Origin of the sequence: Neomicrococcus aestuarii, from assembly GCF_014201135.1 — a bacterium.
In the GTDB taxonomy this organism is placed as follows: Bacteria; Actinomycetota; Actinomycetes; order Actinomycetales; family Micrococcaceae; genus Neomicrococcus; species Neomicrococcus aestuarii.
In genome coordinates this window covers 1,384,112-1,496,493 of sequence record NZ_JACHDR010000001.1, presented here as the reverse complement: position 1 = coordinate 1,496,493, position 112,382 = coordinate 1,384,112, and the positions used below count along the sequence as shown (strand labels likewise).

The window sequence follows — 112,382 nt, the reverse complement described above, 5'->3', positions numbered from 1 at the left end:
CAAGCTTGGCGTAAGCATCCTTGTTGGCCTTGGTGATTTCAGCGGACTTCGCGTCGTAGGCCTCGGAGGCCTTCTGTGCGGTTGCTGCGTCGCTGACTTCAGCGTTCATGCCTTCCAGCGTGACGGCTTCAAGCTGCTGGAGTGCTTTGCTGTTGGAATCGATAACAGCATCAAGAGTGGAAGCCAAGGTCTCGCGCTCAGCGGCGGACTGGCTTGAAACGTTTGCCGGAAGTGCATCGGCGGTCGCGACCTTGATAGAGGCGGCGTTAGAAGAGGAGTTTGTTCCCGAAGAAGCAACCGTAGAGCTGGCAGTCGATGATGCGAAGGTTGCATCGGCGGCTTGAGCGGCCGGAGCAGCTGCGCCGGCAAGGACGGTGCTTCCCAATAGAAGGGAGCAAGCGAGGGTGCTAAAGGTCTGATGGGCCCGCATAGGCTTTCCTGACTCTGGGTGACATTGACGCGGTGAATCATCACGCCCATGCGGGTGCTGATTGGGGGCAATTGAGACGGGGACGTCTCGCTTGCGTGTTAATCATCAGAATCTTTCGGGCTAGGGATCGCCTGAAAGATCACGAAATGATCACCGTTTGATAAAGATTAGGTATCGACCTGGTCGTTGGCAATACCGATGCTTGCTCACAGGAAGCCAGTGGATAGTCAAAACTTCCACTTATCCCCATCCCAGCTCGTGCAAAAGATCGTCGTCAATCCCGAAATGATGGGCAATTTCGTGAACGATCGTGATGGCAACTTCGCGCTCCACCTGTTCGACGGATTCACAGATTTCTAGGATCGACCCTTGGTACAAAAAGATGCGATCGGGTAACGCTCCAGCATCGGAGTCCCACGTCCTCTCCGTCAGCGGCGTTCCCTCATATAAGCCCAAAACGAGCCCGCCATCCTGAGGCGAGCCAGCGTCGTCGTACTCATGAATCTCGGGAGAGTAGCGATCCTCAATGAATATGGCAACGTTTTCCAATTTCTTCATCACGGACCGCGGCATGCGGGCGAGGGCTCGCTCAACGCATTCCTGGAACTCGTCATCACTCATGGGGAACGGCATTTAGTGAGCCTATCGGCTTGTTGAAAGGGCGCCGCAGCAGCAGGTGACCTAGATCTCGCACGTGAGGGCATATCTCAGTTTTGCGTTGGCCGAAAAGTGCCCTATAGTTGATACGGTCAACTTCTGGAAAGACGAGAAATCGCTTTCGAGAAAATGTCCTTGCCCCCATCGTCTAGCGGCCTAGGACACCGCCCTTTCACGGCGGCGGCACGGGTTCGAATCCCGTTGGGGGTACGCAAGAACTGATTTTGCTAAAGGTAATTCCTCTGGTAAAGTTTTGGTCTTGTGAGCGAGTAAAAATCGTTCAAATGGCCCTGTAGCGCAGTTGGTTAGCGCGCCGCCCTGTCACGGCGGAGGTCGCGGGTTCAAGTCCCGTCAGGGTCGCTCTTTCTTCCAGAGCGATGGAAGACAGTACAAATGGCCGGGTAACCGGCCATTTGGCTCTGTAGCTCAGTTGGTAGAGCGTTCGACTGAAAATCGAAAGGTCACCGGATCGACGCCGGTCGGAGCCACTGAACCCCCGCGTAGCTTCTACATCGCGGGGGTTCAACTTTTAACTTCTCCGGGTAGATTCCCCATTTCTCTTTCTCACTTCTGCGGTTATCCCCGCCCAGCTCTATACCCCCATGGGGTAACGGTGCTAATCTGGAGTGGAGAGTTGGGAGGTGTGCGCCATGGCGGAAATGTCTAAAGTCTTGCTGACGGTCCTCCTGTTGCTCGCCCATTTCTTAGGCGCGGGTGCGGTTGAGCATGCCGCTGAGGGGCATTTGATTCCCCAATACGACGACGCCGCTGCCGCAACTTCGCATTCGCACCATTCCGCTGCCAGTGCATCTGCGAGTACAACCGCGAGCACTTCTGCCTCCGACGGACATAGTTGCTTATCCACCAGCTGTCCCATGCAACCCGTTGCCGACGCGTGGGTTGGATTCTCGGGATCTGTGAAAGAACCATGGTCGCCTAGCGCTGTGGTGCCCGAAACGGACTCGAAACCAACCTGGCGATTTTGTCAGCCCGTGGAGTGGAGTCCAGTTGAGGCCGCTGCGCTGCCGCCGGATCTGAAGAAACTCCGTATTAGTCGCACGTGAGTCCCGCGCGCGGGCGCCGCATGACTTTCATGCCGTGGTCCCGTCATATTGCCGAGCTCACACATGACTACACAGATAGGTCAAACTTCCATGAAAAACACCCAGAAGCGCCTTGGCGCGCTTGCACTTATTGCCGTCTCCGGTTCGCTGGTGTTGAGCGCTTGTTCCACCTCTACCAACCAGAGCATGAATCACTCCTCTTCGGGCCACATGATGGGTTCGAGCTCCAGCAGTTCCGCGTCCGGTGCCTCTTCGAGCACCGCCGACTTCAATATGGACGATGTCATGTTCACTCAGATGATGATTCCGCACCATCAGCAGGCCGTGGAAATGAGCGAGATCGTCCTTGCCAAGAGCGGTTTGAGCGATGAGATGACCACTTTGCTGAACAACATCAAGAACGCTCAAGGCCCAGAGATCGAAAAGATGGAGGGGTGGCTCGAGGACTGGGGCCAGCCGTCCATGATGTCTAGCCAGAGCGGCCACAACATGAACATGGACGGAATGGTGTCGGACGCCGGCATTCAGGAGCTCAAGGACGCGAACACGCAGGATGCTTCGAAGCTCCTCTTGGAGCAGATGATCGGTCACCATGAGGGCGCTATTGAGATGGCTGAGGATGAGGTTTCCGGTGGCCAGAACAAGGACGTCATTGCGTTAGCGCAGGACATCATCACCAGTCAGAAGGCTGAAATCACGCAGATGAAGAAGATGCTCGCGGCGATGAGTTAAAGAGATGCGTTAAAGAAAAGTGGTTCCTCGATGGCAAAGTTTCATAGCGCCATCGAGGAACCACTTTTCAGTTCAGGCCTTTGTTACTGCTCCAACCAAACGGCTGAATCCGCAGCAAGCTGACCCTCAAACACGGCCTCGTCGTGGGAGGCGAAGAGCACCGAAAGGCCCTCGGGCAGATCCACTGGAGTGCTCGAGGTGTTGGCCAGGAGCGTCACGGTTCCGTTCGTAAACGCGAGGATGCCATGCTCGGGCGCATTGAACTCAGCCCAGGCAAGCTCGCCGGTGCCCAGCCCACGCTCGCGTCGCGCGGCAAGCAGCGCACGGTACAGCTCAAACGTGGAGCCTTCCACGCCGACTTGGCGATCTGCTGCATAGTTGCGGTAGCTCTCCGGTTGCGGCAACCACGGTGAGTACGACGACGCAGCATCAGCAGGTGCCTCACTTGCGGTCGCTGCCACATCAAATCCGAAACCGGGTTGGGTGGAATCCCATGGCATCGGGATACGGCAGCCGTCGCGGCCGCGCTCTTCACCGTTGGTGCGGAAGAACGACGGATCCTGACGGAATTCGTGGGGGAGCGTAGTGTGCTCGGGCAAAGATAGCTCGTCGCCCTGGTACACGTACGAGGATCCCGGCAGTGCCAGCATGATCATCGCGGCGGCGCGACCACGGAGCCAACCCAGACGCTCGTCAGGCTGCTCGTCCTCTGCCGCAATACCCTTGGGGTACGTGGTTGGGTCGCTCAGGCCGAAGCGTGAAGAGTGGCGCACGGTGTCGTGGTTGGAGAGCACCCAGGTGGCTGGTGCCTGAACAACGGCGGCTTCGCGCAGAGTCTCATCCACGTTGGCGAAGATGCGCTGGGCATCCCACCCGGCGAGCAAGAAGCCGAAGTTGAACGCTTGCTGCATTTCATCGCTACGGACGTAGCGGAAGATGCGGGACATGGGCTCTACCCACGCCTCGGCTACCATCATGCGATCGCCATCGTACTTCGCGAGGACTTCATTCCACTCGCGGTAGACCTGGTGCACGCCCTCTTGATCGAAGTAAGGGGAGCCGGTCATCATGTTGCCGCTCGTGTCTACGGATTCGCCGGACACGAGGTCGGTGATTTCTTCGTCGACGAGTTCAAAGTGGCGGGACTCGGCGGTGCCGGAGTCAGGCGCAACGTTAGCTGCGGCGTCGTCGTGCTCCTCGCCGGCAACCATGGAAACCTTGTCGCGGTAATCCGGCAGCTCCGGGTGCTTAATGAGGCCGTGGGCAACGTCCACACGGAAACCATCCACGCCACGATCCAGCCAGAACTCCAGCACGGATTCCATCTCGGCGCGGACCTCTGTGTTGTCCCAGTTCAGATCCGGCTGGGTGGTGTCGAAGAGATGCAGGTACCACTGACCCGGCTTACCCGCATTGGGTCCGGCAACTTCGGTGACGCGAGTCCATGCGTCGCCGCCAAAAACGGACTGCCAGTCATTTGGTGCTTCGTCACCGTTTTCGCCCTTGCCATCGCGGAAAATGTAACGCTCTCGGGCGACCGATCCCGGCTCAGAGGCCAACGCTTCCTGGAACCACACGTGCTGGTCTGAGGTGTGGTTGGGTACAAGATCAACGATGACCTTGAGGCCTGCCTCGTGAGCGGTGGCAAGCATGGTGTCGAAGTCGGCCAAAGTACCGAAGCGCTCATCCACGTTGCGGTAGTCGGCTACATCGTAGCCAGCATCATTTTGTGGCGACGTATAAAAAGGAGAAAGCCAGACGGCGTCCACGCCCAAGTTCTTGAGGTACGGAATTCGGGAGCGCACGCCATTGAGATCGCCCATGCCGTCACCGTTGGAATCGGCGAAAGAGCGGGGATACACCTGATAAATGACCGCATCTTTCCACCAAGTGTGCGTTGACGTGCTGTTTTCCGTTGGGCTCACAAGAACTCCCTGATGATGAGGCGGTAAGAACAGGCGCCATGTCCCGCGGCAAACGCCGCAGAGATGGACCTTCAGACAAGTCTAACCATGAGGTGTAAACGTTTCCACTCGTACGGGCGTTCCACCGTTGGGGAAGCGTTATCGTTGTTTCATGTCCTCGGTGGCGGTGCCGTAGAACCACTCAATGTGAGACCGAAGTAGCCGCGCGGCGTCTTCCAATTGGTTGGACTCAAATGCGTCGAGAATCCCGTGGTGTTGATGGCGGAGTTCGGTGGCGAGGGGCAACCAGGCTTCGTCGGTCGTGATGGAATTAGCCACGTAATCGCGAACTGACACACGTACGGATTCCATCATGGCTTCCAACACAGCATTCCCGGAGAGCGATGTCAGCAGCACGTGGAATTGCGTGTCGAGTTCGTGGAAAACGTTTCTATCCAGTTTGGGGTCGTCCATTCTCGCCAACAGCTCATGAGCTTGAGCTAGCTTCGCGAGAGTTTCTGGACTGTCATCGATGACCGCTTCAAGTGCGGCACCGGTTTCCAAAATGATGCGGGTGCGGACAATCTCCTTTACGGCTAGTCCCCGTGAAGCCACATGCAGGCGGAGGGCGGCGGCCAGGCCCGCCACGGGCTCCGAAATGATGATGGTCCCAGAATTGGGGCCCGAACCCGTGGATGAACGGACCAGTCCCAGGACACCAAGAATGCGGATGGCATCCCGCACGGATGCTCGGGACAAATTGAACTCGGCCGCCATGGAGCGTTCGCTCGGGAGACGGTCGCCAATGCTTAGTTCGCCTGACCGAAGCTTTTGCTCAATCACCTCTAGAACCACTTCGTAGGCAAAGGATGAGCTCTCGCTTGATGATTCTCCCATTTGATTATTCTTTCACGCAGAGAGTGCCGGACCGAAGCCAAAGCAGGCCACGGTCCGGCACTCTACGACGCAGAAACTGCTCCGAGGACAAGCTTACGGAGTCGGAATCATCCACCCGAGGATCGGGGTGGACTGCAAGAAGACCAAGATGCACAGGACCAACAACATGCCGATGCTCCAGCCCACCACCTTGCGAAGAATCACGGCTTCCTTGCCATCGAGCTGAACAGCGGTTGCTGCAATAGCGAGGTTCTGTGGGCTGATGAGCTTACCCACCACGCCACCTGATGTGTTTCCGGCAACCAACAAGTTCGGATCAATGCCGGCATTCATGCCAGCGGTCTGCTGAAGTTTGGCAAACAGGGCGTTAGAGGAGGTGTCGGAACCGGTAACGGCCGTGCCCAACCAGCCGAGGATCGGCGAGAGGAACGCGAAGAAGGCGCCGGCGCCGGCAAGCCACGTACCAATGCTGACGGTCTGGCCGGAAAGGTTCATCACGTAGGCGAGTGCCAAAACCGAGACGATGGTGAGTCCGGCCCACCGCATGCGGTATAGGGTGCGGCCGATTTCTGCGAAAGCGTCGCCTACATTGAGAGCGTAGCGGCCCCCGCCGTTGTACTTCGAGTACACGAGCGCCACGATGATTCCGGTGATCAGCAACAAGGTGCCCGGGTTAGAGAGCCACTGGAATTTATACACCGTAGAAGAGACGGCATTTCCGGCCGCGTCCACGATGGAACCGTGCAGCAATGGCCACTGCACCAGAACATCGGTGGCAGAGAGAGCCTTTGGAATGTTCACGCCGAGCGTCCACAGCTTGGCGACACCAAAGATCACAATGACCAAGAAATACGGGAACAAAGCCAACCAGGTGCGCATGGGGGTGAGATGGTTTTCGTCGGACGAATGGGATGCGCCGGTGCCGGAAGCGCCCGAAGAACCGGAAACACCAGAGCCCACCTTCTGGGATTCAAGAGAAGAGGTGTGGGTGCAAATACGCGCACGCGCTTCGTCGCGGTTCTTGGGAGTCCAGAAGCGCAGCAACACCACGGCGGCACCGATGCCAACGAGGGCGGCCACGACGTCCGTGAGTTCGTAAGAGAAGTAGTTGGAGCACAAGAACTGCGCAACGCCGAAGGATGCACCAATGACCAAGGCGGCTGGCCAGCAGTCTTTAATGCCCTTCTTACCGTCGAGAAGGAACAGCAGGATCAACGGCACAATGAACGCCAAAAGAGGTGATTGACGGCCCACAATGGCACCAATGTGATCGGCCTGCAGGCCGGTGAGGGCTCCCGCCGTCGTAATGGGAATTGCCACGGCACCAAACGCAACGGGGGCTGTGTTGGAAATCAGCACAACGACTGCAGCGCGAAGCGGCGGAATACCCAGTGCCAACAGCATGGTGGCGGTAATCGCAACCGGGGCGCCGAAGCCGGCGAGGGCTTCCAAGAGGCCGCCGAAGCAGAAGGCAATCAGGATGGACTGAATGCGGACGTCGCCTTTGCCGATGACGTCAAAGACGCGGCGCAAGTCCTCGAAACGGCCGCTCAGAACGGTGACTTGGTAGAGCCAGACTGCCATGACCACAATCCAGAACACGGGAAACGCGCCGAACACGCCACCCATCACGCCAGACATGACGGCCATTTGCGCAGGCATATGGAACGCGAAGATTGCTACGGCAATGGCCACGACAAGCGAAATCAGGCCAGCGACGTGGGCTCGCGTCTTGACGACGGCGAGCAGCACAAAAAATGTGAGAAGCGGAATGACTGCAACGAGCGCCGAAATGAAGACGCTGCCTGCGACGGGATCCGTCACGGGGGTGAATGTTTCCATGTGAGGTCTTTCAAGCGATGATCGGGGGATATGGTCTGACCACAATGGTCTGACCACAAATATACCGCCTTTTTCGGAAAAGTGTGAGCCTTTTCACAAAATCGGCCCCAGACTAGAGAAGCTAGACGTATGACGGTGATCACTCTAGTATGGTCAGACCACATAAAAATGCCGGGATCCCTCAGATCTAGGCAGTGTCAGAAGAGGTCAACATGCGGATAGCACTGTTCAGCACGTGCATCGTGGATGCTATGTATCCAGCCACCGCGCGCGCCACGGTAGAGATTCTTGAGCGCCTAGGCCACACGGTCATCTTCCCGACCGGGCAAGCGTGCTGCGGTCAAATGCACGTCAACTCCGGCTACTTCAAAGATGCGCTCCCGGTAGTGCGCAATCACGTTGCGGCTTTTTCGCACGGTGATTACGACGTCGCCGTCGCGCCTTCCGGCTCTTGTGTTGCGTCAGTCAAACATCAGCACCCGATGCTGGCTCACCGCTGTGGTGACGCAGGGCTCGCGGCGGACGCCGAGGAAGTGGGCGCCAAAACCTACGAACTGTCTCAGCTGTTGACCGATGTTCTGGACGTCACGAACGCCGCCGAGCAGCTCGGTTCCTACTTCCCGCACAAGGTGACGTATCACCCGTCTTGTCACGGCATGCGTCTCTTGCGCTTGGGTGACCGGCAGAGAAACTTGCTGGAAAGCGTTGACGGACTTGAGTTTGCGCCGCTTCCTGAAGCTGATCAGTGCTGCGGCTTTGGTGGTACGTTTTCGATCAAGAATTCCGACGTTTCAACCGCCATGCTCGAAGACAAGGCGGATTCGATTGAGGCTTCCGGTGCCAGCCTGTGCGCCGGCGGCGACGCTTCGTGTCTCATGCATATCGGTGGCGGCCTCTCGCGCCGTGGCTCTCAAGCACGCACCGTGCATCTCGCGGAAATTCTCGCAAGCACCCGCGACAACCCGCTAGTGATTCCCGAAGCGCAAGGCGGCGTCGTCGTACTTAATGGAGGAACTCGATGAGCATCAACCTAGGAATTCCAGCCGTGCGTACTCGCGGCGAAGGCAACTTATTCGCCCATGAAAAGTTTCCGACCGCAGCGAAGCGCGAACTAAAGAACCAGCAACTGCGCGCGAACCTGCGCCATGCCACCCACACCATTCGCGACAAGCGCATCAACGTCGTCTCCGAGTTGCCGGACTGGGAGGACCTACGTGAATCCGGTTCGCGGATCAAGGAAAACGTGATGGCGCGTTTGCCGGAGCTACTTGAGCAGTTCGAGGCCGCGTTTACCGCGCGCGGCGGTGTGATCCACTGGGCGAACGACGCGACTGAGGCGAACGCGATTGTGACTTCGTTGATTCGTGCGACCGGTGAGACGGAAGTGGTCAAGGTGAAATCCATGGCTACACAGGAGATCGGGCTGAACGAACACCTTGAAAGCCTGGGCATCAACGCGATTGAAACCGATCTCGCCGAGCTCATTGTGCAACTGGGGCATGATCGGCCCAGCCATATTCTGGTGCCCGCAATTCACAAAAACCGCACGCAGATTCGTGATATTTTCCGTGCGGAAATTCCTAACGCCTCCCCTGACCTGACGGATAATCCAAAAGAACTCGCGGCGACGGCGCGTGCTTACTTGCGCGAGAAGTTCCTGAATGCGAAGGTGGCGATTTCGGGAGCGAACTTTGGAATTGCCGAGACGGGGACCTTGGGCGTGGTGGAATCTGAGGGCAACGGGCGCATGTGCCTGACGCTACCGGAAACGCTGATTACCGTGATGGGAATCGAGAAGATTCTGCCTCGCTGGGAGGACCTGGGTGTCTTTATGCAGCTGTTGCCACGGTCCTCGACCGGCGAGCGAATGAACCCGTACTCGTCTTTGTGGACGGGTAAGAACGGCCAAGATGGTCCGCAGAATATTCATTTGGTGATGCTGGATAATGGTCGAACACGTGCTTTGGCGGATAAGAACGGCCGCTCCGCGCTGCATTGCATTCGCTGTAGCGCGTGCATGAACGTGTGTCCGGTGTATGAGCGGACTGGTGGTCACGCGTACGGTTCCACGTATCCGGGACCGATCGGTGCAATCCTCTCGCCATTGCTCACGGGCATCACGGCGGAGGAGAATTCTTCACTGCCGTACGCTTCGTCCTTGTGCGGTGCGTGCTTTGATGCATGCCCGGTGAAGATCAACATTCCGGAGATCCTGATTGATCTGCGCGCTCAAGATGTTGAAGCGCAACATTCGGTACGGAAGGCGCCTACCGAGATGGATGTTTTGATGAAGGGTGCCTCGTGGGCGCTATCTTCCGGAACGCGCCTCAAGTTCTTGGAGAAGGGTTTGCCGGCGGGACGTTTGCTGGCGGGCAAGGACCAGAGGATTTCGTGGCTGCCGGGCATCGCGGGCGGCTGGACGAGTAGCCGCGACATTCCAGCGCCGCCACAATCCTCGTTTCGGGATCAGTGGGCGCAGCGCGAAAAGTTCCAAAAGTCGCAGGGGCCTCAGCTATTTCAGCAGTCTCAAGCGTCTCCAAAGCCAACCGGAAAGCAAGGGGAGTGACAATCGTGGGTGCAAAAGAAGACATCTTGAGTCGCGTGCGGGTGGCCTTGCAAGGCGATGCGCCAGTTACTGATATTCCGCGAGATTACCGCCAGTCCGGAACCATGAACCAGGAGCAACTCATTGACCATCTCACTGACCGCTTAGTGGACTATAAAGCAGAAGTGAAAGTTGTTCTGGCAACCGATCTTCAGGGGGCCATCGCGGAGTTTTTGGCCAATGCCCGTTCTGTGGTGGTGCCGCATGGTTTGGACGCTCAGTGGATTGCTGGGGTTGCTGACGCGGACGTCGTGACGGATTCCTCAGAGGCTCCAGTTCCGGTTGACCAGTTGAATGCAACGGATGCGGTGCTGACTTCGAGTGCGGTCTCCGTGGCGGAATCTGGGACCATCATTTTGGACGGAACGCCCACCCAGGGCCGGCGCGCCATCAGCCTAGTCCCCGATCAGCACGTGTGCGTGGTGCCAGCATCCACCATCGTGGAAATCCTGCCGGAAGCCTTGCCGCGCCTTCAACCAAGCCACCCGCAGACCTGGATTTCGGGGCCGAGCGCCACGAGCGATATTGAGCTGGAGCGTGTTGAAGGCGTGCACGGACCGCGGCGATTGAGCGTGATTATTGTGGAGGACGCTTAGTTACATTCAGCCCTTAGTTACTGCGCGAAATTCCGCGTACGCTAAGCCACCGGCTCATATACCGCCGGTACGCGAGCGTGGCCGTGGTGACGTCCTTGTCCTCGATGGCTCCTAGCCAATCGCGCAGGTCGCGGGACGAATCATCCGGCCATACGTACTGCGCGAGCTTGCCGTAATCCACTTCAACAATCGAGTCCTTGGAGAACCGGCCAAGCCACCGGGACAAATCCGTCAGGTCGTCAAAGAGGTCCACTTGCGGTGCGTGAAGGGCCATGGATGCGGCCGTGTACGTGAGCCGCGCGAGGGCCTGACTCATCGGAACCAACACGCGGGCGCCGGTGATGTCGCCGTTGAGGCCGTGCTGGGGATCGTGCGTGGCTTCAACCACGGTCACGTCTTCGGCTGGATCAATGAGCCAAAACCAGGTGGTGGGAATGCCCCAGGTGGACTGCTGCGAGTACAACCCTTCGCCGAACGCGGCGGAATCTTGCTCAGCCTCTTCCGCCGGAGTTTCTGCGCCCAACGTCTCATCCGTGATTGGGGCGGACGCCGAGTGTTCCCGCAAGAAATCGTCCAAGCTTCGGCCAAAGTAGTCCGCCGCACGCATCGAGAAACTCTCGCGTGCAGGCACCGGAATGATGGCCTCGCGCACGGATGGCCGCATCTCATCGTCAAAATACGCGCACGCCAAAGCCACGCGCTCCGTCAACTGCGAAGGACAGTAGTAGGACGTGAAGCCGCCTTCTTCCGTGGGGTAACTGACGGCACGGTACGGGCTGTCCAGTTTCTTCGGAAACGGATCCACGTCCGGTTGAATCGACCGTTGCATGGCCTCTTCGCGCTCCGCCGCATCAATCTGCTGATTGGTGAGATCCGGGCGCGCCAGAATTTTGGCTTGCTCGCCCGCGGGAAATGCTTCGAGGCGCTCGTAAATCCGCAAGCTCGCCACAGGAACAGCGAACTCGTGGCGGAAGGACGGTTTGGGCTCGATTATTCGCTCAATTCCACGATGACCGGGGCGTGGTCAGAAGCGCCCTTGCCTTTTCGTTCTTCGCGGTCAATCTCGGCGTGCGTCACGGATGCTGCCAGCCCGGGGGAGCCCAGCACAAAGTCGATGCGCATGCCTTCCTTCTTCGGGAAGCGCAGCTGCTTATAGTCCCAGTACGTGTAAACGCCGGGGCCAGGAGTAAACGGCCGCACCACATCTTTGAAACCGGCGTCGTCAATGAAAGCGTAAAACGCATCGCGCTCTGGCTTGCTGACGTGGGTCAATCCTTCGGAAAGGAAGTACTCAATGTCCCACACGTCGTCATCCTGCGGGGCAATGTTGAAGTCGCCCATAAGCGCAATCTTCGCGGCAGGATCCTCAGCTACCCAGGACTTCGCGTGGTTCTTCAACGTATCCAGCCACTGCAGCTTGTAGGGCATGTGCTCGTCATCGAGCGCGCGGCCGTTGGGCACGTACAAGCTCCAGATGCGCACTCCGCCGCAGGTGGCACCAATCGCACGGGCTTCCTGGATGGGATCCACGCCGCCCTTGCCGAACACTGGCTGATCAGCGAACGTGCGCTCGACGTCATCGAGGCCCACGCGGGAGGCGATGGCCACACCGTTCCACTGGCTTAGGCCGAAGTGGGCGACCTCGTAGTCCATGCGCTCGAAGAGATCCCATGGGAAATTCTCGTCTTTGCACTTGGTTTCCTGAATCGCCAAGACGTCCACATTAGAGCGCTCCAACCACGCCTCAACGCGGTCAGCGCGGGCGCGCAACGAATTCACATTCCAGGTAGCAATCTTCACCTGTCTAACCTATCAAGACGGGTGAGCCGATCTGGTCCGAATGTGGTTTGTTCGCGCCCAGCGCGTACTGACGAGGAACTATTCTTTCCACCACGAGTCAAAGATCGTGACCGGAGTGGTGCGCTTGTGGCGCGAACGCAGGTACTTCGTCTCGATCGCATCGGCGGCGGTCTCCGGAATCTCGCGACCTTCGAGGTAATCGTCGATGTGGTCGTACGTGATGCCGAGTTCGTCTTCATCCGTGCGGCCGGGCTTGGTGTCCAGAAGATCCGCGGTAGGGACCTTCTTCCACACAGGCTCGGGGGCGCCGAGGTGCTCGAGCAGTTGACGGTTTTGGCGTTTGTTCAGGCCGAAGAGCGGGAGGATGTCGGCTCCGCCGTCGCCGAACTTGGTGAAGAATCCGGTGACGGATTCGGCGCCGTGGTCGGTTCCTAGCACCAAGAGGTTGCGTTCGCCGGCGAGCGCGTACTGCGCCACCATGCGCAAGCGCGCCTTGATGTTGCCCTTGTTGAAGTCCGTGATTTCGCGGCCCGTGGTGGCGCTGAATTCTTCCATCATGGCGTCCGTGCCGGGCTTGATGTTGAACGTCCATTCGGTTTTAGCGGCGACGAAGTCCATGGCGGCTTGCGCATCGGCTTCGTCCTGCTGGATGCCGTGGGGGAGGCGGACGGCTACGAAGTCGGATTCGACACCGCGCTTCGCGAGTTCCTCGACGGCCATTTGGGCGAGGCGTCCTGCGAGCGTGGAGTCCACGCCGCCGGAAATTCCCAGCACAAATCCGTTGGTGTGGGTCGCTTGCGCGTAGTCCGCGAGGAACGCGACGCGGCGGGCTACTTCAGTTGCTGGATCGATGGAGGGCTGCACGCCCATTTCGGCGATGATTTTCGCTTGCAATTCACGCATGCTCTTAGCCTAGCGCCGGTTGGTTTCAGATAGATGACGACGACGCAGCTTGGGTCAGGCTCTTGACCTTGCGCTCGACAGGTGCTTTAGTTAGTTACATGAGTAATGAACCAATGAAGGAAGGTGATGCGCAATGACGGAATCCGCACCGATCTTCATTCAGCTCAGCCGCTCGATTGAAGAAGGCATTCTGGACGGGCTCTATCCGGAAGAGACCCAAGTGCCCTCAACCAACGAGTTCGCCAGTTTTATGCGCATCAATCCCGCGACGGCGGGCAAAGCACTTAACCGACTAGTCGACCAAGGAATTCTGTACAAGAAACGAGGCATCGGCATGTTTGTAGCTACCGGCGCTCGCCAGCAGCTCGTCCAAGAACGCCGCGACGCCTTCACCGCGGCCTACATAGAACCACTCGTCTCCGAAGCGCAGCGCTTAGGCATCCCGGCAGATCAATTGCAATCCATGATCGCCGCCACAGCATCCACCACCCTTGAAGGAGCGACCTCATGACCTCCCCAAGTACTACACCTGAGACCCCCGCCATCACCTTGCGCGGACTCACCAAGAACTTCGGCAAAACCAAGGTCCTGCGAGGCCTTGATGTTGAAATCCAGCCCGGCACCATCGTGGGACTCTTTGGCCGCAACGGCGTGGGCAAAACCACCTTGATGAGCATCTTGAGTAATCAAGAGCGTCCCACCAGCGGCGAAGCTCTCATCTTCGGCGAACCCGTGTGGGAGAACCCAGAGGCGCTGAGCCAGATCTGCTTTATTCGTGAGAACCAGAAGTACCCGGATGAATCCGCGCTCAAGCACGTACTGCGGGCTGCAGCGAACTTCTACCCGAATTGGGACAACGAGCTCGCAGACCACATCAAGGGACGCTTCCGTCTTCCAGAAGGCACCCAAATCAAGAAGTACTCACGCGGCCAGCTCTCCGCGCTGGGCATTCTCATTGGTCTGGCATCCCGTGCGCCTGTCACGTTCTTGGATGAGCCGTACTTGGGCCTAGATCCCACGGCGCGTGACATGTTCTACGACCTCCTCATCGAGGACGTAGGGGAGAGCCCGCGAACAATCGTCTTCTCAACGCACGTCATCGACGAAGCCGCCAACCTCTTCGAGCGCGTGATCGTGCTGGACGAGGGCGAGATCGTGCTGGATATGAGAGTTGAAGAAGCTACCGAGTCTGCCTATAACATCGCAGGTCCGGCGCTCGCAGTCGATGAGCTGACGCGCGGCCTCAAGGTCTTGAAAGTAAGGATGCTCGGCGGTCTCAAGTCCGCCACGGTATCCGGGCAAGTAACGGCCGATCTCGCCGAAGCGGCAAGCGCCGCGCGGCTTGAAATTAGTCCCGTATCGCTACAGGACCTCGTTTCCGCGCTGGGCCACCGCGAGGACACGTCCTCTCTGGAACCTCGCGGCAACTCAACTGATTCGAATCCCAACCGTCAGGTGAAGGAGCTTTCCCGATGAGTACTTCAACACTTTCGCTCACCGCAGCCACCCCATCCACGAGCGAGCGCATCCTTCGCGTGGTGAAGCTCCAGCTTGTTGATAAGAAGCAACAGATTCTGGTCCCTGTGTTAATCACTGCGGCGGGAATCGTGATTTCGGTGATTGTTGGCGAGCTCATCAAATTGGCCGGCGCCCCGGCGGGCGCCGTGACTGAAGGCATGCGAAACAATCAGGCCGCGCTGTGGATCCTGTGCGGTTACTTCATTTCGCTTGGCGCCCTCATGTACTCGCGTTCGCTCCCGTTTGCGGTAGCCCTTGGCTCTACGCGGCGCGAGTATTGGCTGGGCACCACCCTCACACTTCTGGTGGCAAGCGTGGGCCTCGCAGTGGCGTCCACTCTTCTCCTGGGCCTCGAAAAGCTCACGAATGGTTGGTTCACCGGAACGCGGATGTATGACACCTACATCATGGGCGATGGCAACTACGGCTACGCGTTCCTCATGGGGTTCGTGATCAGCGCGCTGTCTTTGCTGGCCGGTAACTTTTTTGCCGCAATTTACTTGCGGTGGAAGTCGGCGGGAGTGACGTACTCGATCATCCTCATTGTCCTTGCCCTCCTGGGCGTGATCGCCGCGGATATAGGTCTACAGATCAACGTTTTCGGCTGGTTGGATGAGAACATTTACCTCCACGCCAGCTACGTGAGCGTGGTTCTGATGGTGCTCCTGAGCGCGGGCACGTGGTTAGTGGTGCGCAACGCTCCTATCGGGCGCTAAAGCGAGCTGCGTCGTCGTACTTCTCAGAAATTACGACGACGCAGCTCGCGTTTACTGCGCGGGTGCGGCTTGGCCTTCTCGGTAGCCGAGGTTGCCCGCCATAGTGCGCAAGGTCGCTACGGTGGTTTCGAAATCTGCCGGGGCTACGTTTTCGCTTGCGGAGGTGCGGATGCCTTCGACGATCTCGGTGAGACGTTCAAGACTCAACGCGCCGCGTTCCGTCAGCGTAAACGTGTGCCCCTCTTCGAGGACCCACCCGGATTCAACAAGTTCGGCAAGGTGCTCGGACGGGGTCCGTGGCTCGCCATCGGGCACGGGATCGCCGAAGAACGGCGACAACGCTTCGGTGAGTTCGCCTCCGGACGCGGTGCCGTTACGCAAATGATTCAGCAGCATCCACTGACGGCGCGTGACGCCGTGCTCTTCGAGGGCGTCTTGAAAGCGCTCGGTGATCAGTGAATCTACGAGTTTGACCCAGTATCCAATCGGTTGTTCGCTCATAGTGTCAGCCTAGTCACTATGAGCCCGCTTGTGGGGTGGTTTGGGTTTACTTCTCGAGGCCGAGTTCTTCGCTCGAGAACGCGTAGATGTAAGGGACGCCGGCTTCTTCTTCGATGCGTTCCTTGGCGCCGGTGTTGCGGTCAACGATGACGACGACGGCCTGAATCTCGCCGCCAGCCTTGCGAACACCCTCAACTGCGGTGAGCGCGGAACCGCCCGTGGTGGAAGTATCTTCGACGATCACAACCTTGCGGCCCTCAACGCTCGGGCCTTCTACCTGACGGCCCATGCCGTAGGACTTCTGCTGCTTGCGGACTACGAACGCGTCGATCTCGCGGTCAGCCTCGCGGCCGGCGTGCATGATGGCGGTGCCCACGGGGTCGGCGCCCATCGTGAGGCCACCGACGTTCGTGAACTCGATGCCCTTTTCATCGAGCAAGTGCAAGAGCACGCGGCCCACCAAGATGGAAGCCTCGTGGTGCAGGGTGATGCGGCGGAGGTCAACGTAGTAGTCGGCCTCATTGCCCGAGGACAAAATGACCTTGCCGTGGACAACGGCGAGTTCTTTAACGAGTTCCAGCAAGCGGGCGCGGTCTTCAGCGAAAGTCATGACTCCGAGTTTAGTGGGTGTGCGGCCGGGCCTCGTGGTTTGCGCAGAAGGAGGACAATAGATGTCATGATGCGCACCATGTTCAGTTCCAAGATCCACCGAGCCACGGTTACGCACGCCGATTTGCACTACGTAGGATCCGTGACGGTTGACCTCGATCTCCTCGACGCCGCCGACATCCTGCCGGGCGAGCTGGTGTCCATTGTGGACGTCACCAACGGCTCCCGTCTGGAGACCTACACAATCGCCGGCGAACGTGGCTCCGGTGTTATCGGCATCAACGGTGCTGCCGCCCACCTCGTGAACGTGGGAGACCTCGTCATTCTGATCGCCTACCAGAGCATGACAACCGAGGAAGCACGCGCCTTCGAACCGAAGGTGGTTCACGTGGATGAGCGGAACCGGATCATCGAACTGGGCTCCGATCCTGCTGAGGCCCTGGCCGAAGGACTTTCGCGTCCGCCGTACGCCGTTCACTGAAATCTCACACCACACAAAAATCTTCTCCATAGCCCAGTCAAAGGAACGCGCGCGATTCTTGATCTATAGCCGGTGAAACTCACCGGTAAAGAAGGAGAGATATGAAAGCGCGAAAGATTGCTTTGGGTGCAGCCGGCTTGGCGACCGTCGCGGCAGCAGTAACCGGCGGAGTGGGAGCAAGCATGGCGTACGCCGATGCGAGCGAATCCTCGTCCGGGTCCTCCGCTAGCTCATCCGCCACGGCTGAATCAGACAAGGCCGAGGCCGGTAAGGGCCGCGGACAGCACACGCACACCGAGGTCACCGGCGACGAAGCCACCAAGGTCACGGACGCTGTGAAGGCGCAGGATGCTGACTTCGTGGCCGAGAAGGTCCTCAAGGATGAAGACGGTTCCTACGATGTGATCGGTACCAGCGGCGAAGACGACGTGAAGTATGACGTCAGCTCCGACTTGGCCACTGTTACAAAGAGCGAACGAGGCCCCGGCGGCGGTCGTCATGGCGGCGGCCCAGGCTTCGATCACGAAGAAGTCACCGGCGATGACGCCACCAAGGTTTCCGAGGCCGTCACCGCCAAGGATTCCGCGGTCACCGTAGAGAAGGTCTTCAAGAACGACGACGGATCCTACGTAGTTGCCGGAACCAAGGACTCCGAGCGCATTATGTTCAAGGTCAGCTCAGACCTCGGCACCGTGGAAGAACTCGAACGTCCTGAAAAGGGCGAGCGACCTGATGGCGAACGGCCAGAAGGCGGTCATGGTCCAGACGACTCGAGCGACTCAGATGATTCCAGCGACTCAACAGATTCCAGCGAAGATGAGTCTTCGGAATCTGCTGAATCCTCAGGATCTTCAGAACCCACGACGAGCTCCTAAGACTCCACGTTGCCCCGGGAATGGACTGAGTGTTCCTGGGGCAACGCGGTATTTAAGAGAAAATTAGAGCCACTTGTTGTGCTTGAAAATGGCCCACAAACCAAAACTCAAAACAAACATCAAGCTCAGCGCAAGCGGGTAACCGGCCACCCATTGAAGCTCCGGCATGTGGTTAAAGTTCATGCCGTAAATACTGCCAATCAGGGACGGTGCAAAGAGGATTGCAGCCCATGAAGAGATCTTCTTCATCTGCTCGTTCTGTTCCACTCCCGCCTCGGCGGAACTCTGCGAAGACAGCGTCGAGGAGAGTGACAAAGCGTTGGTCAGCAATGACTTCATCTGCACCACGCGCTCATTGATGCGCATGATGTGGTCGTGGACGTCGCGGTAATGGCGGTCCAACTCAATAATTCGCTCATGCTCACGGGTCTCTGCCTCTGAAACCGGGCCAGACGTCGTCGTACTGCGCAAAAAATCCCTTTCCCGGAACTCAAGGAACGGATTTGAATCGCTCGCTTCGCCAGTAATCCTGCGACGCAACAGCGAGACCACGCGCTCAAGCGGGGCAGTAGCACGCTGGAACTCCACGACCTCACGGAATAGCTCGTAAATACGACGCGAGACATGGGCATTGCCCGTGAAAAGCTCCGCTTCAATCTCTTCGATGTCTTTCTCGAGGCCATCGGCGACAGGTTCGTACTCGTCCACCACTTGGTCAAGAATCGCGTACAAGATCGCGGGCGGACCCATGGTCAGCAGGTCTACCTCCTCCTCCATGCGATGCCGCACGGGGGAAAGCTCCGGAACCTCTGCCTGACGCACCGTGATCACAAAATCCGGTCCGACGTAGACGTGCAGCTCGCCGAATTCGACCTTTTCCACATCATCGAGGTAGCGGGCCGGCCGCAACACCACGAACGTGTGTTCGCCGTACTGGTCCATCTTTGCGCGCTGATGAGACTCGAGAGTGTCCTCCACAGCGAGCTCGTGAAGGTCGAATTCCTCGGCTACTTCGTGAATCTCATCGGGGGTGGGACGGTAGAGCCCCATCCAGCACACGCCATCTTCGGCGTGCATAATCTCAAGCGTCTGCCGGAAATCATCCGGCGTGGGAATGCGCTTTCCCTGAACGTAAATCGCGTGGTCAACAATGGGCATAAGCACATCTTGTCACGCGTTCCGGAGGCACGCTCGGGGCACGGCGTGGGAGAATTGATAATTGTGAATTCAGTTGAGAACGCTCCCGAGCCAGAATCGCACGAGCCGCAGGAACCTCAGGAACCGCAGCACGAAGTGGGCGTGGGGCCGTGGGAGGGCGAGTGGCCGACCGGAGATCGCTGGGATCCGGAGCTTCTCGAAAATGGCGACCGCCGCAACGTTCTGGACCAGTACCGCTACTGGAAGCACGACGCGATCGTCGCCGAACTCGATTCTCGCCGCCACGAATTCCACATTGCCATCGAGAACTGGCAGCACGATCTCAACATCGGCACCGTGGTCCGCACCGCCAACGCGTTCCTCGCGAAAGAGGTCCACATCATTGGCCGCCGCCGCTGGAATCGTCGTGGCGCCATGGTCACGGACAAGTACCAGCACATCCGCCATCACCCCACCGTCGATGATTTCGTTGCGTGGGCGCAGGCCGAGGGGTACACGATCATTGGCATCGATATTTTCCCGGATTCCGTGCCGCTTGAGACCTTTGATTTGCCGAAGCGTTGCGTTCTGGTCTTCGGGCAAGAAGGTCCGGGGTTGAGTGCTGAGGTGCACGACGCCGCAGCCGCCACTTTGTCGATCGAACAATTCGGTTCAACGCGGTCTATGAACGCTGCGTCTGCCGCCGCCATCGCGATGCACGCGTGGATCCGCCGGCATGTTTTCAACCAGCACGTTTCTTAAGGCCTGAAACGCCACTGTGCAGTGACTAGTTGTTTCGCTCTTCCCATGGGCCGTAGCGTCGTTCGTAGTCGGCCAGGATTTCCGCTGCAATTCGGCGTTCCAAGGTCACTTGTGGGCTCGTCTCGACTTGCACTCCAGTAATCGTCTGCTGTGGTTCATCAGCGACCTTGGAGTTTCTACGGTTGAGCGCGCGCCAAAATTTGAATCGGCCCGACTTGCGTGCGGTTGCGGTCTTTCGATGAGAAATCGTGGACATAGCGTTCCTTTATGTTGACTCCATTATCCATTCGGCAACGCTTCCCGGCTAGCCTTCAACCGTAGAAGCAACTTCCTTGGAAACGATGACCAAAATTCGTTTCTCGAGGGTCCAGCCCGCACGATTCCACCATTCATCTCGGACCGCATTCGTTCGGCGGCCTCTCGAGACGTGCCCCGACGAGTGCTCGCCGTTTAAAGGGTGTGGGTGTTCAAGCCTCCCGCGGCAACCCGCCACGCGCGATCAACCCATGCATCAAACATCGCATGCGCGCCTGCGACATCAGGGCCGTAGTGCCCGAAGACCTCGGCCGAAACTCCGCCCATGATCAGGTTCCAGGCAGCGAGAACGTTCATGATCAGCTCGGGGGAGACGTCCTGTAAGAAGTCAAAGTAGTCCGTGAACAGACCTTCCACCGCGGCGGTATCCAAAAGATCGGTGGATTCCATGTACTTGCCGGATTTATGAAGCTGCTGGTCAATGAAGGCCTGCATGTCTGCGCCGAGCCGTGCGAGCAAGAGGAAGACGCGCGTTCCCGCCTCCAGCGTTCGGGTAGGTGACGCCTTGAACCCTGGAACCGGTGTGCCATAGATCAGCCCGAACTCGTGAGGCTTGGCCAGCGCCCACTTGCGAAGTGAGGTGGCGAGCGCGCGAAAACGTCCTTCGAAATCGGATCGATCTACGCGGGCTTCAGCTTTCGTAACGTCCGTTGAGAGGGACGTAAAGGACTCGACGATGAGCCGCGTGAGCAACTCGTCTCGGTTCTCGATGTAGCGGTAGAGCGCGCTCGGAGTCATCTCGAGTTCCTTGGCGATCGACCGCAAAGACAACGCCGGCGCACCCACTTGCGTTAGGTGACGCTTCGCGATGGCGAGGATCTCAGACTCGATCGCCGCGCGGTTCCGCTCGCGAATTCCCTGCGCCGTTTTGGGTGCGCGGGAGCGCTTTTCTGCGCGAGTTCCACCGTCTGAATCCATGCGAACAAGCATCTCAAAACAGATCACCATTCACAACCGTGACACCCGTTGACAATGCAGCATATAGAGTGAACACTGTTCTCGAATCTAAACATAGTTCTCGGCGAGTAGGAAACGCAGAAAACCCGCCACTTAGGAGCCCACCGTGTCCCGAATTCTGATCCTCGGAGCGGGCGGAATTGCCCGCGAAACTGCAGCCGAACTGCTCTCTCGCAACCACGACGTCACCGTAGGCTCTCGTTCCGGGAAGTGGCGCGGCGGCGTCGTACTGGATGAAGCAAGCCAAGAAATCATCCCCGAGCGGTACCAGCTACTGAAGAACGCCGAGCACCGGGTGCTTGATGCTTCGCATGCGGGACAGCTCACCGAAGCCAGCGCCGGATTCGACGCGATCGTCAACGCGATGAACCCCGCGAACTACGGCGAGTGGGCGAAGACCTGGCCACCCATCAACAAGACGGTCCTCGCTGCGGCGTCCCACCACGGCCTCAAGCTGGTCATCACCGGCAACCTCTACGGTTACGGCAAGGTGTCCGCGCCCATGACCGAGTCCACGCCGCTTCGGCCCAATGGCACCAAGGGCGCGGTCCGCGTGCAGATGTGGGAGGACGCGCTGGCGGAGCATCGGGCGGGGAATCTTCGGGTGGCGGAGGTGCGTTCCTCCGATTACCTTGGCGTCGACATCGCAGACCAAAGCTACCTCGGCAGTTTCCTGATCAAGCCGGTGTCGCACGGTAAAACCGCATGGCTGCCGGTGGGCCGCAAGAACGCGCCGCACACCTGGACGTCAGTTCGCGACGCGGGGCGGCTGATAGCTCGGATTGCGGAGCTGGAGCACGACGACGCAGCGTGGGGACACCCTTGGCATACGCCGAGCGCGCCTGCGGTGAGTTTCCAACTGGTCGCTGAGCAGGTGGCTCAGATGACGGGCCATGTGGCGCGCGTGCGCGAAGTGCCTGCCCGTGCTATTAGGGCGGCATCGCTTTTCGTGCCGATCTTGCGCGAACTCAAGGAGACGAAGCACCAGTTTGAAGAGCCGTTCGTGATGGACGATTCCGCAGCGCGGGAGTACTTCGGGATGAGCGAGACGCCGTGGAAGGAAACGTTGCGGGAGGTCGTGGGGAGTTTGGGGTAATGCGGCTGGTGGCCAGCGCGGAATCGTAGTGATTGTTGCAGACGTGCGGGAAAGAGCCGGCTGATCATCGCGTCACTCGTAGCCATAGTTGCGCGCCGAAGTGTCTGGCGAAGTTGACGGGCGACCGAGTGTAGCGATTGTTGCGTTTCACGCGGATCGCGCCACTGAAATCGTAGCTATAGTTGCGGGTTCTTTGGCTGGAAAACCCGCTCGTTTGCCTACATGTAGCTGGAGTTGTGTGATCGTAGTCTCTGAACGTACGATCACACAACAATCCCTACGATGCACCGTGGGTGGGGTTGCGCCAGCCCTCGCTACACCCGCACTAGGTGTGGCCCAAGATCGGCGACGGATCCGGCGCCCATGAGCTGCATGGTCACTTCCATTTCCTTGGCCAACAGCTCAATCGTTCGGGAAACACCTTCGCGTCCGCCGGCCATGAGTCCGTACAAGTATGCCCGGCCGATCAGCGCAAAGTCAGCGCCCAAGCACAACGCCGCGACGATGTCCGCGCCGGACATGATGCCCGAATCCAGGATGATCTCCACAGAAGAACCTGCCTCGGCGCGGACCTCCGGAAGAGCTCGCAGAGACACAGGCGCGCGATCCAACTGTCGACCGCCGTGGTTGGACACCACCAGCCCGTCAGCTCCAACATCCAGTGCACGGCGCGTATCTTCGGCCGTCAGGATGCCTTTCACAAACAGCTTTCCAGGCCACACGGAGCGGACCCATTCGAGGTCTGACATGGACAGCGTGGGGTCAAACATCGAGTTGATGATGGATGGCAAGTCCGCGCTGGACCCGGACAAGGACGCGAAGGTCAGCGGGTCTGTGGTGAGGAAGTTGAACCACCACTCGGGCCGGTAAGACGCATCCACCACGGTCTTCAGCGTGAGCTTCGGCGGGATGGTCATGCCGTTGCGGGTGTCGCGCAGGCGCTGCCCTGTGCGACAGGCGTATCCACGGTGACCAGCAAGGTGTCGAAGCCGGAGTCGGTTGCCCGCTTCAGCAAGTCCAGTGACCGCTCGCGGTCCTTCCACAAGTACAGCTGGAACCAACGTCGTCCACCTGGTGCGGCCTCGGCCACTTGCTCGGGCGAACGCGTGCCCATCGTGGACAGGGTGAACGGAATCCCGGCGTCGCGAGCGGCTACCGATCCGCCGTCTTCACCCTCCGAGTGCATGAATCGCGTGAACCCAGTGGGCGCAATGCCGAACGGAAGTGCAGAGTGTCCGCCAGCGATCGTCGTCGTAAGGTCCACGGAACCCGTGCCATGCAGGATGCGCGGCAGGATTTCTACCGCGTCGAAAGCGGCGCGCGTGCGGGCCACGGTGATTTCGCGCTGGGCGGCGCCGTCGACGTAATCGAAGGCTGGCTTGGGGGTTCGACGCTTCGCGATCGTGCGCAGATCCCACACGTCGGCGGCCTTCGCAAGCCTGGCTTCGCGGCTGAACGAGGGGCGCTCAAACTGCATGAGCGGGCGCAGTTCGCTGACTTTGGGGAAACGGCGGTTCACGTGGACTCCTTGCATCGGGTTCAATTCCTAGATTACGACGACGCAGCTACAGTCCCGCTGTGATCCTTGAGTCGGTTGCCCGCAAGCGCAAGATCTGCGAAGGATCCGTGGGTGCCGAATCCGCGGTGAGGACTGGCGCGGTGGAGAGCGGCAAGGACAGCACCTCTGCGGCCTCGCTTCCGGCGAGGTCAAACACAGTTTCGGCCGGAATTCCTGCGTGTACCAGGACAGCAAGTTCTTCGAGCAGGCTGTACCCGGGGCAACTCGTCAAGAGCGGGCTACGGCTCGCAGGCAACAACCGCAGCCCCGCGTCAACGGCGTGCGCGGCAGCGGCAAGCATCTTTTGCCAGCCCACCTCGGCTTCGGCCAGTTGCTGAGACTTGGGCTGCTCGATCCCGGCGAACTTCGAGAGCGAACGGCGTCCACTCAGGTAACCGCCCGCCCGGCGCATATCGGCGACGTGTCGGACGTGCGGGAGGATCGCTTCGATCCGGTCCAGGTGCGCGGCCGTGAGCGCTTCCTTGATGAACACGCTGCGGCGAAGCGCCAGAAACTCACTGGTCAGAGCCACATTGTGTTCGGCGAGCCAGGCAACGCGGGCCGCAATCGCCCGTTCGTCGGCTCGCGCCCACGCTTGCAATACCTCGACCGGCGTCAGATTGGACGTGGACATCGAAGGACCCGAAGCGCCAAGCCGGGCAACCGCGAGCCACGGAAACGAATCCACAACGTGCAGCCCGGCAGACACCGCCACATCAACGGCGGTGGCCCCGCGAGCGGAGATTCGCGCGTTCGGATGCCGCTTCCGCGCTTGCCCCGCCCAATAAGCGAGGCAAGCCGCGGACTCGGTCTTGAACATGAGCGTGGGCGCGTCGGGGTCGAACGCGGTCGCAATTCCCAGTGCAGCATCGAGGGCGGTTTCACTGAGTACGACGTCGCCGTCCCCCAGTGGGGTGCCTTCCACCAGTACCAGCCCGGTGTGGTGGACGTGGGTTCCGTGGGGCTCGGGACCGGGTCGCGATGAGGGGCCGGGTGTTTGCTCCGACGAACCCCGACTGAGTTCGCGTTGCCGCAGGTTCGCGGTCACGGAACTGCCGACGTCTCGGACGCCGACCACCCCGAACTCGGCCCACAGTTCGGCGAGCGCGCGTTGGGCTAGATCCGGTGCGTCGAGCGAGGATTCGCGGTAGCCGGTGACGGTGACGGAGGCGTCGATCAGCCCGTGGCTGACCCAGGGAGCATTAGGTGGAGACGGCATCGGAGGGCTTCTTTCGTGCGGACTTTCGTGAAGATGACGGCGCCCTAAATTGGCGAGCAACCAACCATTGGTATCCCCAGTGGGCGAGGATAACGGGGATCATGCCTCCTACAATTGCTGCGGCTCCGAACGATAAGCCCAGTAACAGTTTCCCGAGGATCGCTGGCCAACCAAACGCCAGGTGAGAGACCGCGTAGGTTCCGGCTTGCAGTGCGAAGGCGGGCCAAAACAAGGCGGTCCCGATAGAGGCCACCAGCACGGTTCCGCGGTAGAAAAACTCTTCCGCGCTTCCGGTCCAGACGGACAGCGCTCCGAAAAGCAGCGGTTTTTTCGCCACATCGCCGACTTCTTGCAGGCTCTCCGCGGCAGTCGGAGCTTCAAACCCTAAGAAAGACAGCCCGGCGGATTCGGCTGCGCGCCGTTTGCGCGCCACGCTCCACCGCTTGAGTCGGCCCTCCAGAGTGAAGGCGACAACCGCCGAGATCAGCGCGATCACCAACCCGGTGGCCACGTTTCCGAAACCGCCAAAGAGCCCTGCACCGAACACCAGCTTGTCCGCGAGCATACCCGGCGACGCGTACGACGGCCATAAATACGCCAACAAATACGCGCCCAAAGCCAAACACGCGGCGCCTAGGATGACGGGCATGATCACCACGCTGTGACGCCGCAACGGCGGATACACCATGAGCGCAATACCGGACGCGCCCATGGTCATCAGCACCGCGACGCACGCGAAGATCAGCTCGTTCATCGTTGACGCGCCAACAGTGGGGTAGCCACTTCACCCATCCCCATTAACAGCGAAACGTAAGTGTCTGCGCCGTCGTACCCTAAAAGTGAGTTGATCGCTTCGTCGAAGAATCCGGCAACCGCGCACGCCCCCACCTGTGAGGCCCACGCGGACAGGTAGAGGGACTGGACCGCGGCGCCCATATCAATGTGCCCAATGCGGTACCCGCGGGTGTGATATTTCCACTCGCTCTTCTCCGCACGGCCCGCGATCGCGAGCACGATTGGCGCATACAGCAGCCACTCGGATTCGAACGTGACCTCTTGCAGCCCCAGCCGCAGATCACCCACAATTTTCGGGACCAATTGGTGCCCCACCTGGTCATAGACGTAGTACCCGGGGGCCACGCCTTCCACTTTTTGTACGACGATGCCTACCTCGAACGCGCTCAGCCCACCCATGGAGGGGTAGGGGAAGAGGGGGAGGTCGCGGACGCCGTAGCCGTCCTCGGTATCCACTTTGCCCAGCGCGGTGCCGAGGACGGTTCCGAGAGTTTGAAGGCTCATGGGCTGCGGTGCGAACGAGCGTTGCGATCGGCGCGAGGTGAAGATTTCGTCCAGGTCAGCGTCGCGTTCGCGGTCCGGCGCAGGCAACGCGATGGCGGCCTCGTCCGTGGCGGGGCGAATGTACTTCATGAGGTTCACGGGCAACTGCATGCTCGAGTTTTCCGCTGTGAAGAACTCGTTGACGGAGCGCACAAACACGCGGTGCAGGATCTGTCGGAGGTTGGGGTCTTCGTGGTTCGCGGCGAGGTCCTCGATGGAGGACGCAAACTCGTCGAGCGCGCGGCGGGCCTCCGGGCCCAAGTCCTCGAGCTTGGCGGCGACAGCAGGGTCAATCCCGGGCGCCTTGAGTTTGAGGTCAACGTCAACGCTCATGAGTGGGCTCCTTCAGGGCTCGTGGGGGCGGGGTTTTGCGTGGGCTGCGGAGCGACGCGGACGATGGCGCACAGGGCGCGGCTCACGCCGTCGCACGCCAGCTCCTGATTGAGCGGGGTATCCAGAAATTGGTCCACCACAATGGCACGACGACGCTCGCTCAAGGACGCACGAATCATTCCGGAGGCCGCCATGCCGGCGGCCTGGTGGGCGGCCCGGGAGGTGCGCTGCCCGTGGACGAAGCTCAAGCGGGCGAACGCGCCAACGAGGAACACCACGGATTCGAGATTCTCCGGGGATGCATCCCACGGGAGCGCATTGGCGAGCCGTTCTTGCGCGGTCTCGGTGAGGAGACCTTCGAAGATCAAGCCGGGACGACCGGCGACTTGGCGCCAGAGAGCGCCGTCGATCACCACGAGGGCGTCGATGCCAAAAAGCGCGCCCACCGTGACCGGATCCTGCCAGCACGCTGACATGACGGACTCTAAGTTGTCCGTGTCATGCCACGTGCGCGCCCAGCGGGTCTTGGCTTCTTTGACGCGGTCGAAACCTTCGGCCGCGGTGGTCATGAAGTATTCGCGGATCCACTGCGCTTCGTCGGCGCTCGGAAGACGCTTCAGGAGGGCAGGCGTCAGGATCGAATCCAGCTGATAGCGCTCCGACGCGTCACCGCGGATGTCGCTGAGCCGGCTGGTGGCCGCGAGGATGGTGTCCTGATCAAGCTCGGTCACCGTGGTGGGTGGGACAAGGGTCTGTTCGAGCATTCGGTAAATGTGCTCTTGATGCAAAGTAGTGCGCGCGCGCATGAGAGTGCCTCTCGAGAAAAGGGATGCGGCTAAAGAGAAGGAGTGCGGCTTAAAGAGCTAGTCGTGGACTCTAGACGAAGGGGTGGCGGAGGTCCGGACGGTTCTCCATGCAGGCGGGGCAGCGCGCGATGCGGCTGAGCTGTTGCTTGATGACTTCCAGTCGGTCTGTGTCCAAGCGAATGAACTCGCCCTCCAAGTAGCTGCCTTCGCGCAGCGCATCCTGGACTACGGACAAGGTGAGGTATCCGGCCACGAGCTGCGCCAAGAACAGCGGCATCTTGTGTTCGGGGGCTTGTCCTTCTTCAGGCTGGAACTTGGAGTACATGTGGTCCACGCGCAAGGAACGGCCGGACTCGTCGAGGACGTCGTAGTCGTGGAAGCAGCCGGTGTGCTCGGGGTCGTAGAGCGGTCCAACAATTGCTTCCGGTCCGTCCACGTAGGCGGCGTGCCAGCGAGTCTTGGTGGTCAACGCGTACTCGTTGACGTCAAAGAAGAAGCCCAAGTTCGGGGTGTCCGCTACCGCGATGATGAAATCTGGGTCATCCGAAATCTCACTCACGGAGCTCAAGGACGTGAACTGAACCGAAGGAAGCGCGTCCTGAAGAGAGCGGGCTACCTCTTGCGCCAGCACGCCTTCGCCGATGATCGCGTAGGTGCCGGTCACCTCTTCAACGGGGCGGCCGAGACCAGCTACCAAGAAGGCGTAGCGCAGTTGCGATTGCGGGACCAAGACGCCGTTCTCGGCGAGTTCGCGAGCCAAGATCTGTTCGTGCTCGGTGCTGAGGGACTCAACGGCGTACGGCTCGTGGAAGAGTTCCACGAGGTTGCCGAGCACGCCGTTTGCTTCGGGATCAGTGAAGCGTTGGGTGCTGCGGCCGCGGGAGCCGTGGCGAACAATCACTTCATCGTTGGACGCGCGAATGACCTTCAACGCGGGGTTCAGGACCAGGCCTTCGCCAAGGTCAGGGGAGTGCTCAACGTGGGGTTCAACGGTCAAAGTCATGAGAAGTTTTCCTTTACGTCACGAGTAGCGGGGTTGGTTGAAGTGAGTAACTGTCTAGATCTGAGAAGTCGCGGGAGCCTGTGACTGATCGAAAGAGCGTCGTTGGATCGCAGCGGCACCGGCGGCAATCATGAGCGCCACACTGGTGACCAGCGCGACCGTGGACCACGCGGTGTACTGCTGAACTAGCAAAGAGGACACTGCGCTCCAACCGGTGACGATGCCCAACACCAGGCTGGATAAGTGGCCCACCAGCATGTTCCTGCCACTCATGAACAAAGAAGAAAGCAAGAATGCGAGTGCAAAGAGGAACGTGGGCAACGGCAGCGGCGGGATCTGTGCGTTCCAGTTCATGAGCCCGGCCCCGAAGGACATGCCCATCATGAACGTCTTAGCAACAAGAAGGATGCAGGTAGCGATCGCCCAGGTTTTGTTGGGTTGTTTCATGAAAAGTAGTTCCTCTCTTTACGGGTATGGCAGTGGCTCAGTGGTGAGCTCTTCGTAGGTGAGCCGTTCGTTGCTCAGGCCCAACCGCTGCGGAAGCTCGTAGTAGCGGTAGTGGCCCAGCATCATGAGGTTCGGTGGGAACGCGGGCACCATCTCCGGGATGAAGACCTTCTTGAGCTTCACGTTGTTGAAGTTGCTCGGCGTGAAGTCAAAAGCGATCGGTGTCAGCTCCGCCGTCCGGCAGATCTCCAGAATGGATTCCAACTCGGAGACATCGTCCGTCGGTTTGCTGTTCGGTAGTTCGGAGAGCTTGACCACGGGCTGATCGGTCGCTCGCAGGTACCAGTCCAAGGTCTTCTGGTTTTCCGCGTACCCGTAGAACGGGACCACCTGAATGAAGTTGGTGAAGTCGCTCGCGGTGGCGTCTCGGTTGATGCCGAAGAGCCGTTTGAAGCCCTGAACCACGCGCCAGGACGGCGCGATTTCTGGGGTGCGCACCATGCGTTCGGACTGAATGAGCTCGGCGATCGCACTGCGGACCGCGGACTCCGCGTCCATGCCCACGCCACCGCCGGCGAGGTAGCCGTTCTCGTCGAGGCTGTCCTCGACGGAGATCGCGGTGACCACCACAACCCCCGGGATATCCGTGCGGTGCGCGTAAAAGTCCACGTTGATGCCGGCGCGCTCGGCGCTTTCCATCCACCGCCGGATGGCAGGGTCCTTGAACTCGCGATCTATCTCCACCCGCTGGGGCAGCACCTTGGTAAACCAACTCAAGTTGGCGGCGTCGCGCTCAATAATCTCCAAAATTCCGTGCGAGAGCGCACGCTCATCATTCAGGTGCGTCGCGAGACCGCCGGAGGAGGAAACACCGATGCGCGCTTCGCCGTGCTCGCGGAAGTAGAAGAGGTGCACCAGCTGTGCAGGCACCCAATATTCTTCGCCCGTGAGCAAGTTGGTGCCCGGGATCCAGTGCATCTTGCTCTCGGCGTTCCAGGCCTCGCACAAGAACCCGTCGATTTCGAGCTGCTGCTCGGCGAACATCGGGTATTGCTCGGGTCCCACGTACTTGCGTCCCATCGCCTCGAGTTCCGTGGCGGAGCCAAACCATTGCGCCGAGAGGTTGTCTTGCGTAATGCAAGAGAAGGAGCCGAGCATGCGCTCAATCGCCTCACCCAAAGACGAGAGCACCGAATCCGCGATGGTCAGGCCCTTGCCGCCACCGTAAATGTCCCGGTCCAAACCGGTGTCCAATCCGGGCAGTCCGATCATCCGACGGAACACGTGGTCCAAGGACATGGGCGTCGCAGAACCCTGGTAACCGTCCACGCCGATGCCTGGGCGTAGCGAAGTCATGACGGTACGGATCTCACCGAACGGGCTGTAGACCTTGAGCATTTCTTGCATCGAGTCGTACTCGGCTCGGGTGGATTTCACCGGAAGCCACGGGACGGACTGGTTGTAGAAGGTGGTTTTGAGGTGGGGCGTGGTGGTTGTCATGAGGCTTTATTCCAATTCTTGAGACCGATCACCAGCAAGAGTGCGGAGACCGCTAGGGTGACAAGGATTTTCCAGACGGATTCCGACGGGAGACCGTGGCCTACGTACACGCTGACCATGGCGTCGAACCAGATTTTGAGCGGATTGAATTCGAGGGCTGTTTTGATGACTTCCGGCAGGCCGTCAATCGGTGCCGCGGCTCCGGAGCCGAAGAACATCACGAAGAAGACGCCGGCGGTGATGGCTTGGATAGCGCGGGGCGAGAACGGCAGGGTGCCGAGGAAGAGACCCCAGGGGCACAGCATGGCGATAAAGCCGAAGAAGAGAATTAAGAACGACGGCGAAATCACTTCGGAGCGCAACCCGAAGGTCACAGCCACGAGTGCCACGATCAACGCCGTAGCGGCGATGACAAGGGCCAAGGTAGAGATCACAAGGGCCGCACCGAACACCCATCCCGGTAGAGGCATGGCACGGTACCGCTTATCCACATCCTTGCTGCGCAGCTCGGCCACATAAATCGGGAGACCCATCAGCAGCAGGTTGGCGCCCACCGTTCCGGCGAGCGACGGGAACATCGCGTCAATGAAGCGGACGCCGTCCCCAATGTCCTCGTTGGCAAACGGGACGCCGATGAAGATGAAAATGACGATCGGGAAGACCAGCGAGAAGAAGATCGCCACGGGCTCCCTTAAGAGGAGCAAGATTTCTTGCGTGGTCCACGTGGTGAGCATGTTCCACGAGCTTCCGGCCCGCGGCAGTTTGCGTTCGGTGGTGGGTGGCACAGTCTGTTGCATGGTCTAGATCTCCCTCCACGAGGTAACAGCGAAAACGTCCTCTAAGCGGATGCGGCCGGAACGAATTTCCGGTCCGGAATCCACCTGAACCAGCTCTTGGCGCAAGCGCTCGAGTCCGTCGGAGGTACCGATCACCAGACTGGTGATACCGGTGCGTCCGTGCTCGAATCCTGATTCTTCAATGACGCGGATCTGCGCGGGGCTGGCATCGTTGATGCGCAATCGCCAGTCGCCGCCCGCGGAGGAAAGGACCTCGTGAGGGGTGCCATGGAGGAGGATGCGTCCCTTGCCCATCACATAGAGCTGGTCGGCAAAGGCTTCTGCTTCTTCCAGGTCATGAGTGGATGCCAGGATTCCGCATCCTGCCCGTGCCCTGGTCCTCAAGAATTCCCACAGCTCCGCCCGGCCTTCTGGATCAACACCGGACGTTGGCTCGTCGAGAAGCAAGAAGCGCGGGCGACCTACACACGCGGCGGCAATGTCTACACGACGCTTGAGTCCGCCAGAAAGCTTGTCCACGGCCTTGTTCCAATGCGCTTGCAAGCCCAGGCTGCCGGCGAGCTCCCAAATGTCGTCCGGTTCCTCGAAGAGAGAGGCGACACTGCCCAGAACCTCTTTGACCTTGATGCGTCCGGGTAATCCGGACTGTTGAAGCTGAACACCCGTGACGATACGGTGCTTGCCAGAGGGAACCACCTCTTCGCCGAGGATGCGGGCCTTACCGCTCGTTGGTCGGCGCAGTCCCACCAAGATTTCCATGCTGGTGGTTTTGCCGGAGCCGTTTGGGCCCACCAGCATGGTGGTGCGTCCGTCGAGGACATCTAGCGAGACACCGTTAACTACGGTGGCGCTGCCGTACGTTTTCACGACGTTGGAGAGTTGGGCGAGGGCGGCCGATGGCGTTTTTGCGCCGTCGTGCAGGAAGGAAGAATCACTGGCCGGGTGATCCGTGAAGGAAGAAGATTGTGCAGGGCGAGAGGTCATGAGGTCTCTTTCAACAGTTGACGCCGCTAACCAGTACTTGACTCGCGAGAGCTAGCAACGCCAACCTTGTTCACTGATGAATCTGACTAGAAATTGAAGATATTTACCCAGCACCAGCAGCAGCACGTGCAGCACCAGCCACCGGGTGCCACAGCAGCTTCGGCAGAGAAGTGCTTCTCTTCAGCCATTGCAATCTTGACCACGGTAAATCCCCCCTCTCAGTTTTCGATGTTCGAATTCGTGAGCCGAACCCGCCGATCATGAGAGCGAACCTCATAGCCCCAAAATGACTAGCTATGAACTACGTCCGCGCTGGTTACGCTACCAACGCGCCGCGGCCAAATAAACGGTTTTTATAAAAGATAGTCCGAAAGTCGCACAGGGTTAGACGAACGTCTAAACGGGGATATCCATCGCGCCTGATGGGTGGCATCTGAAGGGAGTGGATTGTTGAGCCACCTACTTCGCTTCCAGCAATAGATCCTTCTGTGGACTAATTTTCGCCGGAGCAACCACATATCCACACCCCGCCCGCGCTCGATGAAAAGGCGACAAAATACTCGTGTACGTATCTGTGGGCCGTGTCAGAAACGTACCGTTTTTTGGTACGTATTTGGCAGGAGGCAATGCATGACATATCGGCAAGAATTGCGTGAAATGGCGGCCGTTAGTCACGGCGTGGTGACACTTGCAGAGGCTGAAGATGCCGGCATTCCGGCGGTTGAACTGCGCAAACTTGCAGCCCGCGGAGCCTTACGAGCATTTGGGAACGGCGTCTACACGCACCGCGATATCCAGGCTACGTCGTTCACGAAACCCATGATTGCCGTTGCCCTCGCGGGGCGAGATGCGTTCTTGCACCGCGAATCGGTCTTCAAGCTCTTGGAACTACTGCCCGTTGATGTCCCTAAAATTCAAGTTGGCACGAGTCGCCGCGTGCGCAGAGCGCTGCCCGCGTGGATGGAGCTGGAATATCGCACCGATCTGATGGACGACGAGGATGACGTCGACAACATCAATGACAACCTGATCTTCTACCGCGGTGTTCGCTCAACAACCGTGGGGCGAGCGCTCGCAGACGTGCGAAGGGACATGTCAACACTTCAACGGCTAGAGGTGGCTGAACTCGCCATTCGAAATGGATACGTCACCTCGCAGTATTCCGCTAATGGGCCGCTGCTTTAGGTGGCGCGTATCCGCGAAGCAATATATGCGCAATCGCGTATGTCTTGACGTAGCATTGAGACATTGAAGTTCGTCTATGTCTTTAGAGTTGTCTCAGTCTTGGAGTGCGTGGTCATGAAGAATAGCTACCCCGTCGTCGTCATTGGGGCTGGACCCATCGGTCTTGCCGCGGCCGCGCACTTATTGGAACGAAATCTGGACGTTCGCGTGCTCGAGGCTGGCGCCAGCGCAGGCGCGGCCATGCAGGCGTGGGGCCACATCAAGCTCTTCTCCACGTGGCGCTACAACATTGACGCGGCATCGCGCCGACTTTTGGAAACCACCACTGATACTTACACCGCCACGTGGGAGGCTCCCCGCGAGACGAAGCTGCCCGCCGGTGCCGACATGGTCAACGAGTACCTCGCGCCGCTCTCCGAGCATCCCGAACTGGCGCCTCGCATCTCTTACGGTCACCGCGTCACGAACGTGACCCGCGTCCGCGAAGACGGTGGGGGAGTCGATAAGACCCGAACCGGCGGCCGCAAGGAATCCCTGTTCCTCGTGCGCACGCAAACGGAAACCGGAGTTGAGGACATTCTCGCTCGCGCCGTGATCGACGCCTCCGGTACCTGGAATTCTCCGAATCCCGTGGGTCGATCGGGGATTGAGGCAATCGGTGAAGCTGCGGCTCGCGACGCCGGATTCATCACGACGCCGCTGCCGGATCCGTTGGGTGCCGACTTCGACGGGTTCGCGGGTAAGACTGTTTTGGTATTGGGTGCCGGGCACTCGGCTGCGAACACGCTCATCAGTCTGGGCAAGCTACGCCAGAAGCACCCGGAAACTACTATTTACTGGGGCTTGCGCGGAGTCGCGAATCCAGTCCGGCTGTATGGCGGCGGTGCTCTTGACGAGCTCCCCGCACGTGGCCAACTGGGAACGTCACTGCGGAAGTTCGTCGAAAATGGTGACATCGCCATTCTCGAGAACGTATCCGTCACTGCACTTGAGGCTGACGACCGCTTGACGGTCAAGCTCGCCGATGAGCGCACCCTCGACGTCGACCTATTGGTTCCAGCCACCGGCTTCCGGCCCGACCTGCGCATGCTCTCAGAGCTACGCCTGGACATGGACCTCATGGTGGAAGCTCCGCGCGAGCTTGGCCCGCTGATCGACCCCGAGTTCCACAGCTGCGGAACCGTGAAAGCTCACGGCGAGCGAGCGCTTTCCCATCCGGAAACCGACTTCTACATTGTGGGTATGAAGAGCTACGGCCGCGCACCAACGTTCCTCATGGCCACCGGCTACGAGCAGGTCCGATCCATTGTGGCCGCACTCGCAGGCGACCGCGCTGCTGCCGATTCCGTCGAGCTCGAGCTGCCGGCAACAGGCGTGTGCTCGTCAGATCTTGGTGGATCGTGCGATGCCCCGGCCCCCGCGGCCTCTGCCGATGCGGGCGCCTCCGCTGACTCTTGCTGCTCGGCCCCTGAGCCTGCCAGCGAAACTGCAGCTGCGTCGTCGTCCTGCTGCAGTACTCCCGCCCCGCAACCGGTGACGATCGGCTTCGGCCCGCGGGGCTAAGGACCTTTAGCCACACCGAATCTTCGTGAGGCCTCGTCTCTGGAAGCGCTGACGCCCTTCCGGAGACGAGGCCTCAGTTCTTTTCAAAGAATCTTTTCCGCATCTTTTCGCGGATGAAATTCCGGCTACTACTGCCTCCACGGGCTTCGACGTGCGCATTTGCTTCATGGCGGATTGCCATTCACGTGCCCGCAATAGACCGATGGTCTAGATATGTAGAGTCCCAACTGTCGCGACCGATGTCGGGGGAGGGGCTGTGGATACCAAGTTGCAACAATTTTTATAGTAAAAACATACAATTTTTCTAGTGGATCTGGGGTTTGTTTAGCCCACCTCCAGGGCCAACTGGGCCCGACCTCGCCTCAGGTACCTAGGAAATCAACATGCAACAGGCTCAAAGTCCTGCACAACCCCTGACCATTTCACGCCCCACCGTGGGCCGACGTCCAATGATTGGCGCTGGCCTCGCGTGGACGGCAGCGACCATTCTCGCTGCCGGTCCGGCACCCGCATTTGCGGCATCCTCGACGAATCTTGCTGGTCAGTACGTCACTCTGGCTGACACGCAATCGGCCAACACCGACCAGGGAGATACCAACGCGACGACGTGGCCCCACGGCCTCATCACGGACGAAAATCCCGAGTTGAAGCAGGTCGAGTTCCAGCTGGGAATGCAGATGATGATCTTCAACGAGGCCATTCACAACCAGGTCACCTTTGACACGTATAAGAACTGGGTCAGCGGACCCATCACCGTACGTCTGACCTTTGACAACACCGTGTACAAGCTTTTGGACAACCAGTCCACGTGGATTGACTTGCCAGACAACGGCGGATCCGCCTGGACGTGGACCAGCACCTCAACGATCGGCACATGGACCACGTTGACGTTCACGCACAGCCAGATCGCCTACAACGGCAACACACTTGGAGTGGCAACCCAAACGGGCGTGTTCGAGATTCTCTTCGAACTCTTGCGGAATCCCGGCGTTCAGCAGCCGCCAACAATTCAGCCCGCCAATGGCCGCACCGTCACGAATTCCATGCAAATCAACGTGAGCTCTTCATTGCAGGACGTCACGATTCCTTACGTGCAGGAAAACAGTAGCCAGCTGTACTGAGCTAACTTGTTCAGAGCCGCTCCGAACTAAGCACACTCATTGCGGCGGGGCCATGATCGGATATTGATCCGGCCCCGCTTCTTTTGTAGTCAGTGGTCACTTCTTGGTCCGGCTGTCGGTGGATATTTTTTAGTACGACGACGCAGCTTACGTTGGTACTCTAAGGCCATGCGCGTACTGGTCGCCGGTGGGGGAATCGGTGGTTTTGTGCTAGCTCGTTTCGGGTTGCCGCACCTCGCCGGGGTGGCAGCCTTTACGCGCGCCGCCGGCGAAGTGAGCCGGGGGAGCGGCCGATGATTCGGGCGAAGGCGCGGTTGAACGCGGCTTCGGATTGGTAGCCGAGCTCGGCAGCGAGCCTGGCCACGGTCACGTCTTCTTCGAGCAACCGAGAATGCGCGACGTTCATGCGCCAGCGAGTCAGGTAGGCGATCGGCGCTTCACCCACGAGCTCGGTGAAGCGGGAGCTGAACGAAGATCGGGACATGGTCGCTAGCTGCGCCAAACGCTCGAGATTCCACTCGTCGCCTGGATTCTCATGGATTGCTTCGAGCACCCGCCCAACGCGCTCATCGTGAAGGGCGCGGAGCCAGCCGGAGGCTGCGTCGTCGTGCGAGGAAGTGAGCCACGCGCGGATCGCTTGCACCACCAGAATGTCCGCAAGGCGCGTCGCGACAGCTTCGCCGCCGGGTTGCAGGTGGGAGAGCTCACCGGCCATCAGGCGCAACGTATCCCGGATGGTCGACGACGCAGTAAAGGTATCCCCGCCAATAAACAGGACCGCCGGCAGGGTGCGCATGAGCTCGCGGGCCGCGGGATCATCGAACGTCACCACGCCACAGATCAGCTGCGAAGCCCGACCCGAACCGCCGTGCTGCAGCACCGAATAATGCTTGCTCAAATACTTTTGCGGAAGCAGATCCACCCGAGGGCCACTCCGAGCATCGGGGGCGCTCAGCAGGTCATGCCCCAAACCGTGCGGCACCAGCGCGAGGTCTCCCGCGCGCAGCTCGAGCGGCTCAGCGCCCGGCACACGCAGCCAGCATGAACCCGCCGTCACCACATGGAAACTCACCGAGTTCGAGATAGCCGGCATCTCCAACGCCCACGGTTCACCAAGCTCCGCGTGACAGTAAAACGTACTGCGCATCCGCAACGTGTGCAGCACTCGGGCCAGCCGATCCTGCCCTTCGCCGCGTGGTATTCGATCCATGCAGCCATCGTCCCACGGAGACAGCCTAAGAGACCGGAAAAGCTGGACGATCGAGCAAGAACTTCGCACTTTCACACATGGTTCTGCCGCATAGACGCCCGTAACGTCAGAAGCACAGTCACACCGGAAGGACACATCATGTACGTCATCGCAGGAGCAACGGGTCGAGTTGGATCGGCCACGGCAAAGAATTTGTTGGACGCGGGAGCCGAGGTTCGCGTGCTGGTTCGCCGCCCGCAGGACGCTGGAACGTGGGAGGCGCAGGGAGCGCAAGCAAGCGTCGTCGTACTGGAAGACCGGGCCGCGCTGGGGGAGGCGCTCGCCGGAAGTACCGGGTTTTTCGCGCTGTTGCCGTTTGACTTGGGCGCCGATGACCCGGAGGCGCACGCCGACGCGTTGATCGCCTCCATCGCCGAGGCCGTCGCGGATCAGCGCGTGCCGCATGTGGTGGTGCTGTCCTCTGGCGGCGCCGATCTGGCCGAGGGAACCGGGCCCATTGACGGGTTGTATCGGTTGGAGCAGGCGCTTCTTGCCACGGGTGCGAAGGTGACGGCGCTGCGTTCGGGGCACTTCCAGGAGAAGGTCGCCGACGTGATCGACGTTGCCCGCCAGGAGGGCGTGTATCCGGTGTTCGCGGCTTCTGCCGACCAGCCGATTCCGATGGTTGCCACGCAGGATCTGGGCGCGGTCGCAGCCCAAGCGCTGTTGTCACCGCCGGCCAGCAGTGAAGCGGTGGACATCGTGGGGCCTTCGTATTCCGAGCGGGAGGTTGCGAAGATTCTGGGCGATGCCTTGGGGCGCGAGTTGCACGTCGCGACGCTCCCCGAAGAGGCGTGGGCGGATGCGCTCCAGGACGCCGGGTTCCGACCGCACGTTGCCGCGAGTCTCGCGGAGTTGTACCGGGCGGATGAGCGCGGGCTGCTCTTGCCGCGCGGAGACCGTAGCGTCCGAGTGAGCACGCCACTTGAGACGACTATCGGCAAGATGCTGGGGTCCTGATTTTGTCCATGTTTGACCTCATTTTGGTAGTCGCGATCGTCACCAACGGACTGCTCGCTGGGCTGTTCTTCGCCTTCACGTGCGCCATCAGCCCAGCGTTCCGCCGCGTCGACGACGCCACCTACGTCTCAGCGTTCCGTGCCATCAACGCGGCGATCTTGAACGGGTGGTTCCTGACGGTCTTCTTCGTGGCGCCGCTATCGTCGCTTGTCAGTAGCGTTTTTGTTCTCTGGAAGGACGGATCTGCATCTGTGATCCTGGTACTTGCGGGAGCGGTCTGTTCGGCACTGACGTTCGGCATCACGGCGGCCGCGAACGTGCCGCTCAATCGCCTCCTCGAGCAATCGCCCACCGGCACTATTGCGCAACAGACGAATGCGCGGCGTGATTTCGAGGACCGCTGGAACCGGTGGAATCTCGCACGCACGCTCACCAGTAGTGGGACGCTCGCGTTCCTCGCCGCGGCGCTTGCGGGGTAGCGGTTTGTTCGCGGCGTGCGCGTGCCGCTGGCGCGGATTCCAGTACGAGGACGCCGCAGCTTGCGTTGGGTGCCTCAGGACAGGACTTCAGTTCATCCTCAGGTTTAGTTTTCGCGGAGTGGCTCATCGACGACACCATCAGGAGGTGCGATAAGGAGTGGTCGCTCAAGGTCGGCAACGCTAACGCCAAGTTCTTCGAGAAGTTCATCAAGGTACACGCGACCCTGACCTTCAAAGAGTGAGCCGATAGCTTGCTTGGTGGGTGGAAGATCCAGAAGTTGATGCGGTGGCGGCAGCTGATCCCCGAATAGCACGAGCGCTTCCTCGGGAGGTAGGCCATTCATCTCAACCTGCCGCGAGTGCCAGAGGACTCCACATAACTTTTGAGGCGATGCGTGAATTTCCTTGGCCACCGTGCGGGTGCAGGGGTAGTGCTCTGCGGAACTGGAAGCGATGGATTCGCGCGAGAGCTTCAAGAGGCTTAGCTGATTATCACGAAGATCCGCGACTCTACAGCTCTGTTGAAGGTCGAGGTGGACGTGAAGCATACCTACGAATGAGGCTTCGTCTGCCTCGCGAGGGCCAGTTGGGCCCAAGTTCCGCAGGACTGTCTCTAGGAGTGCGGCACCGGGTGAGCTTGCCAAGTAGAGGGAAGGTACTCGCTCGCCATCGGACTTCGAGTCAAAGGGTGAGAACCGTGCGTTGCCTAAGCCAGGGTTAAACTCAGTGCGCCCAAAGCGGGAATCGTAGATTCGATGCCATTGAGTTCCTTCGTCGAGGGTCGCCACCGGCAACGTACCTGCCTGCGCATGCGCAACTAGGTCGCTGATGGCTACAGGGCAGTTGTCAGGATCGACGCAGTCCAGGTCCTCAGGCGGGAATGCCGGACTCATGCGCCGATGGGGAATTTACGGTCAGCAATGTAGGTACTGACAGCCTTCTGGATACGACGCTTGTTCGCCCGGGCGACTTCGGCGGGAATTTGATCGCTGAGCAGTCCGGTGGGACGGGTAGACCAAGCCCACAGTGTCCACGGATCAACACCGGCTTCGAGGAGAGGCTTGGTGACCAAAGTGCTGACGGCGTCATCAAGCTTCCCTTCCTCAGTGAGTTGAAACTTTGGAATAAGAACCTTGTTGTCATATTCAACCGTGAATAGCAACGATGCTTTGCGTTGCCTGGATACCCAAGTTCGAGCCGAGCTCTCCGTAATACGCCGAATTTGTGCAAGGCTCTCGAAGGTTTCAAATCCTTCCTCTTCCAGAAGGCGAAGGCGGACTCCTGCGCTACGGGCTGCTTGCTTTTGAGTGGCATCAGAGATGAGCTTCACGTTTGAGAGGAGGGCAGCCTCCACTTGTGCTCGATGGTGCGTCCGCATGGCCGGGCGGAGGTCTCGGAGGGAAGCAAGATAGTCAATTGCTCGCTGGATTTCATCCGCGCCCAAACCCCTGCTGTCCACGACTTCTAGTGCTTGGGTGGGTTCGTTATTTCTTTCGCGAGCAGGCTTCTTACGGTCTGCAGAGACTGACTTAGTGGACACTTTGACACGAGTGGTGCCGGCCTGAGGTGCTTCCGAACTAGTCTTCAAAGATTTACCCGCGACTGTCTTAGTAGCGGCGGCTGATGCCAACCGGCGACCAAGTTTCTGTCCACGCATGATGGGCCTCCTGTATGTGACACGAGTGTAGCATTTGTATCCGAGTGTGCATCAGTAGCTACATGTGCCCCATCTATGGAACTACTAAGGAAGCAGGAGCGGCTCAGGTGCGGGCCAAGGGTTCCGCTGTCCCTCAGCGGGACGGCCCGGAGTGATCCCGTCATGCGTATGCGGTTGGTGCGGATTCCAGTACGACGACGCCGCAGCTTGCGTTGGGTGCCTCGGCTGCAAAAATCTTTCGCGCACCGTAGCTATTCGACGAGCAGACAGAAAGGGTGCCCAGCGGGGTCGGCCATCACGATGAGCGGCTCGTCGTGATCCCCCGATCTGTCGAGGATGATGCGGGCACCCAACGCTTCGGCGCGGGCGCGGTGTCGTTCGAGCGCTTCAACCGACGGGACTCGAAAGTCCATATGCATCTGTAGAGGCACTTCTTCAGAGGGCCATGTTGGTGGCCGGGTGTCGACCTTCTTTTGAATCGCGAGAACCCGTTGGCCAGATTCGGTGACAAGCACTAACCAATCAGCGATGTCTTCGTCTGGCTGCGCGGGCGGTTCGTCTCCCTCGCGGTAGCGCAGGCCGAGCAGCTCCTTGTAGAACTCCGCAAGACCGCGACAGTCGCGCGCGTCGATCGCGGTGTTTTGCAACTCTGGGAAGTCATTCATTGCGGGCAACCTTTACTCATTAGCTACTGCCTTCGCGAGGTACGCGAGGGTAACGAGGTCGAAAGCCGGCTCTCTCTTTTGCATTGCGCGAACCAGCTGAGTTCCCTGCTTCCTCATTTCTTGCGCTACGAATGGCCAGTTCGTCCGTCAAGGCTCATTAGTCAATCTACTTATTCTAATTTTCGGTGGTCATGGACTGATCTCACCCGGGCCCCGAAAAATTCAGCAGCAAACCCTAGGGCCCCGGTTCCCGCGCGGATTTCACTACGACGACGCCGCAGCTTGCGTTGGGTGCCTCCCGTCCGGGCTAGGGTGAATTTGTGGCTGAGTTTCTTCGATTTCAAAGTGCGGTGCCGAATAAGAGGGGCCGGTTTCCCGGTGTTTTTGCTATGGCTAACGGCCTGCGTAGCGAAGGTCTCCTGAGCGCCGACGAACTGCGGTGGCTCCAGGAGTCGAATGCCGCGGCCAATGCCGCGTACACGGATCCATCCACCGTGACGCCCGATTGCTATGACTCAAGCCTGAATCCCGGCGCACGTTCTTGGTTCAAATCGGACGCGTCGGAACTTCTGCAAATGACGGCCGGATACTTGCAGCTGCTTGATCGCCACGGCATTCAGTGGATGGAACTTCGCACCCGCACGCCTGGCCGAATTATCTATGAGGACACCGTGCAAGTGGTCGCGGTGCCGTATACCTATCCGGAGCATTGGCCATTTGGCGGTAAAAGGCCAGATGCTTCCTGACAAGGGCGTTAAGCGTTTGCAGAGGCTTGCGTCCGTTCTCACAGACCACATCCGCTATCGCCATAGCTACCGAGGCGTAGTGTTAAGTCGTAAGGATGCCCACGTGGTCATCCCCCGGAATTCGATGAGCTCCAGGTGACGTAACGTCCCAAGTTTCGAAGCCCCTCGGGTCCGAGAGATCTGCACGTGAACGCAATAATGCAGAGCATCTCGACGTGAGGAATTTGAATGAAGACTAGAGCAGCCGTTGCCGTTGCCCCCGGAACCGATCTGGAAATCCGCGAAGTTGAACTTGATGAGCCACGCAACAACGAGCTTCGCGTGAAGATTGTTGCTTCCGGTGTTTGCCACACGGATGCCATCATCCGCGACCAGTGGTACCCAGTGCCGTTGCCAGTAGTTTTGGGTCACGAAGGTGCTGGCATCGTTGAAGCCGTTGGCGCTGACGTTGACGGCTACGCCGTGGGCGACAAGGTTGTTATCGGCCCAGCTTTCTGTGGCGAGTGCGAGCAGTGCCTTGCAGGTCACCCTATGTACTGCGTGAACTTCTACGACCGTAACTTCGGCGTTCAGCGCCCCGATGGTTCGAAGGCTTTCTCTGACGAGTCCGGCCCAATCGGTTCGCACTTCTTTGGTCAGTCTTCCTTCGCTGAGCACACCAACGTCGTTGCTCACGGTGTTGTGAAGGTTCCTGACAGCGTGCCTTTGGACATTCTTGGCCCACTGGGTTGCGGCATCATGACCGGCTCCGGTGCTGTGTTGAACGTGTTGCAGCCTAAGCCAGGTTCTTCCGTTGCCGTATTCGGTACCGGTGCTGTTGGTATGGCCGGCATGCTTGCCGCGAAGGCATCGGGTGCTACCACCATCATCATGGTGGACATCGTTCCTGAGCGTCTTGAATTCGCTAAGACCCTTGGCGCTACCCACACCGTGAACTCCAAAGAGGTGGACCCAGTAGCGGCCATCAAGGAAATCACGGGCGGCGGCGTGAACTACGCGCTGGACACCACGGGTGTTCCTCCGGTGTTCGCTCAGATGATCAACTCCTTGGCCACCCGCGGCCACGGCGCCCTCGTTGGCGCTGCGAAGCTTGGTACGGAAGCTCCGTTCGACATCGGAACGTTGTTGCTTTCGGGCATCAAGGTCAGCATGGTCATTGAAGGTGACTCGGTTCCGAAGGAATACATCCCACGATTGATCAGCCTTCACGAGCAAGGCCTGTTCCCGTTCGACAAGCTGATCAAGAAGTACAAGTTCGAGGACATCAATCAGGCCTTCGCCGACTCCGCCGACGGATCCACGTTGAAGCCGATCATCGTTTTCTAATCTGACGGTCAACTTCTCGTAGGCCCAAAGCGACCCCGGAGCTCGATGCTTCCGGGGTCGCTTTCTGTTTAGTTATTGGTGCTGGGATTCTTAGTACGACGACGTAGCTTGCGTTGGGTGCCTCACCGTGCGAAGCGCGAGGGAGCGGCAGGAGCCACCCGAACTCATGGTGCGACAGCGACCAGAACGGGAGTGTCTTGGCCATCCCAGGTTGCAGTCAGGAAACCTTGTGCAGTCGGGCTAGTTACTGGTTCGAGAACGCGGTTGATTGACAGCTTTAGCTCGCCGGTGTGAATGGAAGTGACACCCTCGACGGTGTCGATTTCCAGTTGCGTGATGTCGGGGATGCTGGCCTCTGTTGTTCCCGTGTGTTCAAGATGTACCGACTCGGGGAGTGGCACAAGCTTTCCGTTTTCCTCGACTGCTTGCTTCACCTGCGGGTATCCGGCGAGAAGCGCTTTCGCCAACTCCGCTACATAGACGGGGTCGCCGACGGCGTCGTATACCCATCTCTTTCCGAGCACTGAGTGGTCCATGGTGGTGATGAGGAGAGCTTCGGCGCCCTCAAGTGGTGCCCCGCGATAGGTCAGCGGAACCTGATAAATGGCGTTCTCACCAGCAACGATGATGGTTTCGATTCCCACTTTGCCGTCAGGATCATCGAATCGGAACGAGCCAACGCTCTTGAGATAGATTGGCTCGGTTTCTTTGAACCACGGCTGGTTGGGCAACCAGCCGCTGATGAGTTCCATTTTGGTGGGCTTCAAGGTAGCTCTATAAAGGAGTGCCATGTGTCACAGCCTATGGGATCTTCTGGACACCAACCGCGAGTTGGAGCCCAGTTTTGAGACAGATTCGTTGAATTGCTTCCCTAGGATTAGTTCAGCCCGACGTCTCTTCTTAGGCTCACCACAACGGGTCCTGCCGCGAATGCGATTACTAGCAGGGCAAGCACTCCGTAGGAGAACGGACCGTAAGACGATTCGCCGACGAGAACTGGCAGAATTCGAAAGATCACCACGAGAAACGCGAGAAGTCCGATGAGACCGATTGCTGGAGCAATTTTCGTTTTGACTCTCTGCTGCTCGATCGTTATTCGTTCACACGGTTGGCGTAAATGTGCTGGTCGTTCTATGTTTCTTGGAGTATCACCTGTACTGGGATGTTTCTTAGTGACAATTAGATCGGACACTCGTGGCGAAGCCTCTCGTTTTTTCTGACATCCGTAATCGTGCCGGCTCTTTTGTTGCCCAGTGGCGGGACGCTGAAGGGTACGAGCGTGGAGAAGCGCAAAGCTTTGTGCGGGATCTGCTGGGAGTATTCGGCATTACTAATAGCACGGCGGCCGTTTATGAGAAGCGGGCTCAACGCGCTTCAACCGGTCAAGGTGGCTATATTGATGCGTTGATTTCAGGCACGGCTCTTATCGAGATGAAAAGCACTGGCCGCGATCTCGTGGCCGCTGAAGCTCAGGCGCTGGACTACATCGAGTCATTGACCGTGAATGAGCGGCCGGACTATGTCATCACGAGTGACTTTAAAAAGTTCCGGCTTTTGAGTCTGGTCGTCGAGCCGGGCGAAGAAGACACGATCGAGTTCCCGCTCGAGGCTCTGCCTGATCACGTCGAAGACCTGATGTTCCTTGCTGGCTATCGGCAAGCAAAATTCGGGTCTAAGGAACAAGAACAGGCTTCGATCAAGGCAGCTAACTTGATGGCTCGTTTGTATGAGCATCTTGAATCTACCGGGTATGACGATCACCAGGCCTCGGTGTTTCTCATTCGCACGCTGTTCTGCCTGTATGCGGATGATGCCGGCTTGTGGGAACGAGACCTCTTTTCGAGGTATTTGGAAGAGCGAACCAGTGAAGATGGCAGCGACCTCGGTTCACAACTAACCACCCTGTATCAGGCACTCAACAAGCCTGAAGACAAGCGTTACGCACAAAACGATGACCTCATTCAAGCGTTTCCTTATGTCAACGGCAGCGTCTTCGGAGAACCAACAGACATCCCCTATTTCGACAGGGGAGCACGCGAGCTCCTCATCCAGGCCGCGTACTTCAATTGGTCGAGTATCAGCCCTGCCATTTTCGGCTCACTCTTCCAAGCCGTCAAGGATAAAAAGGCGCGACGCGAGCTCGGCGAGCACTACACCACCGAAACGAACATCCTTAAGCTCATTCGGCCGCTGTTCTTGGACGAGCTCGAGGAACGATTCACCAAGGCCTACGCCAAGAAGAACGAACTCGAGAAACTACTCCAACACCTCGGCACGCTGAACTTCTTGGACCCGGCGTGTGGTTGTGGAAACTTCCTGATCATCGCGTATCGCGAACTTAGAGCGCTTGAGCTCAGGATTCACAACCGGCTTCAAGAGCTGGACCCGGCACGCACGCAGCTTTCCCTGATGGCTGAGTCCTTGGTACACGTGAAGCTCTCACAGTTCCATGGCATCGAGATCGAGGAATGGCCTGCCACTATCGCGCGCACCGCCATGTTCCTGGTGGAACACCAAGCTAACCAAGCAGTGAACCTCACCTTGGGCTACGCGGTCCCCATGCTCCCACTAGAAGACTCCGCCCAAATAACCGTCGGCAACGCCCTGCGGACGGACTGGAGCGAACTGGTGCCCGCCTCAGAATCCACCTACATCCTAGGTAACCCCCCGTTCATTGGCCATCAAGCAAAGGCGCAAAGCCAGCGTGATGACTTGAAAGTCGTATGGGGCGATTTACATGATGGAACCCTGGATTACGTAACTGCATGGTTTAAGAAATCCAGCGACTTCTTTCAAGGCATTCCGGGCGGGCGTTTTGCTTTTGTCTCGACGAATTCGATCGCTCAGGGCCAAGGCGTCTTACCGCTCTTTAAGCCTCTATTTGATGCAGGATGGCGTATTCGGTTTGCGCACCAAACCTTTGCCTGGGCATCAGAGGCGCCGGGAGCGGCCGCGGTCCACTGCGTAATTACTGGATACGACAAGAACGAGAAAACTGAGCCAGTTCTATATTCGTACACTCACATCAAGGGACAGCCTCAGGAGAGAACTGCAAAGAGCATCAACGCATATCTCATCGACGGACCCAACGTCTTAATTGGGAGAAAGACGAAACCGGTCAGTGACCAGATCCCAACCGTTCATTTCGGAACTATGCCCGCAGACGGCGGCAACCTAGTCGTCGAGTTTGATGATTACTCGGAGATTGCAAGTGATCCCATAGCTGCAAAGTATCTGCGCCCCTTCAAGCAGAGTCGAGAACTAGTTAGAGGACTTTCAAGGTGGTGTTTGTGGATGGCTGACAGCGATTTCGATCCGGCTGACATCAACAAGTCATCAATTCTGAAAGAGCGAGTAGATAAATGCCGTGTTTGGCGGACTGAACAGCCAACGGGCGGCGATGCATACAAACTGCGGCACACGCCGCACTTATTTCGTGGGAATCAAAACAGGCCGCTAAGTCCTTACGTTGCTATTCCCCGAGTCGTTTCCGAAACGCGAAGATTCTACACAGTTCAGCTCCTGCCTGAAACAGTAATTGCGGGAGACGCCTTGTTCACAGCCATGGACCCGGACGGATTCTTGTTTAGCGTAATTTCTAGTTCGTCCTTCATGACATGGCAAAGAGCTGTTGGAGGGTTTTTAAAGTCAGATATCAGGTTCTCAAATACGGTGGTTTGGAATAACCTTCCGTTGCCTGAAGTTGATTCACATCTCCGAGAACAGATCATCGAAGCTGGTCGTGACGTTAGAGCTGCACGTGATCTTTACCCAGAGAGATCACTTGCAGATCACTACAACCCTCTAGCTATGAGCCCGGAACTTCTTAAGGCCCACGCCGCACTAGACCGTGTCGTCGACAAGGCCTTTGGTGCAAAACGTGCACTCCAAACGAATGAGCAACGCTTGGCATTGCTTTTCGAACGATACATCGAAATGGGCTAGTGACTACATAGAAGCCTCGCAATCGCAATCGCAACCTCAACTGAGGGGGGCGCCTCAATACAACGAATTTCGAGAACCGAGTGGCGACGTTGTACGGGAAGGAAATAGTCACCCGCTGACTGACGGGACCGTAGAGCGTTTGGAAACCGAGGTTGAAGCATCGCCGAAGATTCACACCAACGCATTTACGGGCAGAAAGTGCCTATGTCCCGCTTTGGGATCAATATTCGAGGCCGCTCACGGCGGTTGAAACTCAATTACCGTACGACGGCGGAAAACCTCGACTACGCGATGTCCTTGCTGTCCGGAATCGAGTACTCGGACCTAGAAGATGCCCCAGAAACTGCTTCCGGGTACCGGTCTGTGCGTTCCGGCCCCGTGCCTTCGGTGCTGGCCGTTGCCGATGCGTCCGCTGAGGTAGAAGCTGTGGTTTCCCGCGTTCGCTCGTGGCTTTCCGCTGGTGTTTCTCCTGAAGCCATTGCCGTGCTGGTGCGTTCTGAACGATCCGTGAACCGGGCCGTAGATGGATTCTTGGGCGCCGGCATTTCGGCATCCTCCGCCTCCGGCGGAAGCGTAGCCGGCAAGGGCAAAGTCACCGTCATGACCATGCACTCCTCCAAGGGAATGGAGTTCCAGTGCGTGGTGGTCATGGGCGCTGGCGCCACCGAGATCCCCGCAATGTGGACCATCAACGGGCTGCCCGAAGCCGAGCGCTTCGACGCGCTGCTGCGCGAGCGGTCCCTGCTCTATGTTGCGGCGACCCGCGCCCGCGACGAGCTGGTCATCACCTCGGCCGGGGAGCCGAGCGAGTTGATTCGGCGGTAGACGAAGCACTGTAACTGACTGAGATATGTCCGTGGTAAGTAATAAAACGGGAATATTTCGTTTTCTCTTGTCACCTATTTACGTGGGTGGCCGTGACAAGTTATGTTCTTCGTAGTCTTTATTGTGCGGTCATAGAACCGCATTGTTCGAATGCTAGTTGTATCCCCGCGCGTTGACGCTTGTTTGAAATGCTCTTGCTATTTCCGTGCCTCTAGCGTGAATAATCTTTGTTGCGCCAGATCCTGAAGTCTCTATTGGTTTCAAATGCAACACTTCACCCAAATTCGCCTCAACAAGGAGCAGAAATGAGCACCACACCTCCAGCTCAGTACCAAACGAATGGTCTTGCCATCGCGGCCCTCGTACTAGCTATCATCGTTCCCGTAGTGGGTCTTGTGCTGGGCTATGTTGCTCGCGGGCAAATCCAGCGAGATGGCTCGCAGGGTGCTGGACTTGCGCAAGCGGCAATCGTTATCGGCTGGGTCTTTGTGGCCATTTGGGCTGTTAGTTTTCTCTTGCTCATGATGACGGTGGTTGGTGCAAGCGCTTAATTGATAGTGGAGCCCTGCTTGCTGATCCTAAAGAGCGCAACTGGAGCGGCGTCGTCGTAATTCTGGCCATCCCAGAAACTTTCACTCGTAACGAGGCAAAATAGCCTCATGGCGAATGAATCGTTTTTGGGTCCGGTAGACCAGATCAACCTTGATGCGCTCTTCAGCGACGAAGAGAAGGCGCTCGCGCTACGTGTTCTCTCGTTCGTGGATGAGACCATTCGGCCGAACATCGCCGAGTGGTATGACAACGCCGTGTTCCCCACCGAGATCATCCCGGAAATGGGCAACCTCGGACTTTTGGGTATGCACTTGAAGGGGTATGGCTGCGCTGGGCGTTCCGCAGTGGAGTACGGGCTAGCCGCTCAGGAGCTGGAAGCTGGCGATTCCGGGTTGCGCACGTTCGTGAGTGTGCAGGGTTCGCTCGCGATGTCCGCGATCTATAAGCACGGGTCCGAAGAGCAGAAGCAAGAGTGGCTCCCGGAGATGGCGGCCGGCCGTGCCGTGGGATGTTTCGGCCTGACCGAGCCCACCGCCGGTTCCGACCCGGCGTCCATGACCACGGTGGCGCGTCAGGACGCGTCCGGGGACTGGATCTTGAACGGCAAAAAGCGGTGGATTGGTCTTGCGACGCTCGCGAAGGTCGCGATCATTTGGGCGCAGACCGGCGAGCACGGCGACGGCCGCGGAGTGCGCGGTTTCGTGGTGCCTACGGATACTCCAGGTTTTGAGGCCGTGGCCATCTCGCAGAAGATGTCCATGCGCGCCTCAGTGCAGTGTGAAATCACTTTGACCGACGTACGTTTGCCAGCCACCGCGATCCTTCCCGCCGACAGCGCCATTGGCCTCAAGGGTCCGTTCCAGTGCTTGAATGAAGCCCGATACGGCATCATTTGGGGCGTCATGGGCGCCGCGCGCGATTCCTTCAACGAAGTGCTCCGCTACGCGGGGGAGCGCCAGCAGTTCGGCAACCCACTGGGCGCCTACCAAATCACCCAGGTCAAGCTCGCTGACATGGCCGTGGCGATCAGCAAGGGCTACTTGGTGGCGCACCAGATCGGACGCCAGAAGGACACGGTTGGCACGACGCCGCCGATGATCTCGGTCGGCAAGCTCGATAACTGCCGAGTGGCAATCAACGTGGCCCGCGAGGCGCGCGAGATGCTCGGCGGCAACGGAATCACGCTGGATTACTCCCCGCTGCGGCACGCGAACAACCTCGAATCCGTGCGCACCTACGAGGGCACTGACGAGGTTCACCAGCTCACGATCGGCCGCGCGCTCACGGGAATTAGTGCTTTCGCTGCTACCGAATAAGCCGTACCTGATCGCGTATGTCTGCGCTTGCGTTTCCGGGCGAGATCAGGTTGATGGCTGAAGTCGGTCCGTGGGTAGCTGAAGCTCAATAGACTTCGTGAGATCCAATGCTTTCGCTACCGTTTCACTGTCTAGAGCGAGAGCCACGACCACCGACTCTCGGGTGACCTCCTGGATCCTAACTCGTGTGGTGGAGCCGTCTTCGTTGGTAAGGATCCACTCTTCGGCAAGGTTCTTGAGCCCGGCCGCGTTGAGAAGCTCTTCCGCTTCATCAAGTTCCATGGGCTCGCCGGTTGGCTGTTGCAGCAGATTGAACGGGACAAAGAGGCCATCATCGTTGAGCTCGATGTATCCGACGTGTTCGTTATCTTCTGGTCGACGGTGTTCAAATCTCGAAGCCATGTTTCTTGTCCTCCGTTGGTGGTGGAAAGTCAGGTTCTTCCAACCTAGCGCGATGGTCGCGGGTTATCTTGTACCTTCGGGCTCCACCTCGAATGTGTGAGGCCAGCTCACGACAACCACCCGCCTGATGCGAGAACGTTTCTCTACAGAAATCCGCGAAGAAGTTGCAGCGTTTTGGCCGCACAGTTGGGTGGCGGGTTGGGGCAGGCCCACTGCCGGGGAGTACCGAAGCGTAAGGACCAGCTCAGCCGACCACTAGAATTCCTACGTCAGATCTTGCTGCTCAGAGGAGTTTTCCATGCCATCATGGCTCGTTACCGCGCTCTGGGTTCTTGCGGCACTTCTGATCATCTGGCTTCTACTGATCGCTGTCTTGTGGTGGCAGCAAAAGAAGCTGGGAAACTCGGTGGATTGGCGCGACATGATGCGACTTCTCCCGGATGTACTCCGGCTGATCAAACGCCTTGCTTCGGACAAAGCTGTTCCCCGAGGCGCACGATGGATGCTCTACGGTTTGCTCGGCTACCTGCTTCTTCCCATCGACCTGGTGCCAGACTTCATTCCGGTTCTGGGCTACGCGGATGACGCCATCGCCGTGATTCTGGTGTCGCGTTTCGCGCTCAAGCACGCCGGTATGGAAGCAATTGAAAAGCACTGGCCAGGAACAGACGCGGGACTAAAGAGCGTGATGTCTTCGGTCTTGCCGCGCACTCCGCGGCAGTGACCTGCGGAACCCAAGCTGCGTCGTCGTACTAAAAATCCGGAACGAATCCGCGCAACGAACCTCTATGTTTACTGAGTGTTCCCTTCCGGGGGTCGCGTTATTAACAGCGGGGGAGTAGGTTCAGGGGTACACCGTGGATACGCCCATCCACCTCGAACGAGGTTTGATTGGAGAAGGACTATGCCTACAAAGAAGTCGGCGACCGCAGCTAAGACTGCGAACGGAAAAACCAAAGCAGGAAAAACCGCTCAGAAAAACGCAGAATCAGGGTTTGTTGCCCCGGTTGAACTACGCGACTCGTTGCAACTGGTGCTCGTAAACCTGCTGGATCTGCAGCTGGTCGGTAAGCAGCTGCACTGGAATGTGGTGGGGCCGAACTTCCGGGATCTGCACCAGAATCTTGATGAGATCGTGGCGATTGCGCGTCGGGGGTCTGACGAGATCGCCGAACGCATGCGCGCGCTGCACGCCACCCCAGATGGTTTGGCCGCAACCATCGCGAAGGACACCCGCCTTGCGCAGCCGGTTACCGGTGAGATTCTTACGACGACGGCGGTGGATGACACCGTGAAAGCCATGCAAGCTGTGGTTGATGTGATGCGAGAAGTGCACGACGCCGTGGACGAAGCCGATCCTACGAGTGCCGACATTTTGCACGAGTACATTGCTGCCTTCGAACAGCAGATCTGGTTCATCAGCGCGGAGACGCGAACCCCGTAAACGCGTTCCTGTAAGCGCTTTCAACGGAACGGGCTTAGTTGTGGGAGCCTTCGTTCCTCATTGTGATACGAGTCCCTCTGGAGTGCGCACCGGGTGGATGTCTCTAGGGAAAATGGGTCACACTATCTTCAAAGTTAATGTCGTTATTTTCAGTCAATACACGATATGATGTGTAAAAGTAGCGACATTAGGAGCAAGAATGATTGAGGCTCAGAAGCTCGGCGCTAGCTTGCAAGATTGGCGCATCCTCTTGGGGCTGACACAAGAGTTGGTGGCGCAACGGGCTGGAATTTCGCGGAGCACGCTCATAAAGCTCGAACAGGGTGCAGGCGCAAAGCTGGAAACTTTCCTAACTGTGGCAAAGGTTCTGGGGATCGCCGACCGTGTGCAGGAAGCTGTAGAGCCCCTCAACACTGATTTGGGTCGCGCTCGTTCCCGGCTCCTTGGCCGTCAACGAGTCTCCAAGGCTGGCTAGTGGGAAAACGGAACCGCGTTAGCGTTCGGACCATCGATGTATTGGTGGGCGAGAACGTTGCGGGCATTTTATCCATAGAGTCGGAGGCGCTCTCACCGCTCGAACACCTGGTCTTTTCCTACGCAGACTCGTGGTTGGCACATGAGGACTCTTTTGCCATCTCGCCGGAGCTTCCCCTTGAACGAGGTCCTCAGAGGCCAACAATGGGCCGCGAGATGTTCGGATCATTCATGGACGCCGCTCCGGACGCGTGGGGTCAGCGCCTTCTCTTTGAAGAAGCGAGACTACTTGCCAAAGAATCAGGCACGCCGATGCCAAGAAGTTCACAGGTGGCCAGACTGCTTATGGTCAACGACCAGACTAGACAAGGGGCCCTTCGGTTCCGGGAAGACGGCCAGTTTCTTTCGACATCAAATAGGTGGGCCGGCGTTCGAGATCTTCACGAGTTAGCGGCGCAAGCCCGCGCTTACGAAGAATCGGGATACATCGATGAGGTCAATAGTCTCTTGATAGGGGCAGGTTCCTCGCCGGGTGGGGCTCAGCCGAAGGCCTGGGTTCGTGATGACAACGGGACCATGCATCTCGCAAAGTTTCCGAAGTCATCCGACTCACATAACGTCCAACTGTGGGAAATGGTGGCGATTCGCCTGCAAGAGAGGGCCGGAATTCGCGTTCAGCCGTCGAAACTTGTGAGGCTGGATGAGCACCACCAGATCTTCCTCACGCAAAGGTTCGACCGGGCGGACAAAGAGCGTCGTATCCCTTACATGAGTGTCCGGACGGCGCTTCAGTTAGCGGATCATGAGCATCGGAGCTACGTGACTCTTGCACGCGAAATAGCGATGATTTCATCCGATCCCGTGGCCGACGCAAATGAGGTCTTCAATCGCGCGGCATTTGGTGCGCTGGTCAACAACATTGACGACCATATGCGTAATCATGGTCTACTACGGCATGGCAAGGGCTGGAGGTTGTCTCCGTCGTTCGATGTGAATCCCATGCGCTCAGGAGCCTCAAACACTCCTCTTGTGCCAGAAGGTGACACTGTTGACCGGAACGTTCTTGAGCTGCTGGAGCATCTCGATTCATTTAGGCTTACCAGGCCAGAGGCAATCGACCGCTTGCAAAGTATCAACAAGGCTGTCTCCCATTGGGCCAGCGAGGCGGCGAACCTCGGGGCTGAGTCGGACGAGATTGAGCCGATGAAACGCGCTTTCGAAGGGCCGAGTCGAGGTCGGATAGAAGGCTTGGACGATGGTCTGGGAGCGAGGGTCATAGATCTACGGAGCGGTCCCAAGAGCTAGTTCAGCGCAGGACTCATGTTGTGCGATTTCCACGCCGCAAACGCCACCCAAACTCCCACCACTCCAATGATCGCGAGAAGCAGCGCCACATTCGTGAGACCCAACGCCGCACCCACGACGCCCGCGAGCGGGTACGTCACGAGGTAGCACGCGTGGGAAAGCGAGAACTGGGCGGCGAAGATGGCGGGTCGGTTTTGTTCGGTGGAGTTGCGTCGCAGGATCCGGGACGACGGCGTCAGCACCAAGGACGTCGCCGCACCGGTCAAAAGCCAGAGTGCCAGCAGTGCAAACCACTGAACGTCCCCGGATAACAGGCCAGCGCCCATCACGCCGGCGGACGCCAGAAGCAACACTGGCAACGCCACGGCGCCGGACGTCATTACGGGCCGGTCAGGCAGACGGTCCAACAAGCGCGGCACCAGTAGCGCCACAATCATCGAACCTGCCCCGTAAGCTCCCAGAAGCAACGCCACATCCGACTGCGTCCGCGCCAGATCGCCCTTGACCAGCACCACGGTATTGACGATCACCATCGCGGTTGTCGTCGCCACCACCAGGTTCAACCCCATAAGCGCTCGCAGTTCGGGGGCCCGCCAGAACGCCCGCACGCCAGAGGTGAGCCGGTCGAAGAACCGGGAAGCCGCAGGCGCAGCGATCGTCGGAAAACGCGTCAGCAACACCAAAATCGCCGAACCAATAAAGCCGAACACCGTGCCCACAAACAGGTTGTGATAGCTCATGACGGTCAGCAATATCGCGGCCAACATGGGGCTGACGAGGGACTCGAGGTCATACGCAAGCCGGGACAGCGAAAGCGCTCGCGTGTACTGGGCTTCGTCCGGCAACACCGAAGGAATGACCGCCTGAAACGCGGGAGTGAAGGTCGCGGAGGCGGACTGCAGGACAAAAATCAACACGTAAATCTGCCACGCCTCGGTGACAAACGGCAGCCCCAACGCAATCAACGCCCGGACAACATCGGCCCCAATGAGCACGCGTTTGCGCGGCACATGCGCGAGCCACGCGCTGACCAGCGGCGCCACGGCAACGTAGGCCACCATCTTCACGGTCATCGCGACGCCCATGATCAGGCCTGCGTCGCCTCCGGCGATGTCGAAGGCCAGAAGTCCCAGCGCAATGGTGAGCAAACCGGTGCCGAGCAGCGCCACAATCTGGGCGCTAAACAGCTTGGCGTAGGACGGGTTCTTCAAAACAGCGAGCATCAACGCACTTTCAGGGCGGGTTCAGCACTGGAGGCACAGTGGGTTCACCGGTTACCGCGGTTCCGTGACTAGCGTACGTCGCAACAAATTCGTCCCAAAAATACAGCACGACGACGCCGCTACGGTCCCAGCGGAAGCCGTGCAGCGCCGTCGTTCTAGAGAAAGAAATTAGCCCTTCGGAACGATGTCCGCGTAGAGCGCCTCAACCCGCGTGCGGATGTCGTCGCGCACCAAGCGCATTCGCTCCATGCCTTCGATGCCGCGCAGGGAAGGCTCGTCAGTTTCCCAGATCTCGAAGCGCTTGCCCTCGGGTGCCTCGAGTTTGGCCTCGGTGCCCAGGATGATCACCGCGTCCACCTCGTCCAAGACCTCGGGTGTCACGGGCTTCGGGAACTCGCCCTCCACGCCGATGCCGAGCTCGTTCAAGGACTCGACCGACTGTGCGTTCAGGTCAGTTCCGGGCTTGGTGCCGGCGGAGTGAACGGTGACGGAATCGCCGGCGAGATCGCGCATGAGGGCCGCGGCCATCTGCGACTTGCCGCCGTTCTTGCTGCAAACAAACAGGACTGAAGGTTTCTGAGTGGTCATGCGGAGACGCTCTTTTCTGTCAGCGTGGAGATGAGGTTCTTGATGCGGTCGTGGATGTCATCGCGGATGAGGCGGACGTCTTCAAGGGACTTTTCGGCGGGATCGGTGACGTCCCAATCTTCGTACCGCTTGCCGGGGTAGATGGCGCAGGAGTCGCCACAACCCATGGTAATCACCACGTCAGAGGCGCGCACCACATCATCCGTGAGGGGCTTGGGGTACTCGCGAGAAAGGTCGATGCCCATCTCATCCATCACGGCCACCACGTTCTGATTCAGTTCCGAAGCCGGGAGCGATCCTGCCGAGCGCACGCGAACGGTGCCTTTGGACTCGAGGGTGAGCAGCGCGGCCGCCATCTGCGAACGGCCCGCGTTTTGCACGCACACGAACAGAACTTCTGGAGTAGTTGACGTGATGGCGCCCTTGGATGTGGCGAGCGCGTGGAGGCGATCGTTGGCGAAGTGCTCCGTGGTGGAAGGCAAGTAGGCGCTGATCTTGGCGGTGCGCGCGAGGGCCGTGTAGGACTCGAACACGTAGCGCTCGACGGTTTCGGCCGTGAACGTTCCTGCATAGCGATCTGCCAGGCGGTTGCTGATGCGATTGAGGACTTCGGTGGTGTCATTGAGGCCCAAATGGGTCGACTGGTGGGTGGTAGTCATGATGTTTTCCTTGGGTGTGGCGCTTCGATGCGCGGGGCAAGTGATCCGATGCGTTCGGCGATGTCTCGAAAAGCATCTTCAAACGCTTGCGGGGTGTTGAGCGTGAGTGGGTCCGGGATGGACCAGTGAATTTGGGGCAGGTCTGCGAGTTCTTCGTGCGCGTTATCGCAGACGGTGACCACGAAGTCGTGCTCCGTGAGGACCTCGTCGAGGTGCTTCGGAGTGTTGTTTTCGAGCGTCAGCCCGTGGCGCTGCGCTGCGGCCACGGCTCCTTCCGCCACGTGAGGTGACGGGTGCGTGCCCGCCGACGCAGATGGAATATCACTCTTGATATCCCAGAGCGCTGCGGCGAGTTGTGAACGAGCACTGTTGTGCGTGCATACAAACACGATTCGTTGGGCGTTCTTGAGTTGTTGGGGCATGAGGTTTTCGAGCGAACCCGGAACCAGATGCACGTACATCCGACGCTTATCCGCTTCCGACCTGCGTCGATTCACCAGGCCCGCACTTTCAAGCGCTTGCAGGTGGTGAGACAGCAGATTCCCGGGAAGCCCCAGCGTCTGGCGAAGCTCCATGGGGGAGTAGTCGCCAAACGTCAGAAGATCCACGATGCGCAACCGCAGGGGGTCGGCGAGGGCTGCGTGTTTCGCGACCCGCGCCCCAAACTCGCTCGATAGTTCAGTTTCCATTGATTCAATTGTTACTGAACTATGTTCGTTCGTCAAGGGGAGTGCGCACTTCTTCCGTCCCCTTCTTAAATACGACGACGCCGCCCCGATTTCCGTACAAATCAGCGGGCGGCGTCGTGCTTGCGAAACAGCCATGTCTCTCGCGAGGAATTCGGGTTAGGCGAGGACTTCGGATTCGAGACGCTGGTAGCTGGTCTCCATGCCGTCGACCATGCCGGTGGACAGGATCATGTCCCGCGTCTGCGCATCCGGGTACGTGATCACGAGCGTGAGCAACGTGCCGCCGTCGCATGGGGTCAACGTCATCTCGTTGAGCGTGGAAGGACCTTCGGTGTTCAGCATGCGTTCCGTGGTGACGCTGCGGTACGGGACGGCAGCTTCCAGTAGCTCGCCTTCGAAGCCGAAGCGTTCCTTGGTCTCGACGTTCTCCCATTCCTGGCGGAACGAATCGCCCACATTCTTTGCGACTTCGCAGACCGGCATGGTCCAGCCGTCTGGGCCCAGGAGCCAGCGCTGTTGAAGCTCGGCTTCGTTGTGGGCCGTCCACACCTGCTCCGCGGAACCACGGATGATGCGCGTGATGCGGACCTGGGTGTCGCTGAGGATCTGGAGCTCGGTGCCCTTGCCGGCGGCGAAGGTAGCGAGGTCTTCAAGGACTGCATCGATCTGGCTCATAGCCGAGCGTGTGCCCTCTTCCATGCCCATCTCGATCAGCTGCTGGAGTTGCTCCACGGATCCGAACGTGGCGGTGTTCGTCATGCGGGAACCGTTGGCCGTTTCCTCGAACTCGAACTTCATCTTCATGGACGGCATCATGTCGTTAGGGGTGCCATCTTCGTTGGCGAAGCCGTCATTGACTTCGAACGAGTGCGGTGCGTTCACCGCCGTGAACTCCCAATACCCGTCCGAGCGCTCGCCGTTAGGGCCGGTCATGTAATAGTGGCTGCGGCCGCCGGTGGCCATGTCATGGCGGACAAAAGTCGCTGGCCATTCCACGGGTCCCCAGAACTTCGAAATCTGGCGAGGGTCGGCGTATGCGTCCCAGAGTCGCTGCAGCGGTGAGGCGAAATCGGCGACGATCGTCATGGAGAGGGTGTTGAGGTCTTTCTCAACTGAGGTCACGGGCATGGCTAGTCCTTTGTGGTGGTGGGTGATGGATTGATAGGAGGTTGGTGCGCGGGCTCCTCGGCGAGGAACGCATCGAGTCGGGAGATCCTGCTGCGCCAGATCTGTTCGAATTCATCCAAAAGCGATTGTGCCTTCTTGATGGTTTCCGGATTGCCGCGAACATAGCGTTCTCGGCCTTGAGCGTGCTTGGTCACGAGGCCGGCAGTTTCTAGGACGGTCACGTGTTTTTGGACGGCGGCGAAAGACATGTTGTAGTCCACCGCGAGTTCGGACACTGTGGCTTCATCCGTGAGCACGCGCCGCACAATATCCCGACGCGTCGCATCGGCGAGCGCCCGAAAGATCCGATTGACCTCGTCGTCGCTGAGATCAAAAGGGTCTTTGACTGCCGGAACTGGATGTATAACCATTTGGTTGTATGTTATGCCTGCCGGTGCTCCGGTGTCAACGGTCTTTTCGGCATCACGGCGTCTCAGCTAAGCGTCTGACGGCGTTGCTCGGGCGCATCGTATCTGGAGTTGCGTGATCGTACGTTCAGAGACTACGACGGCGCAACACCAGGTACGTGTGGGCGTTTTGGCCCGTGGAAACAGCCAGCTCAGGCGCCGTTTTCGGGCCTCATCCGCAACATTCCCTACGATGCGCCACGCGTCCGGACGGCCGAAACCAGGCAGAAAACAACAATCGCTACGTTTCGTGGGGTCTAGAAGTCGTGGCATCGAAGCGCCTTGCAACTATCGCTACGACGCGACGCCACGCGACGTGTGGCCGGACGCCAAAGCGCCAGCGACACGCAACTATCGCTACGTTCGGGCGGACGAGACCCAGTGAGCAGATGCTTCACCGCCCACATGGCCGCACAAATCAACCCCCACATACAGAGAGGACGACCCCGCACTGTAAGTTGCGGCGTCGTCCTCTCAAAAGAAAGCAAGCGAAGCGGAACTACGCGGTGCCGGTCATTTCCCGGTGGACAGCGTGCGCTTCATCAACCTTCGCGCGGATCGCGTCAATGTCCTTGATCTTGTTCCGGTACTTCGTGGGCATCGTCAGGATCTCGCGCTCCTCGGCGACCAAGAGCGAGTAAAGACGCTCGCGTTCGGCCTGATCAGAGGTGTACGTCGCGTCAAGGTAGTTCACCGCGTGGCGGCGAGCGTTGTTGACGGCGGTCTGCGCCTTGCCAGCCTTAGAGAACAGCGAGGCCAGGATGGTGACAATCAAGATGCCCACAATCACCGACAAAGAGGTTCCGGTGGAGATCTCGACAACCGGGACATGGTTACCATCATTGATAAACGGCACAGTGTTCTCGTGAAGCGCGTGGAGGACAAGCTTCACGCCAATGAACGCGAGGATCGCGGCCAAACCATAGGACAAGTAAATGAGGCGGTCCAGCAGACCATCCAGCAAGAAGTACAGCTGGCGCAGGCCCAAGAGCGAGAATGCGGTGGCCGTGAAGACAATGAACACGTTCTGCGTCAGGCCGAAGATCGCCGGGATGGAGTCGAAAGCGAACAAGATGTCCGTGCCGCCAACAGCCACCATGACCAGCAACATAGGAGTCAGGACGCGCTTGCCGTTCTCCATGGTGAAGAGCTTGTCGCCGTCGTAATGATCGGTAGTGGGCAAGAAGCGCTTCGCCAGGCGGATGATGAGGTTGTCCGCGTCATTGGAGTGATCGTCCTTCTTGAGCATGTGACCTGCGGTCAGAATCAAGATCAATCCGAAGAGGTAAAAGGCCCACGCGAAGCTTTCCAGAATCGCGGCGCCCAGGAAGATGAAGCCCGTGCGCGCAATGAGCGCAAAGGTGATGCCGAAGAGCAGCACCTTTTGCTGATCCTCGCGCGGCACCTTAAAGCTGGCCATGATCACCAAGAACACAAAGAGGTTATCTACGGACAGCGCTTTTTCGGTGATGTAACCTGCGAAGTACTCGCCGCCCATCTGGTGGCCGCCGAAGTACCAGACGCCAACGCCGAACAGAACGGCGATGCCCACATATAGCGCGGACCAAAGGGACGCCTCTTTGAGTGTGGGGATGTGTGCTTTGCGCACGTGAAAAATGAAGTCATATGCCAAGAGGGCCACGATGAAAATAATGGTGGCGGTCCAGACCCAAGGTTCAACGGTCAATGGGCATCCTTTCGAGTAGTGCGAAGGTTGCCAGTCTCTCCGGCCTACGATTTCTAGATGCGCCCCTGCTACGGATGGGGCCAGAAACCAGTGCCAGCCTCCCCGGCTTGCGGTGGCGCAAACGTGATGACGGGTGAAGCGTTCATGGATACTCCCTGACTTACTCAGTATACCGACCCACTCAAATCTGCTATCCCCAAAAGTTTCACAAACGTTATATCGAGCAGATTGCGTCGTTAGGATGGAGGTAACCACACAGTGCCAGATCATGGCCTATCAAGGAGGCTCTTGTGCCCATCGCAACTCCCGACGAGTACAACGCAATGATCGATGCCGCCAAAGCCGGCGGATACGCTTTCCCAGCTGTCAACGTGACTTCTTCCCAGACGCTCAATGCTGCGCTTCAGGGTTTCGCAGAAGCCGAGTCTGACGGCATCATCCAGGTTTCCACGGGCGGTGCCGCCTTCTGGTCCGGATCTTCCGTGAAGAACATGGTGATTGGTTCTTTGGCGTTCGCAGCGTTCGCTCGCGAAACCGCTAAGGGCTACGGCATCAAGGTTGCTCTTCACACGGATCACTGCCCGAAGGACAAGCTGGACGATTTTGTCCTCCCGCTCTTGGCCGCTTCTGAGGCTGAGGTCAAGGCTGGCCGCGATCCGTTCTTCAACTCCCACATGTGGGACGGCTCCGCGGAGACGCTCGAAGAGAACCTGCGCATCGCTGCTGAACTTCTTCCACGCACGGCTGCTGCGAAGCAGATCCTCGAGGTGGAGATCGGCGCCGTGGGCGGCGAAGAGGACGGCGTGGAGAACGCCATCAACGAGAAGCTGTACACCACGGTTGAGGACGCCCTCGCAACCATCGACGCCTTGGGCGCTGGCGAGAAGGGCCGATACATCACGGCTCTCACGTTCGGTAACGTGCATGGCGTGTACAAGCCGGGCAACGTGAAGCTCCGCCCGGAGATCCTGAAGGACATTCAGGCTCAGGTGGGCGCGAAGCTTGGCAAGGAAAACCCGTTTGACTTGGTGTTCCACGGCGGATCCGGCTCTTCCGAACAGGAAATCGCGGACGCTGTGTCCTACGGCGTGATCAAGATGAACATCGACACGGACACCCAGTACGCCTTCACGCGTCCGGTTGCTGGCCACATGTTCCAGAACTACGACGGCGTCCTGAAGGTGGACGGCGAAGTGGGCAACAAGAAGACCTACGACCCTCGCGTCTGGGGTGCCGCCGCGGAAAAGTCCATGGCAGCCCGTGTTGCTGAGGCCGCTCGCCAGCTTGGCTCGGCCGGAAAGAAGCTCTAATTATGGATCTTGGTAAGAACCTCTTGGGTATCCCGGAGACGTTGCTCCCGGAAGAGCCCGAGTTGAACGCTCGTTACGAAGCGGGGGATGAGCCAGTTGATTTGGCCGCCCGTTTCCCGGCGTCCTCACTTCCGTGGGCATTGCTGGCGAAGGAGGCGTACGACGACGCAGCTTACGTTGAGAGCTATGCTTACGCACGCGTGGGTTACCACCGCGGGTTGGACGCTTTGCGTAAGTCCGGGTGGCGCGGGCAGGGTCCCGTGCCGTGGAGCCACGAACCGAATCGCGGATTCTTGCGCTCTTTGTACTCGCTGAAGACGGCTGCCGCCGCGATCGGTGAGACGGAGGAAGTGGCGCGAATTGAGAAGTTTTTGAACGACTCTGACCCAGCTGCTGTTGAGGCAATCGAAGCTAAATAGTGGTGTTTTGAAACTGCGTTGCAATTGTTATGAGATTGCAACGCAGTTTCGACGTTTGGCGAAGTTTTTGGGGTGGTTGATCGCCTAGATTTAGGGGTGTATCAATCATCCCTTTTTTCGTGAACGGCACCTCCTTGGCAACAACCTTCCGTACCACCGCACTGTCCGCGATGGTAGCGACCGGCCTCCTCTTGAGCGCCACCCCAGCACACGCTGATGATCTTCAAATTTTCACCGATTCCGCCCAGTCATCGTCTTCAACCGAAGCCGTGGTGCTGTCTCCAGTTCTGACGCCAGAGTTGTCGTCAGAAAACCCCGATCAGCTGGACTCCGTGTCCGCTCTCGCAGCAGCATTGGGGGAGCCTGAAGCTGCTGTCGAAGCTAGTTCTAGCCAAGTGCCTGCCGAAGAGTCTGTTGTTGGTGAAACTCCTGTAGTTGAGTCGCCCGCAGTTGAGACGCCTGCAGACGAGGCGCCAGTTGAAGTAGCGCCAACTGAAGAAGCGCCAGTGACCGAGGTTCCTACTGAGGCGCCGACCAGCGAAGACCCTGTCGTTCCTACCGACTCCTCGTCCACTGAGTCAGAGCCAACTGCCTCTGACTCGACCGAGTCCGCCACGTCCACGGACCAACCGGTCGTCGTCACTCAGCCAACCCCCACCGATCCTGCCGATGAAACGGGAACGGAAGGTGGCGGCGTCGTACCTGAAGAATCGGAAGAAATCCCGTCACATCACGACATGCCGACCTTCTTCGAGACCTACCCGGAGATCGAGGCGCCTGCGGGCAGCGAGGCGTGGGACTCGGAGGACTGGGCCGCGTATTTCGAGACCGCGGAGTCCGAAGAATTTCAGCAAGCGTTTTTTGGTGCTTACCTGAACAGTGACGCGGCCGCGTACGTCGACGACCTCACGTTCTTCTTCACCGAGACCTCGGACCTGAACTACATCTATGAGATGTTCGACTTCCTGGACGGGTACTTCCCTGAGCACCCCGGTCTAGCCGACGGCATGTTCTATGTTGTTGCGAACATGCTGGTGGACGCCGGATACCTCGAATGGAATGACGGCGACGACTTCCCGAGCGTCCCGAGTGTTCCAACCGAGCCCGGCGAGCCAACTGAGCCAAGTGAACCCGGCGTTCCAACCGATCCAACCGTTCCAGGTGAGCCATCGTCGCCGAGCGATCCCACGACCGAACCTGAGCCCGGCGAAGTGCCGGTCGTGAACCCAGTACCGGGTGACGGGGAAACTGACGCTACCGATTCGCCAACGTCCACACCAGCGCCTTCGTCAGAACCGACTGACTCGCCAAGCGCTGGTGAAGAGTTGGCCTCCACGGGCGTCTCCGGAACGGCCATATTGGGAGCCGGCGGCGTAATGCTTGTTGCCGCCGGACTCGTTTTGATGCGTGTGCGTCGTCGACTGAGCTAGGCGTTGGTAGACTCCGCGGACGCTGAATCCGCGGAGAACCGGCCGGAATATCAAGCGGAGAAGCGCGCGAAGAACGCTGCGAGCTCTTCGGTGGCATCCAACGGAAGAACGTGGGCTACGTACTGGTCCGGGCGGACGATCACGAGCGCGCCCTGCTGACGGTCAATCCCACGCTCGGCGAAGGTGTCGCGGCCGGAACGAAGGTTGGGCGAGTAGACCTTTTCGTAGTCCACCAGTCCGAACTTCCCGGTCAGCGGCTTCAACGCTGCCGGCAGTGCGGTCACGTCCACCTCGCGGTGCGGCTGCTGAAGTACGGCCCGGAAATCAACCGACCCCAGCACAGCGTCCGGAGCTGAACCGCCTGGGTGAGCTGCGTCGTCGTGCTCCAGAAAACTGCACAGCGCAGCCAAGCGGGAATCCGCGGAATCCAGTGGCGCCGCATCCGCGAAAGCGTAGAGGCGCCAGCGACCATCCGCGCGCGCCTCGTGGCCCAACTGCACGGGCTTCGCGTCCGCAACGCGCACCACGGGAGCCGAGTAGAAGCGCTCGCCGATCGGGAAACCGGTCGCGAGATCCTGGTGCGTGGCCTCGCCGGTGAGCAGGTTCGGCGGGTACACCGTCGCGACGCCCGCGGTGAAGCGGCCGCCCTGCTGGAAAATCTCCTGACGCTCGGCAGCGTCCATGCCGCCCAGCTCGGGATGCTCGGGATCGCGCGGCTTCTCAGCCATCGCGGAGGACCACTTCGTGTCGAAATCGATCAGCTCTTGAGCGATCGGCTGGCGCTCGCCGTTGTAGGTATCCAACAGCTCCGGGGAAGCCTGCCCGCGCAACACCGCGGCGAGTTTCCACCCCAAGTTGAAACCGTCCTGCATCGAGACGTTCATGCCCTGGCCTGCCTTAGCGGAGTGCGTGTGGCACGCATCGCCGGCGATAAAAACGCGCGGAATCACGGAGCCGCGGGCTTCCGGAAGGACGTTGTCGAAGCGATCGGCCACGCGCTGACCCACCTCGTAGACGCTCCACCAAGCCACGTCGCGAACGTCCAAAGTGTAGGGCGCGAGGATCTCTTGGGCGCTTGCGATGATGTGCTCCAGCGTGAACCGGGAGCGGGCGTCGCGATCGTTCGGGTCAAGGTCGCCGAGGTCTACGTAGAACCGCACCAAGTAGCCGCCCTCGCGCGGAATCAGCACAATGCTGCCGCCGTTGGGGGACTGGATGATGGACTTCAGACGGATGTCCGGGAATTACGAAGATCACGGAGGGGCCAGCGACCGAGATGGTCTTGCCCGAGCCCATGAACAGGCCCGTTCCGATTGCTCCACCAATGGCGATGAGCTGGATGTGACGGTTGGAAAGTCCGCGCTCGAGGTGCGGTTTGCCGGCGGGTTCGCCGTCGGTCATCGGGTTGTAACCCGACTCGGTTTTGTCTACTGACATTGTCAGTTTCCTTTTCGTGGGGTGGTGAATTGAGAAAAGTGGTCACCAAACAACAAAGGAAGTGGGACTCTGAGCGAGTGGAATTCTGAGACGAGTGCTGGGCACACGGAAGCGTCGCGGGCGGTGGCGTGCCGAGGGGTAGGGCCGAGAGCGCGCGAGTAAGCCGAGCGAACAGCGAACATCGAGGAACCCCAGTTCTCAGTGATGCGCGGGCGCACATCAAGGGTCCCTCCCCGTTCTGTTCTTTAACCTGAGAGTTTGATCCCTGTAGGGAGTTGCTCCGTCGGTGTGCTCGGCGTAATGCCTGGCCGCTTTCCAGAGGTGCCTCTTCGTGGCGGTATGGGTGCCTGAGAGTTTCCAGGGGAGGAACTTGCTCCTTCGGCGTCCAACACCTAGGCATTGGATCTCTCCTGCCACGAGTCAAACGGCGTCACTGTAAGTGACTGCCCTCACACACTAGTCTTCGCCATTTGTGGCGTGCAACACGATGTGAAGTGAGGGTGTTGAAGAGTCTACGCCCGTTCGCATTACAAGCAGGTTAATTGCCAGAAGATAAAGGATTTTGGGCTGGAAATTATGTGAAAGACCGCGTCGCAAAAGCCCTCGAAGCGCGAAGATGTGCGGGGTGTCACAATGGGAAGCATGATGAAACATTGGTGCTCACGAAGAAGTGGACACCGTACGTCGACGCACGGGAGGAAGAACCCATGACCACCATCCGCGGCGCGGTCTTGAACCAGATTGGCGCGCAAGCGCCGTACGCACAGTCCCGACCCATCACCATCGATACCCTCGAGCTGACAGCGCCGGAACAGGGCCAGGCTCTGATCCGCATCGAGGCAGCCGGGCTGTGCCACTCGGATCTGTCCGTGGTGAACGGTTCGCGCCCACGACCTACCCCGATGCTCTTGGGTCACGAGGCCGCTGGCATCGTGGAAGAAATCGGCGAGGGTGTGGAGAACATCGCGGTGGGTCAGCGCGTGGTCCTCACGTTTCTGCCCCGCTGCGGAGAGTGCCCCGAGTGCGCGACGAACGGCAAGCTTCCGTGCCGCAACGGATCGCAGGCGAATAGTGCGGGCACGCTCATGGATGGATCCACGCACCTCACGCGCGAGACCACAGGACACGCAGAACACGGTGGACACGCAGAGCAGGTCGCCCACCACTTGGGCGTCTCCGGCTTTTCCACTTACGCGGTAATTGACGCGCGTTCCGCGGTTCCGGTGCACGACGACGTAGCCCCGGACATTGCCGCAGTCTTGGGTTGCGCTGTACTCACCGGGGGAGGAGCACTCCTCAATGCAGCTGGCCTGAAGTCTCACGAAGTGGCGAAAGATTCCCGCGTCGCGATCGTGGGACTCGGCGGTGTCGGCATGGCTGGCCTGCTCACGGCGCTCGCGCTCGAATGCAAAGAAGTCATCGCGATCGACGCTCAAGAATCAAAGCTCGAACTGGCAAAAGCATGGGGCGCCCACGCAACTTACACCCCGGCTGAAGCGATCGAGCGGAAGGTGAGCTGCGACGTCGTACTAGAGGCCGTAGGCCATCCCCGCGCGTTCGAAACCGCGTTCGCGATCCTGGGCCTCGGCGGAACCCTCGTGACCGTCGGGCTGCCAGCGCCGGGTGCCACCGCCGAAATTGAGCCGCTGCAGCTGACCGCGAAGGCGCAACAGATCGTCGGAAGTTATCTGGGATCCGCGGTCCCGGCGCGCGACATCCCCATCTTTGAGCAGCTGTGGCGGGACGGAAAACTGCCGCTCGAAAAGCTCGTGACGCAAGAGATTGAGCTGGAGAACATCAACGAGGCCATGGATGCGCTTGCTTCCGGGAAGGTGCTGCGGCAAATCATTCGTTTCCCGTGAGCGCGCTCACCGGCGGCGCAGGAGCGGCGGTCGCAACAGTAAAATGCTGTGGTGTCCAAACTGTATTTCCGCTACGGCGCCATGAATTCTGGGAAGTCCACGGCCTTGTTGCAAGTGGCTTTCAACTACGAAGAGCGCGAGCAGCGCGTGCTGTTGGCGAAGCCGCAAGTGGACACGAAGGGCGAATCCAAGGTGGTGTCCCGTCTGGGGCACGAGCGCGAAGTGGACTTTTTGATCCCGCACGGCGCGAATGTGCGCGATCTGTTCCGCGGGGTTGCCGCCGGTGACGATCCCACCGCGCTACTGGAGCACGTGGATGTAGCGCCCGTGGCGTGCCTGCTGGTGGATGAGGCGCAGTTCTTGGAGTCCAGCCAGGTGGAGGACCTGTTGCGCATCGCAGTTCTGGACGGCGTACCCGTGATCGCTTACGGCATCCGCACGGACTTCCTCACGAACGCTTTCCCCGGCTCGGCGCGACTCATGGACCTGGCTCATTCGCTCGAAGAGCTCAAGACGATTTGCCGGTGCGGTCGAAAGGCTATCTTCAACACGCGCAAGATCGGCGGCGAGTACGTTTTCGCCGGGGATCAAGTGGCGATCGACGGAAATCAGGAAGTCACCTACGAATCGCTGTGCGCGAATTGCTATTTGGAGGCTTCCGGCGGTCGTTTGGGATAACGACGGCAGGGATGGAGACGGTAGGGAGGACGACGACGCAGCTCGGCTCCCGCTTTCATCTTCGGCTTCCGCTGTGGCCCGGAGGCGCGATGGACGTTTTAGCTCGCGAAGCGCTGGACCAGCATGATCACCGCGATGGCGATCATCAGGACGCCGCTGAGCCTGGATATGCCGCGGGCTAAGGCTGGCCTCGTGCCCAAGACGGCTTTCGCGCTGAAGCCCACCGTGAAGTAGACGGCCGCGGTGCTCGCGATGTGAATCAAACCCAGAATCACGATCTGCCAGGCTACTGACACGTTGGCCGTGGGAATGGTGAACTGTGGAATGAGCGCCAAGAACAACAACATCACTTTGGGGTTCAAGCCCGAAACGCCGAAGCCCTTGACGTATTGCTTGAGGATGCTCGGGGAGTCCGACGCGTTTCCGACGTCCGGGGTTGCCGGGTGTCGAAGGATTCCTAGGCCCAGCCACATGAGGTACACGCAGCCGGCGACCGTGAGAACCGTGAGCGCTTGCGGGTTCGCCGCGATGAGCGCGCCAACGCCGGACGCCACGATGACCGTTACAGCGACGTAACCGGTCAGCATGCCGGTAATTGCTGGAACCACGCTCTTGTTTTTGAGCCCCGAGGAGATGGCATAGGCCCAGTCCGCACCCGGCGTAATGACCAAGAGTGCGGAAACGGCCCAGAAGGCGGTGAGCGTGGAGAGCGGCATGGCACTAACCGTAGTGAAAATGCCGCGAAATGTGCTCCCTTTTTCTGGCTCAAAATGGGCTAAATGAGCAAGAATATTCTTCATGGATGCCATTGACCGCGAAATTCTTGCTCAGCTTCAAGCGGATGGGAGATTATCTGTCACCGAGCTTGCTGAACGAGTGGGGTTGAGCCTGTCTCCATGTCATCGTCGGCTCAAGGCACTCGAAGCATCCGGGGCGATTTCTGGCTATCACGCGCAGCTGGATCCCACGGTGTTGGGGCTGACCTTCGATTCGCTGGTGTTTGTCACGATGGACGATGCCCGCAGCGAGACTCTCGAGAAGTTTGAGGCCGCCGTGGCGGACATCCCGCACGTCATCATGGCCCAACGACTCTTTGGCGTCCCCGACTTCCTGCTCCGCGTCGTCGCAGCCGATCTGCCCGCGTACCAAAAGTTGTACGACGAGCGCTTGGCCACCCTGCCTGGCGTCCAGCGACTGAGCTCCACGCTAGTCATGAAGCGCGTGGTGGAAGGCCGCGAACTCCCGCTGTAGTCACACCTTCGCGCGCAGTCCTTAGAGTACGTGCGTTCCAATGATCCGCGCGAGCGCACGCACATCCACTTTGCCCTTGAACTCGAAGCGCACCTTGCCCAAGCCGCTGAACCAGAGATCCAGCTCGCCGTCCAGATCCCAGACGCCTGCGGACTCCACGGAGAAGGATTGGATCTTGGAATAGGGCATCGAGGTGTAGTCGCGCTTAGTCCCCGTGAATCCCTGAATGTTGACGGCGATGATGCGCTTGTTGGTAAACGCCACGTAGTCGCGGATGCCCTTGAAGGCCACCACGAGTTCTTCGCCCTGAACAAAGAGCGGGTGGATGTCCCGCATGATGTCCGCGGGATTGGTTTCGCTGAGCTTGAAAACGGAAGAATTCTGAAAATCGATCATGACATCAGGCTATGAACCGTCCCGGACAGTTAGAACTGCAGGACAGCTAGCGTTGAATCCTGAAATCTTTAAACGCCAAAGGCCCGCAACCTGCTTCCGGAGAAAGTCTCGAGCGAATCTCGAGTGAATCCCCACGGAAGCTGGCAGCGAGCCTGAAGCGTGCGTCGTCGTACTAGCAAAAGTGAGTACTGAAGTAACTAGCCCTCAAGCGGAGTGCGGCGCGCAACGCGAGTGACCGTCTTGACGATCATGAGGACCAGCAACAGGATGCCAACGTAACCGTTGATGACGTAGACGAGGTTGACCATGTCGGAGAACGGAAGCGCAAGCCCGATGACCGTACCCAACACCGCCAGAGCAATGGTGAAGTACTTGTAGCCAGGCGTCTTGTCCTCGAAGAAGCGCGAAGACACCGTCCACAGCAGCGGAACCGCGGTGGTGTAAATGCCGGCGAGGATCATCACCGAAATGATGCCGGCCAAGATCGGCGAGAGATTGTTGGCAAGAACGAGCATCGGGATTTCGGTGCCCGCAACATCGGCGATGTTCGCCAGCAAACCGAGGGCCACGATGATGCACACGATGGAGAAGACAATGGCGCCCACGCCACCACCGGCAACGGCCTCCTTCTTGGAGCGTGCAGTCTTGCCGAGCGCCGTCAGGAATGCGGCGAGCCACAACATGCAGAAGCCCACGTAGGAAAGGCCGGCCATAAACCAGTTGTTAGAGGCCTGCTTGATTTCAAGCGTTGGAAGCAACGCTGCGCCTTCGGCGAGGCCGCCACCATTGTTCAGGAAGATTCCGGCGATACCCAAAGCAACAGCGATGACCGCGATGAGCGGACCGATCTTACCGATCACATCCACAAGGCTCTTTAGCCCAAACCACACGCTCAGTCCCACGACGAGGGCCAGGCCAATGCCGCCCACAAACTTGGACATTCCGTAGTGCTCTTCCACGAGGGCGCCAGCGCCAGCCACCATCACGGTGAAGCTCAAGAAGACGAACAGGATGGAGAAGTAGTCGAAGAACGTGCCGAGGTACTTGCCGCAGTAGTAATGGAAGATGCGGGAGGGCTTGTCGAACTTCTTGGCCTGACCCACGGCGAAGAATTCGATGGCCACGTAGGTCATGAGGACCAGCACCAGGAGGCCGGTGCCGAAAATGCCCCAGAAGCCGTAGGAGGTGAAGTACTGCAGGATCTCTTGTCCGGTAGCGAAACCGGAGCCGATCAGAAAGGCGAGGATAGCGCCAGCGTAGGTAATAACGCGTAGCGGCCTGGTTTTCTCGGTGGTCGATAGTTCAAGCGCAGTCACGCGTGTTGATTGTTCCGTCATCAGATCCCCCTGTGGATTAGTGATATATCAACGGTTCATCAAACGTAGGCAGGTCTTTGTAGCAGCCACAACAATGTGACCTATGCAATGTTTCAAGGAGGTTACATGTGGTTACAAATTCTTTTCCCGCTTGCACGGCAGGGAAGAATGACGGTATGGCCCTCGAAGCGCAGCGCGAAGTTGAGCGCAAATACGATGTCTCCGCCGACACCCAGCTCCCAGATCTCCTGGAACTGCCAGACATTTCGTTCGTAGATTCCCAAGAACCCGTGAGCCTTGAGGCCATCTATTTCGATACCCCAGACCAAGTCTTGCGGCGCAACCGCATCACGCTGCGTCGTCGTACGGGCGGGGCCGACGCCGGCTGGCACGTGAAATTCCCTAGCGGGGAAAGCCGAATCGAAATCCGAGCTGTCCTCGATACCGGTGACGATATTGAAATGCCAGAAGAGATTCGTGACATTGTCTCCGTCTTTGTTCGAGGCCAAAAATTCGAGCGCACCGCCACCCTGAAAACCTCCCGCACGTTCCACTACCTCCACAGTGACGAAGAGGTGCTCGCGGAAGTCTGTGATGACGTGGTCACCTCCGTCACCGCATCCGGCCAGGTCAAGCGCTGGCGCGAGTGGGAAGTGGAGCTGGAGAACAGCTCGAGCCTGGATGGACTGGCTGCGGTTCAGCTCCTCGATGATGTGGAAGAAAAGCTCATTGTTGCTGGAGCGGAACGCTCTTTGCGCGCCTCCAAAGTGGGATTTGCGCTGGGGCCCCTTCCGGAAACTGCCGAGCGACCCATCGGCAAGAAGGGGTCCTTGCGCGCAGTCCTCACGCTTGCTTTCCACAGCGCGGCGAGCGGTCTGACGTACTGGGATCCGCTGGTGCGCCGCGGCGAACCGGACGCTCTGCACCAGTTGCGCGTCTCTGTCCGCACGCTTCGCGGTCTTCTCAAAGTGGGCCGCAAGATGCTCGACGAGGACCGCGCGCGCTCGCTCTCAGATCAGCTCAAAGTCACCGGGCAAGCGCTCGGCGCCGCACGCGATGCCGAAGTTCAGCTGGAGATTCTCGACGAACGCGTTGATCTCTGGGATCACGACACTGTGAGCGAGCAGGCCATCGCCCGCATGCGCAATCGCCTCGCGAGCGAGCAAGAGGAAGCCCTCGCCGCCGCGCTCGAGCACTTGCGCTCGCCCGAATACTTCGCGACGTTGGACTCCGTAGATGCGTTCCTCGCGGACATTCCGCTCGGTTCCCAGTACGACGACGCAGCTCGCGCCCGCGGGCCGCTGCGGGCTGCCGTGGATCGGCAAGTGCGCCGCATCAAAGAGCACGTTGAGGCTGCGAGCGCGCTGGACGAGGGCGAAGAGTGGGTGGAACTGCTGCACGAAGCACGCAAGGAAGCAAAGACTCTGCGCTACATGATCCGCCACTTGGAGGCCGTTCCGGGCTCTGACTTGGGCGGGCACCGGAAGGCTCTGCGCGTCCGGGCCACCGGTTTGCAGGACGGACTCGGTGAACACCGGGACAGCCTGGGATTTCAGGCGTTCGTGCGATCAGTGGCCCTCGAAGCCGCCGCCGCGAACGAGGACACCTTCAGCTACGGCGTGCTGTTCGCGGCCGAAGCTCCCGTTCAGGACCGCGCGTTGCGCCGGGTTCGGCAGGGCTTGAAGAGCCTGTAGGTGCCGATTCGCGTCAGCTGTTCCCAAGGTGAGCGGTGGCGTCTAGGGTTAATGAAATTCTGACGTGACCACACTGAAGTGGTGACTACAACGTAAGGAGATGCCGTGCCGGGAAGCGCCGCAGCAGAGGTCCTAGACGAGCTCGAAGCTCTTGAAGATTCAAAAGTTCGGGCCGTCAACGAGAAGCACGGTGACGATCACGGCGTGAACCTCACCAAGCTGCGCGCGGTGGCGAAGAAGCTCAAGACCAATCAGGACTTGGCGCTTGAACTCTGGGCCACTGACTACACGCCGGCACAGCTCGTGGCGCTCTTGATCTGCAAGCCCAAGCTCTTCAGCGCCGATGACCTGGATACGATGCTCCGCGAAGCGCGCTCGCCGAAGGTCCACGATTGGCTGGTCAACTACGTCGTCAAAAAGAGCGCTCACAGCGAAGAGCTGCGCGGGCGCTGGATGCAGGACAAGGATCCTGTGGTGGAAAGCGCCGGTTGGGCACTGACGTCCGAGCGTGTCAATAAGAGCCCCGAAGGCCTTGATCTGGACGGCCTGCTGGACACCATCGAGTCCCGCATGAAGGACGCTCCTGAGCGCCTGCAGTGGGGCATGAACAACACGCTCGCCTACATTGGCATCGAGTTCCCGGAGCTTCGCGAGCGCGCCGTCGGCATCGGCGAGCGCTTGGAAGTTCTCAAGGATTACCCCACGCCGCCCAACTGCACGTCCCCCTTTGCCCCGATCTGGATAGCCGAGATCGTGCGACGCAACGAGACAGCGGCGAAGTAAGCCGCGCCGTCGTACTAAATTTCACCGCACGCACTTTCGCCGAGCATCACCTTCCCTCGGCGTACGCTCCTCTCTTAAGGTTGCAGTATGGATGATCGCGTCACCCTCCGTTTCCTCGCTTCGCCCACGGATGTCTCTGAAGATGGAGTCACCGTGCAGGCCGGCCGCATCCTGGAGTGGATCGACAAAGCCGGGTACGCGTGCGCGGTGGGATATTCGGGTGGCTATTGCGTGACCGCGTACGTGGGAAACGTGCACTTCACGCGGCCGATCGTCAACGGCGACCTCATCGAAGTCACCGCGCAACTCGTGTATACGGGTCGATCCAGCATGCACGTGGTGATCACCGTTGACGCTGCGAACGTGCGCGAGCGCATCTTCCGGCCCGCCATGGACTGCATCTTGGTCTTCGTGGCGATGGATGAAAACCGCAAGTCAAAGGCCGTTCGTCCCTACGAACCCACGCACGCTGAGGCCCGCAGCCTCGCCGCTGGAGTTGCCGCGCGAGTGGACGCTCGCAACGAAATACGGCGGGCGATGGATGAGCAGGCCTACACGGATGCCGGTACGACGCCGCAACTCACCTTCCGCTTCCTTGCGTCACCTACCGATGTGAATTGGGGAGGCAACGCGCACGGCGGGATTGTGATGCGCTGGATTGATGAAGTGGGCCGAACGTGCGCCGAGCAATGGGCTCAAGCCGATGCTGTTGCGGTCTATACCGGCGGCATTCACTTCTTGAACCCCGTGCATATCGGCGACATCGTTGAGGCCGAAGCCCGCATGATTCACACAGGTCCGCACAGCATGCACATTGTGGTGCACGTACGCGCCAAGGATCCGCGTGGGGGAGAGGACGCTCAGTGGCGCCCCACCACTCGTTGCATGACCGTTTTCGTGACGCGCGACGAGTCCGGACATGCCGCAAACGTGCCGCAGCTTGAGCTGGTCACTGACGAGGATCGCCGGTTGAACGAGCACGCTCTAGATCTAGTACGGCGACGTGCCGCGCTTCCGCAGATGGAGTTTCTGACGGAACGGAAGTACTAGCTCATCAAGTGAGTGCGTCAAGCTAGCGCATCGAGGACGCGTTCCAGACCCCATTCGAAGCTTTCGCGCAAGCGGTCGTTCACGCGCCGAGCTTCTAGCTGGTCTTCACCCACAGCCATGGTTGCGTTCTGCAATTCGGCCACGTTACCCACAATGTGGTGCAAGAGCAGGCTGGTGGCTGCGTGGATTCTCGTAGGCTCAACGGGTAAGTGAGTCAGGAGATCTCGAAGGATTTCCACGGCTCGCAACGCTTCGGGGCGGGTGGCGGCCGCCCACTGCACCACGTCCGCGGAATCGGGAATCGGGAGGAGCGCATCAAAAATGGAGTGGCACACCACGGAAAGTTCCTGACGAACCCACGCTACGTCGTCGTCATTCGCTGAAGTAATTTCCTGCGAAGGAGCGTTATCCGGGATTTTCGCGAGCAAATGAGCGGCAACGTCCACCAGGAGTTCTTGCTTGCTGGCCACGTGCCAGTACAGGGCACCCACCTGGACGTCGAGCTCTCGGGCGAGACGGCGCATAGACAAGTCCGCGAGGCCGTACTGCGTCAGGAGGCGCACGGCAGTTTCTACCACGGTGTCGCGCGTCAAAGCCATGCACACCAGACTAGGGGACACACAATAGGAGCATGAAACGAAACGAAGAGCCGACCTCGGAAGCGCAAGCCGAATACGAGCGGATCGGCGAGGAAATGGCATCCGTGGGAGTGGCGCGCGGGAAAATGTTCACCTCCCAAGCGCTCTTGCTCAACGGTAAGGCGATCGCGTGTTTGATGGGATCGTCCATGGCGTTCAAACTTGGCCGGGAGAATCTGGAGCTTGAACGGGCGCTGTCCTTGGACGGAGCGGTCTTGTTTGATCCTTCCGGTATGGGCCGGCCGTTTAAGGACTGGGCGGAAGTTCCGCAATCGGGAATGGAAGAGTGGGCGGGGCTTGCCGAAGCCGCGCTGGCTGCTAAATTGGCCGAATAATGCCATGAACGCACAAGAAAAGTGTTGGATTGGTAAACTAGATCAGTAAGAGCCCCGTTGTGTTTTTATCCGGGGCGTTTGTCATGTCCATATCCATGGATCCCGGCGGTAACGCCGATGAGAGCTGATTATTCAGCAAGGGGAGGGCAATAGTGCCGGCCATTGTGATTGTTGGAGCCCAGTGGGGAGACGAAGGTAAGGGTAAGGCTACGGACTTGCTCGGCGGCCGCGTTGACTACGTGGTCAAGCCAAACGGCGGAAACAACGCGGGCCACACGGTAGTGGTCAACGGTGAGAAGTATGAGCTCAAGCTCCTTCCAGCCGGCATTTTGTCACCCAACGCAACGCCAATTATCGGCAACGGCTGCGTGGTGAACCTCGAAGCTCTCTTTGAAGAGATCGACGGACTTGAAGCTCGCGGAGCGGACACGTCCCGTCTGCGCATCTCCGCCAACGCACACTTGGTAGCTCCGTACCACCAGACCATGGACAAGGTGACCGAACGCTTCCTTGGCAAGCGTGCCATTGGCACCACCGGCCGCGGCATTGGACCTGCCTACATGGACAAGGTCGGACGCCTGGGCATCCGCGTTCAGGATGTCTTTGACGAGTCCATCCTGCGCCAGAAGGTCGAAGGCGCGCTGCGCCAGAAGAACGAACTCCTGGTGAAGATTTACAACCGCCGCTCGGTGGCTGTTGACGAGATCGTGGAGTACTTCTTGTCCTACGCGGAGCGCTTGCGCCCGCTGGTCATCGATTCCACCTACGTCCTGAACAAGGCTTTGGACGAGGACAAGGTGGTCCTCATGGAGGGCGGCCAGGCCACGTTCCTCGACGTTGACCACGGCACCTACCCGTTCGTGACGTCCTCGAACCCCACCGCTGGTGGCGCGTCCGTGGGCTCCGGCATTGGCCCAACTCGTATTTCGCGAGCTATCGGCATCATTAAGGCCTACACCACGCGTGTTGGCGCCGGACCGTTCCCCACCGAACTGTTCGATGACATGGGAATCTACTTGCAGAAGACCGGCGGTGAGTTCGGTGTGAACACCGGACGTCCGCGTCGCTGTGGCTGGTATGACGCGTTGTTGGCCCGTCACGCTGCACGCGTCAACGGTTTCACGGACTTCTTCTTGACGAAGCTGGACGTGCTCACTGGCATCGAAGAAATCCCAGTGTGCGTGGCCTACGACGTTGACGGTGTCCGTCACGACGAAATGCCAATGACCCAGACCGAGTTCCACCACGCGAAGCCAATCTTCGAGTACTTCCCGGGTTGGACTGAGGACATCTCCGGCGCCAAGACCCTCGAAGATCTGCCGCAGAACGCTCGCGACTACGTGCTTGCTCTTGAGCGCATGTCCGGAGCTCGCTTCTCCGCGATCGGTGTGGGACCGGACCGCGATCAGACGATCGTTCGGTACGACCTCATCAACGGCTAAGTGTTGAGCCAGCTCAACGAGCACCTCTGATTTGAGTAAGGCGGCCACGCATCCCTTGGGACGGCGGCCGCCTTACTTGTCATGAATTATCCAACTTTCAGCACGAACCCAGCCTTGACCGGTAATGTGGTGAGTCACAAGGAGGACAGGTCAATGAAGATTAGCGTTGGACAAATTGCACCTACCGGGGACGTCGCAAAGAACCTGGAAATCATGGGTCGTTTGGCTTCTCATGCCGCAGCTGAGGGTGTGCAGTTGATTCTGTTCCCCGAAGAATCCATGTTCACGGTGAAAGCCGTTGAGGGTGACTTCCGGGAGGCTGTTGCGCGCGACTGGCCCATCTTCTCCGAGGGACTGGCGCGCATCACGGAAAAGAACGGCATTGCCGTGGTCGCCGGCGGATACGAGCCGAACAACGGCGATCGCCCTTACAACACCGTGCTTGCCGTGGACGCTTCTGGCGCTGAGCTGAAGACGTACCGCAAGATCCACTTGTATGACGCTTTTTCCTACCAGGAATCCCGGACCATTTCCGCGGGCGACCCCAACGACATCCCCATCTTCACGGTCGGCGGCCTGAAGTTTGGCGTCATGACCTGTTACGACATCCGCTTCCCAGAAGTGGCCCGCCGTCTAGCCGTTCACGGAGCTGAGGTCATTCTGGTTCCGGCTGCGTGGTTCAAGGGCGATCACAAGGTGGAGCACTGGCGCACACTCCTCAAGGCTCGCGCCGTCGAAAACACGGTGTGGGTTGCAGCGGCAGGTTCTGCCACTGATTCCACCGTTGGCTACTCGGCCATCTTGGATCCCGTTTCCATCGCTGTGGACTTCCTCGAGGGCGAGCCCGAAGGCGTGGCCACCGCGGATGTTTCCCGCAAGCGCATTGACGAGGTGCGCGAGTTTTTGCCAGTTCTCGTGAACCGACGCATTGGCGTTGAGGCCGAGGTAGCTGCAGTCAAGACCTCCTCGATCCCCATCGTTTAGCCCGAGTTTCTGCGGCACTAAAAACTTTTTAAAGTTTTTTTGAACAGACCGTAACTTTTGGGTGACGTGATTCGATCTACTTAGTGAGTGTTGCGACGAGGGTTCCCCCCAACGACGTCTCGTCGCAACGCTCGTCACTGCAGAAGATTCATTTGTGGCAGGAATGATGAACGCGAAATCTTGGCGAGCCATGATGCAAAAGGCGTTCTATACTTCAAGTGCAATGTGTCTCCGTGCGCGAAGGTGAGCTGTGGCAAATACGCTAAATGACGATGTCATTTTGCGTGCCCAAAAAAGCGATCCTTTAGCGCTACGGGCTATCTATGAAGATCTTGCGGGCAAAGTGGTGGGCTACCTCCGCGCTCGCGGGGTCGAGGATGCAGAGGCGGCATGCCAGGAGGTTTTCCTGGCGCTGTTCTCGAGTCTTCCAACTCTTCAGGGTGGCGTAGACGGCTTGCGGGCGCTGACATACTCCATCGCTCATTCGCGGCAGGTTGATTACCACCGCAAAAGAGCCAGCGCACCGCAACACTTTGAATTCCTCGAAGACGATTCACCGCTTGAGCCCTCTGCTCAGGATCAGGTGTTGTCTCGGTATCTTTCCCCTGCAGTGGAGCGGGCTCTTGCAGAGTTGCCGGAGTTGCAGCGCGAGTGCATCATCTTGCGAACCGTTGTGGGGTTGAGTATTCAGGAAACAGCGGCCGCGCTAGAGAAATCAGAAGGCGCCATCAAACAGTTACAGCGCCGCGCTCTTGAATCGATGAAGAAATCGCTGAGTTCTGCAAAGGAGGTGTCAGGTCTTGACTAACGAAAACCAGAAATGGGATCGGGAAATTCTTGAGAACGACGACGCTGCCTTGCGTTCCGCTCTCTCCGAACTTCAGATGATGGGTTCAGTAGAAGCACCGACGCCCACTGGAGAACTTGCTGACATATTGGACGGGAAAAAGCCCGTCAACTTCGTGGCTGCTTTCAAGAAGCGCGGCGGAGGTCCGATCTCTGGCGGCCTTGCCGGAATCTTGATCGCATCGGTGGGATTGAGCGGCGTGGCCGCCGCTTCACCGCAGGTTCGTGATTTCATTGCCGGTTCTTCCGTTCACGTGGTGACCGAAATTGCTGAGCAATTTGGGTACCACCCGGCCGACGAGTTCTTCACGGGACCATCAATCATCGACCTTCACACGCATACGCATGTCTTGGTCAGTCCTGATGCTTCGTCATCAGTGATGGTGGACCGCCACGTCGAAACATTCGGTGCGCTCTACTCTGCCCATGCCGACGAAGTGACTCTCAGTACTGGGTCCAGCACCAGCACGAACATCAGCACAGACTCCGCCGCAGGCGACGCCCTCACTAGTCCTTCGGCCTCCTCTTCAGTCGGGTCGAACTCCACGGCATCGAGCGGAGTTTCGAGTCATAGTGGTGCTCAGAAGACAACGAGCGCTGCGGTCAAGGCTGGAGCATCCTCAAACACGATCCAAAGCGCCGTAGATGGCGCAGCAACTGTCGGCAGCGCAGCAACGAAAGTCCGTGCAGTATCTGGCGACGGTCTAGTAAACGGAGGCAGCGCAGTAAACGGAGACAATGCCGTATCCGGCGCTAACTCTGCAACTGGCATCAAGGATCGTGCTCGGGACGCTATCGGTGGCGGTCTTGCCGCAGGATCTTCCGACGATCTCGTCGAAGACATTTCAAGCCCGATCTCGGGATCGGCAGGCAAGATTGCGGATGATTCCACCAACGGTCTGGTGAGCGGTGTCGCCGGTAGTGCTGCGCAGCAGTCCAGAAGAGTCGTCCAGGGAATCACTACAGATCAGGGAGTCACTACAGGCCAGGGAACCGTGACTGATTCCGGCACGGTAGCTCGTCAAGGAGTCACTGCGCGAAGCGTGCTTCCCGAGCAACCCGCAACACCAAAGTCTGTCCCGGAAGACTCCTTTGTCACCAAGGCTTCTCGAGTGGATTCAGTCCTCGTGAACCACTCCGCTGATCAGTCATCGGTCGCAAATTCTGAGGCCGCAAAGCCAGCTGTAACTGAGTCTGCGGCAGACGCCGTCGCCTCGAACGGAACAGGTTCACGCGGAGTCGCCTCGATCGAACTCCCAGCCAAGCCTGAGGCCCCGGCGAAGTAGATGAAGCAAAAAGGAGCTCCTCCCCAGAACCAGGTGGTTCGGGAGAGGAGCTTATCTATTTCTAGCGAAACTTACGCGAGAACTTAGGCAAGAACCTGACGCTTAGAGCTGATGACTCCAGTATTGAAGCCGGCCAAGTGCAAGCCACCGTGGAATCGGGCGTGCTCGATCTTCACGCAACGATCCATGACAACATTCATGCCAGCGGCTTCGGCATCGTGGGCAACACCCTCGTGCCACGAACCCAACTGCAACCAGATGGTCTTCGCGCCGATTGCTTTGGCCTCTTCCAAAACACCTGGAAGATCATCGTGCTTGCGGAAGACTTCCACCAGATCCGGAACCTCCGGCAAGTCAGCCAACGAAGCGTAGACCGGCTGGCCCAAGATCTCTTTGACCGTGGGGTTGATGAAGTAAACCTTGTAACGCGTCGAAGACAACAAGTACGTCGCCACGAAGTAGGAAGCGCGGCTTGGCTTATCGCTCGCGCCAACAATCGCAATCGTCTTCGTGGAGCGCAAGATATTGAGCCGCTCGGGAGCCGAAGGGCCCTCCCACGTGCGCTCTGGGGAAGCGGGCTGCGCCGTCGTAATATCCGTCATTACTTCACTCCAATTTCGCAAGCAGGCGCCGGAACTTCGGCCGCAACCTCAGCGGAATCCGCCTCTTGCGAAGCCGCAAGCGCCTGATCCAAGTCCCAAATAATGTCCTCAACGTCCTCGATGCCCACCGAGATACGAATGAGATCCTCAGGAATGCCGCCCGCGAGCATCTGCTCCGCGGTCAGCTGCTGGTGAGTGGTGGACGCCGGGTGCAACACCAGCGTCTTCGCGTCGCCAATGTTGGCAAGGTGAGAAGCCAGCTGCAGGTTCTCGATGAACTTCGCGCCCGCCGCGCGGCCGCCCTTCACACCGAAGCTGAAGACCGAGCCAACGCCCAACGGCAAAAGCTCCTTCGCGCGGTCAAAGTGCGGGTGACCCGGCAAGCCGGCGTAGTTCACGTACTCGATGCGGTCGTCGTTATTGAGCCACTCAGCAATCGTCTTGGCGTTCGCCAAATGTGCGTCCATGCGCTGCGGCAACGTCTCCACACCAATCAACAACTGGAACGCAGACTGCGCAGGAAGGCTCGGCCCAATGTCACGCAACTGCTCCGAACGCAGCTTCGTCAAGAAACCGTACTCACCGAAGTTGCCCCACCAAGACACATTTCCGTAGCTCGGAACCGGTTCCGTCATCGCAGGGAACTTGCCGTTGCCCCAGTTGAAACGGCCAGATTCTACGACGACGCCGCCAAGCGTCGTACCGTGACCGCCCAGGAACTTCGTGGCCGAGTGAATGATGATGTCCGCGCCGTGTTCGAACGGGCGAATCAGATACGGGGGAGTCAGTGTGGAGTCCACGATGAGCGGGATGCCCGCCTCATTCGCGACGGCCGCGAGACCCTTCAAATCCGCGATGTCGCCCGAAGGGTTCGCCACGATCTCCGTGTAAAGAGCCTTGGTGTTCTCCGTGATCGCAGCCTTGAAATCAGCCGGATCGCCGGACTCGATGAACGTGGTCTCGACGCCGAAGCGGCGAAGCGTCACGTCAAGCTGCGTGATGGTGCCGCCGTAGAGCTTGGACGAAGCCACAATGTGATCGCCAGTGCCACACAGAGCGGCGAAAGTGATGAACTCAGCGGCCATGCCGGAGCTCGTCGCCACCGCGCCAATGCCGCCTTCGAGCGACGCGATGCGCTCTTCGAAAGCCGCAACCGTTGGGTTGCCAATGCGTGAGTAGATGTTGCCGTACTTCTGCAGCGCGAAGAGGTTCGCGGCATCATCAGCGTCCTTGAAAACGAAGGACGTGGTCTGGTGAATGGGGATCGCACGGGATCCGTGCTCAGCGTCCGGCGTGCCGCCCGCGTGCAATGCACGAGTACGGAATCCGAAGGTGTGCTCTGAATTTTGAGACAAAGAGGAAACTCCTTCCATCGGTCCTGGCGGTAGCACCGTTCCTGTCCGTTCACGCAGGTGATCGGGCGGAGGGTTGCTGCGGCGTCGTCGATCCAGGTCTCTCAGCCGCTCGGGATGGTTGCTCCAACGATCCTAATTTGCGCGAGCCGGTGGCGGCGAATCGAAGAGTCGATTTGTTGCGGGCTGCTCCGTGTTTGCGGACGGGTCCGAGATCGCGGCTGTGGTCAGATGCTTGTCCGCATCCGCGTTTGCTCGCACTAGTCCGCGTTCACTTGGCTGCATTCACGTTCGTTCGTCCGAATTCGCGTTTGATTGTCCGAATCCACGAACCGGTGCCCGTGGTTACCATTTCGCTCGGGTGTGCCTTTTACTAGACGCGAGCGTTGAGTGAATCCTCTGGGATGGTGATGATTTCGGCGTTTTCCACGCTTGGGTGGCGCTCGCCCGTGAGCGCATCCATTGTCAGACGGATGAGCGTTCCATGGCTGACCATGATGACGCGCTTGCCGGGGAAGTCTTGCTGAACTTGCCGAACCGCAGCAGCCCCGCGTTCGCCAACAGCCTTGGAGCGTTCGACGTTCGGGAGGAGTCCGCTCTCGAAAGCTTTGTCCTCATACTCATCGAGCCCGTCGCAGCTCACGCGTGCTGGTGGGTGGAGTGCATCTTGGACTTCCGCGCTCAGCGTCACGCGGCACTGCCCTTCGAGGTCGCCGTACGAGCGTTCCTTGAGTTCCGGGTACGTCTTGATGTGCTGGTCGCAGCCCAGCTCATCGGCCAAAATCTTCGCGGTTTCCAGCGCACGCTTCAGCGGGGACGAAACAATGACATCCCACGGGCCATTGCTTTTCAGCAGCTTGGCAGTCTCATGCGCTTGAAGACGCCCGTGATCATTGAGGGGAACATCGGTTCCGCCCTGCAGCAGACCTTCCGCGTTCCAATCGGTTTGGCCGTGACGTACGAATGCTAGGTGCGATTGGCCTGATTCGACGTTTGCCTGTTCCATAGATCGAGCTTAGCGCTGATCAGGGCGTTTGAGCCGGGTGGCCGAGCATTAGTTGACTGCCTGAGCAGGATTCTCCTAGCTCAACGACTCTCGATAGATGTTGTAGTGGTCTCCAAACCGAGAGTTCGAATTGGACTGAAACATCGATTAGACGTTACGCCCACGCGGGAATGGTCTAGGAACACCTGCGGCAACCAGAAGGCTCGCGAACGTAGCTGGATTCATCAGTTCATTCCAACCCCACCTGCACATCCCCAGACCCATCGAGCGAATTGAATCCTCGCGTTGCTTCTCTTCGTAGACAACCTGACCGGCATCCTTGCCGGAGACGGTCTTGGATCTCGTGTACTTCTGGGCGCCATCAAACTCGCCCACGATCTGGGCGTTTCTCCATAGATAGTCCGGCCTTGCGATGCGGCCATTAGGCAACTGGAACGATTGTTGAAGTTCGGGCTCCTCAAAGCCCAGCCGATACATCAACGCGCGGCTCATTGATTCGCCGACGGATTCAGACTCGGTGCGCGAGAATTTGGCCGCAATTTGAATCCTTGAGCGGCGACGATTGTCGGGAAGGCTTAAGGCAAGCTCTTCCAATTTCTGATGGGTCCAATGATGCCCGTGTGCTTGTCCGCGCCTGAGCAAGTATTCGAATGCAACTACTCGATCCTCGAATGACAGCTCATGGAAGCTACGAGTGAGTGCAATGTCCAGTGGTTCCGCAAGCAAGGGAAATTCCCAAGATCCAAACGTCAAAGATCTAGGCGCGTTAGGCGTCAACAGTTGGCCACGAATGAGTGGGGGTTTGGGGAGCACGTGAGATCCATTGCTGGTGGAGCGCTTGTTATACCGAGCGATTGCGTCCTGCTCATTTCCATAGCAGCTCACCTGTTTGCGTTTCCTGACGGCATTCACGGAGTTCACGCCAACATTTACGAGATTGCTGACGGGTGAGTCGAATTGGATGAGTGGGACCCCATAAAGAGACAACGCGGAGAGGCCAACCAGAACTGATCTCTTTCCTGTAAGTCCGAAGGCGCCGATAAAACTCCTGCGACGATCAGCGAAAGAGAGTCCAAGCCATTGATCGGTGTCGAGATAGACAGATGGTTGAATTCTGACTACGTGGCCTGCTTTATATAACCGAGACAGTCGGCTCCGTTCGCCATCTGGTGCTCGGTCTAGCCGTGGGGTGAAGTAGAGAAACTCAGAGAAGTCCATGGCTCAATCGTTGGCCAGAAACAAGCTACAACTTCCCTCGAGGGTTGCAATTGTGGACTACTTCGAACTGACGGATGACAAGAGCGAACTGTGGGTGATCCAACCGTAGCTGGAGTTGAGTGATCGTAGGTTCAGAGACTACGATCACTCAACTCCAGCTACGTGTCATCTCGATCGACTCTTGTCACCGCAATATTCCCTACGGATTCCAGCGGTGAAACTAGGGATCCGGCGCGCCGGACTCAACAATAGCTACGCTCCGAAAGCGCTTCCGGCTGAGCTAGGCGATGAGGCGCAACTATCGCTACGAACGGATGGGTGGCGAGGGGTGTGCCGGAGGGTAAGCCGCAACTATCGCTACTTATGAGTGGATGGTTCAATCGGCGTTGACAACCGCCACGCAACTATCGCTACGTGCTGATGGATAGTCTGGGCCCCGCCGGATGTCAACCCACAACAATCGCTACGAGCAGCTGGCGCGAAAGGGCGGAGACGTCCCGTGTGTGGACAAAACGCGACAACGCGGCCACGAAATGAGGCGGAAGCACCCCAAACCGTGGCCGCGTCACAGCGAAACGGCGCCGGAAGTCGCCGTTTCGGCGATGGAAATGGCAGAAGCCTGACTTTTGCAGCTAAGTTTCGACGTGAGAAGCGGCGAAGCGGCGATAGAAGCGGCTAGACGCCCGCGCGCTCGCGGCAGATCACGTTGATCTCAGGGATGCACGGCTCGTTTTGCAACGAGGTGGTGTCACCGAGTTGCGATCCTTCGAAGAGCTGCGTCAGCAGACGGCGCATGATCTTGCCGGAGCGCGTTTTAGGCACGTCCGGCACAAACACGATGTCTCGCGGCTTCGCGATCGGACCAATCTCGTGGGAGACGTGGGCCAGCAACGCGGCCACCACTTCAGGCGCCTCCGTGCCGATAATCGACTTGTCATGCGGCACCACAAACGCGGTGGCGGCGTGACCGGTCTTCGCATCAAACGTTGGGCACACGCCAGCTTCAATCACGGCCGGGTGTGACACCAGTGCGGACTCGATCTCGATGGTCGAAAGGCGGTGCCCGGAAATGTTGATGACATCGTCCAAACGTCCGAGGATCCAGATGTCGCCGTCGTCGTCAAAGCGCGCTCCGTCGCCGGCGAGGAACCAGCCTTGAGCGGCGTACTTCTCCCAGTAGGAGCTGTAGTAGCGGCGCGGGTTTCCCCAGACAGTTCGGGCCATCGCGGGTCCGGTCTTGTTGACCACGATGTGGCCTTGGATGTTTGCGGGGACGGTGGCGGCGTCGTCGTCCACGATGTCCACGGCGAGTCCGGGGAGTGCACGCGTGGCGCAGCCGGGCTTAAACGTGGTGTCCGTGGGGCGAGGGGACAGGACGGTGGCGCCGGTTTCGGACTGCCACCAGGTGTCCACCATCGGCACGCCTTCGGGGGTATCGCGGCCTACGTTCTTCCGCAGCCACGTCCACGCTTCCGGGTTCACGGCTTCGCCCACGGTGCCGCAGAGGCGGATGGTGGAGAGGTCGTACTCAGCGGGGACGCCTTCGGGGAACCAGCCCATGAGCGAGCGCACCAGGGTGGGTGCGGTGTAATACGTGGTGACGCCGTAGCGCTGGATGACCTCGAAGTGGCGGCCGGGGTGTGGTGCGTTTGGGACGCCTTCGTAGATCACTTGGCTCACGCCGTTGGAGAGCGGTCCGTAGATTTCGTAGGTGTGCGCGGTGACCCAGGCGAGGTCGGCGGTGCACCAGTGCACGTCGGTTTCGCTCGCGCCGAAGAGGAAGCGGTGGGACCAGTTGGCTTGCGCGAGGTACCCGCCGGTGGTGTGCACGAGGCCCTTCGGCTGCCCGGTGGTGCCGGACGTGTACATGATGAAGAGGGGATTTTCGGCGTCGAAAGCGGGTGCCTCGTGGTTTTTCGGTTGACGTACGACGACGTCATCCCACCAAATATCGCGGCCTTCAGTCCACGGGATCTCGTCTCCCGTTCGCTTAATAACAAGCACGTGCTCGATGTTGTTCTCGCCGGAAACGGCCTCGTCAGCGTTCGACTTCACGGCTACGGACTTGCCGCGGCGGAATTGGCCGTCGGTGGTGACGAGGAGCTTGGCTCCGGTGTCCTCCACGCGGAAGCGAAGCGCTTCGGCGGAGAAGCCACCGAACACGAGCGAGTGGATGGCGCCGATGCGAGCGCACGCGAGCGTGATGACAATGGTTTCGACAAGCACTGGAAGGTAAATGACCACGCGGTCGCCGTGCTTGATGCCGAGTTCTTCGAGCGCGTTGGCGGCCTGGGAGACTTCCTCGGTGAGGTCCTTGTAGGTCACTGCGCGGCGGTCGCCGGGCTCGCCTTCAAAGTAGAGCGCCACTTTGTCACCATTACCGGCGGCCACGTGACGGTCAGCGCAGTTCACGGCGGCGTTGAGCTTCCCGCCTTCGTACCAGCGCAGCTCGGGGCCACGCTCGTTCTCGACGTCAACGGGGGTGGAGGTGTGGGTGGTGTGGAACGGCTCGGACCATTCCAGGGCGCGGGCTGCTTCGGCCCAAAACTCGAGCCGCTCTTCTTCAGTCGCGAATTGGCCGAACTCAGCGTCTCGGGTGAGCTGCGCCGTCGTAGTGGAAACCGGGGTGCTGGAAACTGCAGAGGTCACAAATAATCCTTCCATCGGTCCTGGCTGTAGCACGAACTCACATGAGTGTTGCTGCGGCGTCGCGGAGCCAGGTCTCTCAGCCGCTCTAGATGGGTACTCATCTACTGAACGCTATGAAGGGTGCCGAACGCAAAGTGAGTTACGCCGTATGAGGCGCGGCCCTAAAAAACTTTTAAGAGAGGTTGTTGATGGCCTTGCACGGATCGGCGCCAGGCTCAGCGCGGTGCACTTCGCCCGCAAGGTCCGCGGTCTGTTCGCGAAAGAGGTGTGCGGTGTGGGTGGGAAGCCCGTCGAGGAGCGCGGCTTCAGCGTCCGCGACGCGCTGTTCGTAGTGGGCGAGGATTTCGCGGCCCTTTTGAGTGGGCTCAATTTTGCGGGCTCGACGGTCCGACGGCGCGGGCACGCGTTCCACAACACCGGCGGAAACGAGGTTGTCCAGCAGGTAAGTGAGGACAGTGCGGTCGATGGCAAGGTGGGCGCCCAGAGCTTGCTGGTTAGGTGGGTTCCGGTGAACGACCGTGGAGAGGACCTGGTAGCCGCGGATGCCTTCGGGCATTCCATCGGTGGCCTCTTCGAAACGCGATTGGTAGGCGCGCAAAATGGTGGCCAAGTGCCAGCCGAGATCGCCCGGCACGGCGATGGCTGGACTCCTCAAGGCTGTCTGTTGGCTCTCGCTCATGCGCTCATTCTAGTCGAAGTGTGCATTTGTAAATATATTCTGTCAGCAATATGATCTGTGGACAAGCATATTTCTGCTGGCTGTTGGAACATGATGCCGCGGCCGGCGCTCAGAGGAGTCATGAGATGGAAGCTGAACGGTTGAAGACCGTCGGAATTCTTGGCGCTGGACGAGTAGGAGCAGCGGTTGCCCGCCAAGCTCTTGCTGCGGGATACCGCGTGAGAATGGCTACCGCGAAAGCGCCCCACGAGCTTGCGCTCGCATTGCAATTGGTGGCCCCAGAGGCCGAGGCCGTGACACCTCGAGAGGCTGTTGCTACCGATCTGGTAGTGCTCGCTATTCCGCTGCACAGGTACGCAACGCTCAGCCCCGAGCTCTTTGACGGGAAGATCGTCATTGACGCCATGAACTACTGGCACCCCACGGATGGCGCGGTTCTTGACCTGGATTCCGACCACCGCAGCAGCAGTGAAATTGTGCAGGATCATCTCTACGGTGCGCACGTGGTGAAGACTCTCAATCACATTGCTTTCCGGGATGTTGAGGCGCATGCTCGCCGAGCAGGTTCGCCGGGTCGCCGTGCTTTAGCGCTCGCAGGAGACCACGACGAAGCCAAACGCATCGCCGGCACTTTCATTCACCATCTTGGGTACGACCCCGTGGACGCCGGGCCGCTCTCGGCCGGACGGGTTTTGGAACCCGGGACTGAGATCTTCAACGGCGTGCATACGGCCGGCGAATTGCGCAAGCTTATTGAGTGCGCGCGGATTGTTGCTCACGCGTAAATTTCACAACGCGTTTGGGCGACTAAGCGCTGGACTTTGAACGCATACAACCCGCGAAAATACTGACGAACGATCTTACAAAGGAACGGGGCACGCACGCTCATGGAAATCGGCGCCTACAGCTTCGGCGATGCTCAGCGGAACCCGGATGGCTCCCTGCGCTCCACCACCGAGGCCATCCAAAACCTCTTCGCGGCCATCGTCCACGCGGACAAGGTGGGGCTGGACTACTTCGGCATCGGTGAGCACCACACCACCACCATGCCGGCGTCCTCGCCAGGCGCCTTGATTGCGGCCGCTGCTGCAGCCACGAGCCAGATCAAACTGGGAAGCGCCGCGAGCATTATCGGCACCGATGACCCGGTTCGTGTATTCCAGCAGTTCGCCACCGCGGACGCTATTTCCGGCGGCGGACGCATTGAGATCACCGCCGGGCGCGGGTCCTCCGTGGAGACCTTCCCCCTCTTTGGCTACGAGATGTCTGACTACGATCAGCTTTACGCCGAGAAGCTTGACCTACTCATGAACATCAACGCGAGCACCACCGAAGAAATCACGTGGTCAGGAACCGTGCGATCCGCCCTCGATCAGCTCGCCGTGGTGCCCCGACCGGTCAAAGGTTCGATGCCCATCTGGTTGGCAACCGGCGGAAACCCGGGCTCCTCCGCACGTGCCGGTCAGTTGGGGCTGCCGATCTCCTACGGGATCATCGGCGGAGCGCCGCATCGTTTCGCTCCGCTAGCGCAGTTATACCGTGCATCTGCCGAGCAAGCAGGTCATTCCGCTGACTCCACGAAGGTCTCTGTTGCGGCCATGGGCTTGATTGCACCCACCAAGAAGGAAGCCATGGAGCGCTTCTACCCAGGCTGGTACAACCTGAACGTGGAGATGGGCCGGCTTCGCGGCTGGCGTGCCCCGGACAAGCGAGATTTCGTGGCGCAGGCCGAAGCCCCCGGCGCCTTCTACGTGGGTGATCCGGACGAGATCGCCGAGCGCATTGTTCACTTGCACGGCTATATGGGACACATGCGTCACTTCTTGCAGATGGACCTTGGGGGTCTTCCACAGGAGTACCTGATCGAATCCATCACGCTGCTGGCCACCGAGGTCAAGCCGCGCGTGGATCGGTTGCTCGCCGCGAAGTAGTTGACGCGGGCACGGAGTCTAGCCCCGGCCCGCGTCCGAAACAGTTACGCCCAGCGCTGCACAGCCTTACGCTCCACGAGCCCCAGGAGCGCATCGGTGATCTTGCCGATGACCGCGAGCAGCACGATCGCTAGCAGCAACCGGTCCGTGCGACCGTTGTTCTGCGAGTCGGTAAGCAAGAAGCCCAAGCCCATCGAAGAAGCGATGAGTTCGGCCGCCACCAAGAACAGCCACGCTTGAGCCAGCGCCAAACGCAGTCCGGAGAACACGGCTGGCACGACGGCAGGAAGCTGAATGGTGGTTAGGAGCTTGACGCCCTTGAGCCCAAAGGCGCGCCCGGCCTCAACGAGGTTCTTGTCCACGTGCTTCAGTGCGGAGTACACGGTGGTGAAAACGGGGAAGAACGCACCGATGGCAATCAGCGTGACCTTCGAGTTCTCGCCGATCTTGAGCCACAGGATCAGCAGTGGGACCCACGCGAGGGACGGCACAGCGCGGAACGCGCCGATCGTCGCGGACAGCATCGCGTCAGCTACCTTGGACAGGCCCAGCAGGGAACCCAGCAAGAGTCCCAAGAAACCACCGATGGCGAAGCCCAAGAACACGCGCTGCGTGGAGATGGCAATGTGCCCCCACAGCTCGCCGCGTTGCGCCAGGTCAACACCGGCTTCCAAAACAGACCACGGTGATGGCAGCTGGACGGGTGAGAAAACACCCAGCGCCGTCGTAAAGTGCCACAGCACCAAAATGGCAAGCGGCACGATTGCCCCCAACGCAATCCGCTTGCCGACGGAACCGCCGCCTACCCGCGAGCGGGAAGCAACGGTGTCAGTGGGGGTCCCGCCCGTGGTGTCCACAGCGTCGTCGTGCACGCCTACGCTCATGCCTTCACCGTCGATGGGTCGGCATTCTTAGCGAAGGTGTCATCAAAAATGGAGGCGAGGGCTGCGTCCACGGTGGCCTGATCCTTGACGTCGCCGGACTGAACGAAGATCGGGCCGACCTTCTCCAGCACCACGCGCTGCTTCTCGCCCGGTACAGGATCGACGTCCAAGTTGCTGCGCTCGGTGATGACCTTGGTGGCCACGGCGTCTTCCAGACCGGCGACCTTCGCGAGGATCGTGGCGGTCTCTTCGAGGTTTTCAAGAGCCCATTCGCGGGCGTACTCGTAGGAGTCCACGACGGCCTGAGCGACCTCGGGCTTCTCAGAGATGAAGGACTCGGTGGCGTTCAAGAAGCCGTAAGTGTTGAAGTCAACGTTGCGGTAGATAAGCTTCGCGCCAGCCTGCTCGGCACCGGCCATGATCGGATCGAGGCCGCTCCATGCATCCACGGAACCGTTCTCGAGGGCTGCACGGCCGTCGGCGTGCTGCAAGTTCTGGACCGTCACGTCAGATGCTTTGAGGTCGTTAGCCTCGAGCGCCTGCAACAAGAAGAAGTACGGGTCCGTACCCTTCGTGGCGGCAACGTTCTTGCCCTTGAGCTCGGCGACAGATTTGATGGTGGAGTCCTTCGCGACTGCGAGGGCCGCCCATTCAGGCTGCGAGTACAAGAGGATGTTCTTGATGGGGGAGCCGTTCGAGCGAGCCAAGAGGGCGGCGGATCCGGCGGTGGATCCCACGTCGATGGCGCCGGCGCGCAACGCTTCGTTGGCCTTGTTGGAACCGGCGGACTGCACCCAGTTCACGGTGTAGCCCTGCTCCTTGAGCGTTGCTTCCAACCAGCCCTTTTCCTTCAGTACGAGGGAAAGTGGGTTGTACGTTGCGAAGTCGATGTTCAGTACTTTTCCACCGGCATTGGCGGACGACGACGCAGCTGCGGTCCCAGCGTTGGTTCCCGTTGCGCCTTCGCCTGCGCAAGCGGTGATGAGGCCAGCGGCTGCGATGGCTCCGAAGCCAAGAATCGAACGGCGCGTAGCGACGGCGGACAGTGTTTTACCGGAAAAAGACATGGTGCTCCTCAGTGGTGGGTATGAAGAAAGGGGAAAAATTGATACGTGTGGCGTGAGCTGAGCCGACCGTTGGCGGCCGGACTCGGTCCTGAGGTGTGGAAGTGAGAGGGCTTAGTGGCGGTGAGCGTCTACGCCGAGGCTCGAGAGCAGTTCGGCGCGCATTCGTGCCAGCTCAGCATCCGCGCGATCACGCGGGCGGGTGCCCGGAACGGTCAACACGTGGGAGATGGTGGCGCCAGGCTTGTTGTCCTCACGGCCCAAGACCACAATGCGATCCGCAAGCTGGAGAGCCTCGTCAACATCGTGCGTCACCAAGAGCACCGTGGTGGGGTGCGCTTCGTGAACGGCGAGCAAGAGGTCCTGCATCTTTAGTCGCGTCAGTGCATCGAGCGCGCCAAAAGGTTCATCGAGTAACAGCACGCCAGGACGGCGAGCCAGTGCGCGAGCCAACGAGGTGCGCTGTGCCATGCCGCCGGAGATCTCGCGAGGGCGCAAGTGCGCGGACTCGCTCAGACCCACCAGCTGCAGGAGGTTCTTGATGCGCTCGGCGCCCTCAGCCTTCGGGGTGCCGGCTGGAAGTCCTAGCTCCACGTTCTTGGCGAGGTTCTGCCACGGCAAGAGGCGCGGTTCCTGAAAAGCGACGGCGCAGCGTGGGTCAATGCCCTTGACCGCGACGCCATCAATCAGGATGCGACCCTCGTTTGGCTGGTCCAAGCCCGACGCTGCGCGCAAGAGCGTGGATTTGCCCGAACCCGAAGGGCCGAGAATTGCCACGATCTCATGCGGTGCAACGCTCAAATCGATGTCTCGAAGAACCACCTTGGTGGTGTCATTCGCGGAATCGAACGAACGGCCGACTCCCTCGAAATGCACCGCGAAAGCAGAATCGGCCAGCTGAGCCGTGCCGTTCGCAGACGACGCAGCGCTCGCAGGCGTCGAAACGTTAGAAACGAAAGTTGTCATCACACTCCATCGATTCTGGCGGTAGCACCGTCCTTCACGCTGATTCGTTGCCGAATCGTCGGATTAAGGCGGTTGCTGCGGCGTCGTCGAGCCAGATCTCTCAGCCACTCTTGATGGTTACTCGAATAATTGAACGCCCTAGGGATACAGTCTGGCAAATTGGTGACAAATAATTTCATGATCTGTCACATTCATTGCCCTTGATTCGACTTGCGTGGATTCTTATGGGAACCCACCGAGCCATTAATCACCTGGATCTCGAGTTCATTAGCTTGACTACGAGTCCCCTCGGAAAGCGAAAACGCCTGTGAGCACCCAAACTGTGGAAACCACGTCTCTTGCATCAGCTCTTGATAAGTACCGTCCCGTCTTCGACCGCATTGCGGCCGGAGCGGTTGATCGCGAGCTCAACGGCGAGCTGCCCCACGAGCCCATCCAGTGGCTCAAAGAATCAGGCTTCACCGCCGCGCGCGTGCCGCAAGAGTTCGGCGGCGGCGGTCTGACGTGGGAGGACTTCACGGCCCTGCTCATCGAGCTGGCTGCCGCGGACAGCAACCTCCCGCAGGCATTGCGCTCCCACGTGGCGTTCGTGGAGGAAAACCTCTACCACCACGGTCAGGTTCTCAACGGTGTCACCGATGACCGCAGTGCGTGGTTCAAGCGCTTCGTCTACGGCGAGATTGCCGGAAACGCGTGGACCGAGCCAGGCCAGGGCGGCGTGGCCACGGTTCTTGAAGAGCGCGACGGCAAGCTGTTGCTGAACGGCACCAAGTTCTACACCACGGGCACCATCTTCGCCGAGTGGATCGACGTGTTCGCGAAGCGCCCGGACGGCTCGGACATTTCGGTGTACGTGAGCACCAAGACCGATGGCATCGAGACCTTTGACGACTGGGATGGCTTCGGCCAGAAGGGCACCGGCAGCGGCACCACGGTGTTCAAGAATGCCCCGGTAGACCCTGAGAACGTCTACGACTTCGGCTTCCGTTTCCCCTACCAAGCAGCGCTGTACCAGCACATTTTGCTGATTGCCCTGTCCGGAATTGCGCACGGCGCAGCCCGCGAAGTGGCGCTTCAGGTCAAGAACCGCAAGCGCGTGTTTGGCCACGGCAATGCCAACCTGGTGAGCGAAGACCCGCAGATCCTTCAGGTGGTCGGCGAAGTGACCTCGAAGGCGTATGTCGCCGAGGCCGCGACCTTGCGCGTGGGCCGCGCACTCGACCGCGCCTACGAGTCCCGCACCGCCGGCGACGCCGCCGAGAAGGCAGCAAACATCGCGGTGGAACTCGAATCCGGACAGGCCCAAGTGGTGCTAGTCCCTCTTGTGACGGACGCAGCCGGACAGATCTTCAACACGCTCGGAGCTTCCTCCACGAGCACCGCCAAGGCGCTGGACCGCTACTGGCGCAACGCTCGCACCGTCGCCACGCACAACCCCTACATCTACAAGGCGCGCGTGAACGGTGACTGGGCCGTCAACGGAACGGAACCACCCACCGTTTGGAGCATCGGTGAAGCGGGAGTGGACGAGAAGCGCTATGGCCAAGCTGCGTCGTCGTAATTTCTGAAAATCAAAATTTCCGAGGGAACCGTTACACACTGCAACTCGCGAATTTCGCGAGGAGCGCCCTTAAGGTGTGCAATGGAACGGTACCCATCCAGAGCGGCCGAGAGATCTGGCTCGTTGACGCCGCAGCAACCCCCTCCTTGGAGGACGGTGCTACTGCCAGCAACGATGGAGAAGCTCGAACCGCGCCACGCGTGGGTTCTTCTCGTCGGGAAGGAACCAAAGAATGACTGAACAAACTCCCCGCCGCCAGGTACGTTTCAACGCGTTCGACATGAACTGCGTAGTCCACCAGTCCCCAGGACTGTGGCGCCACCCAGAAGATCAGGCCTGGCGCTACAAGGACATCACCTACTGGACCGAGCTCGCCAAGCTCCTTGAAAAGGGCAAGTTTGACGGCCTGTTCATCGCTGACGTCCTCGGCACTTACGACGTCTTCAATGGCACCAACGAGGCTCCGCTGTCCTCCGGCGCGCAGGTTCCCGTGAACGATCCGTTCCTCTTGGTTTCCGCAATGGCGGCTGTCACTGAGAACCTCGGCTTCGGCGTCACCGCCGGCACCGCCTACGAGCACCCGTACCCATTTGCTCGCCGCTTGGCCACGCTGGATCACCTGACCAACGGCCGGGTGGGCTGGAATGTGGTGACCGGTTACTTGCCGTCCGCCGCGCGAAACATGGGTCAAGAAGATCAAATGGAGCACGACGAGCGCTACAACCACGCCGACGAATACCTCGAAGTGGTCTACAAGCTGCTCGAGGGTTCGTGGGAAGAAGATGCCGTCCAGCGCAACCGCGAGACCGGCGTCTACACGGATCCGTCCAAGGTGCACCCGATCAACCACGAGGGCAAGTACTTCAAGGTTCCCGGCATCGCCATCACGGAGCCGTCCATCCAGCGCACGCCGGTCATCTTCCAGGCAGGCGCTTCTTCGCGCGGTATGAAGTTCGCCGCCGAAAACGCTGAGGCGGTCTTCGTGAATTCGCCAACCAAGGAACTCCTGACGAGCACCGTCAAGAAGATCCGTGACGCTGCCGAGGCCGCTGGTCGCGACCGCTACGACATCCGCATCTACGCCATGCAGACCATCATCACGGGTCCGGACACTGCCTCCGCGCAGGCGAAGTTTGAAGACTTCAAGCAGTACGTGGATCCGCAGGGCGCCCTGGCTCTGATCTCCGGCTGGATGGGCGTTGACCTCTCCCAGTACAACCTCGACGACAGCATCGGTGCGAACGTGAAGTCCAACGCCATCCAGTCCTCCGTGGAGACCTTCCAGAAGGCTTCCGGCGACGACGGCAACCCCTGGACCGTCCGCCAGCTTGCCGAATGGGTGGGCGTGGGCGGCTTCGGCCCCATCACCGTGGGCTCCGGCGCCGAAGTGGCGCAGAAGCTCGTGGAGTGGGTTGACGACACCGACGTTGACGGCTTCAACCTCGCCTACGCCATCACGCCAGGCACGTTCGAGGACGTTGTTGAATTCGTGGTTCCTGAGCTTCAGAAGCTCGGCGCGTACCAGGCCGAGTACCAGCCGGGATCGCTGCGCAACAAGCTCTTCGGTAAGGGCGACCGCTTGCAGTCGAACCACCGCGCTGAGCAGTTCCGTTTGAAGGATTCTGTAGAGGCGTAAGCGGTTCGCGTTGAACCATTGAATCCCGGCTTTCACACCTGGTGTGAGGCCGGGATTTTCATTTCCTAGGTGGTCGTTAAATGGCGGATGGCCGGCACACACTCCGGCCATCCAGTTCCCATTTCTTGCCCGTCACCAGGGGCACTATTAACACTACGAGGCCGTTTCGGCGAAGTCGTTAGCCGTTTGTCTATAGTTTTGTATCAGGTGGTATTTCTTAGAGCTCGATGCCGCGAATCGGCACCGTGACTTCGAGCCGCCACGTGGAATTCGTCTGAATGACGTCGAGCTTTCCGCCCAAGCTGGACGTGCGGTCGCTGATACTTCCCAAGCCCAATCCGGCGGAGGGGCTCTTAGTGCTAAAGGATCCGTTGCCGTTGGTCGCGCGTGCTTTCTGGTTCTCAATCTTGAGCAGCACATTCCCGTCAACAACCTCAACGCATAGCGTGCAAGAGCTCTCCGGTGCCGCATGTTTGAGGATATTGGTAGTCGCTTCCTTGAGGATGCGGTGCATGGCCACCTGAATGCGACGGGGGAGGGCGTCGAGGTCGCCGCTGGTCTTCTCAATGACGCGGAACCCGATGGATTCCAACTGCCGCGAGGCCTGATCGATGCTTCGGCGCAGCGTGAGCGTCGAAGCGCCGGTCGCTGCAGACTCCTCTTCATGAGTGAGCGACTTGTCTGAGAAGTGCGCTTCCTCCGAAGACTTCAAGACGTTCAACAGCAAGCGCAAGTCTTGAAGAGTATTACGGGCGGATTGGCCAATAACTTCGAGGGATTGTTTCGCCAGCTCCGGATTCTTCGAGAAGGATGCCGCTTGAGCCTGCATGGCGATGATGGTGATGTCATGAGCCACGATGTCGTGGAGATCTCGAGCGATGGAAAGTCGTTCCGCCGAGCTCGCTTCGATCTGCCGAATCCGCATCTCCTCGAGTTCGGCATCGTGCCGCGCCTGAGTGTTCCACCCGCGTCGAATCAAGGTGCCGATCAGTGCACCCACGGCCAAGAGGGGGATGCTGAAGTACAGAATGGGGCGGTCGTCTGGCCAGGTAGACCAGATTCCGATAGACCACGCCGCGCAGGCTGCCACGAAGGCGCCAATGAAGATGCGGTTAGCTGTTGCCACCAAGACTGCGAAGATCAGCGGCGTCACAATGATGGCGTAGCTGTACTCATGAATGGTCAGAGACAGCGCCAAACCGCTCATGGCGATAACGCCGGCAACGGTGGATCGAATCCACATGAAGCCCGTGGCGGCAAGGAACACCAAAGCGGCATTGGCGCTATTGGAAGTCCGTGAACGTATGTCAGGGTCTTGCTCAACAAAGAGCGTGACGATGTCAGTGGCGGTGTAAGCCACCACGATGATCGACACGATGCTGAGCGTGAACTTATCTACTTTCCGCGCGCGAAAAAACTCACGAACCGCGTTACTCAGTGCGTGATAGGCGGTTTGGAAGAAGGAGGAAGAGTCCACGGATAAGACTTTACGGAAGTAGTCAACCCGTCTTGAAATCACGGCTGACTAGCGCCGATGTGAATCAGAGGAGAAGCAAGCCACCGTGGAGTGTGTGAGGCGAAAGTGACTCGCTGCGCTATGAAGTCAGCCGTTCGTAAGAACGAGCTGGACGGATCAGTGAAGATTTAGCGTGGGCACATTGCGCCGTAAGTGCGGCAGAACCACTGAGAGATGTCCCAGGAGTAGCCGGTCGGCATGATGATGCTCTTGGAGCTGATGCTGGTGGTAGGGACTTCGAGTGCGGTTGCGGAAGCTGGAAGTGCGAAGGCGGCTACGGTGATGATGGCGGCTGCGGCGAAGCGGGAAATGGATTTCATACCTCTAATTGTCCCAAGTCTTAATATCGACGCAATTAGCCATTCGTCTAAAGTTTGCGGCGAACGGCGTGTCTACAATGACGCCATGCTTGATGCTCCCGCAGAAGACGCCCCCATCCGAGTTCTCATCGCCGACGACGAGTCGCTCATGCGGCAAGCTTTCCGCACCATCATTGACATTGCCGACGGTTTTGAGTGTGTGGGTGAGGTCCGCAATGGGGCTCAGGCGGTGCATCACGTGGAGCTTTTGAATCCGGATGTTGTCCTCATGGATCTTCAAATGCCGGAGATGGATGGAATTGAGGCGACGGCGAAGATCGTTGAGAAATTCCCGGACGTGAAAATTTTGGCGGTTACAGCGTTCTCTTCCGAAGAATATTTGATTCCTGCTTTGCGCGCTGGCGCCGCCGGGTATTTGGTCAAGGACACCACACCGGAGTCCATGCTGTCTGCCATTCGTTCCGTTTATGCGGGGGAATCGGTGCTTTCCCCGGCCGTGAGCCGCAAGCTGGTGGCCAAAGTGATGTCGCAGCCGGCGACAAACGGGCTCGGTGCGCAGCGTCCCGAACTCGGCGACCGAGAACTCGAGGTTCTTCAGTATCTTGCCAACGGTTACAACAACGCTGAGATCGCAGCCCGCTTGGGCTATTCGGAAGCGTCCGTGAAGTTGTACTTGAGCCGGGCGATGGCCAAGCTCAACGTTCGCGATCGCGTGCAGGCATTGATTGTTGCTATGCAGTGGGGTCTCGTCACTCCGAATTTGGACCGCAACTAGTACTAAAGCCTGAATAGGTACGACGACGTAGCTTCAGTTACGCGATGAAACCTCGCCTTAGTTGCGAATTATTTCGAGCAACATAATTCTTGAGTTGCGTTATCGAAGAATCTGCGATTAGCTAGAGCCACAACAACACACCATCAAGAGCGACCGAGAGACCTGGCTCCGTGACGTCGCAGCAACCACCTCTTTGGAGGCCGGTGCTACCGCCAGGACCGATGGAGACTGCCTCATTTCGCCTCGGTCCAACCTTTGGAAAGACTTTCAAAGTTATGGTCCTGTCGTGGGTAACTGCGAACGAAATCGGTGCGTAATCCTCGGATAAAACCGAGAGGATCAGCAATGCGATTCAAGACCTTGGCATTCAAAACGTCTGCCACTATCGCCGTATTGGGGCTATCACTGACGGCTTGCAGTAGCAGCGGAAGCCCGAGCAGCGCCACTAATCGTGCTAGCGAGGACGGGTCTCCGGTAAGCGGTGGAACATTCACCTACGCCGAAGTTACGCCGATCAATAACTGGCAAACTCAGGCTGCTCGCTTCTATGAGAAGGCCAACGTGCTAAATAGCGTTCTGGACCGCTTGACCTACTACGACCCAGAGACCGGCGAAATTGTCGGCTGGATCGCCTCCAAGTTCGAGAGCAACAAAGCGAAAACGGAGTACACGTTCACGATTCGTGACGGTGTGACATTCTCGAACGGTACCGCACTCGATGCTGCCGCAGTCAAGGCAAACTTCGATGCGCTTGGTTTGGGCATCGAATCTGCTCAGATCCAGCCGAACGTGGACTTCTCGGCATACAAATCTTCAGAGGTTGTTGGCGAGAATCAGGTTCGAGTAACGCTCAAGCGCCCGGACGCTAATTTCCTACGGGCAACGACCTCGGTAACGGCAGGGCTTGTTGCGCCAGAGACATTGAAACTCGACAATGCTGGTCAGTCCTCAATTTCTAAAATCGTTGGCTCCGGGCCGTTTGTTTTCAAATCTGAAAAGGCTGACGAGGAAGTCGTTTTCTCAAAACGGGCGGACTATAAGTGGGCTCCCGAAACCGCTGAAAACCAAGGTGCGGCTTACATTGATGAACTGGTGATCAAGTATCTGCCAGAAGTTGCTCACCGCGCGGGCGCTGCGCAGTCCGGTCAAGTGGATCTCGTTCGTGGTCTCCAACCCGTCGATGAGCAGACCCTCACGGCTGGGGGCGGAACGGTTTACCCTGCATCCGGAATTGACTTGACTGCCAATATGGCCGCTGTACGCATCGGATCGGGAAAGCTTGCCGATGTTAAGGTGCGCCAAGCACTCCAGGTTGGAATTGATCGACAAGCCATTAAGGACACCGTTCTTTCTGACTCATATGAAATCGCCGCCTCAGTGGTGAACCACAAGGCGCCAGGATTCGTGGACTTGTCTGCTGAACTTGCGTATGACCCGGAGAAGTCTAAGAAGTTGCTCGATGAAGCCGGCTGGAAGGTTGGTGCCGACGGTATTCGGGAGAAGGACGGGAAAGACTTAGAAGTGACAGTCTCCTCGTCCAACAACTCCGTTGTGATCAAGCCGGCTTTCGAGCTTATTGAACAGCAATGGCGTGCGATTGGCGTGAAGCTGGTGAACAGGGCCGGCGACAACACGTTCTTGACTAACGCCTTGGTGGATCCAAAAATTGAATTCTTTGGAACGCGGCAGTTTGCCTACGGCGGGGTCGGTCCGGTCTTTGGCCCAGCAACAAATACTCAAACCCTCAATGCGGATGAAGCACTGAACGCGCTGTTCCTCAAGGAACAAGCGGCCACTACTGAAGCCGAACATTTGAAGCTTGTAGGAGACGAACAGCGGGCGCTCGTTACGGAGAAGGTCTTGTCGCTTCCTTTGTGGGACGAGGTTCAGGTTTACGGAGCGAACGAGAACGCTCACATTGAATTCACATCGGGAACGGCTCCTATTTTCCAGGGTGCCTGGAAGTCTGAAGGCTAGAAACACGTGTCTGGATTCATTCTGAGAAGAATTGCTCAGTCCATCTTGGTTATTTGGCTCGCCTATACCGCAGTTTTCCTAGCTGTGCAGGCGTTGCCAAATGATCCGGTGACAATCTTCTTGTCCACAGATGCATCGGCAGATCCCGCAACGATTGCACAAATGAAGGCTCATTATGGCTATGACAGGCCACTTCTTGAGCAGTACTTTTCTCAGCTGGGCGGTTTGCTAACAGGAAACTTCGGTTACTCCTTGTCTTCTGGAACGCCCGTTGCAGAGCGTATTGCGGAGGTAGCGGGCTCTACTCTGTGGCTTGCCTCGAGCGCCTTTGTCTTTGCTGTGGTTCTTGCCCTAGTGATCGTCACAGTGGGGACGCTCTCGAAAAGCGAATGGATCAAAAAGGTGTTCTTGAACTTGCCGCCTTTGATGGTCGCTATTCCAGTCTTTTGGTTAGGGCTAGTTTTGCTCCAGATCCTGGCCGTCCAGCTGGACGTTATGTCGCTGTTTCCTGACGGGTCATTCTTGTCACTGGCCGTTCCGATTTTTGTTCTGGCCGTGCATCTCAGCGCTCCGATTGCTCAAGTCCTCTTCAAGAGTGTTCAAAGCATTCAGCAGCAACCATTCGTGGACGTCCTGCGCGCAAAAGGTGCCAGCGAATCATGGATCTACTTTCGCCACTTGCTAAAGAACGCAGCTCCTTCCGCGTTATCGATCGCGGCAATAACTATTGGAACGCTACTGGCGGGATCAGTCATCACGGAGACAGTCTTTGCGCGTGCTGGATTGGGGCAGCTGATCCTGAACGCTGTGACGGTTCAAGACATACCTCTAGTTCAAGGTTTAGTGATTCTCATGGCTGTGGCCTTTACAGGAGTAAACCTCCTTGTGGATCTCATCCATCCAAAACTCGATCCGCGAATCGTTACGGCAGGCTCACAGTCGGCCCGTGCGCTCGCTGCCTAAGAGGAGCTATAAGTGAGCGTTTTAGCTGAAACAGTGATAGTTGAGGAACCGCGGCCAGAGCTTGACCCGGTCCCGGCTGTTCCCGCAAATGGACAGAAACGTAATCCAATCCGTGGCTTGATCTCGCAGTGGTGGGTTCTCCTGCCGCTTGCGGTTTTGGCCCTCTGGGCACTAGCCCCGGGATTATTCACGACGCAAGATCCCATTGATGGTGTACCACTAGACAAGTTTCAGGCCCCAAGCATCCAGCATCTATTCGGTACAGATCATCTCGGCCGAGACGTGTTCACCCGCGTGGTCTATGGGACATCGCAAACCTTCCTTACGGCAGGTATCGCCGCGGTTATCGGTTGTGTCGCGGGCGTTTCTCTTGGATTAGCGGCTTCAACCCTTGGCAGATTTGCCGACACGGTTGCTATGCGTGTTGTCGACGTAATTTTGTCCGTTCCAGGATTTCTCATTTCGTTGATTATCGTTACCGCCACGGAACCCGGCCCACTATCTCTCGGAATCGGCGTGGGAATCGCATCGATTGCGATCTTCGCAAGACTCGTCCGAACTGAAGTCCTACGCGTCCGCTCGAACGACTACATCAATGCAGCACTCATGAGCGGAGGGTCGTACTTCACCGTCATGCGAACCCACATCTTGCCGCACGTTATCGGTCCCGTTCTGGCGTTGCTGGCGGTTGATCTCGGCGGAGCAATTTTAGCTATCTCGGGTCTTGGCTTTTTGGGGTTCGGCTCGCCACCGCCTACACCTGAATGGGGTTTGCTGATTGCAGAGGGACGGCAATACATCGCCGTCGCCTGGTGGCTCACCACGCTCCCGGGTCTAGTGATTATTGTGACCGTCATCCTTTTGGCTGCACTTGGCCGAAGCATCAACAAAACCTTCCGCTTCTAGGACTACAGGAAATACCAGATGTCTATTCAAGAAAAACAAGCGGGAGGGGTGCTGAGAGTTAGCGAACTCTCGGTCCAGTACGCGCAGGGTTATGAAGCTCTCAAGAATGTCACTTTGAACGTTCCAGATGGACAGATCGTTGCGATTGTCGGGGAGTCAGGTTCTGGAAAGTCCACCTTGGCGAAGACTCTTATAGGTCTCTTGCCGCGAGATGCGACTGTGAACGGTCGGGTTGAAATCGACTCCGAGAACGTACTCGAGTACACGCAGAATGAATGGAGAACTCTTCGAGGTGTAGGTATCGGACTGGTGCCCCAAGACCCGGGAGCTTCATTAGATCCGGTCAAGACAATCGGCTCACAAATTATCGAGGTCTTCAAACTCCATCCAACACGTTCGGGCCCGCGCTCGAACTGGCGCAGCAAAGCAATCGAGCTTCTCGAGAGTGTTGGCATCGATCGTACGGAACACCGTCTATCCCAATACCCCCACGAGCTTTCAGGTGGTCTGAAGCAACGAGTTCTCATCGCTATTGCTTTTGCTCTCAACCCAAAGTTGCTCATCGCCGATGAACCGACCAGTGCGCTTGACGTAACTGTGCAACGAAAAGTGTTGGAGGTCTTCGTCGAGCTTGCACGCAAGCGGAATACGACCGTTCTTTTCGTGACCCACGATATTGCTGTGGCGACGGACATTGCGGATCGAATCCTTGTCATGAACAGCGGCAAGATTCTGGAGGACCGATCCGTCCGCGAGTTGGTCACCCAAAGCGTGAACGCCTATACGAAGGCCCTTATTGCCCACTCGACTATTGAGCCGGCGTCCAAGCAATCCAGGGGGACTTCCGAAACAGCGTTAGAGGTTAAGAACCTCGTAAAGACTTTTGGCTCCGGCGAACAGGCGCATACTGCGGTGGACAACGTTTCGTTTGCCATCCCGCGGGGAACGACCTTTTCCTTAGTCGGTGAGTCAGGCTCTGGTAAGTCCACGACTGCAAAAATCATGCTGTCGCTCACCTCCCCAGACTCGGGCCAGGTACTGGTAAATGGCGTAGACGTGACAAACGCTAAAGGTAAACAGCGTCGCAAGCTGTGGCGTGAGGTGCAATTTGTCTTCCAGAACCCGGACTCAGCATTAGACCCGAGACATTCAATCGAACGCATCATCGCGGAACCACTCGTGAACTTCAAACTCGGGTCTCGCAAACAACGGGAAGCCAGAGTCGCCGAATTACTTGAAAGCGTCAACCTACCGGAACGTTTGAAAAACAAGCGACCAGCTGAGCTGTCTGGCGGCCAAAGACAACGAGTTGCGATTGCAAGAGCTCTGGCAGCGGGCGCCAAAATTCTAGTACTCGATGAAGCGCTCAGCGCCCTCGATGTTCTGACGCAAGAACAGATTCTGGTTCTGTTGAACCGCCTGCAAGAAGAAGCTGGGTTGACGTATCTATTCATTTCACATGATCTCAAAGTAGTCGAGCGCATCAGCGACAACATCGGAGTGCTGAAGAACGGGGAATTGGTTGAAACCGGCCCAGCAACAGCGGTCGTTGAGAATCCTCAGCATGAGTACACCCAACGGTTACTTAACTCTGCTCCGGGCCATGTTTTGAAAGAACTCATAAATGCCTAGCTCCGGGCCAACGTTGGTCCGAGCCAAAAATGAACCAAGAACTGTTCGCAAGAGCAAGGGGAGACACCAATTATGACCACAACTTCTGCTAATTCTGAGCCTGAGGTCAATGCCTTGAGTGATGAAGCAAAGTATCAGAATCTTTCTGACCAGTTTGCTGAAGTGTTTGCACGAATCGCCGAAGGAGCCAAGGACCGAGAGCTCAATAGGGAGCTTCCATTCAAGCAAGTTCAGTGGCTAAAGGATGCCGGATTCACCAAAGTTCGTGTTCCAAAGAAGTTTGGCGGCGAACCCATCAGTCACGAACATCTGTTCCGGTTGTTGATTGACCTCTCGGCCGCCGACTCCAATGTTTCGCACCTCTTGCGATCGCACTTTTCGTTCGTGGAAACCATTTCTCGCGAACCTGAAGAGTTCCAGGAACGCTGGTATGCCCGTGTTTTGAATGGTGAGATTTTTGGCAATGCGGCGACCGAGCGCGGAGGAAATGCCCTCGGCACAACCAATACGAAACTTGTTAAACGGGATTCGGGCTGGGTTCTGCAGGGTGAGAAGTTCTATACAACCGGCTCAATCTTTGCCGACTGGATTGTGGTTATGGCTACCACGGACGGAGTCGAGGGGCGCCAATACGCAATAATCCCGCGTGAGGCGCGGGGAGTGACAATTTTGGATGACTGGGATGGGTTTGGTCAGCCGCTTACGGGCACCGGCACCGCAATTTTCGATGATGTTTCAGTAGACGAGGAAAACATCATTCAGCGTCGCCCCAGTTCGACTCTTGAACCGGCGTTTTTCCAGACATGCTTGCTTGCCGTTCTTGTTGGCATCGGGCGTGCTGCCCGGGATGAAGCCGCCAAGATCGTTGCATCCCGGACACGAACTTTCAATACAGGCTCTGGCGCGGCATTCAAGGACGACCAGCTCATCCAACAATTGGTTGGAAAGCTCGCCTCAAATGTCTTTGCGGCACAGTCGATCGTTGAAGCAGCAGCTAGGAGCTTGGATGCGGCAAATGATCCGTCATTAAAGCTCACACCTGAAGAGGGCTATTTGCGGGCGGAACTTGCCGTACAGCAAGCTCACGTTGCCGTGCCGAAACTGATCCTAGATGCGACCAGCGAACTGTTCGACGTGACAGGTGCGTCAGCGGTATCAACGTCCAAGGCGCTGGATAGATACTGGCGAAATGCGAGGACGGTAGCGACGCACAACCCAGTTGCATTCAAGGCACGCTCTGTAGGGGACTTTTACATCAACGGCACTATTCCGCAGGGCCTTAACGCCATTGGTGACGCCCCCAACTCCTCAGCTTCAAAGGAGACTTCAAACTAAATGGGTACTTTTGACTCGCGGCCACGTCTCGCGCTGTCCGCATTCTTGATGAATACCTCTAGCCACATTCTGGGGGGATTGTGGCGCCATCCGCAGGCGCAGCAACACCGCTTCTATGATCCTCAAATTTGGGTGGATCTCGCGATTAAACTCGAAGCCGCAAAGTTCGATTCTTTGTTCTTCGCGGATGTCGTGGGACTCTATGGGGATCACGAGGGTGGCTGGGCATCACATGTTCGTAAAGGACTACAGATTCCAACGCACGATCCCCTGATTCTGCTTGCGGCCATTGCAACGCATACCGAGAACATTGGTATTGCAGCCACTAGCTCGGTCATTCAGGCTCATCCGTTCCAGTTTGCGCGTCAGATGTCCACGCTCGATCACATTTCAAACGGCCGCGTGGGTTGGAACATCGTGACTAGCGTGCTCGCTAACGCACACCGAAATTTTGGGGCTTCAACTTTGCCCGCACATGATGATCGGTACGGCTGGGCCGAGGAGTATGTTGCTGCCGCGTACAAGCTTTGGGAAGGGTCTTGGGACGACGACGCTCTGTTGGCGGACAAAGAAAAGGGAATCTACGCAGATCCTTCTAAGGTGCACAAGATTAATCATCGAGGTGACTACTACTCGATTGATGGTCCTCACTTGGCACTACCAAGCACCCAGCGCACTCCTTTCCTGTTCCAAGCGGGTTCATCGCCGCGAGGCGTCCAGTTCGCCGCAACACATGCAGAAGCCACGTTCCTCTTTGCGCCACATCCTGAATATGTGCGGAAGAAGAATGCTCAGATCGTTGAACAGCTCAACAAGGCAGGGCGCGAGCGTCAGGACATTAAAGTCTTCGCTGGGCTCTCGTTTGTTGTTGGATCGACTGAAGCTGAGGCAAAGCAGCTTGAAGCCGAGTACGACGAGTTCCTTGACCTACACGCAATCATTGCTCACATTGGTGGCGGCCTAGGAGTGGACTTCGGTGGGCTCGATCTTGACACTCCGATTGGGGAGGTCCAGACGGAGGGCGCGCAGGGCGTTTTGGAAGCTGTCTTGGCATCAACGCCCGGACGGAACCCGACTTTAAGGGACCTCGCCTATTACAGGGCTAAACAACAGCAAATTGTGGGCACGCCTGAGCAAATTGCAGATGCTTTGATTGAATGGCAAGACGCTGGCATAGACGGACTGAACGTCATGAACCATATACTCCCAGGCTCATACGACAATTTCATTGAGGGTCTGCTTCCGGAACTTCAGAACCGCGGGATCGCCCAGCGAGAATATGCGCCAGGGTCACTACGGAACAAGATTTTCAATCGAGGGGATAAGTTGCCGGATAGTCACCCTGCTGCTCAGTACCGTGGCATTTTTGACGACTTATCGGCAGAAGCAACAGTTGTCGAGAAGAGCGTGTTTAGCTCGCAAGAGAGCTAAAAATCCTGCCGGACGACGGGGAGGAGGAGCTGTGGACCGAAATCGAGACACCTCCGAAAGTAGGTTCACAGCTTTCACTCCTTCCTACCCAATGAGTTAGCGTTTCCGAATTCGGAAGATGGCGTTCTTGACCAATATTCTTCGACTTATTTCCTGTTGCGTGTCAAAATATTTACCTCAATGGCCGAATGCGTTTGCTTTTTCAAATATTCTGCGATTAGCTAGATCTGCAACATAAACCATCAAGAGCGACCGAGAGACTTGGCTCCGTGACGTCGCAGCAACCACCTCACTCGAGGACGGTGCTACTGCCAGGACCGATGGAGTGCTTTCATGCTTTCTCTGATTGACCAGCCGAGCTGTTGTGGGGTTCGGCTTGCTCATCAAAATTGGCTGCATTCGCTCATCGGAACGATGAAAGGAAAGCCATGAGTGAGCAACACTTTTCCGCAAATTTGGTCATCGGCACCGAATACCAGCAGCTGCAGCGCAGGTTTGCGCCGATCTTTGCGCGGATCGAAGAAGGCGCACTAGCCCGCGACCAAGAGCGCATCCTGCCGTTTGAGCAGGTCAAGTGGCTTGATGACGCCGGTTTTGGTTCGCTTCGTGTGCCGGCGGAGTTTGGTGGCGCTGGAATCTCGCTCGAAACCCTCGGCCGGTTGCTCATTGACTTGGCCGCAGCGGATTCGAACGTGGCGCACCTCTACCGTTCACACTTGGGGTTCGTTGAATCGATCCGCGCGTTTGATCCAGCTCGTCGTTCCGAATGGTACGGCCGAGTTTTGCACGGTGAAACAGTCGGAAATGCTTCCACCGAAAAGGGCGGCAATGTCATTGGAACCCTGAATACGGTGATCACTAAAGCGGCGGATGGAACGTGGCGGTTGAATGGCGAAAAGTTTTACTCCACGGGGACGGTCTTCTCTGATTACACTCGCGTCTCTGTAGCGGTTGAAGGTCGCGAGGGCAGAAGCTTTGCCCTCATCCCCATCAATGCCCTCGGCGTCTCCGTGTTCGATGACTGGGACGGCTTCGGTCAAAAGCTCACTGGTACCGGCACTACCGTCTTCACGGATGTTGTTGTTCCTGACAACCTGATCTTTGAGCGCACCGTGGGCACGCTCGAGGCCATTACCGAAGCAGCCTTCTTCCAGTATGTCCTCTTGGCGGTTCTTGCGGGTATTGCCCGCGGAGCACGGGATGCGGCAGCAGCCCTCGTTGCTACTCGCAAGCGCACTTTCAACACGGGAAGCGGCCTGCCGTTCCGTGAAGATCCGCTCATTCAGGCCGAAATTGGCAAGATCGCGGCGAAGGCGTACGCGGCAGAAGCCACCGTGGTGGCTACGGGGCGCGAACTCGATACCGCGCTCAACGAAGCTCTTGAAACCGGGGACATCAGCGGCGCTCACCGCAGCGAGCTTGCGATCGAAGCTGGCCAAGTGATCGTTCCGGATCTGGTGCTTGACGCCGCACAGTCGCTGTTCTTGACGGTTGGCGCTTCGGCAACGAGCACCAGCAAGGGCTTGGACCGCTTCTGGCGGAACGCGCAGACGGTCGCGACGCACAACCCCATCGCTTTCCGCGCTCGCAGCCTCGGCGACTACTACATCAACGGCACGATTCCCGTGGGCCTCAACGCCATCGGTGACGCGAAGTCGGAAACGAACCAGGCCGCCAAGCCGGAGTAATCACAGCAAGCACAACTCCATAGATTTGCGACGGCGCGGTGGATGGTGGGCATTCGCGGAGCTGAACATGGTCAGGGACGCAGGCTGCGCCGTCGTAATTAGAAATAAGTAGGGCGCGAACCCGGAACGGAAGGTTCGCGCCCTACGGCTGTGAAAAATTCTAACTAGCCAACGATCTGGATCGAAGAGCCCCACTGGAAGTTCTCGTAAGCAGGATTGACCTGGAGAGCCATGTGCAGGAGCTGGAAGCCTTCGAGCTCGCGAGCGTGGTGCAAGCCGCCGACCTCGATGGCGCGCATGTCGGCGTCGGAGATCAGGGAAACCACAGCGGCGCGGGCCTCAGCGGAATCGGAAGCAACGAAGACGTCGAGTGGCTGGCCGTTGATCTTGCCGGAAGCAAGGTTGCCAGCGAACGTGGTGTTGAAAGCCTTGACGAACGTAGCGTTTGGAGCAAGCTTTGCAAGCTCTTCAGCAGCGGAGGTGCCAGCAGGAACGGTGAGGGAATCGAAGGTTTCGAAATTGACTGGGTTGGAGATGTCGATGACGATCTTGCCGTCAAGAGCGGAACCGAGGGAAGCGACAACTTCCTTCGAGGCGTCGAATGGAAGAGCGAGGATCACGATCTTGCCAGAGACCTTCTGCTCAAGAGCAGCACCGTTGACAGCGCCGCCGAGCTCGGTTGCGAGCTCCTGAGCCTTGCCAGCCTCACGGTTGAGGATCTCGAGGGAACGGTCAGCTGCGACGACGCGCGAACTAATTCCGCGAGCCATGTTGCCTGCACCGATGATGGTTACGTCAGCCATGTTTGAACTCCGTTTCGAAAAGAGCGAGGCGATCCACGCGAAGAAAGTTTTGAAAATGTTGGTCACGGAGAGTGTAACTAGCTTGAATATTCAACTATTACCGCGAATTTTTGTGATCTACACCCTATGGTAAAACCGTTGCTTGCGTTGCGTCGATGGGCTGGGAAGTACCGTTAGTACGACGACGCAGCTCGCCTCCAGCGGTAGGGTGAGGGACATGAATGATCCAGAGGTCATTAAGCGGCTACTGACGATCCAAGGTCGGTGGGCCGTGGTGGGCCTGTCTAATAATCCACGACGCGCGGCGCTGGGTGTCTCGAAGTTCTTGATCGATCATCTTGGCATGGATGTAGTGCCGGTTTCCTTGAAAGGCGACGACGTTCACGGTCGCCAGGGTTACAAGAAACTCGCCGACATTCCGGGACACATCAACGTGGTGGACTGCTTCGTGAACTCCCAGAAAGTGGGAGCCGTGGTGGATCAGGCGATCGAGATCGGCGCGGACGCGGTATGGCTGCAAGTGGGCGTGATTGACGAGGCGGCTGCCGAGCGAGCCCGCGCCGCAGGACTAGACGTGGTCATGAATACCTGCCCCGCCATCGAGGCGCCGAAACTCGGACTATAGGGCTCGGAGATCTCGCAACTTCGCGTCGTAAGACGCGGAGGGTCTGAAGCGTCGGACGAATAATGTGTACTTGAGGGTTTCGCCCCTCGCACCTACGTGCAACTAGTACCTACACGCCACTCGACGAACGAAGACCTCACTCATGTTCCTTGAAATCCTCTTGAGGATCCTCCCGCTCTTTTTGGGAATCCTCGTTGGTTTCTTTTGCAGTTCGTGGTCGCGATTCAAGAACGCAGAACCTGGCATTAGCGCCTTCGTGTTCTTCGTGGCGCTGCCGGCGTTGCTGTTCATCCTCACGGCTCAAGCTGACCTCTCTCAGGGAATCCCGGCCGCCGTCACTCTCGCTGTGACTCTGGGAACGCTGGTCTACTGGGCTCTCGTGTGGCTATTCTTTTGGATTACGAACAAGCGCAACGACACGGTGGACCTCAGCTCATCCATGGGAGCGGCCTTCGGCAATGTGTCCTATCTTGGCATTCCGTTGGTCATGGGAATCCTTGGTCCGGTGGGCTACTTGCCAGCCGTTATTGTCCAACTCATCCACAACATCATCTTCATGGTGGGCTACCCGCTGATCCACGGCATCCTGACACCCGAAGGTTCGGGAAGCCGATCACGCCAATTCGGACGTGCGCTCAAGGGCTCGCTCTTGAAGAACCCCATCATGTGGGCGGTGCTTTTAGGCTTCGCAGTGAACTTCATTGGCTGGCCCAAAGACGGGCCCATCATCGAGTTCGCTGAACTCATGTCCGCCGCAGCTTCACCCGCAGCGCTCTTCGCTGTGGGTCTGGGGCTTCGGCCATCGTTCCAAGCGATCCGCGGGGGAGAGCTCAAGCTCGGCCCAGTTGCCTTTGCGACCGTCGCGAAGCTCGCACTCTTGCCAGCCATTACGTTTGTGGCAATCCTCGCCGTCGGCCAGCCACTCTTCGCAATGGGGAACGGTCAAGAGTGGATCTTCACGATCCTCATCATGGCCGGCATGCCCACCGCTGGCACGGCCTACGTTCTGGCTACGTCCACTAAGGGCGACGCCAACCTCGTAGCGGCCACCATCCTGGGAACAAACCTCTTCGCGGCGCTCACGCTACCGCTACTGGCAACTCTCACGCTGTCCTAGCGCCGATTCCCAACCACGGAAGACGAGGGTGTCCGCAAGGCTGCGTCGTCGTACTGGAAAAAACTAGCCATCCATGTCCGCAAGGCGCGCGCGGAAGAACAAGTAAATTCCGTACGCCATCAGCCCGGCGCCGATGAACGCCAGCGCGGGAACGCCGAAGGACTGATCCTTGATGGCCTTGAGCGCGCCGTCGAAACCAGTGGATTCCTGCGGATCATTCTGAACCGCCGCAACAATCACCAACAACCCCACGGCCGCAAGAGTCAGGCCCTTGGCCACATAACCGAGCACGCCCAGCACCCGCGCCGCACCGCGAAGCGCGCCGCTGCGGGGGAGTGACAGGTCCTTCTCAAAGCGACGCGTCACGCCCTTGAACACGTAATAGCCGCCCACAATGATGATCACGGCGCCGCCAACAATCAGCAGCAACGGCCCGCCAGGAAGCGAATTAATGGTGGTCGTGGCACCCGCCGCAGTCTCTTCGCTGTCACTCCCGGCACCGAAAATGAACTGCGCAAACACCACCGCCATCGCCGCGTACACCAAGCCCGTACCCACGTTCTTGAGCACCCGGCCCACCGTAGACACCGTCCGGTCATCCTTCGCCGCAAGCGGATCCTTCACCGAATCCTGAGCCGCGCTCTTTAGCTCGTCCGCCGACAAATCGCGGATGCCATCGCGCCCCGTGGGGCCGAAGAAGGACTCCGAAAGATGCCACAACGCCAAAAACGCGCAACCAATCAAACACGTCCACAACAGCACCGGACCAAAAGACTGCTCCTTCAACAGAGCAACAGCCCCCGACTGATCCGCGTTACCGCTACCCCCAAAAGCCACGCTCCACGCGAGAACACCAATGAGCAAATGAAGGATTCCGCTGGCCACAAACCCCAGCCGCGCCAACCGCTCAAACCAAGGATGTTGGGACGCGCGCTCGGCGGCGTCAATGGCCTTCTTGGTGTGGTGCTGGGCCCGGTCCATATTGCTCACGGCGACTCGATTCGGTTCTAAACTCAAGAAATGGATGCGCAAAAACTAGAACAATTCTGCCTCAGTTTTCCCGGCGCGTACGCGGATTTTCCATTTGGCGAAGAGTACGCGGTGTTCAAAGTTCGTGCGGGCGCCGGTGCGGGGTCCGCGGAAGTGCCCGGCAAAATGTTCGCGATGCTCATCAACGGCAATACTCGCCTGAACCTGAAGTGCGATCCACCCGTTTCCGAAGCACTGCGCGCCGAGTATCCAGCCATCACCCCGGGTTACCACATGAGCAAAAGGCATTGGATCACCGTTGAATTCGGGGCGCTCGAGGATGAGTTTGTGCGCGAGCTCGTGGAGGATTCCTATGATCTGGTGGTCAGCAAAATGACGCGCGCGCAGCAAGAGCGTTTGCGGTGGCGAGGGCTCGCTGCGAACTAGGCTGGAACCATGATCTTTATTGTTGTGAAATTCAAGACCCGCCCCGAATACACCGAGAACTTCATGGAACTCGCAGCGGATTTCACCTCCGCCACCCGCGCCGAGCCCGGCAACAAGTGGTTCGAATGGTCCCGTTCCGTGGAGGAGCCGGACACGTTTGTACTGGTGGAGGCCTTTGAGAATGACGCCGCGGGCGATCACGTCAACAGCGACCACTTCAAGCAGGCCATGATCGACTTGAAGCCGGCCCTCGTGGAGACCCCGCACATCATTTCCCGCACCGTGGACGGGGATGACTGGGATCGCATGGGCGAACTTCGGGTTGACTAGCTCATGAGTTTTCTCGGGGACGTGGCGGCGCGGGCGATTCACCCTTTGCGGGTGCGCTTGCGCCACACGTTCGCGGGCCAAACCGAGGGCGTTCCCGCGTGGGAAGACGCCCTCGATCGCGGGGATGACGCGGGCTATTTCGCCCCGACTTCCGCCACCTGGCACGTTCACGGCGGCATGACGCCGATCGCCGCGGGCATCAAAGCGTTGCTGCTGCAGGCTTTGCACCCGGGCGCGCTCGCGGGCGTCGCCGAACATTCCGACTACCGCGCGGATCCGCTGGCCCGGCTTGCCGGCACTATCCGCTGGATTTTCACGGTGACGTACGGGGACACGGCGGCGGCGCAACAGGCGTGCGCCTACGTGCGTCGTCGTCATGAACCCGTCACCGGAACGTATGCTTCGGCAACCGGCGAATCCCTCGAATATTCTGCGAACGACGCCACCCTAGCCCACTGGGTCCACTGCGCGTTCGCCGAAGCCTTCCTCACCGCGTACCAGGACTTCCGCGGCCCCATCCCGCTCCCGCCCGACGCTCTCCCCGGCGAATCCGGCGCGGACGCGTACGTTCGCGAGTGGTCCGTGGCCGGGACGATGATGGGGGTTGCCTCGCCGCCGCGGTCTCGCGCGGAGCTTACCGCGGCTTTACTCCAATACGACGACGATGCCCAGCTCTCCGGCGGCCCACGCGTCCGGGAGGTAGTCCACTTTTTGCAGCAGCCACCTTTGGACCCCATGCTTTTGCCCGGGTATCGCTTGTTATTTCTTGCGGTCGTCAATTCACTCACGCCTCGGCAAGCTGAGCTCCTCGAGTTGCGCCAATGGCC

109 protein-coding genes, 3 tRNA genes, 3 pseudogenes and 7 riboswitches (2 of these 122 running past the window's edge) are annotated in these 112,382 nt (G+C 58.8%); of the genes and pseudogenes, 60 read left to right on the top strand and 55 right to left on the bottom strand.

The features are described 5' to 3' along the window. Together HD598_RS06675 and HD598_RS06670 are read right to left on the bottom strand one after the other, a co-directional pair. Positions 1–430 carry the 5' end (the start) of a C40 family peptidase gene (locus HD598_RS06675; RefSeq protein ID WP_183664697.1) on the bottom strand. Its footprint begins 617 nt before the window's first position, so only the first 430 of its 1,047 coding nucleotides appear in the window; it begins with the start codon at positions 428–430; the stop codon falls past the left edge of the window. 240 nt (positions 431–670) lie between these two features. Then, a complete protein-coding gene (locus tag HD598_RS06670) occupies positions 671–1,063 on the bottom strand; it encodes a metallopeptidase family protein (protein WP_183664695.1) in 393 nt (130 codons plus the stop codon). A 161-nt stretch (positions 1,064–1,224) separates the two neighbouring features. Between HD598_RS06670 and HD598_RS06665 the strand changes: the two genes are divergently transcribed. The 4 genes from HD598_RS06665 (at position 1,225) to HD598_RS06650 (ending at position 2,883) form a co-directional block, all read left to right on the top strand. After that, a tRNA-Glu gene (locus tag HD598_RS06665) sits at positions 1,225–1,297 on the top strand. Between the two features lie 76 nt (positions 1,298–1,373). After that, positions 1,374–1,447 (top strand) — tRNA-Asp (locus HD598_RS06660). A gap of 55 nt (positions 1,448–1,502) precedes the next feature. After that, positions 1,503–1,575: transfer RNA gene (locus tag HD598_RS06655), tRNA-Phe, on the top strand. A 666-nt stretch (positions 1,576–2,241) separates the two neighbouring features. Then, entirely contained in the window at positions 2,242–2,883 is a 642-nt protein-coding gene (locus HD598_RS06650) for a DUF305 domain-containing protein (RefSeq protein ID WP_183664693.1), read from the top strand. Between the two features lie 83 nt (positions 2,884–2,966). Here HD598_RS06650 and HD598_RS06645 read toward each other — a convergent pair whose 3' ends face one another. The 3 genes from HD598_RS06645 to HD598_RS06635 form a co-directional block, all read right to left on the bottom strand. After that, positions 2,967–4,808 carry a glycoside hydrolase family 13 protein gene (locus HD598_RS06645; RefSeq protein WP_311538976.1) on the bottom strand — a complete coding sequence of 614 codons (1,842 nt, stop codon included), beginning with the start codon at positions 4,806–4,808 and terminating at the stop codon, positions 2,967–2,969. Between the two features lie 138 nt (positions 4,809–4,946). After that, positions 4,947–5,684 carry a FadR/GntR family transcriptional regulator gene (locus tag HD598_RS06640; RefSeq protein WP_183664691.1) on the bottom strand — a complete coding sequence of 246 codons (738 nt, stop codon included), beginning with the start codon at positions 5,682–5,684 and terminating at the stop codon, positions 4,947–4,949. 93 nt (positions 5,685–5,777) lie between these two features. Further along, a complete protein-coding gene (locus HD598_RS06635) occupies positions 5,778–7,526 on the bottom strand; it encodes an L-lactate permease (RefSeq protein WP_183664689.1) in 1,749 nt (582 codons plus the stop codon). A 212-nt stretch (positions 7,527–7,738) separates the two neighbouring features. Here HD598_RS06635 and HD598_RS06630 point away from each other — a divergent pair, with 212 nt between their 5' ends. Genes HD598_RS06630 through HD598_RS06620 form a run of 3 tightly spaced genes read left to right on the top strand, consistent with a single transcriptional unit; the run spans position 7,739 to position 10,727 of the window. After that, positions 7,739–8,548 (top strand): (Fe-S)-binding protein, encoded by an 810-nt coding sequence (locus HD598_RS06630; RefSeq protein ID WP_071894350.1) that lies wholly within the window; start codon positions 7,739–7,741, stop codon positions 8,546–8,548. Beyond that, complete coding sequence (locus HD598_RS06625; protein WP_183664688.1) at positions 8,545–10,092, top strand: lactate utilization protein B; 1,548 nt, start codon at positions 8,545–8,547, stop codon at positions 10,090–10,092. The genes HD598_RS06630 and HD598_RS06625 overlap by 4 nt, the downstream gene beginning before the upstream one ends. A 2-nt stretch (positions 10,093–10,094) precedes the next feature. Further along, the gene (locus HD598_RS06620; RefSeq protein ID WP_157103342.1) at positions 10,095–10,727 is read left to right on the top strand and encodes a LutC/YkgG family protein; all 633 of its coding nucleotides are present in this window, start codon (positions 10,095–10,097) and stop codon (positions 10,725–10,727) included. Positions 10,728–10,740: 13 nt separating this feature from the next. Here HD598_RS06620 and HD598_RS06615 read toward each other — a convergent pair whose 3' ends face one another. The 3 genes from HD598_RS06615 to nadE form a co-directional block, all read right to left on the bottom strand. Next, the gene (locus HD598_RS06615) at positions 10,741–11,676 is read right to left on the bottom strand and encodes a hypothetical protein (protein ID WP_183664686.1); all 936 of its coding nucleotides are present in this window, start codon (positions 11,674–11,676) and stop codon (positions 10,741–10,743) included. Positions 11,677–11,717: 41 nt separating this feature from the next. After that, positions 11,718–12,527, bottom strand: coding sequence for an exodeoxyribonuclease III (locus tag HD598_RS06610; protein WP_183664684.1), 810 nt, complete (start codon positions 12,525–12,527; stop codon positions 11,718–11,720). Between the two features lie 78 nt (positions 12,528–12,605). Continuing rightward, on the bottom strand, positions 12,606–13,430 hold the full coding sequence (nadE, locus tag HD598_RS06605) for an ammonia-dependent NAD(+) synthetase (RefSeq protein WP_183664682.1): 825 nt from the start codon (positions 13,428–13,430) through the stop codon (positions 12,606–12,608). 133 nt (positions 13,431–13,563) lie between these two features. Here nadE and HD598_RS06600 point away from each other — a divergent pair, with 133 nt between their 5' ends. Genes HD598_RS06600 through HD598_RS06590 form a run of 3 tightly spaced genes read left to right on the top strand, consistent with a single transcriptional unit; the run spans position 13,564 to position 15,664 of the window. Continuing rightward, complete coding sequence (locus HD598_RS06600; protein ID WP_183664680.1) at positions 13,564–13,941, top strand: GntR family transcriptional regulator; 378 nt, start codon at positions 13,564–13,566, stop codon at positions 13,939–13,941. Beyond that, complete coding sequence (locus HD598_RS06595; RefSeq protein WP_183664678.1) at positions 13,938–14,906, top strand: ABC transporter ATP-binding protein; 969 nt, start codon at positions 13,938–13,940, stop codon at positions 14,904–14,906. Before HD598_RS06600 ends, HD598_RS06595 begins: the two co-directional genes overlap by 4 nt. Beyond that, a complete protein-coding gene (locus tag HD598_RS06590) occupies positions 14,903–15,664 on the top strand; it encodes a hypothetical protein (protein WP_183664676.1) in 762 nt (253 codons plus the stop codon). Before HD598_RS06595 ends, HD598_RS06590 begins: the two co-directional genes overlap by 4 nt. A gap of 51 nt (positions 15,665–15,715) precedes the next feature. Here HD598_RS06590 and HD598_RS06585 read toward each other — a convergent pair whose 3' ends face one another. Further along, the gene (locus HD598_RS06585; protein ID WP_183664674.1) at positions 15,716–16,165 is read right to left on the bottom strand and encodes a MarR family winged helix-turn-helix transcriptional regulator; all 450 of its coding nucleotides are present in this window, start codon (positions 16,163–16,165) and stop codon (positions 15,716–15,718) included. A gap of 46 nt (positions 16,166–16,211) precedes the next feature. Then, the gene (gene pyrE, locus HD598_RS06580; RefSeq protein ID WP_071894341.1) at positions 16,212–16,775 is read right to left on the bottom strand and encodes an orotate phosphoribosyltransferase; all 564 of its coding nucleotides are present in this window, start codon (positions 16,773–16,775) and stop codon (positions 16,212–16,214) included. Between the two features lie 66 nt (positions 16,776–16,841). Between pyrE and panD the strand changes: the two genes are divergently transcribed. Further along, positions 16,842–17,255 (top strand): aspartate 1-decarboxylase, encoded by a 414-nt coding sequence (panD, locus tag HD598_RS06575; RefSeq protein ID WP_183664672.1) that lies wholly within the window; start codon positions 16,842–16,844, stop codon positions 17,253–17,255. Positions 17,256–17,356: 101 nt separating this feature from the next. Then, positions 17,357–18,130 carry a hypothetical protein gene (locus tag HD598_RS06570; protein ID WP_183664670.1) on the top strand — a complete coding sequence of 258 codons (774 nt, stop codon included), beginning with the start codon at positions 17,357–17,359 and terminating at the stop codon, positions 18,128–18,130. 63 nt (positions 18,131–18,193) lie between these two features. Here the strand turns inward: HD598_RS06570 and HD598_RS06565 are convergent, their stop codons facing one another. Next, complete coding sequence (locus HD598_RS06565) at positions 18,194–19,288, bottom strand: magnesium and cobalt transport protein CorA (RefSeq protein ID WP_183664668.1); 1,095 nt, start codon at positions 19,286–19,288, stop codon at positions 18,194–18,196. Positions 19,289–19,423: 135 nt separating this feature from the next. Here HD598_RS06565 and HD598_RS06560 point away from each other — a divergent pair, with 135 nt between their 5' ends. Continuing rightward, positions 19,424–20,029: a TrmH family RNA methyltransferase gene (locus tag HD598_RS06560; protein ID WP_409366199.1), complete on the top strand. Its 606-nt coding sequence runs from the start codon at positions 19,424–19,426 to the stop codon at positions 20,027–20,029. A 25-nt stretch (positions 20,030–20,054) separates the two neighbouring features. Here HD598_RS06560 and HD598_RS06555 read toward each other — a convergent pair whose 3' ends face one another. Together HD598_RS06555 and HD598_RS06550 are read right to left on the bottom strand one after the other, a co-directional pair. Further along, positions 20,055–20,285 (bottom strand): hypothetical protein, encoded by a 231-nt coding sequence (locus HD598_RS06555; protein ID WP_183664664.1) that lies wholly within the window; start codon positions 20,283–20,285, stop codon positions 20,055–20,057. Positions 20,286–20,479: 194 nt separating this feature from the next. Next, complete coding sequence (locus HD598_RS06550) at positions 20,480–21,262, bottom strand: TetR/AcrR family transcriptional regulator (RefSeq protein ID WP_183664662.1); 783 nt, start codon at positions 21,260–21,262, stop codon at positions 20,480–20,482. A 145-nt stretch (positions 21,263–21,407) separates the two neighbouring features. Here HD598_RS06550 and HD598_RS06545 point away from each other — a divergent pair, with 145 nt between their 5' ends. Continuing rightward, a complete protein-coding gene (locus HD598_RS06545) occupies positions 21,408–22,397 on the top strand; it encodes an NAD-dependent epimerase/dehydratase family protein (protein ID WP_183664660.1) in 990 nt (329 codons plus the stop codon). 314 nt (positions 22,398–22,711) lie between these two features. Here HD598_RS06545 and HD598_RS06540 read toward each other — a convergent pair. The 10 genes and pseudogenes from HD598_RS06540 to HD598_RS06495 all read right to left on the bottom strand — a co-directional run bounded on the left by HD598_RS06540 (position 22,712) and on the right by HD598_RS06495 (position 32,382). Continuing rightward, positions 22,712–23,931: pseudogene (locus tag HD598_RS06540) on the bottom strand (alpha-hydroxy acid oxidase). A gap of 31 nt (positions 23,932–23,962) precedes the next feature. Next, the gene (locus tag HD598_RS06535) at positions 23,963–25,174 is read right to left on the bottom strand and encodes a hypothetical protein (RefSeq protein ID WP_183664657.1); all 1,212 of its coding nucleotides are present in this window, start codon (positions 25,172–25,174) and stop codon (positions 23,963–23,965) included. Continuing rightward, a complete protein-coding gene (locus HD598_RS06530) occupies positions 25,158–25,928 on the bottom strand; it encodes a CPBP family intramembrane glutamic endopeptidase (protein ID WP_183664655.1) in 771 nt (256 codons plus the stop codon). Before HD598_RS06530 ends, HD598_RS06535 begins: the two co-directional genes overlap by 17 nt. Further along, positions 25,925–26,845: a SagB/ThcOx family dehydrogenase gene (locus HD598_RS06525; RefSeq protein ID WP_071894332.1), complete on the bottom strand. Its 921-nt coding sequence runs from the start codon at positions 26,843–26,845 to the stop codon at positions 25,925–25,927. The genes HD598_RS06530 and HD598_RS06525 overlap by 4 nt, the downstream gene beginning before the upstream one ends. Then, positions 26,842–27,609, bottom strand: a complete 768-nt coding sequence (locus tag HD598_RS06520; RefSeq protein ID WP_183664653.1) for a hypothetical protein — start codon at positions 27,607–27,609, stop codon at positions 26,842–26,844. The genes HD598_RS06525 and HD598_RS06520 overlap by 4 nt, the downstream gene beginning before the upstream one ends. A gap of 112 nt (positions 27,610–27,721) precedes the next feature. Beyond that, positions 27,722–28,654 carry a hypothetical protein gene (locus HD598_RS06515; protein ID WP_071894330.1) on the bottom strand — a complete coding sequence of 311 codons (933 nt, stop codon included), beginning with the start codon at positions 28,652–28,654 and terminating at the stop codon, positions 27,722–27,724. Between the two features lie 54 nt (positions 28,655–28,708). Further along, the gene (locus tag HD598_RS06510; RefSeq protein ID WP_183664651.1) at positions 28,709–29,101 is read right to left on the bottom strand and encodes a hypothetical protein; all 393 of its coding nucleotides are present in this window, start codon (positions 29,099–29,101) and stop codon (positions 28,709–28,711) included. A gap of 18 nt (positions 29,102–29,119) precedes the next feature. Continuing rightward, positions 29,120–30,601, bottom strand: a complete 1,482-nt coding sequence (locus HD598_RS06505; protein ID WP_183664649.1) for a YcaO-like family protein — start codon at positions 30,599–30,601, stop codon at positions 29,120–29,122. Then, on the bottom strand, positions 30,598–31,398 hold the full coding sequence (locus HD598_RS06500; RefSeq protein WP_071894327.1) for an ABC transporter permease: 801 nt from the start codon (positions 31,396–31,398) through the stop codon (positions 30,598–30,600). The genes HD598_RS06505 and HD598_RS06500 overlap by 4 nt, the downstream gene beginning before the upstream one ends. Positions 31,399–31,401: 3 nt before the next feature. Next, on the bottom strand, positions 31,402–32,382 hold the full coding sequence (locus HD598_RS06495) for an ABC transporter ATP-binding protein (protein ID WP_183664647.1): 981 nt from the start codon (positions 32,380–32,382) through the stop codon (positions 31,402–31,404). A gap of 630 nt (positions 32,383–33,012) precedes the next feature. Here HD598_RS06495 and HD598_RS06490 point away from each other — a divergent pair. The 3 genes from HD598_RS06490 to HD598_RS06480 all read left to right on the top strand — a co-directional run bounded on the left by HD598_RS06490 (position 33,013) and on the right by HD598_RS06480 (position 36,251). Continuing rightward, on the top strand, positions 33,013–33,567 hold the full coding sequence (locus HD598_RS06490; RefSeq protein ID WP_071894326.1) for a type IV toxin-antitoxin system AbiEi family antitoxin domain-containing protein: 555 nt from the start codon (positions 33,013–33,015) through the stop codon (positions 33,565–33,567). 114 nt (positions 33,568–33,681) lie between these two features. Continuing rightward, complete coding sequence (locus tag HD598_RS06485) at positions 33,682–35,130, top strand: FAD-dependent oxidoreductase (RefSeq protein ID WP_183664645.1); 1,449 nt, start codon at positions 33,682–33,684, stop codon at positions 35,128–35,130. Positions 35,131–35,513: 383 nt separating this feature from the next. Then, entirely contained in the window at positions 35,514–36,251 is a 738-nt protein-coding gene (locus HD598_RS06480) for a hypothetical protein (protein WP_183664643.1), read from the top strand. 253 nt (positions 36,252–36,504) lie between these two features. On the opposite strand, the gene HD598_RS06475 is transcribed toward HD598_RS06480, so the two are convergent. After that, positions 36,505–37,461 carry an AraC family transcriptional regulator gene (locus HD598_RS06475; protein WP_183664641.1) on the bottom strand — a complete coding sequence of 319 codons (957 nt, stop codon included), beginning with the start codon at positions 37,459–37,461 and terminating at the stop codon, positions 36,505–36,507. A 138-nt stretch (positions 37,462–37,599) separates the two neighbouring features. Between HD598_RS06475 and HD598_RS06470 the strand changes: the two genes are divergently transcribed. After that, positions 37,600–38,460 (top strand): NmrA family NAD(P)-binding protein, encoded by an 861-nt coding sequence (locus HD598_RS06470; protein WP_183664639.1) that lies wholly within the window; start codon positions 37,600–37,602, stop codon positions 38,458–38,460. An 8-nt stretch (positions 38,461–38,468) separates the two neighbouring features. Continuing rightward, positions 38,469–38,939 carry an anthrone oxygenase family protein gene (locus HD598_RS06465; protein ID WP_071894321.1) on the top strand — a complete coding sequence of 157 codons (471 nt, stop codon included), beginning with the start codon at positions 38,469–38,471 and terminating at the stop codon, positions 38,937–38,939. Between the two features lie 104 nt (positions 38,940–39,043). Here the strand turns inward: HD598_RS06465 and HD598_RS06460 are convergent, their stop codons facing one another. From HD598_RS06460 to HD598_RS06450, 3 genes are all read right to left on the bottom strand, one after another. After that, entirely contained in the window at positions 39,044–39,832 is a 789-nt protein-coding gene (locus HD598_RS06460; RefSeq protein ID WP_183664637.1) for an RES family NAD+ phosphorylase, read from the bottom strand. Continuing rightward, positions 39,829–40,596, bottom strand: coding sequence for a hypothetical protein (locus tag HD598_RS06455; protein ID WP_183664635.1), 768 nt, complete (start codon positions 40,594–40,596; stop codon positions 39,829–39,831). Before HD598_RS06455 ends, HD598_RS06460 begins: the two co-directional genes overlap by 4 nt. Positions 40,597–40,847: 251 nt before the next feature. Further along, on the bottom strand, positions 40,848–41,261 hold the full coding sequence (locus HD598_RS06450) for a VOC family protein (protein WP_183664634.1): 414 nt from the start codon (positions 41,259–41,261) through the stop codon (positions 40,848–40,850). A gap of 389 nt (positions 41,262–41,650) precedes the next feature. Here HD598_RS06450 and HD598_RS06445 point away from each other — a divergent pair, with 389 nt between their 5' ends. Together HD598_RS06445 and HD598_RS06440 are read left to right on the top strand one after the other, a co-directional pair. Beyond that, a complete protein-coding gene (locus HD598_RS06445) occupies positions 41,651–42,007 on the top strand; it encodes a hypothetical protein (protein ID WP_221244611.1) in 357 nt (118 codons plus the stop codon). Between the two features lie 228 nt (positions 42,008–42,235). Beyond that, positions 42,236–43,333, top strand: coding sequence for an NAD(P)-dependent alcohol dehydrogenase (locus HD598_RS06440; RefSeq protein WP_183664630.1), 1,098 nt, complete (start codon positions 42,236–42,238; stop codon positions 43,331–43,333). Between the two features lie 164 nt (positions 43,334–43,497). On the opposite strand, the gene HD598_RS06435 is transcribed toward HD598_RS06440, so the two are convergent. Then, positions 43,498–44,124 carry a CG0192-related protein gene (locus HD598_RS06435; RefSeq protein WP_183664628.1) on the bottom strand — a complete coding sequence of 209 codons (627 nt, stop codon included), beginning with the start codon at positions 44,122–44,124 and terminating at the stop codon, positions 43,498–43,500. Positions 44,125–44,527: 403 nt separating this feature from the next. Here HD598_RS06435 and HD598_RS13505 point away from each other — a divergent pair, with 403 nt between their 5' ends. From HD598_RS13505 to HD598_RS06415, 4 genes are all read left to right on the top strand, one after another. Next, positions 44,528–47,278: a DNA methyltransferase gene (locus HD598_RS13505; RefSeq protein WP_260170502.1), complete on the top strand. Its 2,751-nt coding sequence runs from the start codon at positions 44,528–44,530 to the stop codon at positions 47,276–47,278. A gap of 204 nt (positions 47,279–47,482) precedes the next feature. Further along, entirely contained in the window at positions 47,483–48,103 is a 621-nt protein-coding gene (locus tag HD598_RS06425) for a 3'-5' exonuclease (RefSeq protein WP_183664626.1), read from the top strand. Positions 48,104–48,408: 305 nt separating this feature from the next. Beyond that, positions 48,409–48,654, top strand: a complete 246-nt coding sequence (locus HD598_RS06420; protein WP_183664624.1) for a DUF4190 domain-containing protein — start codon at positions 48,409–48,411, stop codon at positions 48,652–48,654. A 108-nt stretch (positions 48,655–48,762) separates the two neighbouring features. Then, positions 48,763–49,971 (top strand): acyl-CoA dehydrogenase family protein, encoded by a 1,209-nt coding sequence (locus HD598_RS06415; RefSeq protein ID WP_183664622.1) that lies wholly within the window; start codon positions 48,763–48,765, stop codon positions 49,969–49,971. A 45-nt stretch (positions 49,972–50,016) separates the two neighbouring features. Here HD598_RS06415 and HD598_RS06410 read toward each other — a convergent pair whose 3' ends face one another. Then, entirely contained in the window at positions 50,017–50,373 is a 357-nt protein-coding gene (locus HD598_RS06410; RefSeq protein WP_183664620.1) for a serine/threonine protein phosphatase, read from the bottom strand. 298 nt (positions 50,374–50,671) lie between these two features. Between HD598_RS06410 and HD598_RS06405 the strand changes: the two genes are divergently transcribed. The 4 genes from HD598_RS06405 to HD598_RS06390 all read left to right on the top strand — a co-directional run bounded on the left by HD598_RS06405 (position 50,672) and on the right by HD598_RS06390 (position 53,596). Continuing rightward, positions 50,672–51,097, top strand: a complete 426-nt coding sequence (locus tag HD598_RS06405; RefSeq protein WP_183664618.1) for a YkvA family protein — start codon at positions 50,672–50,674, stop codon at positions 51,095–51,097. 180 nt (positions 51,098–51,277) lie between these two features. Then, complete coding sequence (locus HD598_RS06400) at positions 51,278–51,817, top strand: Dps family protein (protein ID WP_183664616.1); 540 nt, start codon at positions 51,278–51,280, stop codon at positions 51,815–51,817. A 199-nt stretch (positions 51,818–52,016) separates the two neighbouring features. After that, positions 52,017–52,292, top strand: a complete 276-nt coding sequence (locus tag HD598_RS06395) for a helix-turn-helix transcriptional regulator (RefSeq protein ID WP_183664614.1) — start codon at positions 52,017–52,019, stop codon at positions 52,290–52,292. A 44-nt stretch (positions 52,293–52,336) separates the two neighbouring features. After that, positions 52,337–53,596, top strand: coding sequence for a type II toxin-antitoxin system HipA family toxin (locus HD598_RS06390; protein ID WP_183664612.1), 1,260 nt, complete (start codon positions 52,337–52,339; stop codon positions 53,594–53,596). Here the strand turns inward: HD598_RS06390 and HD598_RS06385 are convergent. The 7 genes from HD598_RS06385 to HD598_RS06355 all read right to left on the bottom strand — a co-directional run bounded on the left by HD598_RS06385 (position 53,593) and on the right by HD598_RS06355 (position 60,016). Continuing rightward, on the bottom strand, positions 53,593–54,819 hold the full coding sequence (locus HD598_RS06385; RefSeq protein WP_183664610.1) for an MFS transporter: 1,227 nt from the start codon (positions 54,817–54,819) through the stop codon (positions 53,593–53,595). The two genes, HD598_RS06390 and HD598_RS06385, sit on opposite strands and share 4 nt — an antisense overlap. Before the next feature lie 168 nt (positions 54,820–54,987). Continuing rightward, positions 54,988–55,407 (bottom strand): arsenate-mycothiol transferase ArsC, encoded by a 420-nt coding sequence (locus HD598_RS06380; protein WP_183664608.1) that lies wholly within the window; start codon positions 55,405–55,407, stop codon positions 54,988–54,990. Further along, entirely contained in the window at positions 55,404–56,066 is a 663-nt protein-coding gene (locus tag HD598_RS06375) for an arsenate reductase ArsC (RefSeq protein ID WP_183664607.1), read from the bottom strand. The genes HD598_RS06380 and HD598_RS06375 overlap by 4 nt, the downstream gene beginning before the upstream one ends. Next, positions 56,063–56,755, bottom strand: coding sequence for an arsenate reductase/protein-tyrosine-phosphatase family protein (locus HD598_RS06370; protein ID WP_183664605.1), 693 nt, complete (start codon positions 56,753–56,755; stop codon positions 56,063–56,065). The genes HD598_RS06375 and HD598_RS06370 overlap by 4 nt, the downstream gene beginning before the upstream one ends. A gap of 156 nt (positions 56,756–56,911) precedes the next feature. After that, positions 56,912–57,883 (bottom strand): SRPBCC family protein, encoded by a 972-nt coding sequence (locus HD598_RS06365; RefSeq protein WP_183664603.1) that lies wholly within the window; start codon positions 57,881–57,883, stop codon positions 56,912–56,914. 2 nt (positions 57,884–57,885) lie between these two features. Continuing rightward, positions 57,886–58,293, bottom strand: a complete 408-nt coding sequence (locus HD598_RS06360) for an ArsR/SmtB family transcription factor (RefSeq protein WP_183664601.1) — start codon at positions 58,291–58,293, stop codon at positions 57,886–57,888. A gap of 535 nt (positions 58,294–58,828) precedes the next feature. Continuing rightward, positions 58,829–60,016: a TerC family protein gene (locus HD598_RS06355; RefSeq protein ID WP_183664599.1), complete on the bottom strand. Its 1,188-nt coding sequence runs from the start codon at positions 60,014–60,016 to the stop codon at positions 58,829–58,831. Positions 60,017–60,306: 290 nt separating this feature from the next. Between HD598_RS06355 and fbaA the strand changes: the two genes are divergently transcribed. The 3 genes from fbaA to HD598_RS06340 all read left to right on the top strand — a co-directional run bounded on the left by fbaA (position 60,307) and on the right by HD598_RS06340 (position 63,175). Next, on the top strand, positions 60,307–61,326 hold the full coding sequence (gene fbaA / locus HD598_RS06350) for a class II fructose-bisphosphate aldolase (RefSeq protein WP_183664597.1): 1,020 nt from the start codon (positions 60,307–60,309) through the stop codon (positions 61,324–61,326). Between the two features lie 2 nt (positions 61,327–61,328). Next, positions 61,329–61,745 (top strand): DUF3151 domain-containing protein, encoded by a 417-nt coding sequence (locus HD598_RS06345; RefSeq protein ID WP_183664595.1) that lies wholly within the window; start codon positions 61,329–61,331, stop codon positions 61,743–61,745. 119 nt (positions 61,746–61,864) lie between these two features. Beyond that, positions 61,865–63,175 carry an LPXTG cell wall anchor domain-containing protein gene (locus tag HD598_RS06340; RefSeq protein ID WP_183664593.1) on the top strand — a complete coding sequence of 437 codons (1,311 nt, stop codon included), beginning with the start codon at positions 61,865–61,867 and terminating at the stop codon, positions 63,173–63,175. Between the two features lie 50 nt (positions 63,176–63,225). Here the strand turns inward: HD598_RS06340 and HD598_RS06335 are convergent. After that, positions 63,226–64,419, bottom strand: a pseudogene (locus HD598_RS06335) (FAD-dependent monooxygenase); the annotation flags it as partial. Position 64,420: 1 nt separating this feature from the next. After that, positions 64,421–64,576 (bottom strand): annotated as a pseudogene (locus HD598_RS13855) (hypothetical protein); the annotation flags it as partial. A gap of 361 nt (positions 64,577–64,937) precedes the next feature. Continuing rightward, positions 64,938–65,035, bottom strand: a riboswitch (glycine riboswitch). Positions 65,036–65,319: 284 nt separating this feature from the next. Here HD598_RS13855 and HD598_RS06325 point away from each other — a divergent pair. Continuing rightward, a complete protein-coding gene (locus HD598_RS06325; RefSeq protein ID WP_183664591.1) occupies positions 65,320–66,474 on the top strand; it encodes an alcohol dehydrogenase catalytic domain-containing protein in 1,155 nt (384 codons plus the stop codon). Positions 66,475–66,525: 51 nt separating this feature from the next. Further along, positions 66,526–67,152 (top strand): thymidine kinase, encoded by a 627-nt coding sequence (locus HD598_RS06320; protein WP_071895259.1) that lies wholly within the window; start codon positions 66,526–66,528, stop codon positions 67,150–67,152. Between the two features lie 98 nt (positions 67,153–67,250). Here HD598_RS06320 and HD598_RS06315 read toward each other — a convergent pair whose 3' ends face one another. Continuing rightward, a complete protein-coding gene (locus HD598_RS06315) occupies positions 67,251–67,868 on the bottom strand; it encodes a LysE family translocator (RefSeq protein WP_183664589.1) in 618 nt (205 codons plus the stop codon). A gap of 82 nt (positions 67,869–67,950) precedes the next feature. Here HD598_RS06315 and HD598_RS06310 point away from each other — a divergent pair, with 82 nt between their 5' ends. Next, positions 67,951–68,403 carry an Lrp/AsnC family transcriptional regulator gene (locus HD598_RS06310; protein ID WP_071894277.1) on the top strand — a complete coding sequence of 151 codons (453 nt, stop codon included), beginning with the start codon at positions 67,951–67,953 and terminating at the stop codon, positions 68,401–68,403. Positions 68,404–68,424: 21 nt separating this feature from the next. On the opposite strand, the gene HD598_RS06305 is transcribed toward HD598_RS06310, so the two are convergent. Both HD598_RS06305 and HD598_RS06300 read right to left on the bottom strand, forming a co-directional pair. Continuing rightward, positions 68,425–68,799 (bottom strand): PH domain-containing protein, encoded by a 375-nt coding sequence (locus HD598_RS06305; protein ID WP_183664587.1) that lies wholly within the window; start codon positions 68,797–68,799, stop codon positions 68,425–68,427. 197 nt (positions 68,800–68,996) lie between these two features. Next, positions 68,997–70,136, bottom strand: coding sequence for a YkvI family membrane protein (locus HD598_RS06300; protein ID WP_221244610.1), 1,140 nt, complete (start codon positions 70,134–70,136; stop codon positions 68,997–68,999). Positions 70,137–70,291: 155 nt separating this feature from the next. Between HD598_RS06300 and HD598_RS06295 the strand changes: the two genes are divergently transcribed. The 3 genes from HD598_RS06295 to HD598_RS06285 all read left to right on the top strand — a co-directional run bounded on the left by HD598_RS06295 (position 70,292) and on the right by HD598_RS06285 (position 73,642). Further along, on the top strand, positions 70,292–71,809 hold the full coding sequence (locus HD598_RS06295; RefSeq protein WP_183664585.1) for a CYTH and CHAD domain-containing protein: 1,518 nt from the start codon (positions 70,292–70,294) through the stop codon (positions 71,807–71,809). Positions 71,810–71,914: 105 nt separating this feature from the next. After that, positions 71,915–72,592: a DNA alkylation repair protein gene (locus HD598_RS06290; RefSeq protein WP_071894273.1), complete on the top strand. Its 678-nt coding sequence runs from the start codon at positions 71,915–71,917 to the stop codon at positions 72,590–72,592. 87 nt (positions 72,593–72,679) lie between these two features. Then, positions 72,680–73,642 (top strand): acyl-CoA thioesterase, encoded by a 963-nt coding sequence (locus HD598_RS06285; protein ID WP_071894272.1) that lies wholly within the window; start codon positions 72,680–72,682, stop codon positions 73,640–73,642. Positions 73,643–73,659: 17 nt separating this feature from the next. On the opposite strand, the gene HD598_RS06280 is transcribed toward HD598_RS06285, so the two are convergent. Further along, the gene (locus HD598_RS06280) at positions 73,660–74,241 is read right to left on the bottom strand and encodes a TetR/AcrR family transcriptional regulator (protein WP_183664583.1); all 582 of its coding nucleotides are present in this window, start codon (positions 74,239–74,241) and stop codon (positions 73,660–73,662) included. A gap of 32 nt (positions 74,242–74,273) precedes the next feature. Here HD598_RS06280 and HD598_RS06275 point away from each other — a divergent pair, with 32 nt between their 5' ends. From HD598_RS06275 to HD598_RS06255, 5 genes are all read left to right on the top strand, one after another. Beyond that, positions 74,274–74,615 (top strand): hypothetical protein, encoded by a 342-nt coding sequence (locus HD598_RS06275; protein WP_221244609.1) that lies wholly within the window; start codon positions 74,274–74,276, stop codon positions 74,613–74,615. 152 nt (positions 74,616–74,767) lie between these two features. Further along, positions 74,768–76,057, top strand: a complete 1,290-nt coding sequence (locus HD598_RS06270) for an adenylosuccinate synthase (RefSeq protein ID WP_183664581.1) — start codon at positions 74,768–74,770, stop codon at positions 76,055–76,057. Positions 76,058–76,210: 153 nt separating this feature from the next. Then, positions 76,211–77,041 (top strand): carbon-nitrogen hydrolase family protein, encoded by an 831-nt coding sequence (locus HD598_RS06265; protein ID WP_183664579.1) that lies wholly within the window; start codon positions 76,211–76,213, stop codon positions 77,039–77,041. Between the two features lie 250 nt (positions 77,042–77,291). Then, on the top strand, positions 77,292–77,849 hold the full coding sequence (locus HD598_RS06260) for an RNA polymerase sigma factor (protein ID WP_183664577.1): 558 nt from the start codon (positions 77,292–77,294) through the stop codon (positions 77,847–77,849). Continuing rightward, positions 77,842–79,173: a hypothetical protein gene (locus HD598_RS06255; protein ID WP_183664575.1), complete on the top strand. Its 1,332-nt coding sequence runs from the start codon at positions 77,842–77,844 to the stop codon at positions 79,171–79,173. Before HD598_RS06260 ends, HD598_RS06255 begins: the two co-directional genes overlap by 8 nt. An 83-nt stretch (positions 79,174–79,256) precedes the next feature. On the opposite strand, the gene HD598_RS06250 is transcribed toward HD598_RS06255, so the two are convergent. From HD598_RS06250 to HD598_RS06225, 6 genes are all read right to left on the bottom strand, one after another. Next, positions 79,257–79,775, bottom strand: a complete 519-nt coding sequence (locus HD598_RS06250; RefSeq protein WP_071894265.1) for a CoA-binding protein — start codon at positions 79,773–79,775, stop codon at positions 79,257–79,259. Further along, on the bottom strand, positions 79,775–81,130 hold the full coding sequence (locus HD598_RS06245) for an O-acetylhomoserine aminocarboxypropyltransferase/cysteine synthase family protein (RefSeq protein WP_260170501.1): 1,356 nt from the start codon (positions 81,128–81,130) through the stop codon (positions 79,775–79,777). Before HD598_RS06245 ends, HD598_RS06250 begins: the two co-directional genes overlap by 1 nt. Positions 81,131–81,141: 11 nt before the next feature. Beyond that, a riboswitch (SAM riboswitch) is annotated at positions 81,142–81,251 on the bottom strand. 249 nt (positions 81,252–81,500) lie between these two features. After that, complete coding sequence (locus tag HD598_RS06240; RefSeq protein WP_183664571.1) at positions 81,501–82,133, bottom strand: histidine phosphatase family protein; 633 nt, start codon at positions 82,131–82,133, stop codon at positions 81,501–81,503. A gap of 147 nt (positions 82,134–82,280) precedes the next feature. Beyond that, positions 82,281–83,351, bottom strand: a complete 1,071-nt coding sequence (locus tag HD598_RS06235) for a hypothetical protein (protein ID WP_183664569.1) — start codon at positions 83,349–83,351, stop codon at positions 82,281–82,283. A 675-nt stretch (positions 83,352–84,026) separates the two neighbouring features. Further along, positions 84,027–86,015: an acetate--CoA ligase gene (gene acs / locus HD598_RS06230; RefSeq protein WP_183664567.1), complete on the bottom strand. Its 1,989-nt coding sequence runs from the start codon at positions 86,013–86,015 to the stop codon at positions 84,027–84,029. Then, a riboswitch (SAM riboswitch) is annotated at positions 86,009–86,096 on the bottom strand. It overlaps the preceding gene by 7 nt. Before the next feature lie 76 nt (positions 86,097–86,172). Next, entirely contained in the window at positions 86,173–86,679 is a 507-nt protein-coding gene (locus HD598_RS06225; RefSeq protein ID WP_221244608.1) for a MarR family winged helix-turn-helix transcriptional regulator, read from the bottom strand. Between the two features lie 50 nt (positions 86,680–86,729). Between HD598_RS06225 and HD598_RS06220 the strand changes: the two genes are divergently transcribed. Together HD598_RS06220 and HD598_RS06215 are read left to right on the top strand one after the other, a co-directional pair. Beyond that, positions 86,730–87,464: an NADPH-dependent F420 reductase gene (locus tag HD598_RS06220; protein WP_409366176.1), complete on the top strand. Its 735-nt coding sequence runs from the start codon at positions 86,730–86,732 to the stop codon at positions 87,462–87,464. A gap of 102 nt (positions 87,465–87,566) precedes the next feature. Next, positions 87,567–88,610, top strand: a complete 1,044-nt coding sequence (locus HD598_RS06215; RefSeq protein ID WP_183664564.1) for an LLM class flavin-dependent oxidoreductase — start codon at positions 87,567–87,569, stop codon at positions 88,608–88,610. A gap of 44 nt (positions 88,611–88,654) precedes the next feature. Here HD598_RS06215 and HD598_RS06210 read toward each other — a convergent pair whose 3' ends face one another. The 3 genes from HD598_RS06210 to HD598_RS06200 all read right to left on the bottom strand — a co-directional run bounded on the left by HD598_RS06210 (position 88,655) and on the right by HD598_RS06200 (position 91,524). Continuing rightward, the gene (locus tag HD598_RS06210) at positions 88,655–89,494 is read right to left on the bottom strand and encodes an ABC transporter permease (protein WP_071894259.1); all 840 of its coding nucleotides are present in this window, start codon (positions 89,492–89,494) and stop codon (positions 88,655–88,657) included. Beyond that, positions 89,491–90,561 (bottom strand): aliphatic sulfonate ABC transporter substrate-binding protein, encoded by a 1,071-nt coding sequence (locus HD598_RS06205; RefSeq protein WP_183664562.1) that lies wholly within the window; start codon positions 90,559–90,561, stop codon positions 89,491–89,493. Before HD598_RS06205 ends, HD598_RS06210 begins: the two co-directional genes overlap by 4 nt. 111 nt (positions 90,562–90,672) lie before the next feature. Then, complete coding sequence (locus HD598_RS06200; RefSeq protein WP_183664560.1) at positions 90,673–91,524, bottom strand: ABC transporter ATP-binding protein; 852 nt, start codon at positions 91,522–91,524, stop codon at positions 90,673–90,675. A gap of 3 nt (positions 91,525–91,527) precedes the next feature. After that, a riboswitch (SAM riboswitch) is annotated at positions 91,528–91,644 on the bottom strand. Between the two features lie 187 nt (positions 91,645–91,831). Here HD598_RS06200 and HD598_RS13760 point away from each other — a divergent pair. Both HD598_RS13760 and HD598_RS06190 read left to right on the top strand, forming a co-directional pair. Beyond that, positions 91,832–93,085, top strand: a complete 1,254-nt coding sequence (locus HD598_RS13760) for an acyl-CoA dehydrogenase family protein (RefSeq protein ID WP_183664558.1) — start codon at positions 91,832–91,834, stop codon at positions 93,083–93,085. A 90-nt stretch (positions 93,086–93,175) separates the two neighbouring features. Then, positions 93,176–93,266, top strand: a riboswitch (SAM riboswitch). Between the two features lie 51 nt (positions 93,267–93,317). Continuing rightward, positions 93,318–94,721: an LLM class flavin-dependent oxidoreductase gene (locus HD598_RS06190; RefSeq protein WP_183664556.1), complete on the top strand. Its 1,404-nt coding sequence runs from the start codon at positions 93,318–93,320 to the stop codon at positions 94,719–94,721. Positions 94,722–94,938: 217 nt separating this feature from the next. On the opposite strand, the gene HD598_RS13755 is transcribed toward HD598_RS06190, so the two are convergent. Together HD598_RS13755 and HD598_RS06180 are read right to left on the bottom strand one after the other, a co-directional pair. Further along, a complete protein-coding gene (locus HD598_RS13755; RefSeq protein ID WP_183664554.1) occupies positions 94,939–96,198 on the bottom strand; it encodes a sensor histidine kinase in 1,260 nt (419 codons plus the stop codon). A 167-nt stretch (positions 96,199–96,365) separates the two neighbouring features. After that, positions 96,366–96,557: a hypothetical protein gene (locus tag HD598_RS06180; protein WP_071894254.1), complete on the bottom strand. Its 192-nt coding sequence runs from the start codon at positions 96,555–96,557 to the stop codon at positions 96,366–96,368. A gap of 85 nt (positions 96,558–96,642) precedes the next feature. Between HD598_RS06180 and HD598_RS06175 the strand changes: the two genes are divergently transcribed. The 8 genes from HD598_RS06175 (at position 96,643) to HD598_RS06140 (ending at position 107,264) form a co-directional block, all read left to right on the top strand. Next, on the top strand, positions 96,643–97,332 hold the full coding sequence (locus HD598_RS06175) for a response regulator (protein ID WP_071894253.1): 690 nt from the start codon (positions 96,643–96,645) through the stop codon (positions 97,330–97,332). A gap of 137 nt (positions 97,333–97,469) precedes the next feature. Further along, a riboswitch (SAM riboswitch) is annotated at positions 97,470–97,560 on the top strand. A gap of 117 nt (positions 97,561–97,677) precedes the next feature. Then, the gene (locus tag HD598_RS06170) at positions 97,678–99,309 is read left to right on the top strand and encodes an ABC transporter substrate-binding protein (protein WP_183664552.1); all 1,632 of its coding nucleotides are present in this window, start codon (positions 97,678–97,680) and stop codon (positions 99,307–99,309) included. Positions 99,310–99,315: 6 nt separating this feature from the next. Next, complete coding sequence (locus HD598_RS06165; RefSeq protein ID WP_183664550.1) at positions 99,316–100,272, top strand: ABC transporter permease; 957 nt, start codon at positions 99,316–99,318, stop codon at positions 100,270–100,272. Between the two features lie 12 nt (positions 100,273–100,284). Continuing rightward, positions 100,285–101,178, top strand: coding sequence for an ABC transporter permease (locus HD598_RS06160; protein WP_311538973.1), 894 nt, complete (start codon positions 100,285–100,287; stop codon positions 101,176–101,178). Positions 101,179–101,196: 18 nt separating this feature from the next. Continuing rightward, positions 101,197–102,810: an ABC transporter ATP-binding protein gene (locus tag HD598_RS06155; protein ID WP_183664548.1), complete on the top strand. Its 1,614-nt coding sequence runs from the start codon at positions 101,197–101,199 to the stop codon at positions 102,808–102,810. A gap of 72 nt (positions 102,811–102,882) precedes the next feature. Then, the gene (locus HD598_RS06150; RefSeq protein ID WP_183664546.1) at positions 102,883–104,145 is read left to right on the top strand and encodes an acyl-CoA dehydrogenase family protein; all 1,263 of its coding nucleotides are present in this window, start codon (positions 102,883–102,885) and stop codon (positions 104,143–104,145) included. Beyond that, complete coding sequence (locus HD598_RS06145; RefSeq protein WP_183664544.1) at positions 104,146–105,576, top strand: LLM class flavin-dependent oxidoreductase; 1,431 nt, start codon at positions 104,146–104,148, stop codon at positions 105,574–105,576. Between the two features lie 236 nt (positions 105,577–105,812). After that, positions 105,813–105,903, top strand: a riboswitch (SAM riboswitch). A gap of 101 nt (positions 105,904–106,004) precedes the next feature. Continuing rightward, a complete protein-coding gene (locus HD598_RS06140; protein WP_183664542.1) occupies positions 106,005–107,264 on the top strand; it encodes an acyl-CoA dehydrogenase family protein in 1,260 nt (419 codons plus the stop codon). A 164-nt stretch (positions 107,265–107,428) separates the two neighbouring features. Here the strand turns inward: HD598_RS06140 and HD598_RS06135 are convergent, their stop codons facing one another. Next, positions 107,429–108,067 (bottom strand): NADPH-dependent F420 reductase, encoded by a 639-nt coding sequence (locus HD598_RS06135; protein WP_183664540.1) that lies wholly within the window; start codon positions 108,065–108,067, stop codon positions 107,429–107,431. 208 nt (positions 108,068–108,275) lie between these two features. On the opposite strand from HD598_RS06135, the gene HD598_RS06130 reads away from it, so the two are divergent. Together HD598_RS06130 and HD598_RS06125 are read left to right on the top strand one after the other, a co-directional pair. Next, positions 108,276–108,692, top strand: coding sequence for a CoA-binding protein (locus tag HD598_RS06130; protein ID WP_183664538.1), 417 nt, complete (start codon positions 108,276–108,278; stop codon positions 108,690–108,692). A 142-nt stretch (positions 108,693–108,834) separates the two neighbouring features. Next, positions 108,835–109,809, top strand: coding sequence for an AEC family transporter (locus tag HD598_RS06125; RefSeq protein WP_183664536.1), 975 nt, complete (start codon positions 108,835–108,837; stop codon positions 109,807–109,809). Between the two features lie 63 nt (positions 109,810–109,872). On the opposite strand, the gene HD598_RS06120 is transcribed toward HD598_RS06125, so the two are convergent. Beyond that, a complete protein-coding gene (locus tag HD598_RS06120; RefSeq protein WP_260170677.1) occupies positions 109,873–110,790 on the bottom strand; it encodes a DUF1206 domain-containing protein in 918 nt (305 codons plus the stop codon). Between the two features lie 39 nt (positions 110,791–110,829). Between HD598_RS06120 and HD598_RS06115 the strand changes: the two genes are divergently transcribed. The 3 genes in view from HD598_RS06115 to HD598_RS06105 are tightly spaced (at most 9 nt apart) and all read left to right on the top strand, a layout consistent with a single transcriptional unit that may run on beyond the window. Beyond that, positions 110,830–111,225 (top strand): MmcQ/YjbR family DNA-binding protein, encoded by a 396-nt coding sequence (locus HD598_RS06115; RefSeq protein ID WP_183664532.1) that lies wholly within the window; start codon positions 110,830–110,832, stop codon positions 111,223–111,225. 9 nt (positions 111,226–111,234) lie between these two features. Further along, positions 111,235–111,555: a putative quinol monooxygenase gene (locus HD598_RS06110; protein WP_183664530.1), complete on the top strand. Its 321-nt coding sequence runs from the start codon at positions 111,235–111,237 to the stop codon at positions 111,553–111,555. Positions 111,556–111,558: 3 nt separating this feature from the next. Then, positions 111,559–112,382, top strand: partial view of an oxygenase MpaB family protein gene (locus HD598_RS06105; RefSeq protein WP_183664528.1) — the 5' portion only. Its footprint extends 130 nt past the window's final position; 824 of the gene's 954 nt are visible here — the first part of the coding sequence; its start codon is at positions 111,559–111,561; the stop codon falls past the right edge of the window.

Excerpts from the sequence above, each read along its gene's own strand:
- HD598_RS06670 (WP_183664695.1), bottom strand. The coding sequence starts at position 1,063 with ATGCCGTTCCCCATGAGTGATGACGAGTTCCAGGAATGCGTTGAGCGA.
- HD598_RS06650 (WP_183664693.1), top strand. The coding sequence starts at position 2,242 with ATGAAAAACACCCAGAAGCGCCTTGGCGCGCTTGCACTTATTGCCGTC.
- HD598_RS06640 (WP_183664691.1), bottom strand. The coding sequence starts at position 5,684 with ATGGGAGAATCATCAAGCGAGAGCTCATCCTTTGCCTACGAAGTGGTT.
- HD598_RS06635 (WP_183664689.1), bottom strand. The coding sequence starts at position 7,526 with ATGGAAACATTCACCCCCGTGACGGATCCCGTCGCAGGCAGCGTCTTC.
- HD598_RS06630 (WP_071894350.1), top strand. The coding sequence starts at position 7,739 with ATGCGGATAGCACTGTTCAGCACGTGCATCGTGGATGCTATGTATCCA.
- HD598_RS06625 (WP_183664688.1), top strand. The coding sequence starts at position 8,545 with ATGAGCATCAACCTAGGAATTCCAGCCGTGCGTACTCGCGGCGAAGGC.
- nadE (WP_183664682.1), bottom strand. The coding sequence starts at position 13,430 with ATGCGTGAATTGCAAGCGAAAATCATCGCCGAAATGGGCGTGCAGCCC.
- HD598_RS06600 (WP_183664680.1), top strand. The coding sequence starts at position 13,564 with ATGACGGAATCCGCACCGATCTTCATTCAGCTCAGCCGCTCGATTGAA.
- HD598_RS06595 (WP_183664678.1), top strand. The coding sequence starts at position 13,938 with ATGACCTCCCCAAGTACTACACCTGAGACCCCCGCCATCACCTTGCGC.
- HD598_RS06590 (WP_183664676.1), top strand. The coding sequence starts at position 14,903 with ATGAGTACTTCAACACTTTCGCTCACCGCAGCCACCCCATCCACGAGC.
- HD598_RS06585 (WP_183664674.1), bottom strand. The coding sequence starts at position 16,165 with ATGAGCGAACAACCGATTGGATACTGGGTCAAACTCGTAGATTCACTG.
- pyrE (WP_071894341.1), bottom strand. The coding sequence starts at position 16,775 with ATGACTTTCGCTGAAGACCGCGCCCGCTTGCTGGAACTCGTTAAAGAA.
- panD (WP_183664672.1), top strand. The coding sequence starts at position 16,842 with ATGATGCGCACCATGTTCAGTTCCAAGATCCACCGAGCCACGGTTACG.
- HD598_RS06570 (WP_183664670.1), top strand. The coding sequence starts at position 17,357 with ATGAAAGCGCGAAAGATTGCTTTGGGTGCAGCCGGCTTGGCGACCGTC.
- HD598_RS06565 (WP_183664668.1), bottom strand. The coding sequence starts at position 19,288 with ATGCCCATTGTTGACCACGCGATTTACGTTCAGGGAAAGCGCATTCCC.
- HD598_RS06555 (WP_183664664.1), bottom strand. The coding sequence starts at position 20,285 with ATGTCCACGATTTCTCATCGAAAGACCGCAACCGCACGCAAGTCGGGC.
- HD598_RS06550 (WP_183664662.1), bottom strand. The coding sequence starts at position 21,262 with ATGGATTCAGACGGTGGAACTCGCGCAGAAAAGCGCTCCCGCGCACCC.
- HD598_RS06535 (WP_183664657.1), bottom strand. The coding sequence starts at position 25,174 with ATGCCGTCTCCACCTAATGCTCCCTGGGTCAGCCACGGGCTGATCGAC.
- HD598_RS06530 (WP_183664655.1), bottom strand. The coding sequence starts at position 25,928 with ATGAACGAGCTGATCTTCGCGTGCGTCGCGGTGCTGATGACCATGGGC.
- HD598_RS06525 (WP_071894332.1), bottom strand. The coding sequence starts at position 26,845 with ATGAGCGTTGACGTTGACCTCAAACTCAAGGCGCCCGGGATTGACCCT.
- HD598_RS06520 (WP_183664653.1), bottom strand. The coding sequence starts at position 27,609 with ATGCTCGAACAGACCCTTGTCCCACCCACCACGGTGACCGAGCTTGAT.
- HD598_RS06515 (WP_071894330.1), bottom strand. The coding sequence starts at position 28,654 with ATGACTTTGACCGTTGAACCCCACGTTGAGCACTCCCCTGACCTTGGC.
- HD598_RS06510 (WP_183664651.1), bottom strand. The coding sequence starts at position 29,101 with ATGAAACAACCCAACAAAACCTGGGCGATCGCTACCTGCATCCTTCTT.
- HD598_RS06505 (WP_183664649.1), bottom strand. The coding sequence starts at position 30,601 with ATGACAACCACCACGCCCCACCTCAAAACCACCTTCTACAACCAGTCC.
- HD598_RS06500 (WP_071894327.1), bottom strand. The coding sequence starts at position 31,398 with ATGCAACAGACTGTGCCACCCACCACCGAACGCAAACTGCCGCGGGCC.
- HD598_RS06495 (WP_183664647.1), bottom strand. The coding sequence starts at position 32,382 with ATGACCTCTCGCCCTGCACAATCTTCTTCCTTCACGGATCACCCGGCC.
- HD598_RS06490 (WP_071894326.1), top strand. The coding sequence starts at position 33,013 with ATGACATATCGGCAAGAATTGCGTGAAATGGCGGCCGTTAGTCACGGC.
- HD598_RS06485 (WP_183664645.1), top strand. The coding sequence starts at position 33,682 with ATGAAGAATAGCTACCCCGTCGTCGTCATTGGGGCTGGACCCATCGGT.
- HD598_RS06480 (WP_183664643.1), top strand. The coding sequence starts at position 35,514 with ATGCAACAGGCTCAAAGTCCTGCACAACCCCTGACCATTTCACGCCCC.
- HD598_RS06475 (WP_183664641.1), bottom strand. The coding sequence starts at position 37,461 with ATGGATCGAATACCACGCGGCGAAGGGCAGGATCGGCTGGCCCGAGTG.
- HD598_RS06470 (WP_183664639.1), top strand. The coding sequence starts at position 37,600 with ATGTACGTCATCGCAGGAGCAACGGGTCGAGTTGGATCGGCCACGGCA.
- HD598_RS06465 (WP_071894321.1), top strand. The coding sequence starts at position 38,469 with ATGTTTGACCTCATTTTGGTAGTCGCGATCGTCACCAACGGACTGCTC.
- HD598_RS06460 (WP_183664637.1), bottom strand. The coding sequence starts at position 39,832 with ATGAGTCCGGCATTCCCGCCTGAGGACCTGGACTGCGTCGATCCTGAC.
- HD598_RS06455 (WP_183664635.1), bottom strand. The coding sequence starts at position 40,596 with ATGCGTGGACAGAAACTTGGTCGCCGGTTGGCATCAGCCGCCGCTACT.
- HD598_RS06450 (WP_183664634.1), bottom strand. The coding sequence starts at position 41,261 with ATGAATGACTTCCCAGAGTTGCAAAACACCGCGATCGACGCGCGCGAC.
- HD598_RS06445 (WP_221244611.1), top strand. The coding sequence starts at position 41,651 with ATGGCTAACGGCCTGCGTAGCGAAGGTCTCCTGAGCGCCGACGAACTG.
- HD598_RS06440 (WP_183664630.1), top strand. The coding sequence starts at position 42,236 with ATGAAGACTAGAGCAGCCGTTGCCGTTGCCCCCGGAACCGATCTGGAA.
- HD598_RS06435 (WP_183664628.1), bottom strand. The coding sequence starts at position 44,124 with ATGGCACTCCTTTATAGAGCTACCTTGAAGCCCACCAAAATGGAACTC.
- HD598_RS06425 (WP_183664626.1), top strand. The coding sequence starts at position 47,483 with ATGTCCCGCTTTGGGATCAATATTCGAGGCCGCTCACGGCGGTTGAAA.
- HD598_RS06420 (WP_183664624.1), top strand. The coding sequence starts at position 48,409 with ATGAGCACCACACCTCCAGCTCAGTACCAAACGAATGGTCTTGCCATC.
- HD598_RS06415 (WP_183664622.1), top strand. The coding sequence starts at position 48,763 with ATGGCGAATGAATCGTTTTTGGGTCCGGTAGACCAGATCAACCTTGAT.
- HD598_RS06410 (WP_183664620.1), bottom strand. The coding sequence starts at position 50,373 with ATGGCTTCGAGATTTGAACACCGTCGACCAGAAGATAACGAACACGTC.
- HD598_RS06405 (WP_183664618.1), top strand. The coding sequence starts at position 50,672 with ATGCCATCATGGCTCGTTACCGCGCTCTGGGTTCTTGCGGCACTTCTG.
- HD598_RS06400 (WP_183664616.1), top strand. The coding sequence starts at position 51,278 with ATGCCTACAAAGAAGTCGGCGACCGCAGCTAAGACTGCGAACGGAAAA.
- HD598_RS06395 (WP_183664614.1), top strand. The coding sequence starts at position 52,017 with ATGATTGAGGCTCAGAAGCTCGGCGCTAGCTTGCAAGATTGGCGCATC.
- HD598_RS06385 (WP_183664610.1), bottom strand. The coding sequence starts at position 54,819 with ATGCTCGCTGTTTTGAAGAACCCGTCCTACGCCAAGCTGTTTAGCGCC.
- HD598_RS06380 (WP_183664608.1), bottom strand. The coding sequence starts at position 55,407 with ATGACCACTCAGAAACCTTCAGTCCTGTTTGTTTGCAGCAAGAACGGC.
- HD598_RS06375 (WP_183664607.1), bottom strand. The coding sequence starts at position 56,066 with ATGACTACCACCCACCAGTCGACCCATTTGGGCCTCAATGACACCACC.
- HD598_RS06370 (WP_183664605.1), bottom strand. The coding sequence starts at position 56,755 with ATGGAAACTGAACTATCGAGCGAGTTTGGGGCGCGGGTCGCGAAACAC.
- HD598_RS06365 (WP_183664603.1), bottom strand. The coding sequence starts at position 57,883 with ATGCCCGTGACCTCAGTTGAGAAAGACCTCAACACCCTCTCCATGACG.
- HD598_RS06360 (WP_183664601.1), bottom strand. The coding sequence starts at position 58,293 with ATGGTTATACATCCAGTTCCGGCAGTCAAAGACCCTTTTGATCTCAGC.
- HD598_RS06345 (WP_183664595.1), top strand. The coding sequence starts at position 61,329 with ATGGATCTTGGTAAGAACCTCTTGGGTATCCCGGAGACGTTGCTCCCG.
- HD598_RS06325 (WP_183664591.1), top strand. The coding sequence starts at position 65,320 with ATGACCACCATCCGCGGCGCGGTCTTGAACCAGATTGGCGCGCAAGCG.
- HD598_RS06315 (WP_183664589.1), bottom strand. The coding sequence starts at position 67,868 with ATGCCGCTCTCCACGCTCACCGCCTTCTGGGCCGTTTCCGCACTCTTG.
- HD598_RS06310 (WP_071894277.1), top strand. The coding sequence starts at position 67,951 with ATGGATGCCATTGACCGCGAAATTCTTGCTCAGCTTCAAGCGGATGGG.
- HD598_RS06305 (WP_183664587.1), bottom strand. The coding sequence starts at position 68,799 with ATGATCGATTTTCAGAATTCTTCCGTTTTCAAGCTCAGCGAAACCAAT.
- HD598_RS06300 (WP_221244610.1), bottom strand. The coding sequence starts at position 70,136 with ATGACGGAACAATCAACACGCGTGACTGCGCTTGAACTATCGACCACC.
- HD598_RS06295 (WP_183664585.1), top strand. The coding sequence starts at position 70,292 with ATGGCCCTCGAAGCGCAGCGCGAAGTTGAGCGCAAATACGATGTCTCC.
- HD598_RS06285 (WP_071894272.1), top strand. The coding sequence starts at position 72,680 with ATGGATGATCGCGTCACCCTCCGTTTCCTCGCTTCGCCCACGGATGTC.
- HD598_RS06280 (WP_183664583.1), bottom strand. The coding sequence starts at position 74,241 with ATGGCTTTGACGCGCGACACCGTGGTAGAAACTGCCGTGCGCCTCCTG.
- HD598_RS06275 (WP_221244609.1), top strand. The coding sequence starts at position 74,274 with ATGAAACGAAACGAAGAGCCGACCTCGGAAGCGCAAGCCGAATACGAG.
- HD598_RS06265 (WP_183664579.1), top strand. The coding sequence starts at position 76,211 with ATGAAGATTAGCGTTGGACAAATTGCACCTACCGGGGACGTCGCAAAG.
- HD598_RS06250 (WP_071894265.1), bottom strand. The coding sequence starts at position 79,775 with ATGACGGATATTACGACGGCGCAGCCCGCTTCCCCAGAGCGCACGTGG.
- HD598_RS06240 (WP_183664571.1), bottom strand. The coding sequence starts at position 82,133 with ATGGAACAGGCAAACGTCGAATCAGGCCAATCGCACCTAGCATTCGTA.
- HD598_RS06235 (WP_183664569.1), bottom strand. The coding sequence starts at position 83,351 with ATGGACTTCTCTGAGTTTCTCTACTTCACCCCACGGCTAGACCGAGCA.
- acs (WP_183664567.1), bottom strand. The coding sequence starts at position 86,015 with ATGGAAGGATTATTTGTGACCTCTGCAGTTTCCAGCACCCCGGTTTCC.
- HD598_RS06225 (WP_221244608.1), bottom strand. The coding sequence starts at position 86,679 with ATGAGCGAGAGCCAACAGACAGCCTTGAGGAGTCCAGCCATCGCCGTG.
- HD598_RS06220 (WP_409366176.1), top strand. The coding sequence starts at position 86,730 with ATGATCTGTGGACAAGCATATTTCTGCTGGCTGTTGGAACATGATGCC.
- HD598_RS06215 (WP_183664564.1), top strand. The coding sequence starts at position 87,567 with ATGGAAATCGGCGCCTACAGCTTCGGCGATGCTCAGCGGAACCCGGAT.
- HD598_RS06210 (WP_071894259.1), bottom strand. The coding sequence starts at position 89,494 with ATGAGCGTAGGCGTGCACGACGACGCTGTGGACACCACGGGCGGGACC.
- HD598_RS06205 (WP_183664562.1), bottom strand. The coding sequence starts at position 90,561 with ATGTCTTTTTCCGGTAAAACACTGTCCGCCGTCGCTACGCGCCGTTCG.
- HD598_RS06200 (WP_183664560.1), bottom strand. The coding sequence starts at position 91,524 with ATGACAACTTTCGTTTCTAACGTTTCGACGCCTGCGAGCGCTGCGTCG.
- HD598_RS06190 (WP_183664556.1), top strand. The coding sequence starts at position 93,318 with ATGACTGAACAAACTCCCCGCCGCCAGGTACGTTTCAACGCGTTCGAC.
- HD598_RS06180 (WP_071894254.1), bottom strand. The coding sequence starts at position 96,557 with ATGAAATCCATTTCCCGCTTCGCCGCAGCCGCCATCATCACCGTAGCC.
- HD598_RS06175 (WP_071894253.1), top strand. The coding sequence starts at position 96,643 with ATGCTTGATGCTCCCGCAGAAGACGCCCCCATCCGAGTTCTCATCGCC.
- HD598_RS06170 (WP_183664552.1), top strand. The coding sequence starts at position 97,678 with ATGCGATTCAAGACCTTGGCATTCAAAACGTCTGCCACTATCGCCGTA.
- HD598_RS06155 (WP_183664548.1), top strand. The coding sequence starts at position 101,197 with ATGTCTATTCAAGAAAAACAAGCGGGAGGGGTGCTGAGAGTTAGCGAA.
- HD598_RS06150 (WP_183664546.1), top strand. The coding sequence starts at position 102,883 with ATGACCACAACTTCTGCTAATTCTGAGCCTGAGGTCAATGCCTTGAGT.
- HD598_RS06145 (WP_183664544.1), top strand. The coding sequence starts at position 104,146 with ATGGGTACTTTTGACTCGCGGCCACGTCTCGCGCTGTCCGCATTCTTG.
- HD598_RS06140 (WP_183664542.1), top strand. The coding sequence starts at position 106,005 with ATGAGTGAGCAACACTTTTCCGCAAATTTGGTCATCGGCACCGAATAC.
- HD598_RS06135 (WP_183664540.1), bottom strand. The coding sequence starts at position 108,067 with ATGGCTGACGTAACCATCATCGGTGCAGGCAACATGGCTCGCGGAATT.
- HD598_RS06125 (WP_183664536.1), top strand. The coding sequence starts at position 108,835 with ATGTTCCTTGAAATCCTCTTGAGGATCCTCCCGCTCTTTTTGGGAATC.
- HD598_RS06120 (WP_260170677.1), bottom strand. The coding sequence starts at position 110,790 with ATGGACCGGGCCCAGCACCACACCAAGAAGGCCATTGACGCCGCCGAG.
- HD598_RS06115 (WP_183664532.1), top strand. The coding sequence starts at position 110,830 with ATGGATGCGCAAAAACTAGAACAATTCTGCCTCAGTTTTCCCGGCGCG.
- HD598_RS06110 (WP_183664530.1), top strand. The coding sequence starts at position 111,235 with ATGATCTTTATTGTTGTGAAATTCAAGACCCGCCCCGAATACACCGAG.